Annotated in this window: 106 protein-coding genes, 1 tRNA gene, 2 pseudogenes, 2 CRISPR repeat arrays, 1 riboswitch and 1 other annotated feature (2 of these 113 running past the window's edge); of the genes and pseudogenes, 84 read left to right on the forward strand and 25 right to left on the reverse strand. The window is 51.2% G+C overall.

Annotation, left to right across the window (positions count from 1 at the left end; genetic code table 11):
• The 4 genes in view from ET464_RS01645 to ET464_RS01655 are tightly spaced (at most 35 nt apart) and all read left to right on the forward strand, a layout consistent with a single transcriptional unit that may run on beyond the window.
• Window positions 1-771: the 3' portion of an ABC transporter ATP-binding protein gene (locus tag ET464_RS01645; RefSeq protein WP_129437681.1), read on the forward strand. It extends 366 nt beyond the left edge of the window; 771 of the gene's 1,137 nt are visible here — the last part of the coding sequence; its start codon lies beyond the left edge, outside the window; the stop codon is at window positions 769-771.
• On the forward strand, window positions 768-1,148 hold the full coding sequence (locus ET464_RS20130) for a PHP domain-containing protein (protein ID WP_244226627.1): 381 nt from the start codon (window positions 768-770) through the stop codon (window positions 1,146-1,148). Before ET464_RS01645 ends, ET464_RS20130 begins: the two co-directional genes overlap by 4 nt.
• Window positions 1,031-1,528: a PHP-associated domain-containing protein gene (locus tag ET464_RS01650; RefSeq protein ID WP_244226628.1), complete on the forward strand. Its 498-nt coding sequence runs from the start codon at window positions 1,031-1,033 to the stop codon at window positions 1,526-1,528. Before ET464_RS20130 ends, ET464_RS01650 begins: the two co-directional genes overlap by 118 nt.
• Before the next feature lie 35 nt (window positions 1,529-1,563).
• The gene (locus tag ET464_RS01655) at window positions 1,564-2,400 is read left to right on the forward strand and encodes a MurR/RpiR family transcriptional regulator (protein WP_129437683.1); all 837 of its coding nucleotides are present in this window, start codon (window positions 1,564-1,566) and stop codon (window positions 2,398-2,400) included.
• A gap of 80 nt (window positions 2,401-2,480) precedes the next feature.
• Here ET464_RS01655 and ET464_RS01660 read toward each other — a convergent pair whose 3' ends face one another.
• The 3 genes from ET464_RS01660 to ET464_RS01670 all read right to left on the reverse strand — a co-directional run bounded on the left by ET464_RS01660 (window position 2,481) and on the right by ET464_RS01670 (window position 6,233).
• Window positions 2,481-4,253, reverse strand: coding sequence for an extracellular solute-binding protein (locus ET464_RS01660; protein WP_129437685.1), 1,773 nt, complete (start codon window positions 4,251-4,253; stop codon window positions 2,481-2,483).
• 135 nt (window positions 4,254-4,388) lie between these two features.
• Window positions 4,389-5,267 (reverse strand): carbohydrate ABC transporter permease, encoded by an 879-nt coding sequence (locus ET464_RS01665; RefSeq protein WP_129437687.1) that lies wholly within the window; start codon window positions 5,265-5,267, stop codon window positions 4,389-4,391.
• 18 nt (window positions 5,268-5,285) lie between these two features.
• Window positions 5,286-6,233 (reverse strand): ABC transporter permease, encoded by a 948-nt coding sequence (locus ET464_RS01670; protein ID WP_244226792.1) that lies wholly within the window; start codon window positions 6,231-6,233, stop codon window positions 5,286-5,288.
• Window positions 6,234-6,417: 184 nt separating this feature from the next.
• On the opposite strand from ET464_RS01670, the gene ET464_RS01675 reads away from it, so the two are divergent.
• The 3 genes from ET464_RS01675 to tyrS all read left to right on the forward strand — a co-directional run bounded on the left by ET464_RS01675 (window position 6,418) and on the right by tyrS (window position 11,454).
• Window positions 6,418-8,142 carry a sensor histidine kinase gene (locus tag ET464_RS01675; protein ID WP_129437691.1) on the forward strand — a complete coding sequence of 575 codons (1,725 nt, stop codon included), beginning with the start codon at window positions 6,418-6,420 and terminating at the stop codon, window positions 8,140-8,142.
• A gap of 46 nt (window positions 8,143-8,188) precedes the next feature.
• Window positions 8,189-9,814: a response regulator transcription factor gene (locus ET464_RS01680; protein WP_129437693.1), complete on the forward strand. Its 1,626-nt coding sequence runs from the start codon at window positions 8,189-8,191 to the stop codon at window positions 9,812-9,814.
• Window positions 9,815-9,912: 98 nt separating this feature from the next.
• Window positions 9,913-10,138, forward strand: a binding site (T-box leader).
• 56 nt (window positions 10,139-10,194) lie between these two features.
• Window positions 10,195-11,454 carry a tyrosine--tRNA ligase gene (gene tyrS / locus ET464_RS01685; RefSeq protein ID WP_129437695.1) on the forward strand — a complete coding sequence of 420 codons (1,260 nt, stop codon included), beginning with the start codon at window positions 10,195-10,197 and terminating at the stop codon, window positions 11,452-11,454.
• Between the two features lie 114 nt (window positions 11,455-11,568).
• Here the strand turns inward: tyrS and ET464_RS01690 are convergent, their stop codons facing one another.
• Together ET464_RS01690 and ET464_RS01695 are read right to left on the reverse strand one after the other, a co-directional pair.
• On the reverse strand, window positions 11,569-12,288 hold the full coding sequence (locus ET464_RS01690) for an SDR family NAD(P)-dependent oxidoreductase (protein ID WP_165279867.1): 720 nt from the start codon (window positions 12,286-12,288) through the stop codon (window positions 11,569-11,571).
• 122 nt (window positions 12,289-12,410) lie between these two features.
• Entirely contained in the window at window positions 12,411-12,752 is a 342-nt protein-coding gene (locus ET464_RS01695) for a winged helix-turn-helix transcriptional regulator (RefSeq protein WP_129437699.1), read from the reverse strand.
• Window positions 12,753-12,905: 153 nt separating this feature from the next.
• Here ET464_RS01695 and ET464_RS01700 point away from each other — a divergent pair, with 153 nt between their 5' ends.
• Window positions 12,906-13,844, forward strand: a complete 939-nt coding sequence (locus ET464_RS01700) for an aldo/keto reductase family protein (protein ID WP_129437701.1) — start codon at window positions 12,906-12,908, stop codon at window positions 13,842-13,844.
• 16 nt (window positions 13,845-13,860) lie between these two features.
• The gene (locus ET464_RS01705) at window positions 13,861-14,709 is read left to right on the forward strand and encodes an NAD-dependent epimerase/dehydratase family protein (protein ID WP_129437703.1); all 849 of its coding nucleotides are present in this window, start codon (window positions 13,861-13,863) and stop codon (window positions 14,707-14,709) included.
• 118 nt (window positions 14,710-14,827) lie between these two features.
• Here the strand turns inward: ET464_RS01705 and ET464_RS01710 are convergent, their stop codons facing one another.
• The 3 genes from ET464_RS01710 to ET464_RS01720 all read right to left on the reverse strand — a co-directional run bounded on the left by ET464_RS01710 (window position 14,828) and on the right by ET464_RS01720 (window position 17,283).
• The gene (locus tag ET464_RS01710; protein WP_129437705.1) at window positions 14,828-15,010 is read right to left on the reverse strand and encodes a twin-arginine translocase TatA/TatE family subunit; all 183 of its coding nucleotides are present in this window, start codon (window positions 15,008-15,010) and stop codon (window positions 14,828-14,830) included.
• A 70-nt stretch (window positions 15,011-15,080) separates the two neighbouring features.
• On the reverse strand, window positions 15,081-15,638 hold the full coding sequence (locus ET464_RS01715; RefSeq protein ID WP_129437707.1) for a RidA family protein: 558 nt from the start codon (window positions 15,636-15,638) through the stop codon (window positions 15,081-15,083).
• A 37-nt stretch (window positions 15,639-15,675) separates the two neighbouring features.
• The gene (locus tag ET464_RS01720; protein ID WP_341869727.1) at window positions 15,676-17,283 is read right to left on the reverse strand and encodes a flavin monoamine oxidase family protein; all 1,608 of its coding nucleotides are present in this window, start codon (window positions 17,281-17,283) and stop codon (window positions 15,676-15,678) included.
• 415 nt (window positions 17,284-17,698) lie between these two features.
• On the opposite strand from ET464_RS01720, the gene ET464_RS01725 reads away from it, so the two are divergent.
• From ET464_RS01725 to ET464_RS01845, 25 genes and pseudogenes are all read left to right on the forward strand, one after another.
• Entirely contained in the window at window positions 17,699-17,929 is a 231-nt protein-coding gene (locus ET464_RS01725) for a MerR family transcriptional regulator (protein WP_129437709.1), read from the forward strand.
• On the forward strand, window positions 17,926-18,675 hold the full coding sequence (gene tatC, locus ET464_RS01730) for a twin-arginine translocase subunit TatC (RefSeq protein ID WP_129437711.1): 750 nt from the start codon (window positions 17,926-17,928) through the stop codon (window positions 18,673-18,675). Before ET464_RS01725 ends, tatC begins: the two co-directional genes overlap by 4 nt.
• A gap of 166 nt (window positions 18,676-18,841) precedes the next feature.
• The gene (locus ET464_RS01735) at window positions 18,842-19,498 is read left to right on the forward strand and encodes a response regulator transcription factor (protein ID WP_129437713.1); all 657 of its coding nucleotides are present in this window, start codon (window positions 18,842-18,844) and stop codon (window positions 19,496-19,498) included.
• A gap of 31 nt (window positions 19,499-19,529) precedes the next feature.
• On the forward strand, window positions 19,530-20,642 hold the full coding sequence (locus tag ET464_RS01740) for a sensor histidine kinase (RefSeq protein WP_129437715.1): 1,113 nt from the start codon (window positions 19,530-19,532) through the stop codon (window positions 20,640-20,642).
• A 101-nt stretch (window positions 20,643-20,743) separates the two neighbouring features.
• Window positions 20,744-21,679 (forward strand): ABC transporter ATP-binding protein, encoded by a 936-nt coding sequence (locus ET464_RS01745; RefSeq protein ID WP_129437717.1) that lies wholly within the window; start codon window positions 20,744-20,746, stop codon window positions 21,677-21,679.
• Between the two features lie 28 nt (window positions 21,680-21,707).
• Entirely contained in the window at window positions 21,708-22,826 is a 1,119-nt protein-coding gene (locus ET464_RS01750; protein ID WP_129437719.1) for an ABC transporter permease, read from the forward strand.
• A gap of 1 nt (window position 22,827) precedes the next feature.
• Complete coding sequence (locus tag ET464_RS01755; RefSeq protein WP_129437721.1) at window positions 22,828-23,979, forward strand: ABC transporter permease; 1,152 nt, start codon at window positions 22,828-22,830, stop codon at window positions 23,977-23,979.
• A 224-nt stretch (window positions 23,980-24,203) separates the two neighbouring features.
• Window positions 24,204-25,652 carry an N-acetylmuramoyl-L-alanine amidase family protein gene (locus tag ET464_RS01760; protein ID WP_165279868.1) on the forward strand — a complete coding sequence of 483 codons (1,449 nt, stop codon included), beginning with the start codon at window positions 24,204-24,206 and terminating at the stop codon, window positions 25,650-25,652.
• 168 nt (window positions 25,653-25,820) lie between these two features.
• Complete coding sequence (locus ET464_RS01765; protein ID WP_129437725.1) at window positions 25,821-26,717, forward strand: ROK family protein; 897 nt, start codon at window positions 25,821-25,823, stop codon at window positions 26,715-26,717.
• Between the two features lie 506 nt (window positions 26,718-27,223).
• Complete coding sequence (gene spoVAC / locus ET464_RS01770) at window positions 27,224-27,721, forward strand: stage V sporulation protein AC (RefSeq protein WP_129437727.1); 498 nt, start codon at window positions 27,224-27,226, stop codon at window positions 27,719-27,721.
• 1 nt (window position 27,722) lies between these two features.
• On the forward strand, window positions 27,723-28,733 hold the full coding sequence (gene spoVAD / locus ET464_RS01775; RefSeq protein ID WP_129437729.1) for a stage V sporulation protein AD: 1,011 nt from the start codon (window positions 27,723-27,725) through the stop codon (window positions 28,731-28,733).
• Between the two features lie 7 nt (window positions 28,734-28,740).
• A complete protein-coding gene (gene spoVAE, locus ET464_RS01780; protein ID WP_129437731.1) occupies window positions 28,741-29,091 on the forward strand; it encodes a stage V sporulation protein AE in 351 nt (116 codons plus the stop codon).
• Between the two features lie 141 nt (window positions 29,092-29,232).
• On the forward strand, window positions 29,233-30,183 hold the full coding sequence (locus tag ET464_RS01785; RefSeq protein ID WP_129437733.1) for an AAA family ATPase: 951 nt from the start codon (window positions 29,233-29,235) through the stop codon (window positions 30,181-30,183).
• Window positions 30,184-30,186: 3 nt separating this feature from the next.
• The gene (locus tag ET464_RS01790) at window positions 30,187-31,347 is read left to right on the forward strand and encodes a DUF58 domain-containing protein (RefSeq protein WP_244226629.1); all 1,161 of its coding nucleotides are present in this window, start codon (window positions 30,187-30,189) and stop codon (window positions 31,345-31,347) included.
• A gap of 76 nt (window positions 31,348-31,423) precedes the next feature.
• Window positions 31,424-33,709: a transglutaminase TgpA family protein gene (locus ET464_RS01795; protein ID WP_129437735.1), complete on the forward strand. Its 2,286-nt coding sequence runs from the start codon at window positions 31,424-31,426 to the stop codon at window positions 33,707-33,709.
• A gap of 136 nt (window positions 33,710-33,845) precedes the next feature.
• Window positions 33,846-35,081, forward strand: a complete 1,236-nt coding sequence (locus ET464_RS01800) for an MFS transporter (RefSeq protein ID WP_129437737.1) — start codon at window positions 33,846-33,848, stop codon at window positions 35,079-35,081.
• Window positions 35,082-35,200: 119 nt separating this feature from the next.
• Window positions 35,201-35,725: a YqeG family HAD IIIA-type phosphatase gene (locus tag ET464_RS01805; RefSeq protein ID WP_129437739.1), complete on the forward strand. Its 525-nt coding sequence runs from the start codon at window positions 35,201-35,203 to the stop codon at window positions 35,723-35,725.
• Window positions 35,722-36,846, forward strand: a complete 1,125-nt coding sequence (gene yqeH / locus ET464_RS01810; protein ID WP_208543882.1) for a ribosome biogenesis GTPase YqeH — start codon at window positions 35,722-35,724, stop codon at window positions 36,844-36,846. Before ET464_RS01805 ends, yqeH begins: the two co-directional genes overlap by 4 nt.
• Window positions 36,847-36,886: 40 nt before the next feature.
• Window positions 36,887-37,783, forward strand: a complete 897-nt coding sequence (gene aroE, locus ET464_RS01815) for a shikimate dehydrogenase (RefSeq protein ID WP_129437741.1) — start codon at window positions 36,887-36,889, stop codon at window positions 37,781-37,783.
• Window positions 37,784-37,834: 51 nt separating this feature from the next.
• Window positions 37,835-38,134: a ribosome assembly RNA-binding protein YhbY gene (yhbY, locus tag ET464_RS01820; protein ID WP_129437743.1), complete on the forward strand. Its 300-nt coding sequence runs from the start codon at window positions 37,835-37,837 to the stop codon at window positions 38,132-38,134.
• A 52-nt stretch (window positions 38,135-38,186) separates the two neighbouring features.
• A complete protein-coding gene (nadD, locus tag ET464_RS01825; RefSeq protein WP_129443982.1) occupies window positions 38,187-38,759 on the forward strand; it encodes a nicotinate-nucleotide adenylyltransferase in 573 nt (190 codons plus the stop codon).
• Window positions 38,749-39,321 carry a bis(5'-nucleosyl)-tetraphosphatase (symmetrical) YqeK gene (gene yqeK, locus ET464_RS01830; RefSeq protein ID WP_129437745.1) on the forward strand — a complete coding sequence of 191 codons (573 nt, stop codon included), beginning with the start codon at window positions 38,749-38,751 and terminating at the stop codon, window positions 39,319-39,321. The genes nadD and yqeK overlap by 11 nt, the downstream gene beginning before the upstream one ends.
• A 3-nt stretch (window positions 39,322-39,324) precedes the next feature.
• Window positions 39,325-39,672: a ribosome silencing factor gene (gene rsfS, locus ET464_RS01835; protein WP_129437747.1), complete on the forward strand. Its 348-nt coding sequence runs from the start codon at window positions 39,325-39,327 to the stop codon at window positions 39,670-39,672.
• Window positions 39,669-40,556: pseudogene (locus ET464_RS20135) on the forward strand (CvfB family protein); the annotation flags it as partial. The gene rsfS and the pseudogene ET464_RS20135, both read left to right, overlap by 4 nt.
• 596 nt (window positions 40,557-41,152) lie before the next feature.
• Window positions 41,153-41,917, forward strand: a complete 765-nt coding sequence (locus tag ET464_RS01845; RefSeq protein WP_129437749.1) for a class I SAM-dependent DNA methyltransferase — start codon at window positions 41,153-41,155, stop codon at window positions 41,915-41,917.
• Window positions 41,918-42,081: 164 nt separating this feature from the next.
• Here the strand turns inward: ET464_RS01845 and ET464_RS01850 are convergent, their stop codons facing one another.
• The 3 genes from ET464_RS01850 to ET464_RS01860 all read right to left on the reverse strand — a co-directional run bounded on the left by ET464_RS01850 (window position 42,082) and on the right by ET464_RS01860 (window position 43,685).
• Window positions 42,082-42,450, reverse strand: a complete 369-nt coding sequence (locus tag ET464_RS01850) for a hypothetical protein (RefSeq protein WP_129437751.1) — start codon at window positions 42,448-42,450, stop codon at window positions 42,082-42,084.
• 233 nt (window positions 42,451-42,683) lie between these two features.
• Entirely contained in the window at window positions 42,684-43,307 is a 624-nt protein-coding gene (locus ET464_RS01855) for a thymidine kinase (protein WP_129437753.1), read from the reverse strand.
• Between the two features lie 156 nt (window positions 43,308-43,463).
• Window positions 43,464-43,685 carry a hypothetical protein gene (locus ET464_RS01860; protein WP_129437755.1) on the reverse strand — a complete coding sequence of 74 codons (222 nt, stop codon included), beginning with the start codon at window positions 43,683-43,685 and terminating at the stop codon, window positions 43,464-43,466.
• Window positions 43,686-43,960: 275 nt separating this feature from the next.
• Here ET464_RS01860 and nrdI point away from each other — a divergent pair, with 275 nt between their 5' ends.
• The 15 genes from nrdI to ET464_RS01935 all read left to right on the forward strand — a co-directional run bounded on the left by nrdI (window position 43,961) and on the right by ET464_RS01935 (window position 59,013).
• Window positions 43,961-44,320 (forward strand): class Ib ribonucleoside-diphosphate reductase assembly flavoprotein NrdI, encoded by a 360-nt coding sequence (nrdI, locus tag ET464_RS01865; protein WP_129437757.1) that lies wholly within the window; start codon window positions 43,961-43,963, stop codon window positions 44,318-44,320.
• Window positions 44,307-46,391: a class 1b ribonucleoside-diphosphate reductase subunit alpha gene (nrdE, locus tag ET464_RS01870; RefSeq protein ID WP_129437759.1), complete on the forward strand. Its 2,085-nt coding sequence runs from the start codon at window positions 44,307-44,309 to the stop codon at window positions 46,389-46,391. The genes nrdI and nrdE overlap by 14 nt, the downstream gene beginning before the upstream one ends.
• Window positions 46,392-46,499: 108 nt before the next feature.
• Window positions 46,500-47,450, forward strand: coding sequence for a class 1b ribonucleoside-diphosphate reductase subunit beta (gene nrdF, locus ET464_RS01875; protein WP_129437761.1), 951 nt, complete (start codon window positions 46,500-46,502; stop codon window positions 47,448-47,450).
• A 116-nt stretch (window positions 47,451-47,566) separates the two neighbouring features.
• Window positions 47,567-48,208 carry a hypothetical protein gene (locus tag ET464_RS01880; RefSeq protein WP_129437764.1) on the forward strand — a complete coding sequence of 214 codons (642 nt, stop codon included), beginning with the start codon at window positions 47,567-47,569 and terminating at the stop codon, window positions 48,206-48,208.
• Window positions 48,209-48,329: 121 nt separating this feature from the next.
• Window positions 48,330-48,779 carry a GyrI-like domain-containing protein gene (locus ET464_RS01885; RefSeq protein ID WP_129437766.1) on the forward strand — a complete coding sequence of 150 codons (450 nt, stop codon included), beginning with the start codon at window positions 48,330-48,332 and terminating at the stop codon, window positions 48,777-48,779.
• Window positions 48,780-48,873: 94 nt separating this feature from the next.
• Entirely contained in the window at window positions 48,874-49,650 is a 777-nt protein-coding gene (locus ET464_RS01890; RefSeq protein ID WP_208543885.1) for a PhzF family phenazine biosynthesis protein, read from the forward strand.
• A gap of 5 nt (window positions 49,651-49,655) precedes the next feature.
• On the forward strand, window positions 49,656-49,916 hold the full coding sequence (locus ET464_RS01895) for a DUF2164 domain-containing protein (RefSeq protein WP_129437770.1): 261 nt from the start codon (window positions 49,656-49,658) through the stop codon (window positions 49,914-49,916).
• A gap of 55 nt (window positions 49,917-49,971) precedes the next feature.
• Complete coding sequence (locus tag ET464_RS01900; RefSeq protein WP_129437772.1) at window positions 49,972-50,553, forward strand: histidine phosphatase family protein; 582 nt, start codon at window positions 49,972-49,974, stop codon at window positions 50,551-50,553.
• A 64-nt stretch (window positions 50,554-50,617) separates the two neighbouring features.
• Window positions 50,618-51,343: a metallophosphoesterase family protein gene (locus ET464_RS01905; RefSeq protein WP_129437774.1), complete on the forward strand. Its 726-nt coding sequence runs from the start codon at window positions 50,618-50,620 to the stop codon at window positions 51,341-51,343.
• A 234-nt stretch (window positions 51,344-51,577) separates the two neighbouring features.
• The gene (locus tag ET464_RS01910) at window positions 51,578-52,912 is read left to right on the forward strand and encodes an LLM class flavin-dependent oxidoreductase (protein WP_129437776.1); all 1,335 of its coding nucleotides are present in this window, start codon (window positions 51,578-51,580) and stop codon (window positions 52,910-52,912) included.
• A gap of 46 nt (window positions 52,913-52,958) precedes the next feature.
• Window positions 52,959-54,620, forward strand: a complete 1,662-nt coding sequence (locus ET464_RS01915; protein WP_129437778.1) for an ABC transporter substrate-binding protein — start codon at window positions 52,959-52,961, stop codon at window positions 54,618-54,620.
• A gap of 22 nt (window positions 54,621-54,642) precedes the next feature.
• On the forward strand, window positions 54,643-55,569 hold the full coding sequence (locus ET464_RS01920) for an ABC transporter permease (protein ID WP_129437780.1): 927 nt from the start codon (window positions 54,643-54,645) through the stop codon (window positions 55,567-55,569).
• A 19-nt stretch (window positions 55,570-55,588) separates the two neighbouring features.
• A complete protein-coding gene (locus ET464_RS01925) occupies window positions 55,589-56,482 on the forward strand; it encodes an ABC transporter permease (RefSeq protein ID WP_129437781.1) in 894 nt (297 codons plus the stop codon).
• A 66-nt stretch (window positions 56,483-56,548) separates the two neighbouring features.
• A complete protein-coding gene (locus ET464_RS20515) occupies window positions 56,549-58,672 on the forward strand; it encodes an ABC transporter ATP-binding protein (protein WP_208543918.1) in 2,124 nt (707 codons plus the stop codon).
• A 101-nt stretch (window positions 58,673-58,773) separates the two neighbouring features.
• Window positions 58,774-59,013 (forward strand): cold-inducible protein YdjO-related protein, encoded by a 240-nt coding sequence (locus ET464_RS01935; protein WP_208543886.1) that lies wholly within the window; start codon window positions 58,774-58,776, stop codon window positions 59,011-59,013.
• Window positions 59,014-59,106: 93 nt separating this feature from the next.
• Here the strand turns inward: ET464_RS01935 and ET464_RS01940 are convergent, their stop codons facing one another.
• On the reverse strand, window positions 59,107-59,370 hold the full coding sequence (locus ET464_RS01940; protein WP_129437785.1) for a hypothetical protein: 264 nt from the start codon (window positions 59,368-59,370) through the stop codon (window positions 59,107-59,109).
• 330 nt (window positions 59,371-59,700) lie between these two features.
• On the opposite strand from ET464_RS01940, the gene ET464_RS19960 reads away from it, so the two are divergent.
• A complete protein-coding gene (locus ET464_RS19960; RefSeq protein WP_244226630.1) occupies window positions 59,701-59,901 on the forward strand; it encodes a zinc ribbon domain-containing protein in 201 nt (66 codons plus the stop codon).
• A 73-nt stretch (window positions 59,902-59,974) separates the two neighbouring features.
• Here ET464_RS19960 and ET464_RS20150 read toward each other — a convergent pair whose 3' ends face one another.
• Entirely contained in the window at window positions 59,975-60,736 is a 762-nt protein-coding gene (locus tag ET464_RS20150; protein ID WP_244226631.1) for a GGDEF domain-containing protein, read from the reverse strand.
• A 23-nt stretch (window positions 60,737-60,759) separates the two neighbouring features.
• Complete coding sequence (locus ET464_RS20155; RefSeq protein WP_244226632.1) at window positions 60,760-61,164, reverse strand: hypothetical protein; 405 nt, start codon at window positions 61,162-61,164, stop codon at window positions 60,760-60,762.
• A 126-nt stretch (window positions 61,165-61,290) separates the two neighbouring features.
• Here ET464_RS20155 and ET464_RS01955 point away from each other — a divergent pair, with 126 nt between their 5' ends.
• A complete protein-coding gene (locus tag ET464_RS01955) occupies window positions 61,291-62,451 on the forward strand; it encodes a glycosyltransferase family 4 protein (protein WP_129437787.1) in 1,161 nt (386 codons plus the stop codon).
• Window positions 62,452-62,563: 112 nt separating this feature from the next.
• Here ET464_RS01955 and ET464_RS01960 read toward each other — a convergent pair whose 3' ends face one another.
• Both ET464_RS01960 and ET464_RS01965 read right to left on the reverse strand, forming a co-directional pair.
• Complete coding sequence (locus tag ET464_RS01960) at window positions 62,564-63,607, reverse strand: YkvI family membrane protein (RefSeq protein ID WP_129437789.1); 1,044 nt, start codon at window positions 63,605-63,607, stop codon at window positions 62,564-62,566.
• Window positions 63,608-63,695: 88 nt separating this feature from the next.
• On the reverse strand, window positions 63,696-64,376 hold the full coding sequence (locus ET464_RS01965) for a hypothetical protein (RefSeq protein ID WP_129437791.1): 681 nt from the start codon (window positions 64,374-64,376) through the stop codon (window positions 63,696-63,698).
• 196 nt (window positions 64,377-64,572) lie between these two features.
• Between ET464_RS01965 and ET464_RS01970 the strand changes: the two genes are divergently transcribed.
• The 3 genes from ET464_RS01970 to ET464_RS01980 all read left to right on the forward strand — a co-directional run bounded on the left by ET464_RS01970 (window position 64,573) and on the right by ET464_RS01980 (window position 65,854).
• Window positions 64,573-65,142 (forward strand): xanthine phosphoribosyltransferase, encoded by a 570-nt coding sequence (locus ET464_RS01970; RefSeq protein ID WP_129437793.1) that lies wholly within the window; start codon window positions 64,573-64,575, stop codon window positions 65,140-65,142.
• A gap of 81 nt (window positions 65,143-65,223) precedes the next feature.
• Window positions 65,224-65,550: a hypothetical protein gene (locus ET464_RS01975; RefSeq protein WP_208543920.1), complete on the forward strand. Its 327-nt coding sequence runs from the start codon at window positions 65,224-65,226 to the stop codon at window positions 65,548-65,550.
• A 109-nt stretch (window positions 65,551-65,659) separates the two neighbouring features.
• Window positions 65,660-65,854 (forward strand): hypothetical protein, encoded by a 195-nt coding sequence (locus tag ET464_RS01980; RefSeq protein WP_129437797.1) that lies wholly within the window; start codon window positions 65,660-65,662, stop codon window positions 65,852-65,854.
• 149 nt (window positions 65,855-66,003) lie between these two features.
• Here the strand turns inward: ET464_RS01980 and ET464_RS01985 are convergent.
• Window positions 66,004-66,088, reverse strand: a tRNA-Leu gene (locus ET464_RS01985).
• A 261-nt stretch (window positions 66,089-66,349) separates the two neighbouring features.
• Between ET464_RS01985 and ET464_RS01990 the strand changes: the two genes are divergently transcribed.
• Window positions 66,350-67,108: a divergent polysaccharide deacetylase family protein gene (locus ET464_RS01990; protein WP_129443988.1), complete on the forward strand. Its 759-nt coding sequence runs from the start codon at window positions 66,350-66,352 to the stop codon at window positions 67,106-67,108.
• Here the strand turns inward: ET464_RS01990 and ET464_RS01995 are convergent.
• Window positions 67,073-67,837, reverse strand: a complete 765-nt coding sequence (locus ET464_RS01995; protein ID WP_244226633.1) for an N-acetylmuramoyl-L-alanine amidase family protein — start codon at window positions 67,835-67,837, stop codon at window positions 67,073-67,075. The two genes, ET464_RS01990 and ET464_RS01995, sit on opposite strands and share 36 nt — an antisense overlap.
• A gap of 180 nt (window positions 67,838-68,017) precedes the next feature.
• Here ET464_RS01995 and ET464_RS02000 point away from each other — a divergent pair, with 180 nt between their 5' ends.
• Window positions 68,018-68,212, forward strand: a complete 195-nt coding sequence (locus tag ET464_RS02000) for a YqzE family protein (RefSeq protein ID WP_129437799.1) — start codon at window positions 68,018-68,020, stop codon at window positions 68,210-68,212.
• Here ET464_RS02000 and ET464_RS02005 read toward each other — a convergent pair.
• The 4 genes from ET464_RS02005 to ET464_RS02015 all read right to left on the reverse strand — a co-directional run bounded on the left by ET464_RS02005 (window position 68,203) and on the right by ET464_RS02015 (window position 72,057).
• Window positions 68,203-69,102, reverse strand: a complete 900-nt coding sequence (locus tag ET464_RS02005; RefSeq protein WP_129437801.1) for a hypothetical protein — start codon at window positions 69,100-69,102, stop codon at window positions 68,203-68,205. The genes ET464_RS02000 and ET464_RS02005 overlap by 10 nt on opposite strands.
• Window positions 69,103-69,314: 212 nt before the next feature.
• On the reverse strand, window positions 69,315-69,632 hold the full coding sequence (locus ET464_RS20665; RefSeq protein WP_341869729.1) for a YqhG family protein: 318 nt from the start codon (window positions 69,630-69,632) through the stop codon (window positions 69,315-69,317).
• Window positions 69,611-70,258: a YqhG family protein gene (locus ET464_RS02010; RefSeq protein ID WP_341869730.1), complete on the reverse strand. Its 648-nt coding sequence runs from the start codon at window positions 70,256-70,258 to the stop codon at window positions 69,611-69,613. Before ET464_RS02010 ends, ET464_RS20665 begins: the two co-directional genes overlap by 22 nt.
• Window positions 70,255-72,057, reverse strand: coding sequence for a DEAD/DEAH box helicase (locus ET464_RS02015; protein ID WP_129437803.1), 1,803 nt, complete (start codon window positions 72,055-72,057; stop codon window positions 70,255-70,257). The genes ET464_RS02010 and ET464_RS02015 overlap by 4 nt, the downstream gene beginning before the upstream one ends.
• A gap of 279 nt (window positions 72,058-72,336) precedes the next feature.
• Between ET464_RS02015 and ET464_RS02020 the strand changes: the two genes are divergently transcribed.
• Together ET464_RS02020 and ET464_RS19685 are read left to right on the forward strand one after the other, a co-directional pair.
• Window positions 72,337-75,126: an adenosylcobalamin-dependent ribonucleoside-diphosphate reductase gene (locus ET464_RS02020; protein ID WP_129437805.1), complete on the forward strand. Its 2,790-nt coding sequence runs from the start codon at window positions 72,337-72,339 to the stop codon at window positions 75,124-75,126.
• Between the two features lie 366 nt (window positions 75,127-75,492).
• Window positions 75,493-75,666: a hypothetical protein gene (locus ET464_RS19685; RefSeq protein WP_165279869.1), complete on the forward strand. Its 174-nt coding sequence runs from the start codon at window positions 75,493-75,495 to the stop codon at window positions 75,664-75,666.
• Window positions 75,667-75,696: 30 nt separating this feature from the next.
• On the opposite strand, the gene ET464_RS02025 is transcribed toward ET464_RS19685, so the two are convergent.
• A complete protein-coding gene (locus ET464_RS02025) occupies window positions 75,697-75,855 on the reverse strand; it encodes a DUF4269 domain-containing protein (protein ID WP_129443990.1) in 159 nt (52 codons plus the stop codon).
• A gap of 48 nt (window positions 75,856-75,903) precedes the next feature.
• Window positions 75,904-76,605 (reverse strand): YjjG family noncanonical pyrimidine nucleotidase, encoded by a 702-nt coding sequence (locus ET464_RS02030; protein WP_129437807.1) that lies wholly within the window; start codon window positions 76,603-76,605, stop codon window positions 75,904-75,906.
• A gap of 797 nt (window positions 76,606-77,402) precedes the next feature.
• Window positions 77,403-77,839: direct repeats of the CRISPR family, unit length 32 nt; unit sequence GTCGCACCTCGCTGAGGTGCGTGGATTGAAAT.
• 126 nt (window positions 77,840-77,965) lie between these two features.
• Between ET464_RS02030 and cas3 the strand changes: the two genes are divergently transcribed.
• The 9 genes and pseudogenes from cas3 (at window position 77,966) to ET464_RS02075 (ending at window position 90,576) form a co-directional block, all read left to right on the forward strand.
• Window positions 77,966-80,407 (forward strand): CRISPR-associated helicase Cas3', encoded by a 2,442-nt coding sequence (cas3, locus tag ET464_RS02035; RefSeq protein WP_129437809.1) that lies wholly within the window; start codon window positions 77,966-77,968, stop codon window positions 80,405-80,407.
• Window positions 80,408-80,632: 225 nt separating this feature from the next.
• A complete protein-coding gene (cas5c, locus tag ET464_RS02040; RefSeq protein ID WP_129437811.1) occupies window positions 80,633-81,352 on the forward strand; it encodes a type I-C CRISPR-associated protein Cas5c in 720 nt (239 codons plus the stop codon).
• Window positions 81,349-83,277, forward strand: coding sequence for a type I-C CRISPR-associated protein Cas8c/Csd1 (cas8c, locus tag ET464_RS02045; RefSeq protein WP_129437813.1), 1,929 nt, complete (start codon window positions 81,349-81,351; stop codon window positions 83,275-83,277). The genes cas5c and cas8c overlap by 4 nt, the downstream gene beginning before the upstream one ends.
• A gap of 51 nt (window positions 83,278-83,328) precedes the next feature.
• Window positions 83,329-84,191: pseudogene (gene cas7c / locus ET464_RS02050) on the forward strand (type I-C CRISPR-associated protein Cas7/Csd2).
• Complete coding sequence (gene cas4, locus ET464_RS02055) at window positions 84,181-84,837, forward strand: CRISPR-associated protein Cas4 (RefSeq protein ID WP_129443992.1); 657 nt, start codon at window positions 84,181-84,183, stop codon at window positions 84,835-84,837. Before cas7c ends, cas4 begins: the two are co-directional and overlap by 11 nt.
• Window positions 84,834-85,865: a type I-C CRISPR-associated endonuclease Cas1c gene (cas1c, locus tag ET464_RS02060; RefSeq protein ID WP_129437815.1), complete on the forward strand. Its 1,032-nt coding sequence runs from the start codon at window positions 84,834-84,836 to the stop codon at window positions 85,863-85,865. Before cas4 ends, cas1c begins: the two co-directional genes overlap by 4 nt.
• A 13-nt stretch (window positions 85,866-85,878) precedes the next feature.
• The gene (gene cas2, locus ET464_RS02065) at window positions 85,879-86,169 is read left to right on the forward strand and encodes a CRISPR-associated endonuclease Cas2 (protein ID WP_129437817.1); all 291 of its coding nucleotides are present in this window, start codon (window positions 85,879-85,881) and stop codon (window positions 86,167-86,169) included.
• 210 nt (window positions 86,170-86,379) lie between these two features.
• Window positions 86,380-88,100: direct repeats of the CRISPR family, unit length 32 nt; unit sequence GTCGCACCTCGCTGAGGTGCGTGGATTGAAAT.
• A 243-nt stretch (window positions 88,101-88,343) separates the two neighbouring features.
• Window positions 88,344-88,447, forward strand: a riboswitch (purine riboswitch).
• Between the two features lie 231 nt (window positions 88,448-88,678).
• Complete coding sequence (locus ET464_RS02070) at window positions 88,679-89,284, forward strand: xanthine phosphoribosyltransferase (RefSeq protein ID WP_129437819.1); 606 nt, start codon at window positions 88,679-88,681, stop codon at window positions 89,282-89,284.
• 2 nt (window positions 89,285-89,286) lie between these two features.
• On the forward strand, window positions 89,287-90,576 hold the full coding sequence (locus ET464_RS02075) for a nucleobase:cation symporter-2 family protein (protein ID WP_129437821.1): 1,290 nt from the start codon (window positions 89,287-89,289) through the stop codon (window positions 90,574-90,576).
• Between the two features lie 121 nt (window positions 90,577-90,697).
• Here ET464_RS02075 and ET464_RS02080 read toward each other — a convergent pair whose 3' ends face one another.
• A complete protein-coding gene (locus ET464_RS02080; RefSeq protein WP_129437823.1) occupies window positions 90,698-91,264 on the reverse strand; it encodes a hypothetical protein in 567 nt (188 codons plus the stop codon).
• 391 nt (window positions 91,265-91,655) lie between these two features.
• Here ET464_RS02080 and ET464_RS02085 point away from each other — a divergent pair, with 391 nt between their 5' ends.
• From ET464_RS02085 to ET464_RS02165, 17 genes are all read left to right on the forward strand, one after another.
• On the forward strand, window positions 91,656-92,624 hold the full coding sequence (locus ET464_RS02085; RefSeq protein ID WP_129437826.1) for an aldo/keto reductase: 969 nt from the start codon (window positions 91,656-91,658) through the stop codon (window positions 92,622-92,624).
• 91 nt (window positions 92,625-92,715) lie between these two features.
• Window positions 92,716-93,825 (forward strand): ABC transporter ATP-binding protein, encoded by a 1,110-nt coding sequence (locus tag ET464_RS02090; RefSeq protein ID WP_129437828.1) that lies wholly within the window; start codon window positions 92,716-92,718, stop codon window positions 93,823-93,825.
• 34 nt (window positions 93,826-93,859) lie between these two features.
• Window positions 93,860-96,832, forward strand: a complete 2,973-nt coding sequence (locus ET464_RS02095; RefSeq protein WP_129437830.1) for an extracellular solute-binding protein — start codon at window positions 93,860-93,862, stop codon at window positions 96,830-96,832.
• A complete protein-coding gene (locus tag ET464_RS02100; protein ID WP_129437832.1) occupies window positions 96,822-97,718 on the forward strand; it encodes a carbohydrate ABC transporter permease in 897 nt (298 codons plus the stop codon). The genes ET464_RS02095 and ET464_RS02100 overlap by 11 nt, the downstream gene beginning before the upstream one ends.
• A 48-nt stretch (window positions 97,719-97,766) precedes the next feature.
• Entirely contained in the window at window positions 97,767-98,570 is an 804-nt protein-coding gene (locus ET464_RS02105; protein WP_129437834.1) for a carbohydrate ABC transporter permease, read from the forward strand.
• Between the two features lie 21 nt (window positions 98,571-98,591).
• Window positions 98,592-100,742, forward strand: coding sequence for a YIP1 family protein (locus tag ET464_RS02110; RefSeq protein ID WP_129437836.1), 2,151 nt, complete (start codon window positions 98,592-98,594; stop codon window positions 100,740-100,742).
• Window positions 100,739-103,015, forward strand: a complete 2,277-nt coding sequence (locus ET464_RS02115; protein ID WP_129437838.1) for a DUF5696 domain-containing protein — start codon at window positions 100,739-100,741, stop codon at window positions 103,013-103,015. The genes ET464_RS02110 and ET464_RS02115 overlap by 4 nt, the downstream gene beginning before the upstream one ends.
• Entirely contained in the window at window positions 103,012-103,866 is an 855-nt protein-coding gene (locus tag ET464_RS02120; protein ID WP_129437840.1) for a carbohydrate ABC transporter permease, read from the forward strand. The genes ET464_RS02115 and ET464_RS02120 overlap by 4 nt, the downstream gene beginning before the upstream one ends.
• A gap of 23 nt (window positions 103,867-103,889) precedes the next feature.
• A complete protein-coding gene (locus tag ET464_RS02125; protein WP_129437842.1) occupies window positions 103,890-104,864 on the forward strand; it encodes a carbohydrate ABC transporter permease in 975 nt (324 codons plus the stop codon).
• Between the two features lie 163 nt (window positions 104,865-105,027).
• The gene (locus tag ET464_RS02130) at window positions 105,028-106,344 is read left to right on the forward strand and encodes an LLM class flavin-dependent oxidoreductase (RefSeq protein ID WP_129437844.1); all 1,317 of its coding nucleotides are present in this window, start codon (window positions 105,028-105,030) and stop codon (window positions 106,342-106,344) included.
• Between the two features lie 22 nt (window positions 106,345-106,366).
• Entirely contained in the window at window positions 106,367-107,743 is a 1,377-nt protein-coding gene (locus tag ET464_RS02135; RefSeq protein ID WP_129437846.1) for an ABC transporter substrate-binding protein, read from the forward strand.
• A 24-nt stretch (window positions 107,744-107,767) separates the two neighbouring features.
• The gene (locus ET464_RS02140; protein WP_129437848.1) at window positions 107,768-109,090 is read left to right on the forward strand and encodes an LLM class flavin-dependent oxidoreductase; all 1,323 of its coding nucleotides are present in this window, start codon (window positions 107,768-107,770) and stop codon (window positions 109,088-109,090) included.
• 42 nt (window positions 109,091-109,132) lie between these two features.
• The gene (locus ET464_RS02145; protein ID WP_129437850.1) at window positions 109,133-110,506 is read left to right on the forward strand and encodes an ABC transporter substrate-binding protein; all 1,374 of its coding nucleotides are present in this window, start codon (window positions 109,133-109,135) and stop codon (window positions 110,504-110,506) included.
• A 23-nt stretch (window positions 110,507-110,529) separates the two neighbouring features.
• A complete protein-coding gene (nfsA, locus tag ET464_RS02150; RefSeq protein ID WP_129437852.1) occupies window positions 110,530-111,282 on the forward strand; it encodes an oxygen-insensitive NADPH nitroreductase in 753 nt (250 codons plus the stop codon).
• A gap of 35 nt (window positions 111,283-111,317) precedes the next feature.
• Window positions 111,318-112,691, forward strand: coding sequence for an LLM class flavin-dependent oxidoreductase (locus ET464_RS02155; protein ID WP_129437854.1), 1,374 nt, complete (start codon window positions 111,318-111,320; stop codon window positions 112,689-112,691).
• A gap of 30 nt (window positions 112,692-112,721) precedes the next feature.
• Complete coding sequence (locus ET464_RS02160) at window positions 112,722-113,687, forward strand: aldo/keto reductase family protein (RefSeq protein WP_129437856.1); 966 nt, start codon at window positions 112,722-112,724, stop codon at window positions 113,685-113,687.
• A gap of 160 nt (window positions 113,688-113,847) precedes the next feature.
• A protein-coding gene (locus ET464_RS02165) for an ABC transporter ATP-binding protein (RefSeq protein ID WP_244226634.1) crosses the window boundary here: on the forward strand, window positions 113,848-115,343 show its 5' portion. Its footprint extends 235 nt past the window's final position; 1,496 of the gene's 1,731 nt are visible here — the first part of the coding sequence; its start codon is at window positions 113,848-113,850; its stop codon lies beyond the right edge, outside the window.

Raw genomic sequence — 115,343 nt, forward strand, 5'->3', positions numbered from 1 at the left:
GCGCTGGACAAAATGCGCATTCCGGAGCTGGCAAGCCGTTATCCCGGCGAGTTGTCCGGCGGACAGCAGCAGCGGGTGGCCATTGCGCGTGCCATTGTGACGGAGCCGGGTTTATTGCTGCTGGACGAGCCGTTGTCCAACCTGGACGCCAAGCTGCGCGTCGAGATGCGGGCAGAGCTGAAGCGGCTGCACCAGCAATTAAAAACAACGGTTGTTTATGTGACGCATGACCAGCATGAAGCGATGACGATGTCTACAAAGATTGCGGTTTTTTTCAACGGGCAGATCGTCCAGGTTGATAAACCGCGTGAATTATATAACCATCCCCGTACGCTGCAGACCGCCGAATTTATCGGAAACGCAGGGCTGCAAATGAATTTTATAGAAGGAACAGCTGCGGCCGACAGCTCCGGATTTACGGTGAGGACAGCTGTTGCCGCTTATCCGGCTGCTGGCGGCAGGCTTGAAGAAGGCCAGCAAGTTGTGATGGCCATCAAACCGGAGCATATCCGCCTCTATCGCTACGATCCGCCGGAAGGAGCGATTGCCGCAACGGTGGAAGCGGTATTCCCTTCCGGAGCGGAAACGCTGGTACAGCTGTCCGCGTCAGGCGTCTCGCTGACGGCCAGGGTAATGGGCGATGAGGATTACGAGCCGGGCAGCCGCCTGTTTGCCGAATTGCGCCACGAACAAATGAATATTTATGATCAGACGACGGGTATCCGGATAGATGAAGTTAACCTAGTGACAAGCAGAGGAGTTTTAAGATGAGAATCGATTTTCATATCCATGTCAAACTGTCCAAAAAAACAAACTTTGAGATTGAGCATTTCAACAGCATGATTCATGAAGCGCAAAATAACGGCCTCCATGCCATTACGCTTACCGAGCATTTTAACACGCACCGGTTTGAAGATGTATACGGGACGCTGGACCAGCTCTATCCATGCAACAACCATTATTACGATGCGGACGGCTTTAAAATTTTTACGGGGATGGAAGTAGACGTTGCCGAAGGGGCCACATTCTTGTGTCCGGCCCTAAGGACAAGCTGCTGGAAATCCGCGAAGCGCTTAACGGGCATACAAGCCCCGGCCGGTTTATCGGACTGGAGCAACTGTTTGACCTATGCGAGCCAAGAGGCATGATGGTCATCGGCGGGCATCCGTTCCGCGAATCGAACCATCTGTATCATGTAGACGAAAGGCTGCTGCGCCGGTTTGACGCTTTTGATTTAAACGGCAAGGATCTGCATGAGATCGGCATTCAGGAAAATATCGCCAAAGTGCTGACGCTGGGCGAGAAGCTTGAAGTTCCGGTTGTTGCAGGAAGCGACGCTCATCAAATGTTCCAGGTCGGCTGCGTATATAATGAGCTGCCGGGCGGCCATTACGAAACGATAGCCGATATTAAAGCGGCGATACGGGCAGGCGCGCATCGGCGTGTAATTTCGCCTCATTTGAATCTGCAAGTGCGTGCGGCCGGATTGGTGAAGAAGCTGCTGAAAAACAAAACAGAGGTTATTTAAGTTCATCTGCACTTGTGCGGCAGGAGGAAGTTCATATGGACCATCTATTTGCCAATCGGAGATTTACACGCGGCCATCAGCGAATAGCCGATTATATCAGTAAAAAAATTGAAGATATTCCGTTTATGGTCGAAGAGGACTTGGCGGCTGCCTGCCAGGTAAGCGTCTCAACGGTGTCGCGTTTCTGGTCGGAAATTGAATTCAAAAACTTGAAAGAATTTAAGCAGCATGTCAAAGACGAAATATTGCTGTCGCCGTCCAGAAAGCTGCAGTCCGCATTTGCCAAAGCAGATGAAGGGAGCAGGGCGGAGACGAATATTATGGCAACGGCCGGTTATTTGCGCGGCACCATCGAGCGTTTAAAGCAGGAACAGTTTGATGCTGCTGTATCGCTGCTCGGAGAAGCAAGAGTCGTTCATATATATGGTCCCGGTTCGGCGGAAAGTTTGGCTGCATTGATGGATTTTCGGCTGACCCGGTTTGGCGTTCCGGTACACCGGTTAACGAAGGGTGGGCATGAACTGTTTGACAGCCTGATTCATATTAAAAAACAGGATGTTATCGTTATATTTGGTTTTGTGTCGGAGTCGCCTGAAATGGCCGTTTTGTTTGATTTTGCGAAGGAGCGGGGCTGCAAGACGCTATTGATCACTGACTTGCTCGTAAGCGGCATGCTGGAAAAAGCGGATGTGCCGCTTTATACAGCACGCGGCGAGTTGTGGGAATTCCATTCGATGGTTGCGCCCATCGCCATGATTGAGTCATTAATTGTAGCGGTCGGCAAGCAGCGCGACACGGAAGCGATTGAGAACGGCGATCAGCTGCATGAGATAAGAAGGCGGTACCAGAAATGGCTGCCTAAAAAGATATAAGCTTTCGCTTGATGTAAACCAGGAAAAAGGGAAATCCCAAAGTCATCGCACATGACTTTGGGATTTCCCTTTTTTTTCGGTTACTTCGATGCCGAAGCGTACCAATCGTTTACTTCTTTTGTAATTTGGTCGCCGCCGGATTTCTTCCAGTTCGAGACCATCGTATCAAACGAATCAAGTGGTGCTTGACCGTAAATGATTTTGGAGTACGTTTCGTTAACGAGTTTGTTCAGCAATTCGTTTTTGGACTTCATCGTATCGGTCAGAGGTCCTTGGAAGTAGTTTTTCATCCGGATGTCTTTTTGATCCATGACGATTTTCATCGCTTCCAGGTTTTCCGGTTTGCGGATCGCTTTGGTTTGCTCTTCGTATGGCGTTGTAGGCGCTTCGCCGTTGTACAGCTTGATCATCGTATCTGCATACAGCGTTGGGATACGGGCGCCTTCAAACGTCAGCGAGTAGTAGATCGGCTCTACAAGATGCGTACGGTCTGCGTAACCAGGGAACAGGTCCGGATATTTTTGCGGATCCTTCGTGATGGTGCCGTCAGGCAATTTCGCCCAGTCGTAGCCTTCTGCGAAGCCGTTCTCGAACTCGCTGCCTTTTTGCGGGTTCGCCCAGTTTTCGTAGAAGAAGTTGTAGTAACGAAGCAATGCTTCCGGATGTTTGGCGTTTTTGTTAATCAGCATCCAGCCGTTAACGGAAGGGTTGCCGCTTTGTGCGCCAATTTTGCCGTCCGGACCGGAAGGAATCGGATACGCTTTATATTTTGCAGTTGGCACGTTGTTGATCAGGTCGCCGAACGGCCAGTCCGGCAGCCAGTTGCGGCCTACGATAGCGCCTGCTTGGCCTTTCGTGAAGAACTCAGCGCCGGTCGTATCGTCTTTCAGAGCGGAGTCTTTCGAGATGTAGCCTTTATCCATCCAGTCTTTCAGCTTCGCAAGCGCTTGCTTCGCGCCTGGATCGATCGAACCGTAAGCAAGGGTGCCGTCAGCGGCTTTATTCCATTGAGCCGGCATCGTGCCGTAAGCGCCAAACAGCCAGCTGACGTCGGACATCCAGTTCAGGAAGGTTGTTTTGAAACCGAGCGCAAGACCAAACGTATCCTTTTTGCCGTCACCGTCCGGATCCTGGTTCGTGAAGGCATCCATAATTTTCTCGAAATCGTCTACTGTTTTTGGAGCTTGCAGGCCAAGCTTATCCATCCAGTCTTGGCGCAGCCACAATACCATATCGTCGTTATACGCATAGTCCATGACAGGAAGCGCCATCTTTTGGCCGTCGCGGGTAACCGGCAGCCATGTGTCCGGGTTCAGGCCAACGGCTTGTTTGTACTCATCGTCGGCATATTTGTCGAACAAATCGTTAACCGACATAAACTGGCCGGAATCGATCAGCATGTTAACCGTTTCCATATCGCCGCGGTAAGTGACGACGTCCGGCATTTTTTCGCCGGAGGAGAGCATCAGGCGCAGCTTTGTTTTGTAAGCATCGTTGGTATCCGTTACAACCCAGTCATATTTCACATCAATGCCAAGGTTATCCTTCATGTACTTTTGCAAAACGTTGTTTTCCATCGTTTCGCCTTCTTTGAAGAAGTAGTTCGTACCGATGCCTTTTACCGTCGTCAGCGTGATCGGCTCAACATATTTTTTGCCGTCCCAGCCTGTTTCGTCAACGCCGCTTGCCGCATTCGACGGAGCGGGTGTCGCTGTTGCCGCATTACCGGAATTTGAAGGCTTCTCGCTCGAGTTAGCCGGCTTGTTGTTGTTATTGGACGAACAGGCTGCAAGCGAAAGCGCCAGCACTGCTGTCATGGAAACAAGCCCAACCTGTTTCATGGATTTACGCATTTTTTTCCCCCCGTAAAAATTAATTATGGAATGAGAGCGCTTTAATTACTCTCAAGTATTACTATAAATGTGGTTATAACGCTTATAAATACCATATTTTTGTGTGTAATGCCATTTTATTATCCTTTTATTCTATTACTCTTTCACAGCGCCAAGCACGATCCCTTTGACGAAAAAGCGCTGGAGAAACGGATAAACAAGCAGTACCGGCAGCATGCCGATAAAAATTTGCGCAGCCTTGACGGTACGCTGCGAAATGTTTTTCAGCTCATTGACATCCGGATTCAGCTTGCTGAAGTCCTGCTGTACGATAACCGTTTGCAGGAATGTCGCAAGCGGATAGTTGCGATAGTCGTTAATATACAGCAAGGCGTCAAACCAGGCATTCCAGTTGCCGACGATGGTGAACAGCGTCATGGTGGCAAGCGCAGGCATGGCAAGCGGCAAATAGACGCGGAACAGAATCGAGAAATGGCCGGCCCCGTCTATAAAAGCGGCTTCCTCCAGCTCTTTAGGCGTGGCGCGGAAAAAGTTCATCAGCAAAATCATATTAAATACGGCGACCGCGCCAGGCAGTACAAGCGACCAGATCGTATTCATCAAATGCAGATTGCGGATGACGATATAAAGCGGAATGATGCCGCCGCTGAACCACATCGTGAATACGAAATACCAGGCGTAAAAGTTCCGGCTCTTAAAGACGCGCTGATCCTTCGACAAAGCATATCCGCCTAATACGATAACCGCAAGCGTGATGGAAGCGCCAAGCGCGGTCCGGCCGATCGAAATCCAAAACGCCCGCAGGAAGTTTGGATTGTTCATCGTCTTCGTATAGGAATCCGTGTTCCAGTCAACGGGCCATAAGCCGACCAGATGGGCGTTGGCGGGAGCGCTGGCGCTGAAGCTGATCGCCAATATATGAATGATAGGAATAATGCACAGAAGCCCTGCGGCAAGCAGAATCAAATAATTGAAGGCTGTAAAGATGCGGTAGCCGGTTGTTTTATGGTACATGTTCGCAGGTACCCCTTTCTAAAAGATTTTGTAGTCCGCTACTTTATAAGCAATCCGATAACCTACAACGATAAGCACAAAGCCGATAATGGATTTGAATATGCCTACCGCCGTCGCGAGGCTGTACTGGCCGTTCAAAATACCGGTCCGGTAAACGAACGTATCGATAATATCGCCTTTATCGTAAACCAGCGGATTGTACAGGTTGAAGATTTGATCGAAACCTGCGTTCAAAATATTGCCCAGTGCGAGTGTGCCTACAACGACGACTATCGGCATCAGCGACGGGATCGTAACATGTTTGGTTTGCTTCCAGCGGGAAGCGCCGTCCACTTCGGCAGCCTCATACAAAGCAGGATTGATGCCGGCCAGAGCGGCGAGGTATACGATGGTGCCGTAGCCGAACTGCTGCCAAATGTCGGATAAAATAACCGTAAACCGGAACCAGTTGCCGTCCCCGAGGAACAGGATCGGTTCGTTAAGCCCAAACCAATTATGCAGGAGTGTGTTAATAATCCCATCGGAAGCAAGCATATCGTTCAGAATGCCGCCCAAAAATACCCATGAAATAAAGTAAGGAAGATAGACCAATGTTTGAACCGTCCGTTTAAACGGGTTAACCCGCACCTCGTTCAGCAGCAACGCGAACGCAAACGGCACGATAATGTTAAATATAATTTTCAAAGCGGCTATAAAAGCAGTGTTGAAAATGACCTGTTTAATGTCCGGGTATTGGAACATGTACTTGAAATGTTCCAGTCCGACCCATTTGGAATGAAATAGCCCGTCGTACGGTTTGTAGTCCTGGAACGCAATAACGAGCCCGCCGAGCGGCAAGTATACAAATACAAATTGTATAAGCACTGCCGGGAGCAGCATCAGATGAAGCGGCCATGTCCTCTTCATGCCTTTTGCTTTCGTCTTGTGTTCCAAGCTGGTTTGCCCTAAGGCGTCGTTGCTAGGCATTGCCTTTGTTGTTGTCGCCATCCCCATTGTCCTTTCCGCCTATTCTTTTTGTCGATTGACAGTCTTGCATCATGATGTATATTTAGTATATCAATAGGGGAATTAGGGCGTCTGCACCAATCATTTTAGAACGATACCCGATTATTTGTTTTCATCATCAAGTTGATAGGAGAACCGGACGGTTATGTCGCTGCGAATGAATACGTTTACAAAGATTGTAGGCATTATCGTTTTGCTGCTCATTCCGATCATTATGCTCTACTGGTATTCCAACAAGACGAGTATGGATGTTGTCATGAACGAGGTTGAAATATCGATGCATAAAGATTTGTCCTACTTCGCGGCCAAAACGGATGAAACCGCAGTGCAGCTGGCCAGAAGCGGACTGACGATAACGGAAGATATTAATGTGCGGAACCTGGAGTTCATTGAAATTGCCACACTCTATGAGCAGACGGAAGAGAAGCTTCGAATCAGCGACAAGCTGAGGCTGATCAACGCTTCCTCGGAATGGGACCCGGCTTTTAGCGTTTACGCGCCTGCCACCGATACGTTTGTTTCTACGAATCCGTCCCTGGAATATGATCCGGATCTGGTAGCGAAAAACTATTCGAAAGTTTGGAAGTATACCGAATATGTACCCTCCTACTACCAGAACCATCCCCGATTTGTCCGATACATAAGCGAACCGTACGATAGCGGCTCGAGCAACGCCGGCCTTGTAGTGGAAGTAAGCTTTGCCGCCGATGAGCTGGTGAAAGCGCTTGGGAGGTTCAAACAAGGCGGCAAAGGCGATGCTTTTTTTGTTTCGCCTGGCGGCCAGCGGCTGGCTGTCCATGGTTCGGATGAAAGCTTGCAGGGAGCGCTTCTTGCAAAGGTGGACTTGCATGCGTTATCGCAACAGGAATATACCCGCATCAAGCTGAACGGCGTCGAGTATACGGCGAGCAGCGTGTATATGCCGGAGCTTGGCTGGTATTTGTTTGATTATTTGCCGATTCAGGATGTCGTCAAGCCGATTACTTCGAACAGCAATTTATTTTACAGCTCGATTGTGTTTTTGTTGTTTGGCAGCATGATTGCGGCCTATGTGCTGTACACCAATGTGCAGGTGCCGATACGGGAGCTGATTCGCGGCGTTAAAAAGCTGAAAAAAGGCGAGTATTCCAAACTGAAAGTGTTCCATCCCAATAACGAATTCCACTTTCTGCTTGTCAGCTTTAACGATATGGCGGAGCAGATTGAACAGCTGATCCAAAATGTATATTTGGAACAAATCCGTTCAAGGGACGCCAACTTGAAGCAGCTGCAGTCGCAAATCAACCCGCATTTTTTGTATAACTGCTTTTCGCTGATCCGCAGCTTGACCAGGCTTGGCGAGAAGGAGTCCGTGATGGATCTCGCTCTTCATCTAAGCCGCTATTACCGCTATACAACCCGTTCGGAGCGGCAGCTTGCCTATGTGAAGGAAGAAGTGGACCTGGTCCAAAGCTATTTGGCGATACAAGCCATGAACGTACAGGATATGAGTTACACCGTTTCGATTCCGGAAGCGATGCAGGAGCTTGAAATCCCGAGGCTTATTTTGCAGCCGATCGTTGAAAATGCGGTGCTGCACGGCTTGGAGCCGCTTGGCGGGGGGGAAGTTCATATTGTCGGCACGCAAAATGACCGCTACAACATCATTACAGTCCGCGATAATGGCATTGGCGTGACGGAGGAGCAGCTGGCCCAGCTGGAGCTGCAAATGTCGATGCCGCCTACGGAGGACAAAGGGTGCGCGCTTTGGAATACGCGCAAGCGCATGCTGCTGCAGTATGGCCAGGAAGCAGGACTGAGGCTGTACCGGATGGAGGAAGGCGGACTGGCGGCCGAGCTGTATTGGCCGAATGAAAGCAGCGGGGAATGAAGGGAATGAACCATTTACATCAACGTTAGGATGAGGAGGATTGCGAATGCGCCAGCTTCTGATTGTGGACGACCAGTCGGTTTTGGTAGACGATTTGGCGGATATGCTGCCTTGGGAGGAAGCCGGTATTGATGTCGTGCATAAAGCCCATTCCGGCAAAGAAGCAATTGAGCTGATGAACGAGCATACGATTGATGTGGTCATTACGGATATTCGGATGCCCGGCATGACAGGGCTTGAGCTTATTCAGGAAATTAAACGAAACTGGAAATATACCAAATGTATATTATTATCCGGTTATTCGGATTTTGAATATACGAAGCAGGCGCTGCAGCTCAGATCCAGCGATTATTTGCTGAAGCCGGCCTCGGATGAAGAACTGCTGACCGCTGTCCGCCGGGCTATTGTTGAGCTTGAACGGGAATGGCAGGACATCAGCTCGCTGCAGCGGGCGATGTATTCGCTGCGGGAGCAGCTGCCGAAGCTGCGGGAGTATTTGCTGCTCGACTTGCTAAGCGGCAAACAGCCGCTTACTTCCCCAAGCTTGGCGAAAAAGCTGGACACGTACGCCGTTCCGTTCAAGGAAGGCGACCCGTTCCACGTCATGCTGCTGCGCCTGGACGATATGGAGAAAATATACGAAGACGGCGAAAGCGAGGCGTTAATCGATTACGCGATCGCCAATATGGCGGAGGAAGTGTTTGGCGACCGTGCGGATATATGGCATTGCAAGGACCCGCATGGTTTTGTTGTCTGTTTGCTGAAGGCGCGTGCATCGGCCGAACCTATGGACGAGCTGGATCAATGGATTGAACGGAACGCCTTTCATTTGCAGCATGCGGTCAAAACATATTTGAAAGCAGGCATCTCTATCTTAACGAGCAAGCAGGGCATTTTTCCGGCGGATGCAGGACCGCTGTACCATGCGTCGATTACGAACTTCCGCCAATTTATTGGTGCGGAGAAGGAATTGTTCGTATCGCTTGCGAAAGAGCGGACTCACGGAACGCCTCAAGTGCTCGGCGAACTGTACCGTCAGCCGTCCGTGCTGCAGCTGATGGAGCTTGGCCAGTGGGATGCGCTGAACGAGAAGCTGGAGACAATTTTTCGCGAAATTGAGGAGCAGTGGCGCGGCTCCCAGGAGCATGTGCTGGAAGTGTATTTTTCGATCGCCGCTTCCCTCGCTGCCCTTGCGCATAAAAATAAAAAATGGCTGTTCGAAATGCTGGGCGGCGATTTCCATGCCTTCGCGAATGAAAGGCCGATTACATCGGCCGAGCAGCTGCGGGAATGGACCGCCCGGACGATTGCCAGCTACCGGAACTCCATTCATATCGAAGATCAGGACTCCCGCTCGGGCATTATCCGGAAAGTGCAGGAATATATCCATAACCATTTGGAACAGGCATCGCTTCATTCGATCTCGTCTCATGTCTACTTGAACCCGTCCTACTTGTCGAAAATTTACAAGACGGAGACGGGCGAAGGGATAAGCGAATATTTGCTTCGGGCCAGGATGGAGAAATCGGCGGAGCTGCTTGCGCGGACCGATGAAAAAATATACGAAATCTCGGTTATGCTCGGCTACCAGAAGCCAAGTTATTTCATTCAGCTGTTCAAAAAGCATTTTGGCATAACGCCTCAGGAATACCGCAACAAAATCTCGTCCTGAAGCGGCTAGGCATGTTCATTGCCGTGCTGCTGTACAGCGGGCGCTTCGCTTATTGACAATGGATGGGCCAGTCGCTATACTGTCTGTAACCTTATAGACGATATACGTTGAAAGAGCCCAGTAGCAGCTTTGTCCCTGTTCCAGAAAGCCGGGGGTTGATGAAACCCGGCACACACAAAGGACTGCGAATTACACTCCGGAGTATCTTGGGTAATGCCAAGCGGTCACGGCGGTCGATATTCCGCCGAAAGTGGCGTTAAACGGCGATAGGCAGGCCGGTTAGCGCAAGCTGGGTGGTAACACGGTTATTCAATCGTCCCTATGTCGACAATGACAAGGGGCGATTTTTTTATTTTAGCGATAAGAAGGGGTTGTATCACGTGAACATTATTGACGAATTGGAATGGCGCGACGCCATCAATCAGCAGACGGATGCGGAGGGTTTGCGCGAGCTGACGAATTCAAAGGCGGTTTCGTTGTACTGCGGCGTTGACCCAACCGGGGACAGCATGCATATCGGCCATTTGATTCCGTTTATTATGCTGAAACGGTTCCAGCTGGCCGGCCATCGCCCTGTTATTCTGATCGGCGGTGCAACCGGCACGATCGGCGATCCGAGCGGACGCCAGACGGAACGTTCGCTGCAAACGCTGGAGCAAATTCAGCAGAACGTGGAGGCGCTGACGGCGCAAATGAAAAAGCTGTTTGTGACCGAAGGCGACAACCAGATTCGCCTGGTGAACAACTACGATTGGACGCATAAAATTAATGTCATCGAGTTTTTGCGCGATTACGGCAAAAACTTCAGCATCAATACGATGCTGGCCAAAGATGTAGTATCCAGCCGGCTGGACAGCGGCATTTCGTTTACGGAGTTTTCGTACCAAATTTTGCAGTCGCTTGATTTCCTTCATCTGTACCGGCATGAAGACGTACAGCTGCAAATCGGCGGCTCCGACCAATGGGGCAATATTACAAGCGGTCTTGACCTGATCCGCAAAAAAGAGGGAGCCGACGCCAAAGCGTTTGGCTTGACCATTCCGCTTATGCTGAAAGCCGACGGTACGAAATTCGGCAAAAGCGCCGGCGGCGCCGTATGGCTCGATCCGGCCAAAACAACGCCGTACGAGTTTTACCAGTTCTGGGCGAACACCGACGACCGCGATGTGGTGAAATATTTGAAATATTTCACATTCCTGACGAAGGAAGAAATCGAAGCGCTGGCGGAGAAGGTGCAGACCGAGCCGCATAAACGCGAAGCGCAAAAGGCGCTCGCCGAAGAAATGACCCGGTTCGTGCATGGCGAAGAGATGCTGGAGCAGGCGAAGCGGATTACAGCGGCTTTGTTCAGCGGGGATATCCGTTCGCTTACGGCGGATGAAATCGAGCAGGGCTTCAAGGAAATGCCGACTTACGAATCGTCCAGCGAAACGAAAAACATCGTGGATTGGCTTGTGGAGCTGGGCATTGAGCCGTCCAAGCGGCAGGCACGTGAAGATATTACGAACGGCGCGATTTCGCTGAACGGCGAACGCGTCAGCGACGTAGCGTTTGAGGTGGCAGCGGAGCTCGCGATCGGCGGCCGGTTTATCATTGTGCGCAAAGGGAAAAAGAGCTACAGCCTCGTCAAATTGGCTTAGGGGTTTGGTTTAACGCCAAAGCTTTCCAATCCAGCAACAAAAGGCGCCATAGGGTTCTGCCCCTTTGGCGCCTTTTGTTTTGTCTATTGGATTAAAGCTCTGCAAGCAGCTGGATTACCAGGCGAGCCGGCGGCCCGAATAGTCGATAAAAGCGGGGCGGTCCCCGGCGTAAACATGATGGGTAGCAATAAGGGCGGTTATATACGCTGCCGCTTGTTCAGGCGTCAGCGTGCCGCTGGTGTCCAGCTTGCCTTGCATGTAGGTTTGCACATGCCCCGGATGAACGACCATAACTTGGCCGCCGCGGCTTCTCAGCTCGTTATGGACGATAGCGGAATGCATATTGACCGCCGCTTTGGACATGCAGTAGGCAAACCAGCTTTCGCGCCAGCAATTCTCAATGCTGCCGGCTTCGGATGAAATATTGACGACAAGCTTTTGCTCGCTTTTCAATAACATCGGCATAACGGCGTTGGTGACCCGGAGTGACCCTAATGAATTGACGTTGAATACTTGCTTCATTTCTTCATAATTGAGCTCGTCTGTTATTTTGGCGTGAATATCGCCTAATATTGCCGCATTGTTGATAAGCAAATCCAGCTTGTCTGATTGCGCTTTCAAAAAACGAGCAGCTTCGGCAGCGCTTTCATCCGAAGATACGTCCAGCTCTACCAGCTGCAGACTGCCCGGATATTGCTTGCCCAACTTCTCCAAACCTTGATCGGAGGCGTTAAACCGTCCGGCAAACACATCGTAATTTTGCTCCAGCAGCGCTTCCGCCAGAGCAAGTCCCAATCCGCGATCCGCTCCCGTAATCAATGCTGATTTTCGCAACACGGCATTTCTCCTTTTGTTGGATTCATATTTCCAATTTTATTGTAACTGAATCCAATCGGAAGGGACATAGCCCGGCGGAATGCTTTTATAGTAAAATGTCTGTTTTTTTATACGCCGGTTTACGTCCAGCGGGCCGCCCACAGCTTCATTTCATGGCAAATGACGTGTAAATCCTGACCTTTCGGCGTCAATGTGTATTCAACGGTTACCGGTACGGTCGGGAACACTTTCCGTTCCAGCACGCCTTGCTCTTCCAAATGGCGCAGCGTACTCGTTAACGCGCGCGGGCTGACATTCGGAATCCGGCGCTGCAGCTCGCCAAAACGCAAGGTGCCGTTAAACAGCTCGCGGATGACGAGGAATGCCCATTTGCCGCCAAGCACGTCCAGCGTTTTTTCGATATTGCATTCAATATGTACGGGCGATTTGGGAATGTAGCTGCTTGCTTTGGATGATTTCAATCGGCTCTCCTCCTTCTATATATCTTACTATATTATAGTATAGTAGCTTTCGCCATTATACTAAAGTGAAAAACTTTTCACTTCTTTAAAACTTATACGAATTTCTATACTATGAAAAAGGAACAAGAATAATGAACCAGGGAGGAATTTACGATGAAATACCGGAGACTTGGAGCAAGCGGAATTAAGGTTAGTGAAATCAGCTTGGGCAGCTGGCTTACATATGGCGGATATGTTGAACGTGAAAATGCTGTAAACGCAATCAAAACAGCTTACGACTTGGGCATTAACTTTTTTGATACGGCTAACGTTTATGAAAAAGGGGCTGCAGAGGAGCTGGTCGGCAAAACGCTGAAAGCGTATCCTCGCGAATCGTACGTGCTCGCTACCAAGGCTTTCTGGCCAATGGGCGACGGCCCGAACGACCGCGGCTTGTCCCGCAAACATATTATAGAGCAGGCGAACGCCAGCTTGAAACGGCTTGGCCATGACTATGTGGACATTTTCTACTGCCACCGTTATGACAAAGAAACCCGCCTCGAAGAAACGCTGCGCGCGATTGACGATCTTGTGCGCCAAGGCAAAGTGCTGTACGTCGGCGTAAGCGAATGGCAGGCATCGCAAATTGCCGAAGGGCTTGGCGTAGCCGACCGTTATTTGCTTGACCGCATCGTGGTGAATCAGCCGATCTACAATATGTTCGAGCGTTATATTGAAAAAGAAGTGATGCCGCTCAGCGAACGCAACGGGATTGGACAGGTTGTATTCTCGCCGCTGGCGCAAGGTCTCTTGACCGGCAAATATTCGTCGGTGAACGATATTCCGCAGGACAGCCGCGCAGCGAAGCTGGACTGGATGCGCAAAGGCATTACGGAAGAAAAAATCGCCAAAGTACAGCAGCTTGAGAAAGTTGCGGCTGAGCTGGAAATTTCGGTCGGCAATCTCGCGCTTGCCTGGATTTTGCGCAATGACAACGTCGCAAGCGCGCTTGTAGGCGCAAGCCGTCCGGAGCAAGTGACGGAGAATGCGAAAGCGTCCGGTATCGAGCTGAGCGAAGATGTATTGAACCGCATCGAAGAAATTTTGAAATAAAAAGGGGTTAATCGTAATGGCTAAAGTTGTAATTACCGGCGGCAGTGGCATGTTGGGCCGCTGGGTTGTACGCCATTTTGCCGAACATGGCTATGACGTGCTGAACGTGGATGTGCGCCGTCCGGACGAGCCGGTTGGCCGCAGTATTATTGCCAATCTGGAAGATCTCGGGGAAACGTACGGCGTGCTGGCCGGTGCGGATGCCGTTGTCCATTTGGCTGCGATTCCCGCTGCGCATCTTCGTACGCCTGAAGTGACGTTCCGCAATAACGTCATGTCGACGTACAATATTTTAGAAGCGGCAGCAGGTCTCGGTATTCGAAAAGCGGTTATCGCATCCAGCGAATCATCGTACGGCATCTGCTTTGCCGAGCATCCGTTTGGCCCGCAATATGTGCCGATGGACGAGGCGCATCCGCAGCTCCCGCAGGACAGCTACGGCCTGAGCAAAATCGTCAACGAGCAGACGGCAGAAATGTTCAACCGCCGCACCGGCATGCAGGTGGTGTCGTTCCGCCTCGGCAATGTTATCCCGCCGGAATGGTATGAACGGTTCCCGTCGTTTATCCATAATCCGGCCGAGCGGGAACGTATTTTGTGGAGCTACATTGATACCCGCGATGCTGCGGAAGCTTGCCGCCTTGCGATTGAGACGGACGGCCTTGGCGCAGTAGCGCTTAACCTTGCCGCGGACATTACGAGCATGGACATCGAAAGCCGCAAGCTGATGGCGGAGCGTTATCCGGAAGTAACGGATTTCCGCGCGCCGCTTGAAGGCTTTGAGTCGCTGCTTAGCAATGAGAAAGCGAAAAGGCTGCTTGGCTGGCAGCCGAAATACAATTGGCGCGAGCAAGTAAAGCTGTAAGGCTTACGCTGCGGTCTGTGCGCTGAATCAGGCTATCGAAATTAAAGGCTCCCCTTATCTCCAGCAGTGCCGGAGGTAAGGGGAGCCTTTTTGTGTCGGGAACCTGAGAGAGGAGGCGTTACGATTGTTTATCGGTAACCTCTTCTTTGGCATCCGAGACAAGTTCTTTCGCCGAAGTTTTAAACTCGTGAAGGGTACGGCCAACCGCACGGCCCAGCTCCGGCAGCTTGGATGGGCCGAAAATAATTAACACGACAACAAGAATCATCATTAGACCGGGAAACCCTATGTTTTGCAGCATAACAGTCATCTCCATTCATATCGGATATGGTTCTTTTGAGCCCCCGTACCGGTAGTCTTCGGCAGGCGGATTAATCCTGATTATGGTTGCTTGGATAAGTGGCTACCGCTTCGATCTCGATCAGCCAGTCGGAATTGACGAGTCCGGCAACGCCAACGGTCGAGCGGGCTGTCTTCACCGGATTATCCTTCGTATTAAAGTATTTGGCATATGCGTTAAACCAGCCGTCAAAGTCGAATTTCCCGCCTTTCGCTGCATCCGGAGCAATGTAGACGCGCAAGTAGGTGACATCCTTCATCGACAGCCCTTGCTCCTTCAGCTGTGCTTCAATGTTTTTCAGAATGCTGAGCCCTTGCGTTTCGGTGTTGCCATAACGCTCATAAACGGTTTTGCCGTCTTTATTAATGAGGGAAGGCGTTGTGCCGCTCGTCTCATACGTAGCCGCACCGGCCGGCATGGCGACGGCGTTCGATATGGATGAAGACGGGCTTCCATAAAATTCCGGCTCATATATCGGCGTAAGCGGATATTTGTTAGGCGTAACGGCTGCATAGACGCTTGCCGTGGCGGCAACGCAGGAAATGACGATGGCACCGGCAACGATTTTCCATTTTTTTGTAGTAGGCATAGCAATTTCCTCCCCAATGTCTTGTTTGGCTCTTTATCTATTCCTTCATGACACGCGCATGAATATCGGTGACGACCGCCCGTGCGGACTCGATGCCGCCTGCCATCCATGCCGTAATATAGCTGATATGCTCACCTGCGAGGTAGACCCGGCGGTCCGGTTTGCACAATACCGGATAATTCGTTTTCCGGTCATCCGCCGAATACGACACCCAGCTGCCAAGGTTGTATTTTGTTGTTTTCCAGTTGACGGAAAATGACGATTCGAACTCCTTGTAATATTGCGGATGAATTTTGGCGCCTTGCGCAAGGGCATGCGCTTCGCGCTCTTTAAAGGATAAAGCGCCGATTTTGTCGGCATTGGAGCCTTGGGCGTAGTACCCGAGCAGCACGCCTTTTTTCGCAAAATAGTTGGTTGGCGGATAATAAATGGACGAAATGTCCATATTCGTCAGCGTATTGCCGCCGTAGATTTGTTCGTCTTCCTCCCAGAAGCGGCGTTTGAATTGCAGCCCGATTTTGCCGGCATTGGCATACTTCGTATTGTTAATCGCTTTGGTCATTTCCGGAGAAAGGTCATTTTTGATCGTCTTCAGAACGGACAGCGGGATCGTGCATATGCAATAATCGCCTTCAATCTGCTTCACATCGCCGCTCAGCATATCCGTGTATGTAACCCGGACTTTATCGCCGACATGCTTGAACTCACTTACTTCAGCGTGGAATTTGATCCGGTTGCCAAGGCGTTTCTCGAATGCCTTCGGAATGGCGTCAATGCCGCCGACCGGGTGGAACATCATCATTTGCTGATCGTACGTGTATTCACTTGCAAAAAAGCTTCCGAAGCCGGAATTGATAATGGCTTTCATATCAAACGGGTCACGGATTACGCCGGCATCCAGACGCGAGCCCGGTTCGTCCTTGTAGCCGCCCCGTTCGGAGCCTTTATAAAATAAATCGGCATCCAGATTGCCTTCCGAACGAAGGTAGGCGACAACTTTCTCTTTTTCCTCCGGCGTAACCGGCAAATCGAGTCCCGGCTGATTGATGGCTTTCGCAAGCAGCTCGTTGACGTAACCTCTTACATCGGCTTTAGCCGCCCGTTTGCGTACGGGTATGCCGGACAACGGGCCGACATTTTCATTGTAATAATAGGCGCTTTCGTTGACGTTGTTGAACGGCTCCAATGCAATGCCGAATTCGCGGCAATAATCCATTGTGACGTGGAATTGCGGAATACGCATCGGACCGGCATTTAAATACAAGCCTTCATCAAAACGCGCCACCTGCTTTTGTCCGCCGATCTCGGTCACGGTGGTGCCTCGTCGTACCGACCAGTTGCGTCCGCCGGAGCGGGCGCGAGCCTCCAGAATGGTACAGTCGTATCCGGCTTTGCCAAGCTCGTAGGCGGCGGTGAGGCCGGCGACGCCTGCGCCGAGGATGACGATCTTTTTGCCCGAGCGGCCTGTTCCTTTCAAATCCCAGCTGGAAGGAGGCGTATACTCCGCAGCTTTGAGCGTCTCCGGCGTGAACAGTCCCATTGTCCCCATTACGCTGAAGACAGCAGCGGCCCCGCCGATTTTTCCGACTGTCGTTAGAAATTGCCTGCGCGAATATTCCCCCGGTGTTTCTTTCGTCTCCATCATGCTTCAGCTCCTTTGTATTGGCCGATTAGCCTTCTCGGAAAGAAACTTAACATGATTTTTTTGTTGGACGCCAATGTTTTGTTAGAAAAACTAACATAAATAAAATTTATAAGGGTGATAAGTATAATGAATCAAAATTGAAAACTAGGAATAATTAACCATGATCCAAAAAGCTGAAATAGCGGCGATTTTATAGGGAAAATCCTGATTTTTTCCATTGTTTTTCACGGGTGGGCACCTTCGGCCGAACGAGGCGGATTACTAGATGGATAAGCAGGAGAGGGTGAACAGTCCCATAGACAAAAGTTTAAACATTTTGCTATTATCTCGAGCAAGAAGGTTTGGTGTTAGTTTTTCTAACATTTGTGTAAAAGATTGAATTAAAATTGAAAAGCACTGGGGGAGGCGTTGGACGATGAAGGACAAAGTAATGAGCATCGGAATCGTTTGCGACTTGACTGGTTTGACGGAAAGGCAAATTCGTTATTATGAAGAAAAGCAGCTCGTTTTTCCGGTAAGAACCAAAGGCGGTGCAAGGAAGTTTTCGTTTGAAGATGTGGAACGGCTGAAGGAAATTAATGAGAAACTGCGGGATGGCTTTCACACGTTTGATTTAAAAAAATCCGGAAGGTTGTGCTGCAAATGAGAGGCGTAGAGGAGACCATGACGCTTCTGGCGCATATAAGCGAGCTGCGGACCCGTATTTGGAGAATACTGATCGTGGTGCTGCTTTCGCTTGGAGTCGGATTATATTTGGCGCCGAAAGTGCTTGCTTATTTAAAAAGCGTGCCGCCCGGCTCGGAAATGACGTGGAACGTCTTTTCGCCTTGGGACGGCATTCGGATGTATATGAGCATTGCGCTTGTTATCGCCTTGACAGTGTCGCTGCCGTATATTTTGTATCAGCTATGGGGATTTGTGAAAAAAGGGCTTCATCCCGTTGAGCGTTCGGCGGCGCTCCGGTATGTGCCGTACAGTGCGGTTTGCTTCCTGGCCGGGCTGGCATTTGGTTATTTTGTCGTGTTCCCGATGAGCTTCGCATTTACGTCGCGGATGACCAAAAGCTTGGAGCTGGTGGAGACATACGGCGTTGCGCAATATTTCGGATTCATGTTCAACATCGTTATTCCGCTTGCAATCGCCTTTGAGCTGCCGGTCATCGTCATGTTTTTGACCAAAATCGGCGTCTTGACGCCAAAGCTGCTGTTCAAGATGCGGCGGTACGCCTATTTGATCCTCGTGATCGTAGCAAGCCTGATTTCGCCGCCGGAGCTTATTTCTCACTTGATGGTGTTTGTTCCGCTTGTCGTGTTGTATGAGATTAGTGTTTTATTATCCCGGATTGTTTATGGCAGAAGAACCGCAGCGCTTGCAGAAGCGGCGGGGGCTTAAAGCATCGTCTGATGCTGCTGCCGGTTTGCGGTATCCAGAGGCGGAGAATTTCATTCTCCGCCTCTGTTTTATGGTTATGGATAACAAATGTTTGCAGACGCCATTTCCAGCGCATTCCCAATGAGGTACACTGGATACGGAATACTAGAAAGGGGAGACGCAGCCCGTGAAGATCAAAGTCCTTATCGCTGACGATAATTCGTTTATCCGCGAGGGCATGCGGATAATTTTAAATACGTTTGACGAGTTCGAAGTGCTGGGCGCTGTGGAAAACGGCAAGGAAGCGGTGGACTATTGCCAAGCAAACGAAGTGGATGTGGCGATTCTTGATGTCAGGATGCCTGTTATGAACGGAGTGGAAGCAACCCGGCTTATTGTGGAGCAGACGGCAACCAAACCGCTTATTTTAACGACGTTTGATGATGATGAGTTTATTGTGGAAGCGGTCCGGTTCGGCGCCAAAGGATATTTGCTGAAAAACAACGATCCGGAACGAATCCGGGATGCCATTCGCAGCGTCTATTACGGCAATAATGTGCTCCAGGATGTCATTGCAGAAAAGCTGAGAAGCTCGCTTGGCTCCCAGCCGGCTGTATCTTCAGACGCCGAGCCGCAGTGCGCCATCGACTTGTCGCCTTTTACGGAGCGGGAAGCTGAAATTATGTCGCTTATTGCGAAAGGCCGCTCCAATAAAGAAATATCAAAGGAACTGTTTATTTCCGAAGGGACAACGGCCAATTATATTACTTCTATATTAAATAAAACAGCGCTGGAGCATCGCACGCAAATCGCCATCTATTATTTGACGGGCAAAATAAGCTAAGTGGCCATCATCAAAGGAGCGCCGTAACGAGATGGAATTATGGACTGTCGGCAATAAATTGATAGTATGGTTTTATGTTGTGGCGATCGCTTATTTTGCAGGCGACAAAGCTCCGCAATCGCATGTCCTTTATTTTTTGCTTTATGTGGGGCTGAATTTAATTGTACATATCGCCAAGGCGGAGCAAGCGAAAAAGGCGCTGGCCGCCGCAGTGCTTTTGTTATTGATATTGGCGGGGAAGTTTGAAACCCCGTATTTTTGGCTGCTGATCCCGCTCAGCCTGCTGGAGCTGGCCGGCTTCTATGTACGCAGGCAGTGGCAGGCGCTGATTCTCGTGCTGGCGCCTCTGTTTTTTTTGCCTGACGAGCTGTATGTGTCGTATGGGTTTATCGCGCTGCTTGTTTTCTTTAATAACGCCGTTGTCCGTTTATATGTGAAAGGGCTGCATGTACGGGAGGGCAAGCTGGATGATCTGCGCATCCGGATGCAGCAGCTGTCCCGGCGGCTGAACGATAATGCTGAGTTTGCGGAAGCAAGCGAATATTTGGTGAAGCTGGAAGAGCGCAACCGGCTTGCCCAGGCGATTCACGACGGGCTTGGACATGCCATGACGGGAGCCTTGATCCAAATGGAAGCGGCCAAAATCATGTTGAGCCGGGATCAAGCAGCTGCGGAAGGGCTGCTGAACAACGCGATTGCGATTTCCAAGGACGGCATTGAGCAAATCCGCCAAACGTTAAAGGAAACGAAACCCCAGCTGGAGCAGCTTGGCTTTGGGCGGCTGCGGACGGCGGTGGAGCGGTTTGGGGCAAAGACGGGTTTGCAGACGACCGTTATACAGCAAGGTGATATCGCGGTCATTACGCCGCTGCAATGGAAGGTCATCTATGAGAATGTGATGGAGGCGTTAACCAATTCGGCCAAGTATGCCGGCGCAACCGCCGTTCATATCGAGGTCAGCGTCCTGAACCAGTATATTAAAGCGGTTGTGTCCGATGACGGAGAAGGAGCGGCCAAAATCGTGAAAGGGCTTGGGCTGATCGGCATGGAGGAGCGGGCGGCAGCCGTAAACGGAACGGTAGTGGCTGACGGCAATCATGGCTTTACCGTGACGACTCTCATCCCTCGCGCCGTAAATATATGAGATTTCCCATAGTAAAGGGATGAACTTATGCACTGACGTAAGGGCATCCCTTTTTTCTATAATAAACTCAATCAAACAAACGAAGGAAGCGAGTGAATCTTATGAACGTATTGGAACTGCGCGGCTTAACGAAAAAATTTGGCGATTTTATTGCGGTTGACCATTTGTCTTTGCGCGTAGGGGAAGGGGAAATTTTCGGCTTGCTGGGCGCTAACGGTGCAGGCAAAAGCACGACCATCCATATGGTATGCTCGCTTCTCCAGCCGTCCAGCGGCGAAATTCAAATATTGGGCCGCGATATTAAGTCGCAAAGCCGGTTCGCCAAGCAAAGCCTTGGCATTGTGCCGCAGGATTTGGCGATATACGAAGATATGACCGCTTATGAGAACGTCAGTTTTTTTGCCGGACTGTACGGCCTTCGCGGCGCCAAGCTGCGAGAGAGAACGGAAGAAGCGCTTGATTTTGTCGGGCTGTCCGACAAGGCCAAAAACTACCCGAAAAACTTCTCCGGCGGGATGAAGCGGAGGCTGAACATCGCCTGTGCCATCGCGCATAAACCAAAACTGATCATTATGGATGAGCCAACCGTCGGCATTGATCCGCAGTCCCGCAATTATATTTTGTCATCGGTGAGGAAGCTGAACGAATCGGGCTGCACTATTATTTACACGAGCCACTACATGGAGGAAGTCGAAGAAATCTGCTCGCGCATCGCCATTATGGATCACGGCAAAGTTATTGCGGAAGGTACGAAAGAGCAGCTGAAAGCGATTATTACTGAAATGAAAGAAATTGTAATAGAGCTGAAAAATGCGCGCGGCAATGAAGCGGAGCGGCTTCATGGTCTGCCGGGTGTAACAAAGGCGCTTCAGGAAGAAAATGTAATCCACGCTTACAGCGATTTATCCGTCGACAATTTGAACCTGATTCTAAAAGCGCTGATGGGCGAAGGGGCGGAAATTCGAACGGTTGAGGAACGCGAACCGAATTTGGAAGCCGTATTTTTAACGTTAACCGGACGTAATCTTCGGGATTAATTTATCGCGGGAAAGGGGGAATTGGCGCATGATTTGGTTATTTGCTCTGAAGGAAATGAAGCATTATTTGCGCAACACCGGAACATTCATATTTATGCTTGCGTTTCCGCTTATATTTATGCTCGTGCTTGGCTTTGCTTTATCCGATGCGTTCGACAGCAATGTGAAGATGGACGGCATTAAAGTGCTGGTGAATGATGAGAGCAGCGGCGGGCTGGCATCCGCGTTTACATCTTTCGAGCATGAACTGGCGTCAACCGGCATCACATTCGAACCGCTGAAGGACGGAGACAACGGGCGCAAAGAAGTGGAAGATAACCATTATGCCGTTTATGTGGAGCTGTCCGACTCGGGCATTATGCAGTACAGCAGCAGCCGCCAGATGATGGAGGCCAATATTGTTCAGGGGATGCTGAACGCTTTTTCAGACAAATATAATGCGGCTGCCGCTGTAGCGAAGGAAGGCGGAGACCAGGAAGTACAGCTCTATTTGCAGAACACCGGCACCGGGTCGGATTATATTCAGGAGCAGTCGGTAGCGCCGGGCAGAAGTCCGGGAGCGATGGACTATTACGCCGTATCCATGGCGGTAATGATCGGGTTGTGGGGAGCGATCTCCGCCGTTAATCTTGTTCGCGCCGAGGTGACTCGAGGAACATCAACAAGGCTGATGGCTGCCCCGGTCCGGCGCAGCGAGATGGTGATCGGCAAAGTCATCGGCAGTATATTCGTCAACTTGCTTTGTTTATTGATTATTATCTTTTTCAGCAAATGGGTGTTTAACGCGTACTGGGGCGAACATTTGGTGTGGGTAATTGCCGTATTGCTCGCCGAAGCGGTTATGGCCACGCTGTTTGGTTTCGCCGCAAGCGAACTGGTAAAGGGGGCCGGAGCACGCGGGCTTGTAATGATCATTATCCAGCTGGCCACTTTGTTCGGAGGCGCTTATTTTCCGGTTCAAAATATCGGCATGCTTGGCACGGCAGCGTCGCTGTCGCCGATCCGCTGGGGCAGCAGCGCGCTGATGAATATCATTTACGACGGCAACACATCGGCGGCCTGGCCGGCAATTGGCTTATACGGCGGATTTTCGGTTTTATTTCTGGCGATGACGGTAATAACGATGCGCCGTAAGGAGGGGATATAAGATGTGGAATGAATTATCGTTTCTGGTAGGTTCGACCTTGCGGATGACGTTCCGCAAAAAGATAAATTTGCTCCTGTTTTTCGGGCTTCCGCTTGCCGGCGTGCTGCTTTCTTTACTGCTGTATGGTTCGGGAACGCCGGCCGAAATGCGGATCGGGGTCGTGAACGGGGACGGCAGCGAGAAGATTGCTTCGGATACGGTAGCGTTTTTAAAATCGCTGCAAAATGTAAAGCTGGTTGACGTTACAGAACCGGAGCTGAAGCAGCAGCTGTTTGACGGCAAGCTGGACAGCGGCCTGATTTTACAGCCGGGTTTCTCGGCAAGCGTGCTGTCCGGCAGCCCGGACCATATTGCGGTTGAATCGGTCAAAGGGGCATCGGCAACATCTTATATGAAGTCGATGCTCGCCAGCTATATCAATAATGTATCCGGCATGGTCCAGCTGTCGGGCGGCGATTCGGGCAAATTCGAACGGCTGTACGACAGCTACAGGCAAAACTCCTTTGCCGTTACCGCACAATCGGTTAATGATGCGTCCAGTAAAAAAGAAATGTCGTATCAATCTGTCGGGTTTCTCATTTTGTTTATGATGATGTCGGCAGTAGGGCTATCGGAGCTTATATTAAAAAATCGCGAAAACCGGACGTATTTCCGCGTGTTGTCTTCGCCGGTATCGGCCAAAGTTTATGTGCTTTCCAATATTATCGTTAATGTAATCGTAATGCTTGCGCAAATTGTTGTTGTGCTCGTTTGCATGCGCTACGTGTTTAATCTTGACCCCGGCGTGCCTATGGGGATACTGGCTCTGCTGCTCGGTATATTTGCGCTGGTATCGGTCAGCATCTCGCTTGTCATTGTATCGTTCTCTAAAAACTCCGCTGCAGCAGGAGCTATTCAAAACCTGGTCATTACGCCGACCTGCCTCATTTCCGGCTGTTTCTTCTCCGTTTCAATTATGCCGGATTATGTGCAGCGCATTGCCGACTTCCTGCCGCAGCGGTGGGTGCTGCAGTCGATTGAGCAGCTCCAGTCCGGCGCCAGCCTCTCCGGCATTGGAATGAATTTTGTTATATTGCTAGCTTTTGCAGCCGTATTTTTCCTGCTGGCCGTATACAAATTCGGACGCAATAATGACACGCGAAACTTTGTATAATACAGGCTCGCTGCTTCAATCGTAATTGACGGAATCGGGGCGAAAGATGCCGTTTGGCGGCAACTTTCGCCTTTTTTTGCGATCGGGGCGGCTGCCAAATAAACCGGTGTATGAATTTTACATTTGGCGCAACTTTTTCTGCTAAAATGCGTCTACTTATTCGTCTACAAAAGTCGAATGGACTCATTCGGTTGCGGATAAATTCATCATCATTGGGGTGGAAGATGAAAAAAATTGCGCTAATGCTGTTGTTTATGTCGATGTTTTTTCCTCTTTTTTCCGGAATGGGACAAGCAGCCGAGTCTGCTGCTGTTGTGCCAAAGCTGTTTTTAAACGGCCAGCCGCTGCAAGCGAGCGTACCGCCCCAGATTGTGCAAGGCAAATATACGGTTGTGCCGGTCCGTATCGTATCTGAAAACTTAGGCTACCAGGTTGGCTGGCAGCAGGATACCAAAACCGTCACCATACATAACGGCCAAAATGAAATTGTATTGCAAATTAACGATGACAGCGCGCTGGTTAACCATGTGCCGGTGCAGCTCGACGTTCCGGCCATGATCGACCAGGGAACAACGCTGATTCCTTTACGGTTCGTCGGAGAGCAGATGGGCCTTGCCGTCAACTGGGATCAAGCTACGAAATCCGTTTATCTTACGCGTGAAGAAGAGACGGACCCGGTTGACGAGGAAGAAGGAGACGATCCGTCTGCCGATCCGGGCGCGTTAATCTCTTCCGTATCTTACGATAGCATGGAAGGTCTTGTTGTCCAATACGAAGGTGAGCTGCATCCGAACGTCCCTTTTAAACTGGACAACCCCAAACGTATCGTTATTGATCTGCCTAATACGGGATATGGCCCATCTGCCTTGTTTGCCGGCGCCGAGGTTAAGCTCCCGGTAACAGATAACCCGTATTTGCTTGGCGTCCGCTACTCGCTGTTTGCCAAAGATCCGGATACGGCCAGGCTGGTGCTGGATTTGGCGGAGGATGCTGATGTGGTTCTGGATGACAGCGATCCCGGTAAGCTGCGTATTCAGCTTGGAGAACCTTCCGGCAATAACGGCAGCACCGGGCAGCAGACAGATCCTTCCGTTCCGGGTGTACCGGCAGGGGACGGCCAGACGTCTGGCGGCAAAGTGTATACGGTCGTCATTGATGCGGGCCACGGCGGAACGGACCCCGGCGCCAGAAGTGTAGACGGCAGATGGGAAAAAGATTTGAATCTGCAAATCTCGCTGAAGCTTAAAGCGCTGCTGGATCAAGAGAAGCAGATTAAAGTTGTGCTGAGCAGGCCGGAAGATAAGTACGTTGGGCTTGCCGACCGCGTTACTATAGCCGAACAAAACAAAGCGGATATTTTTATATCGATCCACGCGAACAGTGATCCGAAAGGGACGGCAACCGGTACGGAAACCTATTACACAAGGGAATCAAGCAAATCTCTTGCGGATGTTATCCATTCCCATCTTGTGAAAGGGACAGGCCTTAAAGACCGCGGCGTGAAACAGGAGAGCCTGCATGTCACCAGAGAAACTACAATGCCGGCGATCTTGCTGGAAACGGGATTTCTGACGAATCAGACGGATGTCAATACCGTGTTTGACGACAAGGTTCAGAACCGGATCGCCGCAGAGATTGTGGCCGGTATCAAGCAATATTTAAAACTTTCATAGTACAGCCGCAGGGCTGCCCTCAAAGCCAATGGATAAGGCTTTGCCAGGGCAGCCTTTTTGGGCAGGACGAACGGTCTGTTTCATGAAAAAAAGCCCAATGCGCAGGTTGATTATGGTACACTCAAAAAAGATTGAAATCGATTACTTGACAGGAGAGGTGCTTGATTTATGTATATTGGCGCAATTGAAGCAGGCGGTACTAAAATAGTTTGTGGAATTGGCAATGAGCAAGGTGAAATTATCGACCGGGTTAGTTTCCCGACTCTTCAGCCTAGCGAGACGCTGCCCCGCATCGTTGAATACTTTCGCGGCAAGGAATTGAAATCGATTGGGGTAGGAACATTTGGCCCTATTAATATTGATAAAAGCAGTCCTGAATACGGTTACGTCACAACGACGCCTAAGCCGGGCTGGTCGAACTATCCTTTTCTGGGCGAGCTGAAAAAAGCGTTTGACCTGCCGTTCGGCTGGGATACGGACGTCAATGCCGCAGCTCTTGGCGAAGCCAAATGGGGAGCAGCCAAAGGGCTGGACAGCTGCCTTTATTATACGGTTGGAACAGGGATCGGCGTTGGCGTTTATGCCGAGCAGCGCCTCATCCACGGCTTTATGCATCCGGAAGGCGGCCATGTGCTTGTGCGTCGCCATGCCGAAGACCATTATGAAGGATTTTGCCCTTATCATAACGATTGCCTCGAAGGGCTTGCTGCTGGTCCGGCGCTTGAGAAGCGCTGGGGAGTAAAAGGAGCCGAGCTGGGAGCTGATCATCCGGCATGGGCAATGGAAGCTTATTATATCGGACAAGCGCTGTCGCAGGCGATTTTGCTGCTTGCGCCGAAAAAAATCATTTTGGGCGGCGGCGTGATGCATCAGGAGCAGTTGTTCCCGCTTATCCGCCAAGAAGTACAGCGCACCTTAAACGGGTATGTCAATGTGCCGCAGCTTGCCGGCGGAATCGATTCCTATATCGTGCCCCCGGGCCTTGGCGATAATGCAGGCCTGTCCGGCGCCGTGGCGCTTGGCATTAATGCACTTCAGGAATTTGCAGGGCAGAGAAATTCGTAGTGAACTCCATGATGGAAAGATGATGGGATTGCTGCACCTTGCTGTATCTTATACAGCAAGGTGCAGCTTTAGCGCTTTTTCCAGGGACAATCTCCGCTTTTGCGGATAGGCGCATATACTGCATGAAGAAGCCATGTACAGGAGGTATATCGAATGTGCTATCAAGGCGCGCCAACGGCGTCAAGCGGTATGACGATTTTTATATTGGTGCTGTACATTTTGCTTGTTGTCATTTTGCTTACCTTGGGCTGAGTTTTGCGCAGCTGCTGCGAAATCCGAATAAGCAAATCCCGAAAAAAGCTTGATTGCTGCACCGGCAGCCAAGCTTTTTTTGTGTTTGTGATGGCTGCGGGGCCAGTGGAACGAATGCATGTCCGTGTATGTCCGGAACGCAAGCTGTTCCGCCTGCAGCAGCAAGGAGCGTGTTCATGGCATAATCGAACCGGATATGACGAATAATGAACAAAGGCATTTGATCATTCCCAGTGAATAAAGGAGGGGTTCGGATGGCGGCAACGAGCAGCGCCGGCGGCAGCAAGTATAAAAAGATGACGATGTCATCTAAAGAATATCAGGCGTTCGCCAAAAAACGCGAGCCTGCCAGGTCGGTATTCGGCAATTGCATTCGCGCTTTCATTGTCGGCGGAGCCATCTGCGTATTAGGCCAAGCGATTTCCCAGCTGTTTGTGCACTTGATGGGCATGACGAAAGAAGAGGCAAGCAACCCTACGGTCGCTGTACTCATCTTTATTTCCGTTATTTTAACCAGCTTGGGCGTTTACGATAAATTTGCCCAATGGGCGGGCGCCGGTACGGCCGTGCCGGTAACGGGCTTTGCCAACTCCATGTGCTCCGCCGCATTGGAGCACCGCAGCGAAGGACTTGTGCTTGGCGTAGGCGGCAATATGTTCAAGCTGGCCGGTTCCGTTATCGTTTACGGCACCGTAGCGGCGTTTTTTGTTGGCATTGCGCATCTCATTTTCGGCACGGGAGGGACGCATTGACATGCTGAAGGGCAAGCAGACTTGGTGGTTCAACAATAAACCGGTCATTATCGGCGCTGCAACGGTCGTAGGGCCGGACGAAGGCGACGGACCGCTTGCAGACGACTTTGACCTGGTTCATCCGCAGCTGGATATGCAGCAAAAAAGCTGGGAGAAGGCGGAACGGCTGCTGATGGAGCAGGCTGCGGAGTTTGCTATTCAAAATGCGGGCATTCAAAAAAGCCAGCTCGAATTTTATTTCGGCGGCGATTTGTTGAACCAAATCATAAGCAGCAGCTTTGCCGCCCGTTCGCTGGGCGTTCCGTACCTCGGCATGTTTGGCGCTTGCTCGACATCAATGGAGACGCTGGCGGCAGCCTCCATGCTGGTTGATTCCGGGTCGGCCAATTATGTGATGGCCGGTGTGTGCAGCCACAACTGCACGGCGGAGAAGCAGTTTCGATATCCGACGGAATACGGCTCGCAGAAGCCGCCTACTGCGCAATATACCGTAACGGGAGCGGGAGCGGCAATCGTTGCGGCGTCCGGGAACGGCCCCGTTGTGGAATGCGCTACCATCGGCAAAGTAATCGACCTTGGCATTAAAGATCCGTTTAATATGGGAGCAGCGATGGCACCGGCCGCGGTAGACACGATTACTGCCCATTTTAATGATACGGGCCGTTCGCCCAAAGATTATGACTTAATTGTAACGGGCGACTTGGCCAGCGTCGGCCATCCGATTGCAAAGGAGCTGCTGCAGCGGGATGGCGTCAAGATGGAAGATACCATCTTTAAAGATTGCGGCTTGATGGTCTATGACATCAATAAACAGAAGGTACAAGCCGGCGGCAGCGGCTGCGCCTGCTCGGCGGTTGTCACGTACGGGCACTTGCTGAAGAAGCTTCGCAGCGGCGAGTTGAACCGGATTCTTGTTGCGGCAACCGGAGCGCTGCTGTCGCCGCTTTCTTTCCAGCAGGGCGAAAGCATTCCATGTATCGCGCATGCGGTTGCGATAAGCGGAAAGGGGTAATGAAACGATGCAATTTTTATGGGCTTTTGTTATTGGCGGTGCGATATGCGTAGTCGGCCAGCTTATGTTTGACGTGCTCAAGCTGACGCCGGCGCATACGATGGCTACTCTTGTTGTAATCGGAGCGATTGTGGACGGCTTGGGCTGGTACGAGCCGCTTGTCGCTTTTGCAGGAGCAGGGGCAACCGTGCCGATTACAAGTTTCGGCAATTCGCTTGTGCACGGCGCGCTGACCGAACTGCACGACAGCGGCTGGATCGGCGTCATTTCAGGCATATTTAAGGTCACAAGCGCCGGCGTCTCGGCAGCGATCATTTTCTCGTTTTTAGCTGCGCTGGTCGTTCGGCCAAAAGGTTAATTGCATACCGGCAAAAGGTGGAGAGTCCTGTGGGATTCTCCAATTTTTTTTGGCGGCCAAACATTTGTTAATCCTACACAGCTACTGTAAAATAGTAGTAATCGCCTATCTTTATTACTTTATTTTCAGGAGGTTACTACAATGGATACCCGTCTGATGCAATTATGTTCTTCTATCCTGCAAAATCTGGAATCTTGCATATTAGGCAAGCAAGAAGAGATCGAACGCCTCCTGATCTCCATTCTGGCCGGAGGCCATGTCCTGCTTGAAGACGTCCCGGGCACGGGCAAAACGCAGCTTGTTAAAGCGCTGTCTCGAACGATCGGCGGACAGTTCAGGCGTATTCAATGCAACCCGGACTTATTACCTACCGATATTACCGGCGTGTCGATTTATCATCCGAAACAAGAAACGTTTATTTTCCGTCCGGGTCCGGTAATGGCCAATATATTGTTAGCTGACGAAATTAACCGCGCCACGACCAAAACGCAATCCGCCTTGCTGGAAGCGATGGAGGAAGGCAAAGTAACGGTCGACGGGGAAACGTACGATCTTCCTGATCCTTTTATTTTGCTTGCTACTCAAAACCCGATTGAATTCGAAGGCACGTATTTGCTTCCTGAAGCCCAGCTCGACCGGTTTATGATGAAGCTGTCGCTTGGCTACCCGAGCGAACTGGATGAATTCCGCATGATTATGAACGGCGGGCAAGGCCAGCCGTCGGATTTCGTGAAGACGATCGCCTCTATTGAGGATATCCGGGCGATCCGGGAAGAAGTATTAAACGTTCATATCGACGATGCGGTGGCTAATTATTTGGTGCAGATCGTACGCGGAACGCGTGAACATGGAAGCGTACTCATCGGAGCCAGCCCGCGGGCGGCTATTGCGTTGTCTAAAGCGGCCAAAGCTTCCGCTTATTTGCATTACCGTTCCTTCGTGACGCCGGATGATGTAAAGAAGCTTGCCCCATACGTGCTGAGCCACCGGCTGTTGCTGCACACGGAAGCGCGCATGAACAGCGTAAAGGCATCCGATATTGTGTCCTCCGTTCTGGAGCGGACAAAGGTGCCGGTTCGGCTGGAGCGATAAGCGATGAGGAAAGTAAATCCGGTTCATATGCGCTGGCGTCTTGTTGCGGCTATTTATGCAGTCAGCTTGTTGTACGTATTGTTCCAGGGCGGCAGAACTTCGCTGATGCTGTTTATGATTTTAAACCTGCTGCTCTTCTATTTGCTGCTTGGCAGATGGAGCGGCATTGCAGGCGTACAAGGCAGCCGCTCTGTCAAAAGCGAAGAATCCGCCGCTGGCGAACGTTCGTTATTTGCAGGCCACAGATTGCATGTCAAGCTGCAGATTAAAGTTCCCGGCATTTATCCTATCCCGTATGTAATTGTCCGTGACCGGCTCGTCCGCCATAACGGGCAGCATTTAGAATTTGACGGTTCCTTTATATTGGACTGGCGGCGGACCGGCGAGCTTGCATATGAGACGCCTCCGCTTCCAAGGGGCGAATACCGGTTTGAACAAACGGTTTGCTCGACGTATGATATTTTTGGTTTGTTTAAGCATGAAGGCATTTTCGAATCCGCAGGCAACGTTACGATTTTACCGCAAGTGGTGCCGCTCCGACGATGGCAAGGCATACAGCGCGGCGCGCGCGGGCCGTTCTCGCATGCGATCGCCCCGCGTTCCTCCAAGGAGACGACACAAATTAACGGTGTGCGCGAATACTTATATGGCGACCGGTTATCCCGCGTCCACTGGAATGCAACGGCCAAGACCGGCGACTGGAAATCCAAAGAATTCGAGCGGGAGTCGCTACCCCGTACGATGATCATATTGGACCGGTACGCAGGGGCGTATCCGGCCAGCAAGCCGGAGCTGTTCGAACTCGCGGTGTCCATTGCCGCATCGCTTGCGGACAGCGGGCTGAAAGGGGACACCGTTATGGGGCTGCTGTCCGCGGGCGACAAGCCCGTCATCGTGCAGCCTAAGCCGGGAGTGGACCAGCGCAGCATGGTCATGAAGCATTTGACTAACGTTGACGCTGATGCCAGCCGCAGGCTGTACGCTGCGCTCCAGGCGTCCGAATCGCTGCTCGATGCCGGCACCTTCACGGTATTGATAACAGCTGACGAGATGAAAAATGTACTGCCTTGCATGGAATGGCTGAACCGCCAAGGCATGTCGCCATGTTTGCTGCATATTGCAGCGGATGGGGGACGGCTGAAAGAACGCAGTACGAAAAAATGAGAGGCAGAGGCTGGCCGGTGTTTTCAATCAGCCAGCTGCAGGATTTGCCGAAGCTGCTCGAAGGAGGCGGAGCGGCATGAGTACGGTGATGGCGTCATCAGCGCAGCAGGCAGCGGGAACGGCATTAGCCAAAGGCAAACGGATTGTATGGTACGACAAGCTCTCCAAACTACTTGTAGCCATTATATTATGGCAGTCGTTATCCGTATTTGATGGCTACTGGTGGAAAGAAACGATGCTGATCGCCAGCCTTTCCATACTAAGCAGCGCTGTTATTGAGATCGCGGTCCCTGGCGGACGGCGAGTATGGAAATTAATTTTGCAGGTTCTCATCTCTCTTCTTATTATCGTTCTGATTGCAGATGCTTATCACGATATTACCTGGCTTTCGGCCGATGAGCTTGGCGGGCGGGGAGAATGGCTGCATATCCATTTGTCCCAGCTGAGCAGCTTTATCTGGATTTGCGCTTCCTTAATTATCATTTATACGCTGTTTGTTTATTGGGTGTCGTATCCTTCCAGCAAATTCGGCATTATAGCGGCATCACTGACGACGTTAACCGTTACCGACTCGTTTACCCCGGTATGGCTTTGGGATAACGTGGCGTGGGTTGTGCTGGTCGGCTTAATTTGGCTCGTCGCCAGCCATTTGGCCCGTTTTCAGCGGCATCATCCGTCAAGCTGGAAAGAGCTGCTGGAATATCCGTTCCAGCTGTTTGCCCCGATGTCGGTTATTTTGGCGGTGCTGATGATCGGCGGATTGCTGATGCCAACGATATCGCCTATTCTTCAAGATCCGTATACGATTTGGAGGGAATCCAAAGGGGAGACGGTGCAAACGTTTATCGGGAATAAAGCGATCAGCAGCGTCCAGCCCGTTACGACGGCCGATACAAGCTCCGGGTATTCGCGGAGCGACAGCAAGCTTGGCGGAGGTTTTAATTTTGACTACTCGCCGGTCATGGAAGTGACATCCTCTCAGCGCAGTTACTGGCGGGGAGAAACCAAAGATGTTTACACCGGAACCGGCTGGGATGAATCTGATGACAAAAAAGGGATTGCGGTTACTCCGCATCAACCGTTTTCGTCCAATGAGAACAGAAGCCTTGCTGCCACTGCGCCCGTTGAACAGACAGTCAGAATGATAAGGGCGGACCAGTATCCGGTGCTGTTTGGCGCTGCCACAATAGCTAAAGTGAATTGGGTCAATAACAGCGAATCCATCTCCAAACTTCCGATGGACTGGTATCCGGACCAATCCGAGCTTCGCCTCGACAAAAACTCGGAATATCCGTTAACGTACTCCATTGAATCGGATGTGATTGTGTTGGACGAAGACGCCATCCGGCAAACACATGCCGGATGGGGCAGCCAGTCCGATAATGCCCGGAATGCGGTATATTTGCAACTGCCGGGCAAGCTTCCGTCCCGCGTAGCCGAGCTGGCGAAGCAGATTACGGATCCTGCCGCCAACGATTACGACAAAGCCAGGCTGCTGGAGCATTATTTGCAAACGGCTTATCCGTACACCAACCATCCGGATTTAAGCAAGGTGGCATCAGGCTCCAGCCATGACTTTGTTGACCAGTTCCTGTTTGAGCTGAAGGAAGGTTATTGCGACTATTTCTCTACGGCCATGGCGGTTATGGCGAGGTCGGTTGGTCTGCCGTCTCGCTGGGTGAAAGGATTTGCGCCCGGCGCTTTGCCGGCTAGTCCCGGTTACAGCGGGGTGCCTGGCGAAGAACCGGTGCCGATGCTTAATCCGGACGGTACCGGCACGTATACGGTTCGGAACTCGGACGCCCATTCTTGGGTGGAAATTTATTTTGACGGCTTCGGCTGGATTCCGTTTGAGCCGACATCCGGTTTCTCGTTCCCTTATTCGGTTGCCGAGAGCAAAGATACGCCAGATGTGCCAGTCCAGCCGGACCTTTCCGACGACCAGACTGAGCAGCCCGGCGAGAAGGAGCAGTCAGTCTCATTCCCGTTCCGCTTGATCGGCGGCATAGCCGGCTTATTGCTGCTTGCTGCTGCTGGAGTAGTAGGATGGGTTCGCCGCCAAGCTATTGCGGATGCATGGGAAAGGTACCGATTCCGTACGTTTAGCGCCAATGACCGGATTGTATGGGAGACAGGCCGATTGCTGCGCAAATGCGAGCGCAAAGGGCTTATTCGGGCGGAGCATGAAACGCTTCGTGAAGCTATCGGCCGCTGGAGCGGGTCAAGAATCCGGCTTAACGGCGAGCTGAACGAGGTGCTGGACCGGTTTGAACTGGCCAAATACAGTCCGTTTGCCGCGACGGCGGAAGAAGCTGAATTGTTTACGGTGAAGATTAAAACGATAATTGCGGAAGTCAAATAACGGAATCTGCAACAAGCCCGGCCTATCCGCCGGGCTTGTTTTTGCTTTGCATTACCTCCTTTAGATTTCATAAAAACGGCAGGTTTCGCCCATATTACCAAATAAAGACGATTTCTGCGGATAAAGGGGATTCCTTATGAGTGAAACTTCGTGGTTTCAGGATAAAAAGCAGCGCAGGCTGCTTGTAAATGCCGGCTTCAGCTGGATGTTTGACGCAATGGATGTCGGCATGCTTTCTTTTATTGTCGCAGCGCTTGGCGCTGCCTGGAGTTTGTCCGCCAGCCAGATCGGTTCCATATCGGCCATCAACTCCATCGGCATGGCTGTTGGTGCGGCTGCGGCCGGATCGCTGGCGGATCGGATGGGCAGGCGTTCCGTTTTATTATGGACGCTTGTTATTTTTTCAATCGCGAGCGGCTTATCCGCATGGGCAACCGGATTTGTGATGCTTTGCGTGCTGCGCTTTATTGCCGGCTTTGGGCTTGGCGGAGAGCTGCCCGTCGCATCCACGCTCGTTTCGGAATCCGTTCCGGTGAAGGAAAGAGGGCGGATTATTGTGCTGCTGGAAAGCTTCTGGGCGCTTGGCTGGCTTGTCTCCGCTGTTATTTCCTATTTTATTATTCCGGATTACGGCTGGCGGGTGGCATTTATCATCGGGGCGCTGCCGGTTTTTTACGCGGTCTATTTGAGGCGCTCGATTGAGGATTCGCCCCGTTATAAGGCACAAGCCGGTCGGCGGCTGACGTTTGGTGAACGGATATCAACCGTCTGGGCGAAACAATACCGGCGCGAAACGATCGTGTTATGGATTCTATGGTTTACCGTCGTGTTTTCCTATTACGGCATGTTTCTTTGGCTGCCCAGCGTCATGGTAATCAAAGGCTTCAGCCTTGTTAAAAGCTTTCAATACGTGCTCATCATTACGCTTGCCCAGCTTCCCGGCTATTTCACAGCCGCTTATTTGATTGAGAAGCTGGGCCGCAAGTTTGTGCTTGTGCTGTATCTGCTGCTTACGGCGGCCAGCGCCTTATGGTTTGGAAACGCCAGCACCGAAGGGATGCTGCTCACGGCCGGCGCCTGCTTGTCGTTTTTTAATTTGGGGGCGTGGGGCGGCATGTACGCCTATACGCCGGAGCTGTACCCAACGCAGGTGCGGGCGACCGGCGTCGGGTTTGCCACCGCCTTTGGCCGGGTTGGCGGAGTGATTGGCCCGTACCTGGTCGGCTATTTGATTGACCGGCATACTGCTGTCTCTTCCGTATTTACCGTGTTTTTTGCAGCCATTGTGATCGGCGCGCTGGCGGTGCTCTTTTTTGGCCGCGAAACCAAAGGAATTGATCCGGATACGATCAAGAAGCCGGGGCTTGCCTAAAAGCCGTGTTCCGGCTTATTCTGGTATAAATTCCGGACAGCTAATGGTTTTTGCAACAAATTCCGTTTATATGGTAAGCTATCGTAAGGTAGCAGGTAAAAGTAGAGGGGTCAGTGGGAATGTTCGAGAGATTTATACCTAATATGCGAGTGAATTCGATATACGAAATTCCGTTGCAAGAGCTGAAGGAGCAAGGCATCCGGGGCATTATAACGGATTTGGATAATACGCTTGTCGGAGCGAAGCAAGCGCTCGCTACACCGGAGCTGACTTTGTGGCTCGATGAGGTCAGGGAGCTTGGCTTCAGCGTTGTAATCGTATCGAACAATAATGAAACGAGAGTGTCCAAATTTGCGGTTCCGCTGCAAATTCCGTATATACATGCGGCTAGAAAGCCGAGAACGGTTGCATTCAAACGCGCATTGGACGAGCTGGGCTTAAAGCCGGAGCAGACGGTCGTCATCGGGGATCAGATGATGACGGACGTATTCGGCGGCAAGCGGACCGGCTTGTTCACCATACTCGTCCTCCCTATATCGCCTGCTGATGAAGGAATAGGAACCCGCGTTAACCGCAAGCTGGAGCGTATCGTGCTCGCCCGCCTGCGGAAAAAAGGGTTATGGGTTGAGGGGGAAATGAAGTGACGGAACGACTGAAATTGCAAGAGGAGTCATGCGCCGGCTGCGGCGTGCGCTTGCAAACCGAACATCCGGACAAGCTGGGTTATGTGCCCCAGTCTGCACTGGAACGCGAACCGGTTATTTGCCAACGGTGCTTCCGGATTCGCAATTATAATGAAGCGGCATCTATAGCCGTTGACCAGGACGAGTTTTTGCGGCTGCTGGGCGGCATCGCGGCTACCAACAGTCTGGTCGTCCATATTGTCGACCTGTTTGACTTTGAAGGCAGCCTCATTTCCGGGCTGCAGCGTTTTGTAGGCAGCAATCCGGTGCTGCTGGTCGTCAATAAAGTGGATTTGCTGCCTAAAGCGATGAATTTGAACCGGATCCGCAACTGGGTGCAGCAGCAGGCCAAAGCGGAAGGGCTGCGAACCGTTGACGTTGTGCTGTGCAGCGCCAAGAAAAACATCGGCTTCGACCATGTGATCGAAGCATTGGACCGATACCGCGGCGATCGCGATGTCTATGTGGTTGGCGCGACCAACGTCGGCAAGTCTACGCTCATTAACAGGCTGATCCGCGATTACAGCGATATGGAAGAGGAGCTCACCACTTCCCGTTATCCGGGCACAACGCTCGATGCGATCCATATTCCGCTTGATGACGGCAAGTCGATTATTGATACGCCGGGGATCGTCTACAGCTCCCGGATGACCGAAATTGTGCCGCGCGGCTTTCTGCAGTCGCTGCTGCCGGATAAGCCGATCAAGCCGCATGTGTATCAGCTGAACGACGGCCAGACGCTGTTTATCGGCAGCTTGGCCCGGTTTGATTTTGTGGAAGGCGAACGCCAGTCGTTTACGTTTTACGTATCGAACGCGCTTAATTTGCACCGCACGAAGCTGGAGCGGGCTGAAGTACTTTATGCGGAGCATCGCGGCGGGCTGCTTGGCGGACCATCGGTCGAGCAGCTGGCGGAAATGCCGGACTGGACGCGTCATTCGCTGCGCGTAAGGCGCGGGGAGCAAAAGGATGTCTTTATTTCCGGTCTCGGCTGGATTCAAGTGAACAGCACAGCCGGCGCATTGCTGGATGTATACGCGCCAAAAGGCGTTAAAGTGCTGCTCCGCAATTCCATTATATAAAAGGAAGCCGGATTCCGCGGACGAAGGGGAGAAGAGGACGATGGCAACAGAAAGCGCAGCTGGAGCTGCACTGGCGGCCGAAGCAGGCGAGGGAATTGACAGCCATACCGTGCTGTATGGCGTCATCGGCGATCCGATCCGCCATTCGAAATCGCCGATTATGCTGAACCGGGCGTTTCGGGAAACCGGAATAAATGGCGTTTATACCGCGTTTCATATTACGGAAGACAAGCTGGCTGATTTTATCGCCGGGGTGAAAGCGATGGGGATACGCGGGGTCAACGTGACGATTCCTCATAAGCTGAATATTATGAAGCATCTGGACGAGATTGACCCGGGCGCGCTGGCGATCGGGGCAGTTAATACGATCGTTAACGATAACGGCCGGCTGACCGGCTACAACACGGATGGCGTCGGTTATGTCCGCTCCTTGAAGGAAGAAGCGATGCCGGACATCTCCGGCAAACGGGTCTTGGTCATCGGCGCAGGCGGAGCCGCGCGCGGAATTGTCTACGCGCTCGCCGGCGAGCGGCCGGAGCGCATTACAATTGCGAACCGCACGATTGACAAAGCGGAAGAGCTGGCTCGTTCCTTCAGCAGCCGCGCCGAGCTGCAGGCGATAGCAAATGACCGCCTGCAGGAAGCATGCGGCGAAGCGGACCTCGTTATTAATACCACATCGGTAGGCATGTATCCGAACGTTCAGGATACGCCGGTCGGCAAAGGCTGGATACGTGAAGGAGCCGTTGTCAGCGATTTGATTTATAATCCGTTAGTTACCCGTTTTTTGAAGGAAGCGGAGGAAAGCGGATGCCGGATTCACGGCGGTCTCGGCATGTTTGTGCATCAGGGAGCCATCGCTTTTGAATATTGGACAGGCAGGCCTGCTCCCGTTCATGCGATGCGCGAGACGGTAATGGCTTCGCTCAAGAGTTAGTATAATTCGGGGCATAAGTATATTAGGGAAAGAAAGAAGGAAATGAATAGCATGTTAACTGGCAAACAAAAAAGGTATTTGCGCTCGCTGGCGCATCACCTGACGCCTATTTTTCAAGTAGGCAAAGGCGGCACTAACGGGCATCTCATCAAGCATATTGAGGATGCCATTGAAGTGCGCGAGCTTATTAAAGTATCGGTACTGAACAACTGTCTGGATGATCCGAAGGAAATTGGCCAGGAACTGGCACAAGAATCCCGTTCCGAGCTCGTTCAAGTGATCGGCAAAACGATTGTGTTATATAAAGAATCCAAAGACAACAAAAAAATCGAGCTGCCTGCAAAGGCGTAACGAAGGAAGATAAACGACAGGAGGCGCTGCGCAAGTGGCTGCCATTGGCATCATGGGCGGAACCTTTGATCCTATTCATATCGGGCATTTGATTGCAGCAGAGACGGCCCGCGATACATGCGGTCTGGACGAAATATGGTTTATTCCGTCCTATTTGCCTCCGCTAAAGGACAATGAACCAGGCGTGGAAAGTCTGATCCGGTATGAAATGGTCCAGGAAGCCGTCAAAACCAATCCTTTGTATCAGGCTCTGGATATCGAGCTCGTGCGCGGCGGCACGAGCTATTCTTACGATACGGCGCGGCAGTTGACCGAGCAGTATCCGGAGCATGACTTCTATTATATTATCGGTTCCGACCGGATTAATGATTTGCCGAAGTGGCACCGGATCGAGGAACTGTCCGCTTTGGTCGGCTTTATCGGGCTGGAGCGGCCGGATACGCCGATCCGGCTTGAAGGGCTGCCCGGTTATTTGAACCACAGGCTAAGGCTGGCGAATATGCCGCCGATCGGCATTTCATCTACAGACATCCGCGAGCGCTTGAAGGCGGGGCAGTCGATCCGGTATCTCGTCCCGGATAACGTGCATGAGCTGATAAGGAGGAATGGCTGGTATGAATCGTGAGCAAATGATCGAATCGGTCCGTTCGCAAATGCCGGAAAAAAGATGGCGCCATACAGAGGGCGTAATGGCGACAGCTGTAACGCTTGCTGAACGTTATGGCGAAGATCCGGCGAAGGCGGAGCTGGCCGCTATTTTGCATGATGTGGCCAAATATTGGCCAACAAGCCGTATGGAGCAGATTATAGTGGAGCAGCACATGCCGAAGGAGCTGCTTTTGTACGACAAGGAGCTTTGGCATGCGCCGGTTGGCGCTTGGGCTGCGGAGCACGACTACGGCGTAACCGATGCCGAAGTGCTGGATGCGATCCGGTATCATACGTCGGGCCGGAGGCAGATGACGAAGCTGGACAAAATTGTCTGCCTGGCGGACTATATGGAGCCCGGCCGCGAGTTTCCGGGGGTGGACCGTATTCGTGAGCTAAGCGAACAAAGTCTGGATAAGGCGCTGCTTGCCGGGTTTGATTCAACGATCGGGTTTTTGCTAGAAAAAGGAAGAAGGATATTTCCGCTGACGGTAGAAGCGCGCAACGGATTAATTGAAGAGATCAATGAAGGAGGCTGAGCGATGACGGTAAATTCGGAAAAATTGCTTGAATTGACGGTTGCTGCGGCAGAAGATAAAAAGGCACATGAGCTTGTAGCTTTAAATTTGAAAGAAATTTCACTGGTGGCGGATTATTTCGTCATTTGCCACGGTAATTCCGATACGCAGGTGCAGGCGATTGCGACGGCAATCCGCAAGCAAGCCGATGAGCTTGGCGTGCGCATCCGCGGCATAGAAGGAATGGATACGGCCCGCTGGGTTCTGATTGACCTGGGCGATGTCATTGTACATGTATTCCACCGGGATGAAAGAGAATATTATGGCATCGAGCGCTTGTGGTCGGATGCGAAAGTTGTGGAATTCGCATGAGTTTGACCGCAGGAATGGTGCACAAGCTGCAGGTGGCCCGCGAGGTGCCGCCTAACGGCTATTTTTTGACGGACGGGGAGTCCGACGTGCTGCTGCACTACAGCGAAATCGTTGGCGAACGGCCTAAGCCGGGCGATATGGTGGAAGTGTTTATTTTTCACGATACGGAGGACCGTATCGCTTCCACGATGAAACGCCCGTATTTGATGCTGGGCGAGCTTGCCCGGCTGAAAGTAGCGGATATTCATCCGCGCCTTGGCTGCTTTCTGGAGATGGGGCTGGGGCGTCAGCTGCTGCTGCCTGTATCGGAGCTGCCGGAGCGGATTGAATACCGCCCGCTTGTCGGCGACGAAGTGTTTGTTATTTTGGCCCATGACAAAGCAGGCCGCATGATTGCCAAGCTGGCGCGCGAGGACGATCTTGCGGGCCTTGTATTTCGTGCGCCTTCCACCTGGAACAACCAGTGGGTCGAAGGCTGGGTGACGAAGTCGCTGCAGATGGGCTCGTTTGTGCTGGTGGACGGCGGCGTGATCGGGTTTGGCGCGTACGGCTTTATTCCGAGTGCAGAACGCTCGCATCCGCTGCGCCTCGGCGAACGGGTGAAAGCGAGAGTGACGTTTATCCGCGAGGAAGACGGAAGGATCAACCTGTCGATGTCGAAGCGGAAGGAAGTTGGCCGCGTAGAAGATTCGGACGCGATATTTGCTTTCCTGAAGGCGCGCCCGAACGGCAGCATGCCTTATTCGGATGAGACGCCGGCTGAGGTCGTCAAGCAAAAGTTCGGCATCAGCAAATCGGCCTTTAAACGTGCGCTAGGCAAGCTGATGAAGGACGGCCTTGTAGAGCAAAAAGGCAGCTGGACAACGTTGACGGAACAAGGCGAAGCGAAGGAAGTGTCTGCAGAGGCAAGCGAGCTGGCGGCCGATCCGGCGGGCTTTGGCGCAGGTGCAGGCGGTACAGCCGCTGCCGAGGGAGCGTGGCTGCAGCGCCATGACGGCGCCGGCCGCCGCCGCGACAACCAGCCCGGCGGCCGGTACGGCAGCCGCGGCGCAGGAGCAGGAGCGAGCCGCCGCGAAGGCGAAAGCGGCGGCAGCCGGTATGGCAGCCGCGGCGCAGGAGCGGGAGCTGGCCGCCGCGAAGGCGAAAGCGGCGGCAGCCGGTATGGCAGCCGCGGCGCAGGAGCGGGAGCTGGCCGCCGCGAAGGCGAAAGCGGCGGCAGCCGGTATGGCAGCCGCGGCGCAGGAGCGGGAGCTGGCCGCCGCGAAGGCGAAAGCGGCGGCAGCCGGTATGGCAGCCGCGGCGCAGGAGCGGGAGCTGGCCGCCGCGAAGGCGAAAGCGGCGGCAGCCGGTATGGCAGCCGCGGCGCAGGAGCGGGAGCTGGCCGCCGCGAAGGCGAAGGCGGCAGCCGGTATGGCAGCCGCGGCGCAGGAGCAGGAGCTGGCCGCCGCGAAGGCGAAGGGCCGGAGCGGGGCGACCGCCGATGAGCTCCTACGGGCAGTTTGCACTTGTATACGACCGGCTGATGGCAGATATGCCTTACCCGGAATGGCTTCGTTTTGCCGAGTTGTGCTGGGAACGCTACGGCAAACCGGAGACGGTTGTTGACTTAGGCTGCGGCACAGGCAGCTTGTCCATTCCGCTCGCGCTGAAGGGCTACCACGTGTATGGCATCGACTTGTCGTCCGATATGCTGACGGTTGCCCGCAGCAAGTGGGAGGAATCACCGCAAAATGCCATGCGGCCAGGAACTGGTTCCGTTCAGTGGCTGCATCAGGACATGTGCGAATGGGAGCTGCTGGAGCCGGCAGATTCGGTTATTTCGTTTTGCGACTGCGTCAATTATTTGATCGAAGAAGAAGAGGTGGAGGCGGCATTTCGCGCCACCTTTAACGGGCTGCGCCCCGGCGGGTTGTTTTTGTTTGACGTACATCCGCCAAGCACGCTGGTTCGTTATGCAGAAGAGCAGCCCTTTTATTTGGACGAGCAGGACGTTGCTTACATATGGACAAGCGATTTGGACGAGGAGCGCTGCGAGATCGAGCATAACCTGACGATTTTTTCGCGCGAAAAAGACGGCCGTTTCATCCGGTTTGAGGAAACGCATGTACAACGCGCCTATGACGCGGATTGGATTGAGCAGGCACTCCGGAGGGCAGGCTTTACACAAGTGGACCGGTATGCCGATTTTCAGCTTCGCCAGCCGGCGGAACAATCCGAACGGCTGTTTTTTGCCGCAGTAAAATAAGCGCTGGTGCTGTAAAGCCGGTTTGACCAGCGCCAACAAAAGCCCTTGCGTATGAGCGCAAGGGCTTTTGTTTTAAAGTAGAAAACTCAAATGGCGCAGCAAATGGAATCCAATTTGAGAACCTGGATAAATTTGACGATCAAATTCGAACAGCGATGAGCCTGTCACTTTCCTGATTGCAGATATTGTTCGTTTGTGTGTACTTCTTGAAGCATTAAGCCTCGAATGGCAATCGAATTTTTATCGTCAATTCCTTTTAGCTTATAAACTCTCCTTCCCCAAATGCCATCCCCCTTCACTTTGCCAATCGCTTTGGCTGCTTTTAAATCCCCGCCCATATAATCGCTTGTAAGTTTACTGTTAAATTTGTATATAACACCGTTGCTGGAAATAACATCTCCATTTGATTCGATTATGTATGTTTCAAGATTCATAAATTTTATATCTATTACAGCTGCAACCGTTGCAATAATGCAGATCGCGGTTAGCAGGATTATACCGGCTCTCTTTACTTTCTTTCGATTTCCATTCATAAACTCCCTCCCAATTAGAACTAGGTTAATAATTTCAGATATTATTTCTATTATACACTGCCCGGCATAGACATTCCAAAATAATCCATAAACAAACATTCCCGCTCCAATGTTGAAAACTTCTCCATATAAAAAAATGACACTCGGTCGCCGCTCGAGTGTCATTACCAATTCGATTTGCAGAACCTTATAACGGTTCCTGTACAGTTAACCGGCGCTCACAGGAGAGCCTGTCACTCTGCCGCCTTCCCTGCGGCCGCCTGCGTCTCCGCTGCCTTGTGCGGGGGCACAAAGCAGCGCCGGCAGCGCGGCTCGTAGCTCTCCGTATCGCCGATTAGAAAAACCGGTCCAAGCTCAGCGGGCTTGCCGTTCACGATCCGCTGCGTGAAGGATGCGTGGGAATCGCCGCAAACCGCACAATAGGCAGTCAGCCGGACGATCTCGTCCGCTATCGCCATCAGGCTGCCCATGCTGCCAAACGGCTGGCCGCGGTAGTCCATATTCAGGCCGTCGCAAATGATTTGCTTCCCGCGGTAAGCCAGCTCTTGTACGAGCTGGACGATCTGCCCGGAAAAAAACTGCGCTTCGTCAAAAGCGACCACATCCACTTGCTCCGAATCCGCTGTGATGCGCTCCATCCAAGCGGTTGTCAGCTCCCTTGGAATACTGGCAGCCGGCAGGCTGTAGCCGATCCGGCTTACAATTTGCTCCGTCCCAAACCGGTTATCCTCTGCCGGCTTGTAGGCTTGAACCGTTTTGCGCCCGAATTGCTGCAGCTTCTGGCACCGTTTGATTAACTCGCCTGATTTTTCCGAGAACATTGGCCCGGTGATTACTGTAATGATGCCTCTTTCCATCGCCGAACCTGGCTCCTTTACAAGGTATTGTCTTCCGCTTATTTCAAATATGTCGTATAATAGTTTTGTTTGTCGTTTTGTGGCGAAGCAGTCTTGACGGAATGGATGCGGCTGCTGCCTTGTTCATTCGTGCGCCAAACCGCTCCAAAACAGCTGCTATTCCCGCAGCGCATCGTACAATTTGCTGCTCATAAGGCTTTCGCGGCCTTGCGCCCGTGCCGCCGCAGTCCGGCGGGAACGGAGCTCTTGCGTCAATTCCAGGTTCTCCTTAACCAGCCCTTCTATGTACTCAAGCAATTCCGGAACGGTGTAGCCGGCATCTATATATAGTTTCTCAAGCGCTTTTTTTGCGCTCTCCAGCGTCATTTGATTTTCCATTTTGACCTCCATAAAATCTATAAAATGCTACTATCTCATCATATCTCTATCTGTTAAAATAGTCGAGTGCGCCAAATCCCGCGCCACGCCTGGGATCCTAATTTTTCGTTGACGACTCCTATATATTGATGTAAAATCAATCACATCAACTACATATTGATGAATTGCGGCAAAATGGCCTACATACTGAACATTTAAACTGCTAGCGCATCTGGTTAATTTAGATGAACCGGAGCGCTTTTTGATTGCTGTAATTCAATAGGAGTGATAGAGAGATGCTGATTGTTTACGATTCCAAAACTGGAAATGTCAAGCGATTTATTAACAAACTGAATATGCGGGCAATTCCAATTGAGGAGCACCAGAAGGTGGACGAGCCTTACGTGCTTGTCACGTATACAACCGGCTTCGGACAAGTTCCGGAGAAGGTCAAATCGTTTCTCTCACGCAATAACAAGTTATTGAAAGGGGTATCGGCCAGCGGGAACCGCAACTGGGGCACCGGCTTTGCCAAAAGCGCAGACACGATATCCGAAATGTATGGGGTTCCGGTAATTAATAAATTCGAGCTTTCAGGAACGGCTCAAGATATGGAACAATTTGTCGAAAGGGTGCGGATCATTGAAGCATATTGAATTAAACAACGAATTGATGCAGCGTGGAGCCGATGGCTTCTATCAGCTTGACAAAGATAAAGAAGCGGTTGCGGCCTTTATGGAAGAAGTGGAAGAAAAAACGCTGAAGTTCGGATCCTTGCGCGAAAAGCTTGATTATTTGATCGACAACGATTATTACGATAATGTGTTTGAGAGCTATACGTACGAGCAGGTGGAATCGGTATTCAACCTGACAGCAAGCAGCGGTTTCCGTTTTGAGTCGTACATGGCGATTTCCAAATTTTACAAAGACTATGCAATGAAAACGAATGATAAAAGCAAATATTTGGAGCAATACCCGGATCGCGTCGCGATTGTAGCGCTGCATCTCGGCGAAGGCGATATCGCCAAAGCGACCCGCATCGCGGAAGCGATGATCGAGCAGCGCCTGCAGCCGGCGACGCCAACGTTCCTGAACGCGGGCAAAAGCCGCCGCGGCGAGCTTGTATCGTGCTTCCTGCTGGAGATGGATGACTCGCTCAACTCGATCAATTATGTGATCGGCACTTGCATGCAGCTGTCCAAAATCGGCGGCGGCGTAGCCGTCAACTTGTCGAAGCTGCGCGGACGCGGCGAGCCGATCAAAGGCGTAGCCGGTGCAGCCAAAGGCATTATGCCGGTGCTGAAGCTGATGGAGGATGCGTTCTCCTATGCCGACCAGATGGGTCAGCGCAAAGGCTCGGGCGCAGGGTACTACAATATTTTTGGCTGGGACGTTATCGAGTTTCTGGACTCCAAAAAAATTAACGCCGACGAAAAGCTGCGCATCAAAACGCTGTCGATCGGCCTGATCATACCAAACAAATTTTACGAGCTTGCCGCTCAGAACAAACCGCTTGTTGTATTCGGCCCTTATTCCGTATATAAAGCCTACGGCAAACATCTGGACGATCTCGACATGGACGAAATGTACGACGAGCTGCTGGCGAACGACCAAGTGACGAAAAAAACCGTTATGAGCGCACGCGACATGATGACGAAGATCGCTTCGATTCAGCTGGAATCGGGTTACCCGTACATCGTAAACAAGTCCAACGCGAACCGCGTCCATGCGTTAAAAGATATCGGCCAAATTAAAATGTCCAACTTGTGCACGGAAATATTCCAGCTGCAAGAGACATCTACGATTAACGATTACGGGATTGACGATGTCATCCGCAGAGATATCAGCTGCAACCTCGCTTCCTTGAATATTGTGAACGTGATGGAAACGGGCAAAATCAGAGATTCGATCCGCGTCGGCATCGAAGCGCTCACGACGGTAAGCGACCTGTCGCAAATCGACAACGCGCCGGGCGTACGCCGCGCTAACAGCGAGCTGCATGCGGTTGGCCTTGGCGCCATGAACCTGAACGGCTTCCTGGCGAAAAACAAAATCGCTTATGAAAGCGCCGAAGCACGCGAATTCGCAAGCACGTTCTTCATGATGATGAATTTCTATTCGATCGAGCAAAGCATGGAAATTGCCCGCGACCGCGGCGAGACGTTTAAAGATTTTGACAAATCCGAATATGCCAAAGGCACATTCTTCACGCGTTATGTGGACAAAGATTTCCGTCCGCAATCGGACCGCGTCAAAGCGCTGTTCGAAGGCATCCACGTTCCTTCGCCGGAAGATTGGGCGCAGCTGGCCGAGCAAGTGAAGAAGCATGGCTTGTACCATGCGTACCGCCTTGCAATCGCGCCAACGCAAAGCATTTCGTACATTCAGAATTCGACGTCCAGCGTGATGCCGATCGTAGAACATATCGAAACGCGGACATATGCGAACTCGACGACATATTACCCGATGCCGTTCCTGAGCGCGGAAACGCAATGGTACTACAAATCGGCGTACAACATCGACCAGTTCCGCCTGATTGACATGATTGCGGAAATTCAACAGCACGTTGACCAAGGCATTTCGACGGTGCTTCACGTCAACAGCACAGTATCGACGCGCGAACTTGCCCGCTTCTACATTTACGCGGCGCAAAAAGGGCTGAAGTCGCTTTATTACACGCGTACGAAAAAACTGTCGATCGAAGAATGCACAAGCTGTGCGGTTTAATTCGATTTCGGTTAAACGCGGTTTATTCCAAAAATAGAGGATGATAAGACAATGAGAGGCGGGCGCTTGCTCGCCCGTTGTCTTCTTATATAAAGGAGCCATTGCCTGATGAAAGCAGTGAACTGGAACCGGCCAGACGACGATTTTACATTAACGTTCTGGCAGCAAAATATTATGCAGTTTTGGACGGACGATGAGATTCCGCTCTCCGACGACAAGATGGACTGGATGGCGATGACGGATGACGAGCGCACCGTCTACAAGCATGTACTGGGCGGCTTGACGCTGCTGGACACGCTGCAAGGCGGCGTCGGCATGCCGAAGGTGCTGGAGCATGTGGAAGGCTTGCAGCGCAAAGCGGTGCTTGGCTTTATGTCGATGATGGAGCAGATCCACGCCAAGTCGTACAGCAGCATTTTTACGACGCTGGCTTCTACAGAAGAAATCGACGAGATTTTCAACTGGGTGGAGCGCAACGAACAGCTGCAGTTTAAAGCGAAGCTGATTGAATCGTGGTACACCAGCATCAGTTCGAAGCAAGACTTGTTCAAAGCAATGGCGGCTTCGGTCTTCCTCGAAAGCTACTTGTTCTACAGCGGCTTTTTCTACCCGCTTTATTTGGCCGGACAAGGCAAGATGACGAGCAGCGGCGAAATTATCGACCTCATTCTTCGCGACGAAAGCATCCACGGCTTGTACGTCGGTACGCTGGCGCAGGAGCTGTACCAGGAATTTGCGCCGGACGTGCAGGAGAAGCTGAAAGGTGAGCTGCTGGAGCTGCTGCAAACGTTGTACGCGAACGAAGAGGTGTACACCGATCAGCTGTATTCGGCTATCGGCCTCCAGGACGAAGTGAAAACGTATGTGCGTTACAACGCTAACAAAGCATTGATGAACCTTGGCTTTGATCCGTTTTTCCCGGACGAGCCGGTTAATCCGATTGTATTTAACGGGATCAGCACGCATACGAAGCAGCATGACTTTTTCTCGAAAAAAGGCAACGGCTACGTTCGGGCGATCAACATTGAGCCGTTATCCGACGATGATTTTGTGTTTTAAGCTACAATAAGAGGCTGGGAACCTCAGGACTGCAAGCACAGTTGCAGTCCTGAGGTTTTTTATTGCGGAGAAACATAAATCCGGCGGCTGCCGTCCATAATGGAGGAGGTGATGGGATGCAGAGCAAGCGGAATAGACTGCGCCAACGTGCGAGACTCCAGGCCAAAGGGATTCAGCTGGCCATGCTGCTGCTTATTATGGCGCTGCTGCTGGCAAGCTGCCGGACTGTAGAGGAGATGGCAGGCACCCCCATGAAGGAGACAGAGGAGCATGCGGCTAAGGAGACAGAGGAACAGTCTGCCAAGCGGCCGGAAGGTCAAGCGAATTCACCTATGCCGGCCGAGATGCCGGATGATTTTGCTTTTGCCGTTCAGTACGGAGTGACAAGCAAAAACCGGATCGATACGTTTGAGCATCGCGTCACGAAAGATCTGGTGTCGGACGGCACGGCTGACGCCGAACTTCAGTTAAGCCGGGAAGAGCTGGAGTCCATTTATGCGAAGATGCGGGAAATGAACGTTACCGGGCTGGCGAATTTAAACGTAGAGCATCCAAGCTGCCAGCAAATTCCGTACACGGACGACAGCTGGACCATTCGGCTAGGCGGCAAGCAATATTATTTGGCTTGGACAGGGAAGTATTGCGAGCTGACGCAGGACGCCAAGTCGCTGCAGGAGCTGCGGGACTACATAGCTGCTATGGTGCAGAAAAAAGAAGCGTACAAGCAATTGCCGACAGCCAGAGGCGGTTACGATTAAAAAACGGTTAATGGCGGCCGGTATTACGACTATTCACAGCCATTCATTCATGGTACACTACTGTGGACAATAGGTTTCTATCCAGGCGGTTTAGCCCCGACCTATCGAAGGAGGAATACGCATGGACAATTGTTCAATTATTACAAGACCTTCACTTAATTTGGTAGGCATCAGCTATTGCGGTCCCTATTCCACGCTGCCGGATGAGGCGATTCGCCTGCAAACCGAAATGCTGGCAAAAAAATATTTGCTGGGTGACCATATTCGATCGACTGTCTTGTACAGCCCGTATTTTGGCAATGAAGTATTCGCCGCCTACTGGGCCTGCTACGAAGTACAGCATATGAGTGAAGTACCGGAAGGAATGGTACAGTTCACGATCCCGGAGCATCGATACGCAACGGTTGATTGCTCGAATAAACGGATTGGCGAAGGTTATGAGCAGCTGTTTGCATGGATGCAGGAAAATGAGCTGGAGAAAAACGAACATGCCGTAGCGCTCGAAATTTTTTATGTGGATGAACCTCATTTGGAAGAAATTCCGGTTGAGCTGCTCATTCCGATCAAATAAATGAGATATGACAAAAAGGACTTTGAAAGTCCTCTTTTTTTTCGCTGAATAGACGAACAGGTGGAAGGATCTGAAAGAGATAAAGCCAATCTATATGGTTGACAGTTTCACGTCAGAGCCGTTCCGCGGCAATCCCGCGGCCGTATGTTTGCTGGATAAAGCAGAGGACGGGCAATGGATGCAGCAGGTTGCGGCGGAAATGAACGTGTCGGAAACGGCGTTTGTATATCCGGAAGCGGGATTATGGCGGCTGAGATGGTTTACGCCAGTTGTCGAGGAGCGGCTTTGCGGCCATGCGACATTGGCAGCCGCTCATATTTTATGGCAGTCGGGACGGCTGCAGCCGGGCGAGACGGCCCGTTTTATGACGCTGAGCGGGCAGCTGACCGCTCAGCAGAATGGAGCCGGCGGCATTACGCTCGATTTTCCGTCAGAGCCGGTACAGCCCGTGGAGACTGAACAGGCGCTAATCGAAGCATTAGGTCTTATTCCGCGATATACCGGGCGGAACCGGCTTGATTTGCTTGTGGAAGTCGACAGCGAGCAGACTGTGCGCCAGCTGCGCCCGGACATGGCGCTGCTGGCCAAGTTGGACTGCCGCGGCGTTATTGTAACAAGCCGGGCAGCCGGCAGCGGCTATGATTTTGTTTCTCGTTTTTTTGCGCCAATGGACGGTATTTCGGAAGATCCGGTTACCGGCTCGGCCCATTGCGCGTTAGCTCCATATTGGGGCAAACGGCTTCGGCGCGATTCGCTGGTCGGGTATCAAGCTTCGGCGAGGGGCGGGTACGTGGCGGTGCAGCTTGCAGGGGACCGCGTCCGGCTGACCGGGGAAGCGGTAACCGTTATGAAAGGATCATTGGAGGTATAATCAAGATGAATGCGTTTAAACTGCCCCGCGAGCAAAAGGAGCAGCTGATCAGCAGCTTGCAGCGTTTTTTTGAAATGGAGCGTTCCGAAAGCATCGGCTCCGTAGCTGCCGAACAGCTGCTGGATCATATGCTGCAGGAGCTTGGCCCTTTTATTTATAATCAAGCTATAACGGATGCCAGACAAACGGTGATGGAACGTATGCAGGCGATGGAAGATGAACTGTATGCGCTGGAGAAAAGCTCTTCCGGGAGCAAACGTAAATAATAATCGAGATGAAAATGAAAAGGTGGCTGCATTAGCGAAGGGAGCTGGGAAGACAGTGACTCATATCACGCTTGTCCGCCATGGCATAACCGCTTGGAATAAAGAAGGCCGGGCGCAAGGGCATACGAACAATCCGCTGGATGAAGAAGGTTTCCGGCAGGCGGAAGCAGTTGCTGCAAGGCTTGGCGCCGAGCATTGGGATGCCGTCTACTCCAGCGATCTGCTGCGCGCCCGGCAGACTGCGGAAACGATTGCGGCGCGAGCGGGGAATCCGCCCTTATATTTGGATCAGCGGCTGCGCGAAATGGGCGGCGGGCTCATTGAGGGCACGACGATGGCGGAGCGGATCGAACGATTTGGCCACGACTGGCGGGAGAAGAAGCTGGGGATCGAGACCAAAACGTCAGGAATGGATCGCGGCGGAGAAGTGCTGGAAGAGATTGCGGCCAAACATCCGGACGGCCGCATCCTTGTTGTCAGCCATGGCGCCATTATCCGTCACGCGCTGATGAAGCTGCTCCCGGATTTGAATGTGGATGAGCTGCTTGGCAATACTGCCGTTACACGCATACGTAAAACAGCGGAAGGCTGGCAGTGCGATTTGTACAACTGCACGGATCATTTGAACGAACGATAAAATAACTGCGTCGAAGACAGTACATAAGCTTGGCAACAAGCAGAAGCGGAAGGAGGCGCTTTTTGTGCAAAAAATAGCGATTATTTCGGATATTCACGGGAATGTGCCTGCGCTGGAAGCCGTTCTTCGCGATGTCGACCTGCGCCGGGTTGACCGGCTGATTTGTCTTGGAGATTTGATTGGCAAAGGTCCGGGTTCAGATGTGTGCGTGGATCTTGTCCGGAGCCATTGCGATACGGTTGTTATGGGCAACTGGGACGATTTCATAGCGACGCCAAGCGATATTGACGTTGCAGTCTGGCACCGTTCTTTGCTTGGCGAAGAGCGTCTCGCTTATTTGGCTTCCCTCCCTTTCTCGGCCGAATTTGTATTAAGCGGCAAATATGTAAGGCTGTTTCACGCTTCTCCGCGCAGCCTGTATGAGCGGATCCAGCCATGGGATGAGGCGGCTAAACGGCTGTCGCTGTTTGAAGCATCCGAGCGGTGCCAGGAGTGGTGTGCGGCTGATGTCGCCGGTTACGGAGACATTCATAATGCCTATATGCAATACATGGAAGGCAAGCTGCTGTTTAATGCCGGAAGTGTCGGCAATCCGCTGGATGTTCCTAAAGCTTCTTATGTCATCCTGGAAGGCCAATACGGAAGCGGGCAGGATGCGCCTATTGATCTCCAGTTTGTACGTGTTGCTTATAATATTGAAGAGGCGGTGTCGCAGGCGGAAGCATCCGGAATGCCTCATTTGGAGCCGTATGTAAGAGAGCTTCGCACAGCCCGTTATGCCCGAAGCTGAACGGATGGCTGCAGCGCAGCCCTTAACCTGCTCTTCATCAAATCGAAATGAATGAAACACAAAAGCCGGCCCAACAGGGCCGGCTTTGTGTTTGGATATAGAACAATCCTATTTGTTTATAGAAATGCTTTATGTTCGATTGTGCGAATGGTATGCGGGTGGTAAAGTGGGTTTAAGTTAATTCTGACAAAACCTATAGGAATAAATTAAAAAGGGAAAAAGGGTGTGGATACGATGAGTACAAAGAGACAAATCAAGCTGGGAGCTATTATTCATGGAGTCGGAAGCAGCACATCGCTGTGGCGCCATCCGGACATTCAGGCGGATGCCAGCATTAATATTGATTTCTATAAAAAACAAGCGCTGAAAGCGGAAGAAGGCAAGTTTGATCTTCTGTTTATCGCGGACGGCTTATATATCAATGAAAAATCGATTCCGCATTTTTTGAACCGGTTTGAGCCCATTACGATCCTCTCGGCTCTCGCTTCGATTACGACAAATATCGGCCTTGTCGGGACATTGTCCACTTCCTACAGCGAACCGTTTACGGTGGCCCGCCAGTTCGCTTCGATTGACCATATTAGCGGCGGCCGCGCCGGCTGGAACGTCGTAACGTCTCCGCTGGAAGGCTCGGCTCTTAATTTCAGCAAAAAAGAACATCCGACACATGATCAGCGCTACCGGATTGCAGAAGAGTATTTGGAAGTAGCCAAAGGGCTGTGGGATTCGTGGGAAGATGACGCATTTGTACGGAATAAGGAAACCGGCGTTTTCTTCGATCCAAGCAAAATGCACCGCTTAAACCATGAAGGCGAGTTTTTCTCGGTGCAAGGTCCGCTTAATATTGCGCGCTCAAAGCAAGGACACCCGGTCGTATTCCAAGCCGGTTCTTCGGACAGCGGCCGCAGGCTGGCTGCCAAAACGGCGGATGCGGTGTTCACCGGCCATGAAACGATTGAAGAAGCTAAAGCTTTTTACAGCGATGTTAAGAAACGGGCAGCTGAATTTGGCCGCTCCGCAGACGAAATTCTGATCTTCCCTGGAATTGGTCCGATTATCGGGCAAACCGCCGAAGAAGCGGAACGCAAATACCAGGAAGTTGCCGATCTGGTCAGCATCGAGGATGCCCTGCAATATTTGGGCCGTTACTTCGATCATTTGGATTTCTCCCAGTTCCCGCTGGATGAACCGTTCCCGGATTTGGGCGAAGCAGGTAAAAACAGCTTCCGCAGCACGACGGACCGGATTAAGCAAAAAGCGAAGGAAAAGGGGCTTACGCTGCGGCAGGTGGCACGTGAAGCCGCAACGCCGCGCAGCCGGTTTATCGGCACGCCTGAGCAAATTGCCGATCAAGTTCAACAATGGTTTGAAGAAGGGGCGGCGGACGGTTTTATTATAGGCGGCGGCGTTCCGAATGCGCTGGAAGATTTTGTGGAGCAAGTAGTTCCAATTTTGCAAGCACGCGGGTTGTACCGCACCGAATATGAATCAGATACGCTTCGCGGCAATTTGGGGCTGGCTGTTCCGGTGAACCGCTATACGAAGCAGCATGAGAACAGCCTGATTTAATGACTTGAATGGATAAGAACTTTGGAGATGGGGCGTGTATACAGATATGAAACCATTATCAGCGATATTCAAACATACGGCATGGATTACAGCACTAGTATTGGTATTAACGGCATGCTCCGGCAACAGCGGTTCCGGCGGGACTAACACCGGCAGCAAGCCGGATAGCGGACAAAGCCCGGCTGCTACGCAAGCAGCTGCGCAGGGCGGAGATTTAAGCTTTGCGCTCGCGACTTCCCCTGATACGCTTGATCCGGCGCGCAGCGGCCTTGCCGTTGCAATCCGGGTATACCGCGCATTGTTCGATAATCTGGTCGTCCAGCTGCCGGATAGCTCAATTAAACCATGGCTGGCAACGGAATGGACCATTTCGGATGACGGCTTGGATTATACGTTTAAGCTGCGTCAGGATGTCAAATTCCATGACGGGACGCCGTTTAATGCGGATGCAGTCAAATTCAGCTTCGAGCGTATTTTGGATCCTGCTACGAAGTCGGGCAACGCGCTGGCGCTGCTGACGCCGCTGGAATCGGTAGACGTCATTGACGATTATACGGTGAAGCTGCATTTGAGCAAACCTTCCCGCGCCTTTTTAACCAATTTGAGCTCGGCGTCGCTCAGCATCGTCTCGCCGGCTGCAGTCGCCAAATACGGCGATCAATTTGGCCAAAATCCGGTAGGGACCGGACCGTTTATTTTCGTCAAATGGGATCAGAACCAGCAAATCGTGCTGAAGCGTAACCCGGACTACAAGTGGGCGCCTGAAACGATCGAAAATAAAGGCGCTCCTTATCTGGATACCCTTACATTTAAAATTGTAACCGAAGAAGCTACGCGGATCGGCAGCGTACAAAGCGGCCAAGTGCTGGCGGCTGAAACCGTCCCGCCGCAAAATGTGCTGGCCCTCAAAAACGACAGCAAAACCCAGCTGATTCAAGTGAATACAAGCGGATTGCCTTATACGCTGTTTATTAATGAGAAAAAAGAGCCTTGGAACGATCTGAAGGCACGGCAGGCGCTTCAATACGGCATTGATGTCGCTACGATCGTCAAAACGCTGTATCTCGGCACTTATGATCAGGCCTGGTCGGCGCTGGCGCCTGGAATGACCGGCTATGACGCATCGCTTGAAAACGCGCTGAAGCCGGACCCTGCCAAAGCCGGCCAATTGCTTGACGAGCTGGGCTGGGTCAAAGGCGCGGACGGCATACGCGAAAAAGACGGCAAACAGCTGACGTTAAATTATGTTGACGGCAGCCCGAACCGGGAAAAACGGAACGATATCGCCGTCATGATCCAGCAGCAGCTGAAAGCGATCGGCATTAAAGTCAATGTGAACATTACAAAAGATACGACAACGGTTGTATATACAAACGGCGATTACGACATTTACGGCAACAGCCAGGTCAATGTGGATCCGAACGCGCTGTACCAGTTTTACCATACGCCGGCTCAAGGCGCGCGGCCTACCATTGCGAACTATTCTAATCCGGAAACGGATGCGCTGCTGGAACAAGCCGCGGTGGAGAAGGACGATGCCAAACGGGCGGATCTCTATAAGCAAATCCAGCAAAAAATTTCGGCTGATGCGGTCATCATTCCGATCTATGTATTCCCTTATACAGTGGCAGCTGCCAAATCGGTTCAAGGCCTGAAGTTTGATTTGACCGGATACCCTTGGTTTAACGATACATCCATTCAAAAGTAATGCGGAAGGAGGGCTGGCGGCCATGATAAAAGCGATTGCTGTAAAGCTGTTTACCTCGTTGCTTGTTGTTGCAGGCTCCTTGCTTCTTGTATTTACAATCCTGTACTTGCTTCCGGGCGATCCGGTAGATTCCATTCTGGATCCGACGCAAGCGACGCCTGAAATGATTGCCAATTTGCGGGCGCAGCTTGGAACCGATCAGCCCTATTACGTGCAGTTGTTCCATTATTTCGGGCATATGGCGAGAGGCGACTTTGGCGAGTCGCTTCTCACCTCCGAACCGGTATTGCCCAAAATACTCGACAACTTCCCTGCAACGTTGTCGCTGACACTTACCAGTGCGGCAGTATCGGTTGTTGTAGGCGTGCTGCTTGGCGTGCTGTCGGCTATCCATCGCAATAAGCCAATTGATATTATCGCGAGAATCGTCGGTTTGTTTGGCATTTCGATGCCGACTTTCTGGTCAGGCATTCTGCTGCTGCTCGTTTTTTCCATCCATTGGGGCTGGTTTCCTGCAATGGGCTCGGACGGCTGGCGGACGCTCGTGCTGCCTTCCATTACATTGGGCCTTATCGGAGCAGGTTTTATTGTAAGGATGGTTCGCAACAGCATGCTGGAAGTAATTAACGAAAGCTTTATCGTAACGCTGCGCTCCAAAGGATTGACAGAGCGTGCTGTTATGTACCGCCACGCGCTCCGCAACGCTCTGATCCCGGCGGTAACGCTGATGGGAACGCTTGTAGGCGAGATGCTGGCCGGCACTGTCGTCATCGAAACGGTGTTTGCACGGCAGGGCATTGGCCGGATTATATCGGACGCGCTGATGGCGAAAGATTTTCCCGTTGTACAGGGCGTTATCTTCTTTACGGCTATCATCTATGTTGCCGTCAACCTGATCGTTGACTTATCGTATTCCTTTATTGACCCGCGGGTCAGAAGATCGGCCTGATTGAAAGGAGGAGACGCATATGAAGCCTTCAGCTGCCGCAAGCCCTTCTTGGCGCTTTGGTAATAAAGCTGATACGTCTTCCCGCCCGTTAGCGGCGTTGACTGCTTCCCGGCTGTTCGTTTACGGAGCCGGGCTTGTTTTGCTATTTATCGTGTTGTGTGCGATTGTCCCGGGGTGGATTGCCCCATATTCGCCAACGGAGATGAAGACGGATCAAATTTTACAGGGGCCAAGTCTGGCTCATCCGTTTGGCATTGATTACTTTGGCCGGGACGTCTTCAGCCTGGTTGTATACGGCAGCCGTGATTCGTTGTTTATCGGCGTAATGTCGGTACTCGTCGGCGGCATCGTTGGCGGAGCCATCGGCGCAGTATCCGGCTATATCGGCGGCATTATTGACACGGTATTTATGCGGATTATTGACATTTTGATGACGATACCCGGCATATTGCTTGCGCTCGCGATTGCTGCTGCCCTTGGGCCGAGCTTGTTTAATATTGTACTGGCGGTAGCGGTCTCGTCGATTCCTGGTTATGCGAGGGTCATGCGGGGCCAGATGCTCAGCATTAAAAACCGTCCTTATATTACCGCTTCCCGTTCCATTGGCGTATCGCAGTTCGGCATTTTTTGGAAGCATGTGCTGCCTAACTCATTGTCTCCAATGCTCGTTATGGCGACGCTTGGCATCGGAAGCGCGATATTGGCCGGGTCGGGACTAAGTTTTCTGGGCCTTGGCGTGTTGCGGGAAATCCCGGACTGGGGCACGCTGCTCGCACAAGGGAGAAGTTATTTGACGGTAGCCTGGTGGATATGTACCTTTCCCGGGCTGGCAATTACGCTGTTTGTGCTTGCCGTCAATTTGCTGGGCGACAAGCTGAGGGACCATTGGGACCCGAAAAAAAGCCGCATTTAACGAAAGCCGGAACCGGATGTGAACCCGGGGCCGGTCTGCGCGAGCGGACAGATGGGGGGCGGAATGATGAAGCAATTGCTGGAAATTGAGCGCCTTTCGGTGCAATTTCATACTAAAAACGGGCCGCTGCAGGCGCTGCGCGAAGTATCGCTGTCCATCCGGCAAGGAGAAACAGTGTGCCTGGTAGGAGAGTCGGGCAGCGGCAAAACGATAACTTCTAAAGCGGTAATGCGTCTTATTGATTACGAAAATGGGCGCATTACAGACGGCCGCATTGTGCTGGACGGCATTGATATCGGCTCGTTGCCGCAAAAGGAGCTTCGCGCGCTTCGGGGCAAAAAAATGGCGATGGTGTTCCAGGAGCCGATGGCGGCTTTTGATCCGGTTTATACGATTGGCCATCAAATGACGGAAACAATTATGGTGCATGACCGGAAAAACAAGGCGGAAGCGTGGGAGCATTCCGTCCGGCTGCTGGAGAGGGTAGGGATTCCGGAGCCGGAAATTCGCATGAAGCAATATCCCGGCGAGCTTTCCGGGGGCATGCTGCAGCGCGCTATGATCGCTATGGCGTTATGCTGCGGACCGGAACTGCTTATTGCGGATGAACCGACGACGGCGCTGGATGTTACGATTCAGGCGCAAATTTTGCATTTGCTGCAAAGTTTGAAGCAGGAGCTGGGCATGTCGATTTTGCTTATTACGCATGATCTTGGCATCGCCGCTGAAATTGCGGACCGGGTTGTCGTCATGTATGCCGGGAGTGTCGTGGAGCAAGGGGCGACCGGCGAGCTGTTTGAGCAGCCCCGCCACCCTTATACACGCGGCCTTCTTCATTCTGTGGCAACGCTGGATACGCAGCGCGGCTCCAGGCTTCATTCCATCCCCGGCTCCATCCCCAGCTTGTCGGCTTTGCCGGAAGGCTGCTTGTTTCACCCCCGCTGCCCTTATGCGACGGACAAATGCGGTTCGGAAGCGCCGCCTCTTGTTTCAGACAACGGCAGAGAAGCCGCATGCTGGCATTCAAATGAACTGATTGCAAGCGAAGGATGGCAGAGGAAGCCGGAAACGCCGGACAGCCGTAAAGAAGCAGCGCGTGTACATGAACAGCCGCTTGTTCAAGTAAGCGGGCTGGCGGCGCAAGGCAGTACGCCGTATTTGGCGGCTGCTGCAGAGACGGATTACTGGCCGGTATCCGGAGGTGAGCAGGGAGAGGAACAGACGGATACGGAGCTGTTTCATATTAAGGGGCTGCGCAAATATTACCCGATTAAAGGGTCGATTCCCGGCCGGAACAAAGGGCATATTCATGCAGTCGATGATGTCAGTTTTACGATACGCAAAGGTGAAACATTTGGCCTGGTAGGCGAATCCGGGAGCGGCAAATCGACGCTTGGCCGCGTGCTGCTGCAGCTGGAGAAGGCGACCGCAGGCGAAGTGAGATTTCAAGATAAGCCGTTGACGGAGCTTGGCCGCAAAGGTTTGCATGGCATGCGGCGGGATATGCAAATGATATTTCAGGACCCGTACGGTTCCCTGGATCCACGCTGGACGGTTGGAGATATTGTCGGGGAGCCGCTCGCTGTGCACGAGTCCATAAGCAAACGGGAAATAAAGCAGCGTGTCGAACAGCTGTTGCAGGCTGTTGGGCTGGACCCTGCCGTGGCCGCTCGCCATCCGCATGAGTTTTCCGGCGGGCAGCGCCAGCGTATTGGCATTGCTAGGGCAATTGCATTAAATCCAAAGTTTATTTTGGCGGATGAGGCGGTGTCGGCTTTAGATGTGTCGGTCCAAGCTCAAATCGTTAATTTGCTGCAGGATTTGCAGCAGCAGATGGGCTTGACCTACTTGTTTATCGCTCACGGGCTGCAAGTTGTGCGTCATATCTCGGATCGTATTGGCGTTATGTATCTTGGCAAACTGGTTGAAATCGCGCCTAGCGAGGAATTGTTTCTTCACCCGGCTCACCCGTATACCCGGGCGCTTATTGCCTCGATACCGGATCCGGATCCGAAACGCAAACGCCAGCATACAGCGATTCAAGGCGAGATCCCTTCGCCGGCTAACCCGCCATCCGGCTGCAGATTTCATACGCGGTGCCCGTTGGCAACGAACAAGTGCCGGGAGACAGAGCCGCCGCTGGCTGCGGTAGGCGCCGGCCATTTGGCCGCTTGCCATTATCCGATTTAACCGGGTTGTTTCCTTACTTATCCATAAATTCCTTGGATATTGGTTGACATTGACTTGCCCGTGCTCAAAATGATATATTTTTTCGGTATTAGTTTTGAGCGATGAAAGGGTTGTTAATAACAGTGGCAACAAAGGAAGACGCACCGGTAAAATTGATTCCTACGAAAATTTGGAGATGTAAAAACCAAGACTGTAAAGCATGGATTAGAGATGAATTCATTAGCACAGATCCATTGTGCCCGATGTGCAAAGGGCCGATGGGAAGGAGTATGCGGCATTTGCCTGCGGTTCAAAATAAGGTGAAAGCACAGCCCCGCAAGCCTAAATCCGAGTATGAATAAACATGCAAGGAGCTGTTCCTGGTCATAACGAGCCGGGAAGGCTCTTTTTTTTGCAGATTGATTAGGTTTGACATGGGGGCTTGGAGCAAAGACTTAAGGGTATTGCGGGGAGATAAGCTTACGCCTGGATGCCGCTGCGCGGGATTTGTTCCTTTCGCGGATATGGTGGATAGCGAGCCGTATAGCCATCGGACCTGCAATACTGCCGAGGAAAGCGACGGGAAAAGGCAGCAGCGCCTTCCGGATCGCCCAAAAGCAGGCAGAGCCGGCAGCATAATCGATAAGGGTCCCTTCGATCACTCGCGGGAGATGGATGGCGACGAATACCGGCTTTGCGGTCCTTGTTTCTTGTACCATTACGGGCCTCCTTTATTATTGTCCTCTCATACCTATGCGCCGCAAGGCTTGTTCCAAAACCAGTTTCCTTTCTATTCTTTCGTTCAGTTGCAGCGATGCTGCGAATATAATGAAACCAAATATGTCATGCCAGCCGGCATGCGGAAGGGAGCATCTTAAGATGCGTTGTCCTTGGTGTCATGAAGAAGTGGAGCTTCGGAACGACAGGACTTGCCCCGCTTGTAAAAATGACGTACCGGCAAATATGGATTCGGTTCATGCGCACGCTGAAGAGGTCACCCCAGCTGAAAATTTGGAACAGCTTATTGAACAGAAATTCCGCTGCTCCAAATGCAGGGGGCTACTTGTTCGGTTAATGAAGTGGCGATGACAGGCGCCGGCATCAGCAAATGGCTGGATATTCAGCATCGCCATTATTTGTTTGTATCCTGCTTAAGCTGCGGCTATGTAGAAGTGTACAACCCGGATATTCTGGCAGGGGACGGAAGAGGAAGGGCCAGCACGATACTCGATATTTTGTTTGGCGGCTAACACAACGCATACAGGATGGCAAAACGAAAAAACAAGGCGTTCCGCTGAGCGAGGGACGCCTTGTTTTCTTTGCTTATCCGGAAACCGACGCGGAAGATGAACGCGTTCTGACACCTGGCATTTTGCTGTATAACGTTACTTTATTTTTGCCGGTTGTTTTCGAATGATACATCGCCTGATCGGCGAGCTTGACCATCTCCTGCACGGTTTTTGCATCCTTCGACGTACCGACGCCCACGCTTACTGTAACGATGGTTTCCATCTCGACCCGCTTGCGGATCGCTTCCGCTACTGCCTCCGGCTTCACACGATCATGTGTAATGCAGGCAAGCAGCTCTTCGCCGCCGTACCGGCCGGCTGTGCCGATTCCGCTTGATTCTTCTTTAATAATTTCCGATACCTGCTTCAGTACACCATCCGCTTTATGGTGGCCTTGTGTGTCGTTTAATTTTTTGAAATTGTCAATATCGCAAAAAATAACGGCAACGCCCTTGGATCGCTTCAGCAGTTGATCTGCTTTGGACTGAAAATGCCTGCGGTTGTACAAGCCGGTTAACCCGTCCGTGATCGACGACTGATACGTCGTGCGCAGCCGCTCGATCACCCATTCGAATAGAAGCAGGAACAGCAGCGAGAAATAAACGACAGGCAGCACGCCGTCCAGTATGATCAAGCCGTCCGCTTCGCCGTGAAATACATAATCGTTTGCAAGCTTCGCAAGCTCATAAATGAAATACACAATTAAAGAAGCCGAAAATTTAAGGTTTAGCTCTACGCCTCTAGTATCCAGCAAGATCATAAACGTTACGATCAGCCCATAGAAATTAAGCGCCAAAAAATGAAGATCGCTTGCTTCGCTTAACGGGCGGCCGCCCGGAGGGCGAAAAACAGCTGTGCGGCTGCAATCAGGAACGCAGCGGCGGTCATCACAATAAAAGGCGTTGCCTTCAAGCGGGCGGACCGCTGGGCGTAAAGCCTCAACAATACATAGTTGATATTGATGAAAGCGGCGGTCTGCAGCAGCGAAGCCGACAGCTGCAGCCATGGATGCGCATCATGGCCGCTGTAAGGAGCAGCCGTAACCAGAATGCGCTGGATCATGAATACCGGTATGGATAAAATAAGCAGCCTGTAATTTTTTTTGTTGCGATAGCTGGCGTAAAGCCGGATGGACATAAAAAGCATAAGCACTAAAATCGTGATAGCAGAAGCGGAGCAAAAAATTTGCCCATTTGGACCTGCCAGCCATGTTATAATTGTCATGAGCAACCACCATTACTTCATTTGATAATGTTGCAATAATAGAAACATATGTTCTACTATATCATAGTTATATTTGAACAGCCACTATAGGCTGCGATTATTCGCCTGATCAAGGAGGTAGGAACGTTGAATATTTTACAAGCTTTGTTTTTTCCCCCGGAGCAGCCGGGCGGCGTGTCCTCCATGGTCCCTTACATTCAAGAACGCTTTAACAAGCTGGGCTGGGAGATGGAACTGTTCTCCTTGCCGAAACGAGTGCGCGGCAAAGGACAAGAAGAAGTCAAATTTGAAACGTTCGACCATACTCCCTTTATCGGCAGCAGTCCGATAATTGATAAGTATTTGCAGACGTATCGGGATTACGTATGGTGGACCAAGCTGCGCCTCAAAAAATCGTACGATATCATTCATGCCCATCATCCGATCGCGGCGCTCGTTATGAAGCAGCTTTATCCGGATACGCCGGTGATGATGACCATCCATTCCAGCTTTGAAAGAGAGCTGATTCTGAACGGCCGGATTAAAGAACACGGCGTGGAGCATCAATTTTTAACCGCGATATATGGCGAGCTGGAAGCGAAAATGGATAAAATTTTAACCGTCTCCGAATCGTTCCGGAGTTACGTCGCGCCTTATATTAACGAGCCGGATAAAATCAAAGTGATCCCTAACGGATTTGATGAGAAGCGGTTTAAGCCAAGTCCGCATGAGAATGCTGTTACGCAGTTTATTACGGTGTGCCGGCTCGTTCCCGCAAAAGGGATTGATGTTTTGCTGAAAGCTTGCGCGGAGCTGAAGCGCAAAGGTCATCCGTTTGTCCTCCATATTATCGGCGACGGGCCGATCCGTCCGGAACTTGAAAAAATGGCGGTTGAACTCGATCTGTACGACGATATTATTTTTTACGGCTATATGCTTCATCCGGAGGAATTTATGCCGTTTTTCGACGTGTTTGTGCTGCCTTCTCGTGCGGAAGCATTTGGTTCGGTGTTTGCGGAAGCGGCGCTTTGTTTTCTCGCGCTGATCGGCACCAACGTCGGCGGTATTGCGGAGCAAATCGAAGACAGCGTAAACGGCTTGCTTGTGCCGCCGGAAGATCCGGAAGCGCTGGCCGATGCTATGGAGAAAATGGTAGTGGATCCTTCATTCCGCTACGAACTGGCGCGCTCCGGATGGGACCGGGCCAAAAAAGCCTACTCGCTTACAAGAGTCATTTCACAGCTGAAGAAGGTTTACTTGTCATTGAACCAAGCGGAGATTTCTGCTGCGGAAGATCCGGAAACCTGATTAACATGAAGCATAAAGCATAAAAACGTCTGCTAGCCTCCGCTGTTGACTCGGAGCGCTTGCAGACGTTTTTTTTTAGTTGTGTGCGGCAGCTGCATTTATCTCTTATAGGTTAAACGCGTCTTGCCATTCGTTTGCGGATCATTAGGTACAGCCAGCCCATGCTGATAAAGCCGAATACAGGGTAAAGCGTCGAGAGAAGCGGGCCGAAGCCAATTTGGCTGGCCAAATAACAGATCATCAGAATGCTGAATGTAATCAGGCTGCGCGAGCCTCCCGTCCGCTGCTGCAGCTGAAGGGCAAGGCCGTATATATCTGCAATTAGCGTTGTGAAAATTTCGGCGAAAATAAGAAACGTATATACAAGCTGCACACCGTAGCCAAGCTGTTTGGCAATGCCGCCCATGGGGATTTCGTATTGCGTGACGCCGGGCATATGCGCCGATAAAGCAATGTGGCCTGCCAGCAGCAGAAACCCGATGCCCGCTCCTCCGACCCAGGAGCCGATTATGATCGCCTTGCGGTCGTTTACTTCTGCGCCAAGCGGGACGAGCACCGCCTGCGACATGGACAAGTTAAACGCGGTGTATAAGAAAGGAGCGGCAAGCGCGGACCAGAACGGCTGGTCGGTCGGCAGCGTCAGGAACCGGTCCGATTCCGGCATATGAAACGTATTTGTCATGACAAGAAAGGTGAACAGCAGCATAAGCGGGACAATAACCGCATTAACGGCCAATATGGCCTTCATCCCTTTACGCAGCAGGAAGAAGCAGCCGACCATCGTAATAAGCAGCCCGGATTGGTAAGATATATTCCAGTTTTCATAAAAAATTGTACCGGCTCCGGCCAGCATAACAGCAGTTACGCCAAGCAAAATAAAGAGCATAAAGTGACTGATCCATCGTCCGTAACGTTCGCCAAACAGCACTTTGTTCAAATCCTCATATGATTTGGCTTTAATTTCACTGGAGAGCAGCATCATCTTCATGCCCAGCCAAACAAACATCACGGTGGCGACTGCAATCATCGCCGTCCCCCAGTAGCCAAACCGGGTAAAAAACTGAATAATTTCCTGGCCCGTAGCAAAACCGGCGCCAACCACCGTACCAATATAGGTGGCTGCAATTTGAAGCACCTTACCTGTTCGTCCCAGCATAGCGAGCCCGTCCTTCCTTCAAGCTTTCATTTAAGCATATGAAAGCAGTTGGACGGGCATGACAGGTTGTTGAAGCAGGAACATGCCATTAATCGGAAAGCAGTTTCAACGAGACGACGGCGCCGGCTTCCGGATCCAGATCAAGCAGCAGACTTGCGCCTTTAGCTTCGTAGGTTAAACGGTAAGCAGTCTGGGAAGAAGGCTTGCCCAGCGTTTGAATGGCGGCTTCCGGCGTTGAACCGATTTGAAGTTCGCCGATGCCGCTCGGAATGAGGCTGCTATGAATTTCAATAAATTGAACGTGCTGCTCGCTGCTGACGCCAACAGAATATCCCTCATATTCGTAAACGGTAACCGTTTTGTCGCCGTCCGGGAGGTCGTAGCTGTCCGAAGGGTTCCCGAAACGCTCCTTCAAGCTGCCGAAGAATTCCCCGATGGCTATATTCATAAGGGCGGGCTTGTCCTTATTCCAAGCAGAGGCGTCGCTTGCACCGGGATGAAGCTGTTCAGCGGCAGCGCCGCTGACGGGTTCCTGCTCGCCGCTTTTGGGCGTCTGGCCCGGACCTGTTGCATGGACGCCCTTCTCCTCGTTGTGAACATTGGCCAAATACGATTTTTGCGGGCTGTCGGTCACCGGGTATACCTCATGATCGCCTATCATAACGGAGCTTTCAGGAAGATAGCGCGGACTGCTCTGACAGCCGGCTGCCGCCAGCAGCAGGACCGCAGAAGAACCTATGAGCAGATGCTGCAAGGCGATACGTTTCATCTCTTCCTGCCTCCTTAATCATCAGTTAATGCCGTTTCTCATTAAACGTCCAAAGATGGAAAAAGTTTCTTTTTTTGAAGCGATTTGAAAAGGTTAAGCTGCTGTAAAGCGGGTTCTATGATTCCGGTTGCTTATATCGCACGAATTGTGGTACGTTATCGAAAAGGAATTTGTAGTCGAAGGGAATTGGATAACGATGGACATTTTAAAACAAAAAATTATCGAACATGGCGATGTATTGTCAAACGACGTATTGCGTCTGGATGCTTTAATCAACCATCAGGTTGATCCAAAGCTGGTGATGGAGATGGGCAAGGAGTTTGCGCGCATATTTGCCGGAGAACAGATTACAAAAGTTATTACGATTGAATCGTCCGGTATCCCTGCTGCTTTCGCAACGGCTTTGCAGCTGGAGGTGCCGATGGTGTTCGCCCGCCGCAAAAAAACGCTCATTGCCGATCCGGATGCTTATTGCGAGCGTGTGCCTTCCTTCACGAAAGGCATCGTAACCGATATTATGGTGTCCAAAGAGTATCTGTCCCCGAATGACCGGCTGTTATTTATTGATGACATTATTGCCAATGGAGATGCTGCGCGGGGGCTGGTGAAAATTATCGAGCGTTCGGGCGCGCATCTGGTCGGGCTTGGCGTTGTGGTAGAGAAAACATTCCAATCCGGAGGGAAATCGCTGCGTGAGCAAGGCGTTCGGCTGGAGCCGCTCGTTCGGATTTCTTCCTTGAGCAACGGCGAAATTACATTTGAGTAACAAGTACCAATTAGAAATTCCTTTTCCCGTATGCCGTTTTCGCTTATAATGTAGAAGTGACGAGGGGAGGCAGAAAAAATGATGGAGAACATGTCAAACGATTTTATGAATACGAAACTGTCCGACGCCAAAGTTCACTTTGAACGCGCGCTCGACTGTAAGCATACGGAATTTGACGATCTGTATCCGTACATGATTGAACATCCGCAATTTTTCTGGTATAAACGTTATGTGGCCTGGTCGGAGCTTCTTACGATTGTGAAGCTATGCAATGAATTGGATATGGAATGGCGTTCCGAATTTACCGAACGTCAGGCGGAATACATTGACAAACGCGTTATGTCATCGCGCGTGCTGGATGAATGGTACGAAACCGAAACCAACGATTCCAAAGAACATGTTGGTTAACTCGCATTCTATATAAGACCCCGTTTAGCCGCCCTGGCTAAAGCAGGGGTTTTTCTTTTACATAACCCGCTTCAATATGCATTGGGGCTAAGCCTAAGGAGGAATCGCAATGATTACAGAGGAAGAGCTGGACGGCTATCGTCAAAGCGGCGAAACGGTCCGTGTTATCCGTGATGAGATGGAAGTCAATGATGTATACGGCATTATCGTGGCTTGGGATGAGGAGTCCGTTGTCATCCGGAAGCCAAGCCGGCGTGTCGTCAAGCTGAGCAGGGGCTACCGCTACGTTCCGGCCGGTCAATAAACCAAGCAGCCAATAGCGGAAGCTCCGGGTTTTGTTCCGACAAACGACCTGTGCGCTTCCGCTTGCCGCTTCTCTATCGCAAAGCCCAAAAAGAGCCGCCCTCTAAGCAGCTGAAAACCTGCGTTGAGGACGGCTCTTTTGGTTTAGGATGCGGTCGAGAGGACTCGAACCTCCACGGGGGGTTAGCCCACACGGACCTGAACCGTGCGCGTCTGCCAATTCCGCCACGACCGCATAAACAATAAACTGACATTTATTAATATAGCACCGGGGTGGACAAGCAGTCAAGCTTTCATTTTGCGACTTGCTGCGAGCGCTCAAGAAAATAATGGCATAATTTTAGGCGGATGCACAAACACTGTAAAGGCGGCTTTGCCGCGATACGGAAAGAGGAAGGTGCCATATATGAAGCAGGGTACATTACGCCATAAAGGGCAGAAGCGAGAAGGGTTCAAGCAAGCGGCTCGCCTGATCGCGGCTGCGGCGGCTGTGTTGATGCTGGGCTGCGGCGGACAAGCCTATGCAGCACAACCAAACGAACCGCAGGCCAAACGGCAGGTGGCGATCGTAATCGATGACTTCGGCAACCGGATGGACGGAACGGAAGAAATGCTGAAGCTCCCGGTCAAAATTACGGCGGCCATTATGCCTTTTATGCCCACGACGAAAGAGGATGCGGAGCTGGCCTACCGGCTTGGCCACGATGTCATTGTTCATATGCCGATGGAGCCTAACAAAGGGCTTAAATCCTGGCTTGGCCCCGGTGCGATTACAGCCGATCTGAGCGATGCCGAAATTCGCAGCCGGGTGGAAAATGCGATCGATAACGTGCCGCATGCGATTGGGATGAACAACCACATGGGCTCCAAAATCACCGCCGATGAGCGGATTATGCGCATCATACTGACCGTATGCAAGGAAAGAGGGCTGTATTTTTTGGACAGCCGCACCACTTGGAAAACGGTCATTCCGAAAGTAGCCGGGGAGATAGGCGTACCGCTCGTATCCAATGAGCTGTTTCTGGATGATATTTATTCGGAGCAGCATATTTTTAAACAAGTCGGCCTGCTGAAGAAACATCTGGAATCCCATTCCAGCTGCATTATAATCGGGCATGTCGGCGTTCCCGGCAAAAAAACAGCCGGGGTACTGAAACAGTCGATCCCCGGCATGATGAATTATGTTAACTTTGTCAAAGCATCCAGCATGCTGCCGGCTTCACCGGGTCAGCCATTTGTATTGCCGGATGCCTGAAGCAATGGCAGCGGCAATACGATTCTGCTGAAGCGGATCGGTCAGCATATGGCGATCCGCTTCATTGCTGAGAAAACCCATTTCCACAATAACGGCTGGCTGCTGAACGCGCCGCAGCAGGTAGAAAGGTTTGCCCTCCCGCGGCAGTGTGCGGGATTGCTGCTGGCGGTTCAGCGCATCCTGAATGCAAAATGCGAGCAGGGCGCTTTCGCCGCTGCTTTGGTGCAAGACCAGCGGCCCGCGTTCCGAGCGGTCTTTAGTCCAGTTCACATGAAGGCTGACGAGCAGCTCGGTCGGAATTTCCTCCGTCAGCTGACGCCGCTGGGACAGATCTTTACGGTGACGCGATGAAGAGGCATGCCAGCGGTTATCGTCGCTTAACGCATAATCGCCCGTCCGGTTCAGGACGGTAATGATACCTTGGCTGCGTAATAACAGATACAGTTTTTTGGCAATGACGAGGTTTATGTCTTTTTCTAAAATCGTGCCTGTTAATGTTCCGCTGTCAATTCCTCCATGGCCGGCGTCAATAAGCACAACCGCAGAAGGCAAATGAAGCTGCAGTCTTTCTCTGCTGTCAGCTCCATTATTGTGTCCGCTTCCCTGCACCTCGCTGCTGCCCGCTGTTCCGCTTTCCGGAGTAGCGGCTGCAGCCTTGCTTGGCGCGGTGCCAAAGGTAAACAGCAGGCATAACGCCATCAAGGCGTTTGCCATTGGTTGATATCGCATTTTGGTTCCTCCGCCATGATGAAGTCAATGGTTGTAGCGTGGCTTTTCGGAGGCAAACTCATACATGTTTACGGCAAGCGGCTTCGGGGAATGCTCTAAATAAACAAAAAGCTGCCGTCAGAGATTCCGCGCCTCGAGCGCGGGCGCCTCTGCCGGCAGAGAAAAAAGGCGGTGAAAATAATGGCAGGCGAAAACGAATATATCAAATATTTGACCCAACGGTTCGTCACCTATATGGACACGCCGCGCGTGGAGCGCAAGCAAACGAAAGTGCAGGAGAAAGCCGAACGCGAGCATTGGGTGACAAGATGGTTTGGCGTCGGGGCATACGGCGTCGTGTTATGGTGGAGAAGGCAAGTTCACCGTCAAAGGTAGAAGCCGCCTAGTTCATGGAGCAGCTGAAGCGGAATATAACGCTTGCTGCCGTCTGCTTCCGCTGCTTCAAGAGCGGCATACACCGTTTGATTGGCCCACTGCTGATATCCTGTAACCGCCCACACATAGCGGTATGCCTGATCGAAGCTTTCGGATGTATAAATAAGCTGTTTATGCTCCTTTAACAACATCTTCAGCTTGTCTTCCCCGGTATCGGGCAATGGTTGGCCGAGCAGCCAGGGCAGTGTGTAATAAGGGTTAAAAGAAGAATTCGCCGCTGAATCGGTTATATCGGCCAGCCCGATAGCCGGGAGTTGAAATAACAATTCGCTCCAGCGCTGCTGTTCTTCGCTTTGTGCTGCCGCCCAGGTTTGGCTGTCTACCGGCAGCCCTTCTCCGCTAAAAGCATCCGCATATTTCCCGTCCAGCTTCCAAGCCGCCATTAAAGGATGAACATAGATTTGATCCTGAACAGCCGCAGATGAAGGAATAAGTTCAAGGCGCTTTAGCGCCAGCTCAAGCATTGAAGCATCAAATGGGGGACGGCCAAGCCCATATTCGCCTAATTGGTATTGCTGTACATTATTGTTGGCAACCGCATTGACGACCAGGTAACCGACGCTGCCGTTGTCCTTCCGGACAATAACCAGCCAGCCATGCGTGCCTGGCCCGAGCGGATTAATGGAATAAGACGCGTTCTTCCAGCTTGCAAATTCAGGCTGCTTGGCGATGGCGGCGATCCATTCTTTGGCCGATTGCTCCACCTCGGTAGGGATGCTGCCTGTATTGTCCGGCGCGGCGTAAGTTGTCCAATTGAAGGGAGCGCTTACCGTTCCGAGCAGCAGCAACAACAACATTACCGTAAACCGGTATCGCTTCGAAAGGCTCATTCGACTTAACCTCCTGTCTCTATAAATCGCTGTAATGGGCATATCCGGTCTAAAAAACGGGAAGCAGCGCTTGTCCGCTTCTCCGCTGTTGTCTCATTGTAGCAATTCGTCAGAAAGAATACTGTTGCAACCTGTCAGGCACGAAGCGAAGCTTCGGGTTCTATTTTTGCCGTATCGGTGCGAATCGCGTCTCATTCCGTCTGATCGCCTCTTTATTCGATGCCTTCCAAATGAAAGATGCCGCAATTAATGGCGGATGCCGTCACGCGCGGCTCGTATTGCCAGCGGATTTCCGCCACGCGCTGATCATATTGCTCTTGAATGGCGTCTTTTCGCTCGCCTTCGGCATGCTTCAGCAGCGGTTCGTAATAAGAGTCAACCTGCGACAGCTCTTCGGCGAGCCTTGCCGATGCGCTTTCCGCCCAGCTGTAATCGTAATCCCTCAGCTTGCGCTCCAATGTCTGTTCAATTATGCTTAACGCTTTGCCGAAGGATAAGCCGTTTTTCGTCACATAAATATTGGCGGGCAAGCGGGGGTAAGCTTCAGTTCCAGCAGCCGGTCATGAAACCGCTCCATCAGCCGGCCTGTCGCCAGTGATACGCCAAACGAGTGAATCTCCTCGCGTTTGCGGTCGCAAGCGAATTCGACGCGTATATTAACGCCAAGCCATGCCGTATAAGGCGTTGATTGCAGCGGGAACTGCTGCCGTCTATCCGGTTCCTGAAACAAATAGACGTAGCTGCCTTGGGATCTGGCCGCGCCAAACAGCTGCTCCAACTTGCGCGAGCCGAAATAAACGTCCTCACGCGGAACCCGCGAATGCTGGAGAGCCGACGGGTTCAAGAAACCAAACGATCGGGATAATGCCGATTCGGCAGCGGCGTCAGCAGTGCCGGATTCCGCTTGCTTTTGCTGCCCTTGCTGCTCCTGAACCGCATCATATTTAGCTTTATCCGTCACGAACAAAAAAGTCATCGTTTCCGGTTCGGCGCCGGTCCGGTCGACAAAACCCCAATAATACGGCCGGTTGGTCAGCTCGCGGTCCGCTTGCGGCGACAGCTTCGCCACCAAGTGATGCGGGGATTTCTCAAGCACTTGGCAGCCAGTTGCATCTAAATAACGCTGCACGAATTTGTGTACCTGCTTCTCGTTCACGGCTGCACCTCCACCGTTTGTCCCAAACCGTCGAAAGCGCGGAACGTGGATGGATTAAGCACGCCGCTGTGGCTTTCTTCTTCCCGGAGCCGGGAGGAGATTGATGAGCCAAGCTGACTGATTTTCTCGCGCAATTCATTGTTGTCGCCGGCTTCCAGCATCGCTCTGGCAAGCCGCTGCTCAATGGATTCGTCTCCGTGCTCCAGCTTCTCCAGAATATGATCCAGCTCGCCGATCACCAGCTCAAACAGATTAATTTTCTCATGCAGCAAATGGACGATATGCTCCTCGATCGTGCCGAGCGTGCACAGGTTGTAAATTTTGACGTCTTCCGTCTGGCCCAGCCGGTGTACGCGTCCGATCCGCTGCTCTACCCGCATCGGATTCCATGGCAGATCGAAGTTGATCATATGGTGGCAAAATTGCAGGTTAATGCCTTCGCCGCCGGCTTCCGTTGCGATCAGCACCTGGGCGCGGCCGCGGAACAGATCCATCATCCAGTCCTTTTTGCCTCGGTTCATGCCCCCCCGGTAAGGCACGGCGATCATGCCTTTCTCCCGGAAAAAGTTAAGCAAATATTCCTGTGTCGCCCGGTATTCCGTAAATATGATCACCTTCTCGTCCATCTGCTGAATAAGCTCCATCGTTTTTTCCGCTTTCGTATTCGCTTGTATTTGGCGGATAAACTCGACCAGCTCCCATATACGCGGACGGAGCGGAGAGTCTTCGGCGGTCTTTTTGAACAGATTGACCAGCGTCAGGAATACGGCATCCCTGCTGCTGCACACCTCCCGCTGCAGCGTTACCAGCGACAGCATGCTCGTCAGATCGCCGCCGCTTTCGTCGAACCGCTCCCGGACAAACCCGGTCACCGCGTTATATAACGCCTGCTCCTCAGGCGACAGGGTAAGCGGGATGTTTTTGACAAAGCGCCTTGTAAAATGAATATCCCCATCACCCCGTCGGTTGCGGATCATAATGCCGGACAAAGCTTCCTGCAGCTGGTCTTCGTTTTTGGGCAGCCGTTTGTCAACGACGAAATTGGCGGCAAAATCGCTTTGTCCGCCCAGTTGTCCCGGCTTCAGCAGCGTAATAAGGTTGTACAGCTCGTCCAGATCGTTTTGCATCGGCGTCGCGGTCAGCAGCAAACAATATTTTTTGCGCAGCTGACAGGCAAACTGGTAGTTGGTCGTTTTTTTGTTTTTCAGCTTATGCGCTTCATCAATAATAATGAGATCATAATCGGTGCCTAACACGATATCGCGATGAGGATCCCGTTTGGCCGTGTCGATGGACGCAACAACGATGTCATTTTGCCAGGTATATTCTTTTTTCTGGGCGATGGCGGGTATGCCGAACTTCTGGTTCAGCTCGCGCACCCATTGCAGCACAAGCGATGCCGGAACCAAAATGAGCGCGCGGCGAACGAGGCCGCGGACCATATATTCTTTCAGCACGAGTCCGGCTTCAATCGTTTTGCCCAGGCCGACCTCGTCCGCGAGTATCGCCCTGCCGCCCATTTCGTGAACCACTTTGCGAGCGGTATTGATTTGATGCGGCATCGGTTCGATGGCAGGAAGCAGGCGAAGGGATTGCAGCTGGTCAAAGCTTTCAATCAGCTTGGCTTGTTCCGCTTCTACCGACAGCTGGTACAAGCTCCAATCGTCCCACGGGCCATTTTTGGCAACACGGTTTTGCAGCTCTTCGAACCAGCCACGGTCGCATTGCAAATCCACGAGCGGATGGAGCTTTTTCTGGACAAAAGATGTGCCTTGCGGAGGCGTTGCTGAGTTAGTCATGGATGAGCGCTCCTTTCAATGCTGTAAAATGACTCGAATTTCAATTGGTCTAGTATGTGCGTCTTTTCCCAGTTTTACTAAGAAAGAGATGAAATAAACCTGCTGTGGCATCCCGGCTGTCCGCGAACCCGAACAGCTCGTTCCGCCTGGCGCAGATTTAAATGGATAAAAGCGGAAAAAGAAGGATGAAAATCAATATGCAGTATAATATAATAAGATGAAGACACAATATATTGATTAAAATGGATGGCCAAGTCGAAGTTCGGGAGGTAGCATGGGATGGAGAAACGGACGAGTGCAGGCAGAACGAAACTGGCAGGTTTAAGTGAAAAAATATTTTTGGACCGGTATGCCTTAAAGCAGCAAGGTGCGAAACAGGTGGCTCCGGGCGACGTCGTGCTTGTAACGACCAAAGAGGATTCGAAATTCCCGGCCAAAGAGGTTGGCGAAATTGCGGCAATAAACGGGCGGACGGCAGAGGTGCGGCTGCGAAGCGGCGAAACGGTCCAGGCGGAAGTGGAGCGGCTTAGCGTAACGGCCGAGCAGTCGCCCGAGCAGATGTGGGACCGGCTGGCGGCGACGATGGCGGAAGTGGAGCCGGACGCGGAGAAGAAGGCGCTATGGCGGGAGAAGTTCCGTTATGCGCTGGAAGACTGGAAGCTGGTACCAGGCGGACGTATTGCAGCAGGTGCAGGCGCTGGCGAGGAACTGACACTGTTCAACTGTTACGTTATTCCTTCGCCGCTAGACAGCCGCGGCGGCATTATGCAGACGTTAAGCGAAATGACGGAAATTATGTCGCGCGGCGGCGGCGTGGGCATTAACTTGTCCAGCTTGCGCCCGCGCCGGGCGAACGTCGTAGGCGTCAACGGCAAATCCAGCGGAGCGGTGTCATGGGGCGGCTTGTTCAGTTATGCGACCGGTCTGATCGAGCAGGGGGGCAGCCGCCGCGGCGCTTTAATGCTTATGCTGAACGATTGGCATCCGGATGTGCTGGAGTTTATTACAGTGAAGCAAACGATGGGTCAGGTGACCAATGCGAATCTGTCGATTTGTGTCAGCAACGGTTTTATGCAAGCGGTGAAGGGTGATCTGGATTGGGAGCTGGTGTTCCCGGATACAACCGATCCGGAGTATGACGAGCTGTGGCGAGGCGATTTGCAAGACTGGCGGAGCAGAGGGAAGCCGGTTATCCCGTACAAAAAGCTGAAGGCACGAGACATTTGGCATCAGATTATCGAATCGGCATGGAAATCGGCCGAGCCGGGCGTCGTATTTATGGAGCGCTACAATGAGCTGTCGAACAGCTGGTATTTTAACCCGATTATCAGCACGAACCCGTGCGGCGAGCAAGGACTGCCGGCGTGGGGGGTGTGCAATTTGTCCGCAATCAATTTATCGCGGTTTTACGATGAGGCTGCACATGATGTGGACTGGAGCGAGCTGGCGACGATTACGCGTTATGCCGTGCGTTTCCTCGACAATGTGATTGACGCGACGCCGTACCATTTTGAGCAAAATGAACAAAACCAGAAGCGCGAGCGGCGGATCGGGCTTGGTTCGATGGGCCTTGCGGAGCTGATGATCAAGCTGGGCATCCGGTACGGCAGCCCGGAATCGCTTGATTTTCTGGACCGGCTGTACCGCTTTATTGCGCGTGAGGCCTATCTGGCTTCGGCGGATATTGCGGCGGAGAAAGGTTCTTTTCTCGCGTTCGACGAAGCAAAGTTTGTGCAAAGCGGCTTTATGAAGCAGATGATCGGACAGTTCCCGGAAGTAGGGGAAGCGATCGGCCGCAGCGGTATGCGGAACGTGACGGTGCTGACACAAGCGCCGACCGGAAGCACGGGTACGATGGTCGGCACATCGACAGGCATCGAGCCGTATTTTGCGTTTGAATATTACCGCCAGAGCCGGCTTGGCTTCGACAAGCAGCTGGTGCCGATTGCGCAGCAATGGCAGGATGCCCATCCTGGCGAAGAGCTGCCGGATTATTTTGTGTCGGCAATGGAGCTGTCGGCGAAGGACCATATCCGCGTGCAGGCGGCAATCCAGCGCTGGGTGGACAGTTCGATCTCGAAGACGGCTAACGCGCCGCATGATTTCACTGTAGAGGAAACGAAGGAGCTGTATGAGCTTGCTTTTGATCTGGGCTGCAAAGGCGTCACGATCTACCGCGACGGCAGCCGGGATGTGCAGGTGCTTTCGACCGCGAAGGAGGAAGCGCAATCGGCCGATGCCGTCACGAGCGGAGGCGGCGAAGCCGGAGCTGCGGTTGCGATATCCAGAGCCGGTGCGAGCAGCAGGCGTGACGAAGCTGGGGCTGCAGGGGCGCGCAGCGCGGGCGCGGGCGTAGATGGCACAGTACCGGGAAGCGGCGGAACGGGAGCTAGCGCGGTCATCGAAACCGCAGCTGCAAATACTGCAGCAGGAGCGGGCAGCGGTGCAGCCTTGGCTTATGCGGGCATTGGCGCTAGCGGCCAGGTGCTGGACAAGGAATATAGACGCCGGCCGCAGGTGCTGCGGGGAGCGACCTATAAGCTGAACACCCCGTTCGGAATGGCATACATTACGATCAACGATATTGACGGGACGCCGGGAGAAATATTCCTTAACGTAGGCAAAGCCGGATCGGACGTATTCGCTATGGCGGAAGCACTGGGCCGGGTATGCTCGCTGTTTCTGCGATACGGCAATCACGGCAGCAAAGTTAAGCTGCTGGTGAAACATTTGAAGGGCATAGGCGGAACCGGCGCAATTGGTTTCGGTGCAAATCGCGTCGAATCGATTGCCGATGCAGTAGCCAAAGCACTGGAGATGCATATGGAAGCCGGGCCTTCTCCGGAAGCAGCCGCCTTCGACGCATCCGCGGCAAAAGTTGTAGCGGCTACCGCCGAAGCGGCAGCTGCCGTGCATTTGAAGGAAGGCGATGAGCTAAGTTATCAGCATCATCACGGCAGCGGGAGCTTAACATCGCTGGATCTGTGCCCTTCCTGCGGCGCTGCGGCGCTGATCAATACGGAAGGCTGCAAGCAATGCAGCAATTGCGGTTACAGCAAGTGCAGTTAAGGAGCGCGCGAGCGCTCCTTTTTATTTTAGGCTATGTTATAAATGCTAAAGTTGAGAATTTTGTCCAAAAGAATACCGACTTTGTGAAAAACGGCCAGTTAATTGGCACTATCATCTCCGATAGCTCAGCAATTTTAACGTATTAAACTGATCAAGTGTACTGATGCACCCACCAGCCACGAAGGAACAGTTCATTACGAGAGGCTCTCTCGCGGGCATGTTATGACACTTACAATTGTCAAGGAGAAGGATTTCGACTATGTGGACTCTTGAAACCGAGCGCTCTCGATGGCTTTGGCCCATGGGCGACATTCAGAGAATGGGTTAACCGATTTCAAGCCCGGGCTTGCTGGTTAGGATGCTTGGGTGCGGGCTTTTGAAACACGGTCGGCTGATCCGCTTGGAAACAGCACAAGAGTTTGGGGCTGCAGCGACGGCTATTCGCTTACTGAAACGAGCCAAGGCGTCGGAGGAGCAGAGGCTTCGGAGCTTGGCTTGAATGTAATGAAGTTAATGCGCTGGCGTGTAGCGGAGACTTGAGGTTGTGGTGAGGATGAAGGAGTGTATTCTTTATAAATTAAATTTCTTCTTGAGCTCAGCATTACAAAGTTCTCCAACAACCAGTAGTTCAGTATAAGGATTCCCATCAATATGAAAGTGTTTACCGAAGGCAGGCTCGGTTTTTAAACCGAGCCTTTTTAATTGACGGATGCTATCCCGTGCGTCCATCCCTGCCAATCCAATTGATATTCACTAAATAGAGCTCCCCATAATTGCCTAATCTCCTAAAAAGGCGGTGATAGTTCTCAAACTGTCAATAACATACTTTGGGCGAACATTATTATCAACAGGGCTGCCGTTTCGATTGTAATAACAAAAATCTATCCCGGCATTTATTGCTCCGTTGTAATCATCGTGCAAGGAATCGCCTATAAACAATGCCTCTGTACGTTTTATGTCTAGCCGCGTAAGCGTCTCATCAAATATCTTCTTATCAGGCTTCCAGTAACCTACCTCATCAGAAATAATCAATGCATCAAAAAAATGATTAATGCCTCCCGCCGCAAGTCTATTTCGTTGAGCTTCACCAATTCCATTAGAAATAATTGCCAACTTATACTTGCCATGTAAATGGAATAAAACTTCCTTTGCATAGTCTTCAAAATCACAAGCGCGACAAAAAGTATTCCAGTATAATTTGGCAAGTATGCCTGATTCGGAAGGATCTAATCCAAGATCTTTGAGCGTGTCTTGAAAGGAGTGCTCTAAAATTTGATAAATATTGTAGCCGGATGTCTGGCGGTTGCTCCAATAATGGAGGTTTACTCTGCTGAAAAGGTTCCAAAACATATTCCAAGAGAAAGTCTCTTTATGAATTAGTCCATGCTTTTCCACGGTTTTTTGCATTGATTTTATTTCACTTACAGAGTAGTTCAACAGAGTATTGTCTAAATCAAAGAGAATAGCTTTATAGTTCACAGATTACCTCCATTAAGTCGTAGATTCTGCTAATTGCTTAAGCATTGAAAGCACAGATTGGCTGTCGCCCTCGTCTTCCGGGTTATCATGACTGCTAATGTCAGAGCCCGGCCGATTGTCGTGCTGTTTAATCGTAAGCAAGGTACCTTCTTTTTTTGCTTAAGATATAACTCATCTTGAAGTCATTCTCGGGCTTGTTCTTTATGCCGGGACGCGGGGCGAAGAGAGAGCAACTGAGAGACCAACAGGGTGAAAACTCTAACACCGTATCCCACACTCGTTCTGCAGGCGCTTGAATAAATATGCGAGACGTACTGGTGGACAACTGTTCTCTCTCCTCAAAAAGATTCATTTACCAAATATTTGTAGTATTCGGCGCTTTCACAGTAAAATCCTTCCATAATTTATATCAGTTAAAGCTATAATATTTGAGGCTGCATGCAGCGACTGCCGATTGATGTTATGCTAGCGTGTTCTCTGTGCATCCGGCTTTTTCTCTTCTTGAAATCAGTTGCTGCACAAAAGAGATTTAACCTTACTAATTTGACGGCATTTTCATGATACAGCAAAACTCGCAGTTTTTATTTTTGGATAAACCTTGGTGAACTTGAGCAAAGTGCGAGTCGGGGTGCGAGTAAGAAGTGCACATGTTTTTCTTGGGACATTCGCACCATTTTTGTGGTATGATTTTCCTTGAAACGAATCGCGGAAATACACTATTTTTCGTTTTGTGAAAATTTCTGTCAAAGTTCTGATCTTTTTTATCAATTTCGAACGGTTTTTAGCATGAAATCGGTGTCGCACCTCGCTGAGGTGCGTGGATTGAAATTTCGTAGGGGCGCTCATCTACGCATACAACGCTTGAGTCGCACCTCGCTGAGGTGCGTGGATTGAAATAAGGCTTGAACGCGAGGCGTGCCCACGTAGTTCAGTCGCACCTCGCTGAGGTGCGTGGATTGAAATCCTTTAAAACGCCCCAGCTCTCCGACGTCTTAACGTCGCACCTCGCTGAGGTGCGTGGATTGAAATCCGGTTTTTATTTTACAAGCATATAGCGCCTATATATCGTCGCACCTCGCTGAGGTGCGTGGATTGAAATTGCAGGAGCATTATACCCCTGCGCGAATATGGCGGCGTCGCACCTCGCTGAGGTGCGTGGATTGAAATCTCCAGCTGCTCCCGGGCAGCGCGCTCGTTGTGGAGTCGCACCTCGCTGAGGTGCGTGGATTGAAATGCGACTGTCGTAGGCGCATAAACGAATGGCAGGGCAGTCTCACCTCATGAGGTGCGTGAATTGAAATCTGCCAAAAAATATAGTGTAATTCTAATAGACTTCCTATATCAAAGGAGACAGGTGAGGATGAAGGACTATATTGCGCATATTCGTTCAAGTGACGGCGAGATTCAAACAGTTGAAGAGCATCTACTGGGAGTGAAACAATTAGCCGAATCGTATGGGGAGAAGCTGGGTGTTAAGCATATAGCCGGACTGGCTGGTATGTTGCACGACATGGGGAAATATACGAATACTTTCAGGACATATATTCTGGAAGCGGTGAAGAATCCGAATAATCCTCCCAAACGGGGGAGTGTTGATCATTCGACTGCCGGCGGAAAATTACTCTATGAGAAGTTTCATCAGGGGAAGTTTACGCAGTTCCATGGGGTTCTTGCCGAGATCGTAGGCAATGCCATCATATCCCATCACTCTTATTTGCATGATTTCCTCAGTACTGATCTGGAAACCCCCTATTTGAACCGTATGCGTAAAACGGAACCGGAGCTGCCGCAATATGAGATGTCGAAACAATTGTTTTTCGAACATGTTATGCCGGAATCAGAATTTTTGTCCTATGCGGGTGCAGCTGCTAACGAGCTGGAAGCTTACTTGAGAAAACCTTCAAAGGAAAGCACTGGTACGAGATTAATGTTTCTAAGTAAATATATTTTCAGCACATTAATTGATGCTGACCGGACGAACACCAGGATCTTCGAGGAAAAAGCGGCTGCCGAGCCGGAACTGGACAGTGCTCGCCTGTTCACCGTATATTACGATCGGCTAATGAGAAGGATTGAGAGCTATTCGGAGCGGGCTGATGCAATTTCACCTATAAACCTACTGCGGAGAGAAATGTCAGAACAATGTGACAAATTCGCCGAACGGCCATCCGGCATTTATTCCTTGTCGATTCCAACGGGAGGCGGAAAGACGCTGGCTAGTTTGAGATACGCGCTAAAACATGCGCTTTCTCCATCACACCCGAAGAAACGAATCATCTATGTGGTCCCTTTTACGACTATTATTGAGCAAAATGCGGAAGAGATTCGCCAAATCCTGCAGGACGATGTTCATATTCTTGAACATCATTCGAATGTAATTGACGATGACCATGATGATGATGAGCTTGAGGATGGCATCATCAACACTCGTCAAAAGCTGAAGCTCGCTAAGGACAATTGGGACTCACCAATTATTTTCACAACGCTCGTGCAATTCTTGAACGTGTTTTATGCCAAAGGGAGCCGTAATATTCGTAAACTACATAATCTGTGTGAATCTGTCATCATATTTGATGAAGTGCAAAAAGTACCGGTCTCTTGTGTATCGCTTTTTAACCATGCGCTTAACTTTCTAAAGACGCACGGTCAGTCAAGTATCGTATTGTGCACGGCAACGCAGCCGGAGCTGGGTATTGTTGAACACAACCTGCATGTGGAGCCGGATATGGAAATGGTATCTGACTTGGACGAGGTTGCTAGAGCATTCAAGCGTGTAGAGATCGTAGACCGAGCCACGGACGAGAAGTGGGACACGGCGATGCTGGCAGATTTTGTTGAAGAGAAAATACATGATGTTCGGAGTTTGCTAGTTATTTTAAATACCAGATCGGTTGTTAAACGGTTGTATCGATATCTGAAGGGCAAAGGCGGCAGTATTCCGATTTATCATCTAAGTACATCCATGTGTGCTGCCCATCGCACCTCTATTCTTGATGCTGTTCGAGGGCATCTGGATAAGGAGGAGCCGGTGCTCTGTATTAGCACACAATTAATTGAAGCAGGTGTAGATATCAGCTTTGATGGTGTCATACGTTCATTGGCTGGCTTGGATTCTATTGCACAAGCTGCCGGACGCTGCAATCGTCATGGCAAGAATGGGGTTCAACAGGTGTTTGTTATTGATCATATTGAAGAGAAGCTGGACAAACTTAAAGAGATTGAAGTGGGGAAAGCGGAGTCTCGGAATATATTAAGCTATATGAAGCGCGATCCGGAATCGTTTGGCGGTAATTTGTTGTCGGCTTCAGCAATTAAACGATATTTTCAAGCCTTTTATGCTGACTTTGAGACGAGCTTGAATTATGCAGTTTCGGGGTTAGACATAAGCATGACGGAACTTCTAACTGTTGAGAAGCAGAACAGCGAATTAGTAAGATCCTATACCGCAAATAAGCAAGCCAAACTGCCGCTTTTTATTGCGCAAAGCTATAGGACGGCCGCTGAACATTTTAACGTCATTGAGGATAATGCTGTGTCTGTTATTGTGCCATACGGTTACGGTAAGGAGTTGATTGCAACGCTGAACGGAGGAGAAACAATAGCTGAGTTGTCCCGGGAGTTAAAACGGGCACAGCACTATTCCATTGGGTTGCTTCCTTATGAACGGGATATTTTATCCCGAAATGGCGGCCTTGTCCCGCTGCTCGATGGAAAAGTATTTGCCCTGCGAGAGAGCGCTTATAGTGATGAATTTGGTTTAAATTTAGACAATGACAGCGAGTTTGAGCTGGGTTTTATTTGAACTGACTTCAAGAAATGGAATGAAACCTATCTATATTAGACCAGATAGGTTTCTCTCTTCAAACAATATATTTTTCAATCCGCGCTTTGCAGCGACGTCCTATTCTAACATATGCTGCTGAGGAAAATAAATATTTCATATATTGTTTCAAGAGATATTTACAAATGGAATTTAATACAATAAAATGGAAGTAGAGTGTTGAGTGAAATGAAAGGAGGTGATGCGATGCGAAATTCGATCGAATTTGAGGTATCGGGACCTTATGCTCTATTTACTGATCCTCTGACTAAACTCGGCGGGGAAAAGTTGTCCTACCCTATTCCAACCTATCAGGCGTTGAAGGGGATTATTGAATCCATATATTGGAAGCCGACACTTCTGTATTACATTGATGAAGTTCGGATTATGAATCCGATTCGCATGGAATCCAAGGGGGTTCGTCCTTTAGATTATAGTGGCGGCAACACTTTAGCGAATTATACATACTTGCGTGACGTGTGCTACCGGGTTAAGGCTCATTTTGAGTTTAATCTTAACCGCCCGGATATGGCATTTGATCGTAATGAAAATAAACATCATAACATCCTTAAGCGCTCCTTGAAAGCAGGCGGTCGCAGAGATATTTTTCTTGGAACGCGTGAATGCCAGGCTTATGTCGAGCCATGTGAATTCGAGGCTGGCAAGGGATTCTATGACCATTACGGCGATATTCATTTCGGTACGATGGTTCATGGCTTGAATTACCCGGATGAGACGGGACGAAATCAGCTGGAGGTTCGCCTATGGCAGCCGGTTATGAAGGACGGCGTCATATGTTTTATTCGGCCGGAGGAGTGCACTCAAGTGAGGGTTATTTCCGAGATGCTTCCGAAGCGTTTCGACGAAACGAATGTAGAGTCGGCAATCGAGCTGGACGCACAGTTGGATAGAGAGGTGAATCTATGAGCTGGCTATTGAGTTTATACGAGACCTACGAAGCCAATATCGAGCAGGCTGGGAAAATGGAAAAGAAGATTAACAAGAAAAATCAAACGGAACAGGAATATACGCTGCTGCCTGTATCGCATACGACTCAAAATGCCCATATCGAAGTGATTGTAACGGAAGATGGAGAATTTCTAACCGCATCCGTCATTGATAAAAGCGATGTGAGTACGCTGATTCCTTGTACCGAGGACTCGGCCAACCGGGCTGGCTCCAAGGTCGCTCCATACCCGCTGCATGATAAGCTCAGCTATGTTGCCGGGGATTTTACCGCTTATGGCGGTGAAATCAAGAAAGAAGATCCTTATGCGGCATACATCAAGCAGCTTGGCGAATGGGCTGAATCACCGCATGCGGTTGCAAAGGTGAAAAGCATCCATCGGTATCTTAGCAAACAAACGCTTATACAGGATTTGATCAGTGAGCGAGTGCTGTTTGTGGATTCGTCCAACAAGCTGATTGACCGGTGGGACGACGCGGCCAAAGCACTCTACGGCGAGAAGCCGGCGATTTATTCTTTGCTCCCGGGCGATATTGCGGCTGCCTTTATCCGTTTTGATGTGTACTCACCGGACAAGCCGCCGGTAAAAGTATGGAGAGATCCGGAGATGTATCAATCATTTATCCAGTTCTACAGCGGTCAGCTGGGTAAAGAAGATTTATGTTATGTGACCGGACAAAATCTGCCTCAGACGGAGAAGCATGCAAATAAAATTCGTAACGCAGCAGATAAGGCAAAATTAATTTCGGCAAACGACACAAGCGGATTTACTTTCCGGGGGAGATTTAATGCCAGTCAGGAAGCAGCAAGCATCAGCTACGAAGTATCCCAGAAGGCACATAATGCACTGAAATGGCTTATTATCCGGCAGGGGAAGATCATTGATGACCGGGTATTTCTTATCTGGGGTAATGACGATCTGAACCTTCCTGGTATTGAAGAAGACAGCTTCACACTTGTGCTTTCTCCATCCGCAAGCGAAGAGATGCCGTCTCAAGTATCGTTTACAAACAAAGAATTTGCCCGCGAAGTGATTAAAGCAATTGACGGTTATCGCAACCGGCTTGCCAGTTATAACGAGGCGAAAGTCAATATTATGATTCTGGATTCGGCGACAACGGGTCGGATGGCTGTGTTATATTATCGCAATTTGAATAAGGAATTTTATTTGGATAGACTGAAGAACTGGCATACTACCTGCGTCTGGGAACACCGATACCGCAAGAGCAGCGATGGAGAGTTCATAGCCTTCTACGGAGCTCCGGCTACTAAAGACATCGCGTTTGCTGCATACGGTCCCCGGGCGAGCGATAAGGTTGTTAAAGGATTGATGGAACGGATGCTGCCTTGCATTGTGGACGAGCGTCCTATTCCTTCAGATATTACAAACAGTGTATTTCGTCGTGCTTCCAATCCAGTTAGCATGGACAAGTGGGAATGGGAGAAGACGCTTAGCATTGCTTGCGCTCTAATTAAGAAAAACCTGAAGGAGGAGTACGACGTGGCGCTTGATCAAACAAACGAACATCGGGATTATTTATTTGGGCGATTGTTAGCAGTAGCAGATGTGCTGGAGCGGCGTGCGCTAGGTCCAGAGGAGAATCGAGCTACAAATGCAATTCGTTATATGAACGCATTCGCCAGTCACCCGGCGAGAACGTGGGCAACCATACAGTCCAGATTACAGCCTTATCAGGAAAAAATGGGAGCAAAGGCTTCGTATTTGTCACGGGTCATTGATGAAATTGGCGATAAAATTCTAGTGAATGACTTCAACGACAAGCCTCTCTCCGGTGTATATTTGCTTGGTTTTTATAGTCAGCGGAACGAGCTTTATAAGAAGAAAAATGTCGAGGATGACTCTGAAGAATCGCCTATTCAATAAAAAGCTAGCTGCAGAACGAATCTAACAAAGCAAATTAAGGAGGAGAGATTTATGGCTGTATTAGGAAATAAGATTGATTTCGCAGTTGTGTTGTCAGTAACGAAGGCGAACCCGAATGGTGATCCGTTGAACGGTAATCGTCCTCGGCAAAATTTTGACGGACACGGTGAAATTTCGGATGTGGCTCTCAAACGTAAAATCCGCAATCGCCTGCAAGATATGGGAGAAGCAATCTTTGTGCAATCCAATGATCGTAAGACAGATGATTATGGCAGCTTGCGCGAGCGTGCGGAGGCGAATGCCGAGCTCGAGCGAATCTTTAAGGCGAAAAACGGTTCAAGCGATGAATTTGCGGCCGTTGCTTGTCGGGAGTGGATCGATGTCAGAAGCTTTGGACAAGTATTTGCCTTCAAATCCGATAAGGCCGGATCAGGCGTATCCGTAGGCGTTCGGGGCCTGTGTCGATTCACACGGCAACGAGCCTGGAGCCGATTGATATTACCAGCATGCAAATTACCAAAAGCGTCAATTCAGAACCTGGAGCAAGCCGGGGATCGGATACGATGGGACTCAAGCATCGTGTTGATTCTGGTGTCTATGTGTTCTATGGCAGCATAAACACGCAACTGGCAGAAAAAACCGGATTTACCTATGAAGATGCTGCAAAATTCAAAGAAGCGCTGGTGTCGTTGTTTGAAAACGATGTTTCCTCCGCCAGACCGGAAGGCAGCATGGAGGTTCATAAGGTTTACTGGTGGGAGCATTCCTCCAAACTAGGTCAATATTCATCAGCGAAGGTACATCGTTCGTTAAAGATCCGTAAGCTTGTAGAGGAGCCACGTAGTTTCGAGGACTACGAATGTGAAGTACAGCCGTTGGAAGGCTTACAGGTTCAAGAACTTGATGGAAGATAACGAAGATGAATATTTAATGCTGTCTGGTATACAGCACTTTCAATTTTGCAAGCGCCAATGGGCATTTATACATCTGGAACAGCAATGGGTTGAAAATGTAAAGACGATCGAAGGTTCTCACTTGCATCGGAAAGCCGACCAGCCTTTTACACGTGAGAAACGCGGGGATAAACTGATCGTGAGAGCGATGCCGGTGAAGTCTGTGAGCCTTCGAATTTCTGGCGTATGTGATGTTGTCGAGTTTATTCGGGACGAGCGAGGCGTGAATATTAGCGGCGGAGAAGAAAAATACGCTGTTTATCCGGTAGAGTATAAGCGCGGGAAGCCGAAGCGGGGAAACGAGGATATTCTGCAATTAGCTGCTCAAGCCATCTGTTTGGAAGAGATGTTAGTGTGCGAAGTGGACACCGGTTATCTGTATTACAACGAAATCAAACATCGTGTTGAAGTGCCGCTCACCGAAGAAATCAAGCGGAAGGTGAGGGCAATCGTTGCCGAGATGCAGGACTTGTACAAACGTCAGCATACGCCAAAGGTAAAGACAGGAGCTTTCTGCAAGAGCTGTTCTCTTCAGTCCATATGCTTGCCTGAACTGATGAGCAAGCGTTCGGTTCGCAGCTATATTGAAGGGAAGTTGAAGGAATGAAGAAGCTGCTGAATACACTGTATATCACCCAGCCGGATGCTTATTTATCATTGGACGGAGACAATATCGTCGTACTGAAGGAACAGGAACGAATCGGTAGAGTTCCGCTGCATAATCTCGAGTCTATCGTTTCCTTTGGCTATCATGGCGCAAGCCCTGCTTTAATGGGCTACTGCGCGGAACGCCATATTGCACTTCTTTTCTATACGGCAAGCGGCCGTTTTCTGGCAAAAGTGATCGGGGAAAGCAACGGGAATGTACTTCTAAGGAAGAAGCAATATGCGATATCTGAGGATGAACATCGGTCTGTCGGGATCGCTCGAAATTTTATTATTGGCAAGCTGTATAATCATAAATGGATTCTTGAACGTATGACACGGGATCATCCGATGAGGATTAATGTCGCGCAATTCAAAGAAGTCTCGCAACATCTGTCGGAGCTGCTTCTGGAGATTAGAGCATGTAATAATTTGGCGCGTTTGCGGGGACTCGAAGGTCAGGCAGCCTACAGTTATAACAAGCTGTTTGACGCAATGATTTTGCAGCAACGTGAGGATTTCTATTTTCATTCGCGTTCCCGAAGGCCTCCGCTCGACAACGTGAATGCTATGTTATCGTTTGCCTATTCCTTGCTTGCGAATGATATGGCAGCTGCCTTAGAAGGTGTTGGACTTGATGCTTATGTCGGGTTCTTGCACCGTGATCGGCCGGGACGGGTATCATTGGCGTTAGATGTCATGGAGGAGTTACGCGGCGTCTACGCGGACAAATTCGTCCTTTCTCTTATCAACAAGAAGGTTGTAAGTAAAAACGATTTTGTCAGGAAAGAAAACGGGGCTATTTTGTTGACAGAAGATGCGAGGCGAACTTTTTTGTCAGCGTGGCAAAGCAAAGAGCAGGAGATCATCACGCATCCTTTTCTTAATGAGAAGATACCTTGGGGACTTGTTCCGCACGCGCAGGCGCTGCTCCTTGCACGATTTCTGCGAAGTGATATGGATGAGTATCCGCCATTCCTGTGGAAATAGGAGAGTGACATGGATGCTGGTGTTAGTCACCTATGATGTAAGTACACTAAGCAGCGCAGGTCAACGCAGACTAAGACTGGCATCGAAACTGTGCCAAAGTTACGGTCAACGTGTTCAGAACTCTGTATTCGAATGCGTAGTGGATGCAGCCCAGCTTACTTTATTAAAAATTAAGCTAGGTGAAATTATTAACCCGGACGAAGACAGTTTACGTATCTATCAGCTTGGCAACCATTACAAGAACAAGGTTGAACATATTGGTGTAAAGCCATCATTAGACTTGGAAGGGCCGCTAATTATGTGATGGAAAGCGAGTCGTTGGGGGTGCGAATTAGTGGTGCGAATGAGAAGCGAACATCGTTTTCCTAGGGGATTCGCACCACATTTTTTTTGAGAATCCTCCTATCAAGCTTCTACAATGTGATAGAATGATCGTTAATATCATTATTTGAAAATTTATTTCATAATTTTGACTTTAAAAAATATATTTATTCTCTTTTTGCGTAAAATCGCAGTCGCACCTCGCTGAGGTGCGTGGATTGAAATCGGATCGTGACCGCCTTGTCGTGATCGACGAGGACGGTCGCACCTCGCTGAGGTGCGTGGATTGAAATTTCTGGTTTTGATACCATGTATGATACCGAAACCCGTCGCACCTCGCTGAGGTGCGTGGATTGAAATGTCCGGAGCAGCATCCAATAGCGCCGGCATAAACGTCGCACCTCGCTGAGGTGCGTGGATTGAAATACCTTTATTTCCAATCTGTTCGGCGGTTTGTTTAAGTCGCACCTCGCTGAGGTGCGTGGATTGAAATTATTTTGTCGTTAAGCTGATCGACAATTTCTTTCAGTCGCACCTCGCTGAGGTGCGTGGATTGAAATCCGGGTACATCATCTACATTATAAAATTTTATACCAGTCGCACCTCGCTGAGGTGCGTGGATTGAAATATTCAAATCCACCGCGCCACCGATCCCGGCGACAACGTCGCACCTCGCTGAGGTGCGTGGATTGAAATATATCGAAGTGCCTGAACTCAACATTAACCATGAGTCGCACCTCGCTGAGGTGCGTGGATTGAAATTCTTCCCTCTTCTCTGATGCCGGCTACTTGGCCAGTGAGTCGCACCTCGCTGAGGTGCGTGGATTGAAATTATGTCCATAAGCGCCGGATCCCGAAAGCCGTATGGTCGCACCTCGCTGAGGTGCGTGGATTGAAATAACCTGGACGATCCAGACGAAACGGACGATTTGGCGTCGCACCTCGCTGAGGTGCGTGGATTGAAATTTACTGGCTTGAATTTGTTGGCCAAGCCTTTAGGGTCGCACCTCGCTGAGGTGCGTGGATTGAAATTGCAAAAAGAACTGTATGCTCCCTCAAATCTGAGTCGCACCTCGCTGAGGTGCGTGGATTGAAATTAATCGAATACCGCTTCAAAAAAACGCCACGCTGTCGCACCTCGCTGAGGTGCGTGGATTGAAATTTTATGAGTGAATTGGAACAAATTGCTGACGAAAGAGGTCGCACCTCGCTGAGGTGCGTGGATTGAAATAGCATCTTGGATGAAAGAGTGAACGAAAGAAAAATGTCGCACCTCGCTGAGGTGCGTGGATTGAAATAAGTCAATGCTGCTGTACGTTTCAAGGTCGATTGTCGCACCTCGCTGAGGTGCGTGGATTGAAATCTTGTACCGTGATACGGGCATAGATCGGTACAGAGTCGCACCTCGCTGAGGTGCGTGGATTGAAATTTCTGATACGGCCTGCGCCACGTTTTCCATGTATTCCGTCGCACCTCGCTGAGGTGCGTGGATTGAAATCAGAAGCCGCCACAAGATGGCGGCGAGGGGATTAATATCGTCGCACCTCGCTGAGGTGCGTGGATTGAAATTCGTCATTCAGTCTTCTGGATTTGTTACCGTGATATCAGAGTCGCACCTCGCTGAGGTGCGTGGATTGAAATTTGTGGGAAAAATGCATCTCCAATCCAACTGAACCGTCGCACCTCGCTGAGGTGCGTGGATTGAAATCCTTCTTACCGGACGCGCGGAGAAACAGGCATATGCCGTCGCACCTCGCTGAGGTGCGTGGATTGAAATCCGGCGCTTGATTTTTGTAGCTGGAAAAGCAAAGGCGGTCGCACCTCGCTGAGGTGCGTGGATTGAAATTGCACCTGAATCAGCCGTCCTGCCCAGCGCCATGTAGTCGCACCTCGCTGAGGTGCGTGGATTGAAATCGTACGTGATGCCAGTACGCAGTCAGGTAAGCCAAGGTCGCACCTCACTGAGGTGCAGTAGATGAAATAAAGATGATTTTGCATAAGCGCCCGAGCGCTTTTTTTGTTTAGCTCAAATAAGAAATTTGTCGAAAAATATTATTTCCCACTTGCCGCGGTTCCGGCCTATAGTGTACTATAAGCTTTATATTTGAAGAGGGCGGCTTTGGCCGCTTGCGTTAACATCCCGCTTGTGCATGAAGCAAAGGCGGGCATATAACTGCTCATATAATTATGGGAATAAGGCCCATTAGTTTCTACCGGATGACCATTGCAATTATCCGACTATGAGCGAGACCGCAATCCGCAGAAAGAACGTCTGCTTCCGGCTTTGGCAGGGCCGTCAGACCTTTGATGCGGCGCGGTGCTCCGGTCATGGTTTTAAAATCCGTAGGGACAAACTTCGCTTAAGCGCAGGCTTAAGAGGTTTGTCCTTTTTTAATTCCGTATCGGCGAATGACAAAGCTGCCATTGCCTGGTTGTCAGGGAAGCAAGCAGCAGACGCTGCATGAAATCAATTAAGGAGCTGTGAACGAGAAGTGAAAGTACTGGAAGATCGCATACGCCAAGAGGGACTCATTTTATCCGAGACGGTGCTGAAGGTGGACTCTTTCTTAAACCATCAGGTCGACACCGAGCTAGCGCTCGAGATTGGCCGGGAGTTCGGCCGCTTGTTCGCGGGCCAAGGCATTACGAAGGTGCTGACGATCGAAGCCAGCGGCATTCAGTTTGCCATGGCGGCGGGAATCGCACTGAAGGTGCCGTTCGTGTACGCCAAAAAGAAGAAAGCGGTCACGCAAGCCGAGCAGATGTATACGGCTCCGGTCACTTCTTTTACACGCGGTGAGACGTATCAAGTCAGCATCTCCCGCCATTATTTGGGGCCGGATGATAAGGTGCTGATCGTCGATGATTTTCTGGCTACGGGAGCCGCGCTTGTCGGCTTGGTCACCATCGTTCGTGAAGCTGGCGCTCAGCTTGCCGGCGTCGGTTGTGTCATTGAAAAAGGATTCCAGGAAGGCCGAGGGCTGCTGGAAGAGATGGGCGTCCGCGTCCATTCGCTGGCCCGGATTTCCTCGATGGCGCCGGGCGAAGTCCAATTTGTGGATCATAACGATCCGATTCGTATAAAGGAGAAGGTATAAGCATGCTTAGCAAGAAAAAGGTTTTTGCTCTCGGATTGCAACACGTGCTCGCCATGTATGCCGGCGCGGTCGTCGTGCCGCTGATCGTGGGAGGGCAACTTGGTTTTAACGCTGCACAGATGGCGTATCTGATCGCCGCTGACTTGTTTACATGCGGCCTCGCAACGCTGCTGCAAGCTATGGGGACTAAATATTTCGGCAGCCGCCTGCCGGTAGTTCTAGGCTGTACGTTTACGGCAGTTGGACCGATTATTGCCGTGGCATCCGGTTCTAATCTGGCGACGGTGTACGGGGCGATTATTATAGCCGGTTTATTTGTTGTGCTGGCTGCGCCGTTGTACGGGAAGCTGCTGAAGTTTTTCCCGACGGTCGTAACCGGATCGGTCGTTACGGTCATCGGCTTGTCTCTTATTCCCGCAGCCTTGAATAATGTGGCGGGCGGCGACGGCAGTGCCGATTTTGGCGCTCCGCGCAATTTGCTGCTCGCATTGTTTACGCTGATCGTCATTTTGCTTGTGAACCGGTTTGGGAAGGGATTCCTGCGGTCGATTTCCGTACTGGTCGGCCTTGTCGCCGGTACGCTGGCAGGCTGGGCAATGGGGATGGTTAACTTCGCTTCGGTTGGGGATGCATCTTGGTTCAGCATCGTGAAACCTTTCTATTTCGGTACGCCGCAGTTCAGCATAACCGCGATCGTTACGATGATTATCGTCAATATTGTCAGCATGGTGGAATCGACAGGCGTTTATTTGGCAGTTGGCAAAGCGACGAACCAGAAGGTCGAGCAGCGGCAGATTGTTAACGGCTTGCGTTCGGAAGGCGCCGCGATTATGTTAGGCGGCATATTTAACGCCTTCCCGTATACGGCTTTTTCGCAAAATGTCGGCCTTATTACATTGACCAAGGTGAAAACGCGCAATGTTATTTTTGCGGCAGGCGGCATCATGGTCGTGCTGGGCTTGCTGCCGAAGCTGGCCGCCATTACGACTATCATTCCGAATGCTGTGCTGGGTGGGGCTATGATTGTCATGTTCGGTTCGGTGGCTGCTTCCGGCATCTCCATTTTGTCCGAGGTCAACCTGCGCGAAGAGCGAAACTTGCTGATCGTCGCTTGCAGCATCGCCGTTGGTCTTGGTTCGGCAGCTGTTCCCGCAGTGTTTGAGAAGCTGCCTGATTTTGCAAAGATGTTGACCCAAAGCGGCATCGTAACCGGCTCGTTGACTGCCATCGTGCTTAACTTGCTGATGAGCCGCAAACCGGATGAAACTTCACAGGCTTCTACAGAAGCATAAAAAAGAAATCGCCCTGGCGCATGGATGCGCGGGGCGATTTCTTTTTTGCGCCGACAGCGGGGGATGGCAATAAAGCCTGTTGGATTATACATCGTTATGCCTTCCGTACAGGCCGATTCAATTATTTTAAATCAATGGATACGTCTCCCTGTATGGTGTGAAATCGTACACTTGTATCGTTAGGCCATACAGGGTTATGAAGCCCAAGCGCTTCTTCGGACGATGGGAGATCATCTTGATAGGGGAGGAAAAAGCTGAATGCTTTAATTTCCTTGATGAATGCCCCCCATAAATACGGTTCCTTCAAATAAATGGTGTAAAGATAATTCGTTTCTCCTAAAGTTGTCGTCCTATGTTCGACGTATATCGTAGTATGGCCGGGCGAAGTGACCGTGCTTATTGCAGCATCCGCTGCTAAGTGAATGAATAGGGCTCCAGCCAGACAAATAGATAGAAACAGGGATAGCCCCATTGCCATTGTACTCAAAAAATAAAGTCTCGATTTAATCCATAAGACGCATAACACCACCAACAAGAGGATATTGAAGCTTAAGGGATAAATAAGCCCGCTTGATTTTAAAAAGTTTATTTTGTACCCATTTATATTCAATGCCCAAAGCGCTAAGTCAGCCAGCGCTACTGCTAACCCTATATAAAACGTTGCTCGCTTTATTTTGTTATTCAACATAGATCCTCCTGCGAAGTTTGGATTGTCTGCGTGCCGGAACCGATGATAGGGAATGGACGGGCTCTTTATAAATAATGATGGGATCTTCTTCCTCTTTGTGAATGTTACGTTTATGACGAGGCGATGAATGGGAAAGTTGCAAGCAAAATCGTGTATTGATGACGGATATCCTTTAATCCGAACTTCAAGGATTAGGCATTGCGAACAAATATATTCCAAATTTATATTGACGATGCATATACACCATGCTAATATCGTTATAGCTTATCGGATTGATCGGAAATAAAATAATCTACCGGATAACCGGAGACAAACTTGCTGCATCTTATTGCGGCAATTGTCTCCGGTTATTTTTTTCATATTATCTGCAAGTCATGAGGAGGAAACAGGAATGGAATATCGTAAATTGGGCCGAACAGGCTTGAAAGTATCCGCGGTGAGTCTCGGCACGATGGCTTTTGGCCGCTGGATCGACGAGGAGGCGTCAGCCTCCATACTGGATGCGGCGCTGGATCACGGCATCAATCTGGTTGACACGGCCAACGTATATGGAGAAGGGGCTTCAGAAGAGATTTTAGGAAATTTGCTTAAAGCACGCCGGCGCGACATCGTGCTCGCAACGAAAGTGCATGGCAAGGTCGGCCCGGGGCCAAATGACGGAGGGCAAAGCCGTTATCATATTTTTAAAGCGGTAGAAGACAGCCTGCGGAGACTGCAAACGGATTACATAGATCTATATCAAGTGCACCGGTTCGATCCGGCCACACCGCTCGAAGAAACATTACGTGCGCTCGACGATCTGGTACGTCAAGGCAAGGTCCGTTATATCGGCGCTTCCAATTTTGCCGCTTGGCAACTGGCGAAAGCCCATGGTATCAGCAATCAGCACGGCTTGGAGCGTTTTGAGAGCCTGCAGCCGGAATACAGCCTTATCTCCCGGGAAATCGAACAAGAAATCATCCCGTTCGTTCAATCGGAACAGGTTGGCGTTATCGTCTACAGCCCGCTCGGCAGAGGGGTGCTGTCAGGCAAATATAAGGAAGGCGAAGCTCCTCCTGCAGGGTCCAGGCTGGCGGCGGGAGAGCAAAGGCTGGAGCAGCTGTTGAAAAAGAACGCGCTGGCAGTCGCCGACGCTATTAAGCCGCTTGCCCAGCAGCATGGCCTGACGCCGGCGCAATATGCGCTGTCATGGGTGCTCAGCCGGTCGGGCATTACATCAGCTATTCTTGGCGCTTCCAAGCTCGAACATATCACCGACGCAGCCAAAGCTTGGGATACAAGGCTGAGCGAAGCGGATTTAAAACAAGCGGACGAAGCGACGGAGCAAGTCCGAACGAAAGAAAAAGCACTGATCAAATAATAAAAAATTATGATTTCTACCCTGCCAAGGAGGATATCGAAGTTTACTTGCGATATCCTTCTTTTTTTATTACTCGAACCGGGGGTGCAGCATGGCCAGCGTCAGCATCAAACATTTGTATAAAAAATACGGCAAAGAAAAACATGCGGTTGTGCAAGATTTCGATCTTGAAATCAAGGATAAAGAGTTTATCGTATTCGTCGGGCCATCCGGCTGCGGCAAATCGACAACGCTGCGCATGATTGCGGGGCTGGAAGACATTACGGAGGGCGAGATTTATATCGGTGACCAGCTGGTGAACAAGCTGCCGCCGAAAGACCGCGACATCTCGATGGTTTTTCAAAACTATGCGCTGTATCCGAACTTATCCGTCTATGAGAACATCGCCTTCGGCCTGCGCATGCGCAAGCTGCCGAAGCACGAAATTGACCTCGCGGTGAAGCAGGCTAGCCGGGTGCTGGAAATCGAGCCGTATTTAAGCCGTAAGCCAAAGGATCTGTCCGGCGGACAACGGCAGCGCGTTGCGCTCGGAAGGGCGATCGTCCGCAATCCGAAGCTGTTTCTTATGGATGAACCGCTGTCGAATCTGGATGCCAAGCTTCGTTCAACGATGCGGATGGAGATTACGAAGCTTCATAAAAAACTGGGTACGACGTTCATCTTCGTCACCCACGATCAGATAGAGGCCATGACGATGGCGGATCGGATCGTCGTTATGAAAAACGGCGTTATTCAGCAATGCGATACGCCGGAGAAAGTGTATTCCAAACCGGCCAATACGTTTGTAGCCGGCTTTATCGGATCGCCGCAAATCAATTTCATCGAGGGAAAGATCGAAGAGAATGCATTTGGGCGGCTGGAGTTCAAAACGAATCGTCTTCAGCTCAAGATTCACGAAGCGACGGAGGCTGTTTTGCGGCTTAATAACCAAGTAAACAAATATGTAATATTGGGAATTAGGCCGGAACATATCAAACTGGAAGGGCTGTATTCCGAGACGGTAATAACCGGCATCTATACGGATAATGAGCTGATGGGAGCCGACCGGTTTATTTATTTGAACATCGGGCAAGAGAAGCCGTTGATCGTCCGGGTCGAGCCGGAAAATCAATTCGAGGAGAATGAGAAACTGAAAGTAGAGCTGGACTTGTCTAAAGCTCACTTTTTCCATAAGGAAACGGGCGTCCGGTTAACCGACTGACCGGTTGTGCGCAGCAAGGGAGGGGCGTCGGTTCATGAGGAGCAAGAAACGGCAAGCAATATGGTTTACCCTGGGCATTGCAGCAGTCGCGCTGCTGACGTCCTGCGGACAGGATTCCGTGAAACAGGCGAGCGCAATATCCGCAGATGATGAAGGGCTGTTCAACAAGCTGGACCATTCATTCGAGTTCGAAACGGACCCTTATTACAGCGCCGTGCTTGCAGACTGGAAGCAGCAAGGCATACCGGCAGCCGGAACAACGGTTAAGGTACAGGGAGCAAAACCTTCGAAGGTTTCAGATGCTTCGGCGATTAAAACCGGTACATATGAAAACAGGGACAACGTTCTCCTCTGGCAGACGCCGGATGAAGGATGGGTTGAATACGAAGTCGACGTCGCGGAAGACGCCTTATACGAGATTCACGCTGTGTATGATCCGCTCAAGGAAACGGACAGCAAGCGCCCGGTTCAATGGGATGTTTCGATCGACGGGAAGCGGCCGTTCCAGGAAGCTTCTACGGCATCGTTGTACCGTGCTTGGGAGGACGTCAGTCCGATTGTAAAAAACTCCGACGGCGATCAAATTAGACCGCGCTCGATTGACGTGTCGACTTGGAGCGAGAAACCGCTGGTGGATTCGGGCGGCGCATATGACAGCCCGTTATTATGGCATTTGTCTCCGGGCAAGCATACGATTCGCCTCGAAGGATTTGATCCCGTCGCGATTGACAGCTTGCTGCTGACTGCGCCGCAGACCGTACCTTCTTATGAGGATGTCAAAGCGACGTACGCCAATACGCCTTCAATCGGCGGAGATCCGATTACGATTCAAGCCGAGCAATTTACGTCCAAGAATGATACGGCCATCAAGCTGTTCTCCGATAAGGATGACCGCACGGTGCCGCGTTATACGGGGCGTATCGTCTATAACACGATTGGCGGCCAGCGCTGGCTGGAGCAAAATCAAGAGATTACATGGACATTCGACGTACCGGAAGACGGCTTGTACAAGTTTGGATTCCGTGCTTTGCAAAACACAATCGCGCAAAAAACATCGTTCCGTACTATTAAAATTGACGGCAAGGTTCCGTTCGAGCCGTTTCAGGCTTACGGATTTCCATATTCCGCTTCCTGGCAGGGCATTGAACTGAAGGATGAAGCGGGCGATCCTTACCTTGTAAAGCTGGATAAGGGCCGGCACACGCTTTCGCTTGCAGTGACGCAATCGCCGGTCAAGCCTATTATTATCGATCTGGAAAAGCTGCTGGCGCATTTGGATTCCATTGACTGGGATTTACGGATGGTTACGGGCAATAAAGCAAACAGCGTACGTACGCTGGACCGCAACCGCACTTGGAATATGGAGCAGGACTTTCCGGGCATTACGGATAAAATAGCGCTTGCGGCTGAAGCGATGGAGTCACTCGCTGACCGCGTCGAAGAGGCGAATGGCAATAAGGATTCAATTAGCCAAGGGCTGCATTCTTCAGGCAAGGATTTGCGTTCGCTGCTAAGCAAACCTGAAGAAATTCCATATAATGTCGACCAGATATCGTCTATGAGGGAGAAGCTGGCGAACTTTATGGATTCCTTGTCCAAGCAAGCGCTGCAATTGGACGAAGTTTATGTCGTTCCGGAGAAAGCGCCGCTTCCTCCTATGGTGGCCGGCGTATTCGACCGGGTGTGGGGGACTGTGCAAAACTTCGGCTATTCATTCGACACGAGAGACAGTCTGAAGGACATGGACGACCGGAAGCTTAACATTTGGGTGCAGCGCGGACGCGACTACGTCGATCAGCTGCAGCAGCTGGCAGACGAATCCTTTACGCCGGAGACCGGAATTGAAGTAAAAGTCAATTTGCTTCCGACCCCCGAGCTTCTGCTGATGTCGAATGCAGCCGGCGTGCAGCCCGACGTCGCGCTAGGCTTGACGCAGGATTTGCCGGTCGATTACGCGATCCGCGGAACGCTGGTCGACTTATCCAAGCTGGACGGCTTCGATAAACTGTATCCGAATTACAGCCCGGGTTCGTGGCTGCCGCTTTATTACAACGGCGGTTATTATGGCGTACCGGAGACACAGTCGTTCCAGGTGCTCTATTACCGGAAAGATATTTTACAACGGCTGAATTTGAAAGTGCCGCAGACCTGGGATGATGTATACGATCTGCTGCCGACATTGCAGCAGAACGATATGAATTTTTATGTCAATCCGAAAGAATATGCAACGTACTTCTATCAGCACGGCGTCGAATTTTACGAGCCGGGCGGGAAAAAGACGGGGCTGGATTCTCCTAATGCTTATGAGGCGTTTAAGCAGTGGACCAATCTGTTCAACACCTATGCGCTTGAGCGGGAGGTGCCGAGCTTTTACCAGCATTTCCGTGACGGTTCCATGCCGATCGGCATTTCCGATTACAACATGTATGTCCAGTTATCGGCGGCGGCGCCGGAGCTGAACGGCCGGTGGGGAATCGCCTTGCTGCCCGGAGTCAAACAGCCGGACGGCACAATCGCCCGTTGGGCGGGCGGCGGCCAGCGCACCGGCGTTATTTTCAACAAATCGGAGAAACAGGATGAAGCGTGGAAGTTTTTGCAGTGGTGGCTGTCTACCGACGTTCAGACGCAATACGGATCGGATTTGGAAGCCATGAACGGTGTCGCATTCCGCTGGAATACTTCTAATATTAAAGCATTCACCAATCTTCCATGGAAACGGGAGGATGCGGCTGTCATTCTCGAGCAGTGGAAATGGTATAAAGATATTCCGAACGTACCGGGAGGCTACTACTTGGAGCGTGAATTAAACAATGCATGGCAGCGGTCCGTTGTGCAGACGGATAACTACATGTCCTCGTTAGAGGAAGCCGCCCGGGACATCGATCGGGAGCTGCTTCGCAAGCAGCAGGAGTTTGGTTTTGCCGATAAGAACGGCAATTCGCTCAAGCAGCTCGATATTCCGGTCGTCAATCAGCCTTGGGAGGGAGACAGCCGGAATGTTAAGTAAAATATGGTCATACCGGACGTCGTATTTGTTTATCGCGCCGTTTCTCATCTGTTTTACATTGTTCATCGTCGTGCCGATCATCGCGTCCGTCTGCTTGAGCTTTACGTATTACAACGGCATTGAACGGCCCCGGTTTATCGGCTGGAGCAATTATCAATATTTAATTGCACAAGACATGATATTTCTGAAATACGCATTGCCTAACACGTTCAAATTTGCCGTTATCGTCGGACCCGGGGGATATGCCGCCGCCTTCCTGCTTGCATGGCTTATCTCCCGTCTTCGGGGCAGCTACCGCAAATGGGTGGCGCTGGCCATGTATACGCCTTCGCTTACGATCGGTACAGCGATGACGATAATATGGCTGCCGCTGTTATCGGGCGACCGGATCGGCTACTTGAACAGCTTCCTGCTGAAAATCGGATTCATCGACGTGCCGAAGCTGTGGGTGACACAGCCGCAGCTGCTCATGAATTCAATGATCGCCGTTACACTCTGGTCGAGCATGGGAGTCGGGTTTCTCGCCATGCTTGCCGGAATTCTGAACGTGGATAAAACGCTCTACGAAGCAGGACGGATCGACGGCATCCGCAACCATCTGCAGGAACTGTGGTTTATTACGATCCCGTCCATGAAGCCGCAGATGCTGTTCGGCGCCGTCATGGCGATCGTAACGACGTTCAAGACCGGCGCAATTGGCGTTGAGCTGTCCGGGCAAAATCCTACACCGCAATATGCCGGCCATCTCATCGTCAATCATATTAATGACTACGGTTTTATTCGTTTCGAGATGGGCTACGCATCGACGATTTCTGTTTTTCTGCTTATCTTTATGTATTTTGCAAACAAGCTTAGCTGGAAATTGTTTGGCTCGAAGGAGGAATAACATCTGAAAACATCGGGTCTAGCCGCCAGAATCAGCTTTAATCTGTTTATGCTCGCGATCTCGGTGCTGATGATATTGCCGATCGTCTATATATTCAACAATGCGTTCAAGCCTTATCACGAGCTGTTTGTATATCCGCCGACCTTCTTCGTGAGGGAGCCAAGCCTGCAAAACTTTGTTGAGCTGATGCTCGTAACTTCGAATTCCATTGTTCCGATCTCGCGATATTTGTTCAACAGCGTGTTTGTTGCGCTGCTGAGCGTCATCAGCGTTACGGTTGTCAGCGTGTTGTGCGCCTATCCGCTGTCGAAGCATAATTTTCCGGGGAAGAAATTTATCTTCTCCACCATTATATTGATGCTGATGTTTACGCCGGAGGTTATCCAAATTCCGCGTTATCTCGTTGTCAGCAGTCTCGGCATTCTGAACACGTATTGGGGTCATCTGCTTCCGGCGCTTGCGCTGCCCGTTGGGGTCTTCCTGCTTAAGCAGTTCATCGACCAGATTCCCGACTCGCTGATGGAAGCGTCCCGGATTGACGGGGCGAATGAAATCGTTGTTCTGGCGCGCATCGTTGTGCCAATGAGCATGCCGGCTATCGCCACAGTTGCCATACTCGCGTTTCAGAATGCTTGGGGCAACATCGACACGTCGTCGCTGTTTATGCAGGATGACGAAATGAAGACATTCCCGTTTTTCCTGTCAACGCTGACGAGCAATCTGGCGAACAACGTGGCGAGACAGGGAGCGGCCGCGGTGGCAGCGCTCATCCTGCTCGTGCCGAACTTAATCTTTTTTGTCATCTTGCAGAGCAAGGTCATCTCTACGATGGCTCATTCCGGCATTAAATAACAGAACAAGGAGGGAGGCCGTTTGAAAAGCAGGACACTGCGGATAGTATCCCTATGGCTTGCCGTCGCTGCTGCGATTTCCGCCGTGCTTCCGCTTCATCGGGCAGCTGCTTCAGAGCTGCCTTACGAAACGTATTATAAGGACGGCTTCGGACAGCTTGTACATACGCAGGCTGCCTACATTCCGGCCGGCATCATCGGCTACAATACAGCCATTGCCGGACAGGGCTCCGGTTCGGCGGACAGCACTGGAAAGCTGCAGCTCAATCAGCCAAAAGATTTGTTTATCGATCAGAAGGATCATGTATTTATTGCCGATACCGGGAATAACCGGATTGTGGAACTGGACGCCCAAGGAGCTTTTATCCGCCAAATTACAGTGGATGAAAGTCCGCTTAATAAACCAAGCGGCGTATTCGTCCATCCGAACGGCGATATTTATATCGCGGATACCGGGAATAACCGGATCGTCAGGCTTAATGCAGGCGGCAAGCTGCTGAAAGAATATGGCCGGCCGGACACGGACTATATCCCGGCATCGTTTAAATACGATCCTGTCAATCTGGTTGTCGACAAGCGGGGATTTCTATATGTTACTTCGCTGGGCGCTTTTCAAGGGCTGATAGAGCTTGATCCTGACGGGCAATTCGTTTCTTTCTTCGGCCCGAACAGAGTGTCGTTCTCCGTGTTTGATGCGTTCAAGCGTCTTGTTTATACACGGGAAATGTATCAGCGCGAGCTGAAGAAGCTTCCCGGCGCTATTGCAAATGCAGCGATTGATAATCAAGGTTTTATTTATACGGTGACAAAAGAAGTGGCAAGCGATCAGATCAAAAAGCTGAACATCGCAGGGCTTGACCAGCTGCCCGGGAAAGGCGACTTCAGCTCGGTTGAACCTGTCAGATCGTACGGCGAAGTGCTGAAACACCGGGCGGGGGATATGAATCCCCAGCTTAACGACATTACGGTCGATGAATCCGGCAATATGACGGTTGTGGATACGGTGTGGAACATGATTAGCCAATATGACCAGAACGGCAATTTATTGTTTTTCTGGGGAGGAGACGCCATCACGGCGACTTCGAAGACGGGGGTTGTCAAGACGCCGGCTGCGATCGCGAATGATTCCAAAGGCAATCTGTACGTGCTTGACAATACAAACAATCTGATCCAAGTGCTCCGTCCATCCGAGTTCGGCAAGCTGGTTCATCAGGCCAATGCATTAACGCAGGAAGGCAAATACGAAGAGAGCGAACCGATCTGGGAAGAAGTACATCGTCTCAATACGCAATATACACCTGCTTTAATCGGTTTAGCGAAAGCGGCATACAAGCGGCAGGATTATGAACGGGCGGCGCAGCTTTACAGCCAGGCCGGCGTTGTTGGCGGCTATTCCGACTCGTTCTGGCAGAACCGGCTTATCTGGTTCCAGAACAACTTTGGCCTTGCCATGAATTTCGTGCTTGCTGCGGGCATTTTGTTCCTTGCTTGGGGGAAATGGTCGAGGAAGCTGCTGCCGGCAGGCGGGCTGGGCGGCAAACTGCGCATGGATATCCCGTTCGCCAAGAAACTTGGCCACGTCTTTACGATTGCACGCCATCCGGTAGACGGTTTTTACGGAATCCGCCATGAGCAGAAAGCGAATCTGCTAAGCAGTCTGATCATCCTTATTGCGGCTGCTGCGGCATTTGGTTATATGCAAGCCGGCACGAACTTTGTGTTTAATCCGAAGGTGCATGTCGGAATCGACTTGCTGCCGCAAATGGTCCAGTTTTTTGGATTGTGGTTCGGATGGGTTGTATCCAATTATTTGGTCAGCTCGCTGCTTCGGGGAGAAGGCCGTTTCCGCGATGTTTTTTACGGCAGTTGCTATGCTCTATTTCCGATTATTCTGATAGGCATACCTGTTACATATTTGTCCAATGCGCTGACGCTCGATGAATCCGCCATCTATCATTTTTTAAAGCTGGCTGCGGTTATCTGGGTTGTATTGCTGGCTGTTTGGATGGTACAGGGCGTTCATAACTACACGTTTATCGAATCGGTATTTATCATTTTGCTGTCGATCTTTACGCTTCTGATTATCGTCATTCTGATCTTCCTATTCGTCAGCCTCAGCTATGAGCTGGTTAACTTTATTAAATCGATTTATCAAGAGGTGATCATCCGGTGAAGAGCCGCAAACTTCCGATTACTGCCATCGCCAAGGCCGCAACGACGGCCGTTCTGCTGCTCTTGATCGGCTGGATCGCGCTGCAAATATGGAGCCCGTGGGGCGGACAAAAAACGAATATTGCTCAGGCAACCGCCCAGTTCGATAACAAAGGCGAGTTGTACAAGGCGGTTGTCCCGCAGGATTCGGGCTTCGAAACCGCTGCGGAAAACGATAAGCTGAAGCTGCTTGTCGACCGTTCGACGTCGCATTTTCAAGTTGTGGATAAAGCGACCGGCACCATCTGGCGTTCATACCCCGATCCGCAGGAATGGCCGAAAGAAACAGCGACGGGCACATGGAAAAATCATTTGCTGTCGCCGATTCTGATCGAATATGTCAATGCCAAAAACTATAAGTCCTCTTCCTTTACGGCTGGGCTTGTGGACACCGGCGGATATTTGGAGCAGTTCCGGCTGATGGAGGGGGGATTTGCAGTTACGTTCGCTTTTCCAAAGGCGCAAATCAAAATTCCGGTGGAAGTATCGTTGCACCCGGATTATGTGGAGACGCGAATTATCGACTCGGGGATTGTTGAAGGCGATTTAAGCCTGCTGAATGTGAAGCTGTATCCGCTGTTCGGCGCGGAGCCTTATGTCGGGCAGGACGGCTACATTATGATCCCCGACGGTTCAGGATCGCTGATCCGGTTCGGCGACAAGCGGATTATGCCGCAGCTGACGTACAACGAAAGCGTGTACGGGTCGGATTTGTCGTTTTACAACGAGGAGACGGGCAGACAGCGGATTACGATGCCGGTGTACGGCTTAAAATCAGGCAGCCAGTCGTTCTTGTCGATCATAACCGAAGGCGATGCCTACGCAAACGTATATGCAGCGCCAGGAGGTGCGGTCGGAAGATCCAATTGGGTAACGACGGAATGGCAATACCGGAAAAAATTTTACCAGACGGTCAGCAAAAATACGGGAGAAGGTTTCTACACGTACAGCAGTGAAAGATTCACGTCACAAGGCAGGGCAACCCGTTATTATCCGCTCACGGGCGACAAAAGCGATTACGCGGGCATGGCCGCGGTCTACCGCAACTATTTGATGACGGAGCAAGGGGTGAAGCCGGTGCAGTCGGCAAAGCCGGACATTCCGCTGTATTTGGATATCGTCGGGGCAGATATTAAAAAAGGGCTGTTTTCCGATTCGTACTTGAAGGCAACGACTACAGACGAAGCTGCATCGCTGCTGAAAGATGTGTACGGCCTGGGCATTCATAATGTACAGGTGCATTACGAAGGCTGGCAGCAGAACGGGTACAGCTCGCAAGGCGGCTATTTTCCGGTTGATAAACGAATTGGCGGAAACAGCGGCATGAAACGGTTTATTGATTTTGCCCATTCGCTTGGCATCCCGGTTTATCTGACTGCGAATTATACGCTGAATACGAATGGGGACGACGGATTCTGGTGGAGAAGAGACGGGCTGCGCAATATGGCGGGTACGGTGCTGAAGGAAGAGACGAAGGAGCAGCAGGACGATCAGGACGATGCAACGTACGTCAGTCCCGGGTTTTACGCGAAAGTCGTACGTTCCGATCTGAACCAATATAAAAAACTGGGTGCGGACGGCATCTACTTCGAAAATGGCATCGGATCGCAGCTTAATACCGACTTCAATAACCAGTATAAGGCCAGCCGAAGCGATTCTGCCGGCATTCAGGCCGATTTGCTGAAGCAAACCAAAGAAACGCTTGGTTCTGCTGCAGCGAGCAATGTCAATTTTTATGCTTTGGGAGAGGTGGATCAAGTCCACCAGCTCGCCAGCGATTATTCGTATGATGTGTTCGTCACTGAACCGATTCCATTCTCGGCGATTGTGCTGCACGGCTTGCGGCCATATACGCTGGAGTGGTCCAATGTGCGGGATGAATGGCAAAGCGGGTTTCTCCGGAGCATCGAATACGGCGCTTCCCCCGCCTATATTCTGAGCGGAGATCAATCGGAAGATATGCGCGAGTCGTATTCGTTATGGTATTACAGCCTGGATTACAAAGATTGGATCAGCCGGATATCGGATGAATATGAACAAATGAATGCGGTGCTTGCCGAAGTGAAGGACCGTGCCATTACCGAACACCGGACTATAGCGCCGGGCGTGAAGGAAACGGTATACGAAGGCGGTTACCGCGTGCTGGTGAACTACAACGAACAACCCTATGAGAGCGGCGGACTTTCCGTTCCGGCGCTCGGCTACACGGTGAAGAAAGGCGGAGAGGCGCAATGAAAAGGCTGGAGGCCAAAACGCTCCGCAAGCTGGAAGGATCAATGTTCATTGCGCCGTGGGTGTTCGGCTTTCTGACATTCGTGGCATTCCCGCTTGGCTACTCGCTCTTCATGAGCTTTCATCAAGTTAAAATCGAAGTGAACCGAACCGAGTACACGTATATCGGTTTCAAACATTACAGGGAAATTCTGGTTGCTAACGGCAGCCTGCTGTATGAGGAATTGATTCCGTTCTTGAAGCAGTCGCTTATGATGATCCCGATCATACTCGTCTTTTCCTTGTTTGTGGCTATACTGCTGAACTTGAAATTTCCGGGCCGGACGTTGTTTAGAGTCATATTTTTCCTGCCGGTCATCTTCTCATCGGGGCAAATCGTGCAGGAGTTTATTACACAAGGCGAAGGTTCGCTTAGCATGATGCAGTCGCTGCGGATCGATTATTATTTGAAGGAATATATGCCTGCGGCCTGGGCGTCGCCGATCGAAAGCGTGTTGAGCTCCTTTGTGCTCGTGTTGTGGTATTCCGGCGTGCAAATTTTGATTTTTCTCGCCGGCAGGCAGACGCTTTCGGCATCGGTTTATGAGGCTTCTCGGATCGACGGCTCCAATCCGTGGAACACGTTTTGGCAAATTACGCTGCCGGGTCTCGTGCCTTATATATTTCTGAACCTGATGTATACGGTTGTCGATCTGTTTACGTTCCCTTCCAATCCTATCATCAGCAAGGTCAATACGACGAATTACGGCAGTTCGAGCGCACTCGCGTGGATCTATTTCGTCATCATTATGGCGTTTGTTTTGCTGACGCTCCTGCTTTATCGAAAAGTAGATAAGGCATTATCGGGCAGATAACTAACAATTCGAGGTGATAGGAAGTGAAGATCGAGAGAGGCCGGCCGGGGTTCCTGACCGATTGGCGGCCGAATGCCAAGCTGAGAAGCCGCCTGGAGCTGCTTCGCTACCGCGTGCTGGGAACGGAGATCGACAAGGGCATTTTGTTCAAGCTGGTTGTCTATTTTGTGCTCATTAATGTTGCATTCATCTATCTGAAGCCGATTTTGTATATGGTTACGACGATGGTGAAAGACGCCAAGAACATACTCGATCCGTCGGTAATCTGGGTGCCGAAGTCCATATATTTGGGGCATCTGCAAGAAGCAAGCCATATGCTCAATTACGGAAAAAGCTTTCTTATCAGCGTGTCGCTTGCCACATCCGTCTCCGTGCTGCAAATGTTCTCGTGCGCTATTGCGGGATATGCATTCGCCAGGCTGGATTTTCCGCTGAAAAAGCTGTGGGGCGCGCTGCTGCTGTTCACATTTATTATGCCGCCGCAGGTTACGATTCTGCCGACGATTATGCTGTTCAAGCAGTTCGGCTGGATGAATACCTTCCTGCCGATGGTAGTGCCGGCGTTATTCGGACACGGGCTAAAAGGTGCGATGTTCGTCATTATTTACCGGTCATTTTATTCCACGCTGCCGAAGGAGCTTGATGAAGCGGCCCGAATCGACGGTGCCGGGATGCTGCGGATGTTTTTCCGCGTCATGTTTCCGATCTCGCGGTCTGCGACGGTTGTAGTGCTGCTGTTCGCTTTCGTTTGGAACTGGAACGACTTCTACTTCCCGTCGCTGTTTATGTTCACAGCTGAGAATGTGCCGCTCTCCATTACGCTTGCGCGTATGGCCGGGGAGATGGAGCAAGCTGCCGGTGCGGGTGAAATAACCGTGTATGCGGAATCGATCAAGATGGCGGCTTCGTTCCTGATCATCATGCCGCTGCTGGTTGTTTATCTCTTTATGCAGCGCTGGTTCATCGAAGGCGTGGAACGTTCCGGGCTTGTGGAATAATCTGCAGCGGAACAGGGTGTCGTTTTGCTTCAATTCCAACTAATTTCATAGGTATAACACGTATATTGTTAATCTACCGGATAACCGGAGGTTGCTGACAAGCGGCTTCCGGTTATTTGTGTTTCAGATTATAAAAATAATCCAGATAGAGGTGTGATCGACAATGAGCGAAAACGGACGAAAAGTTCATTTGAACGTATTTCTGAGACCGACCGGACACCACGCCGGCGCTTGGCGCCACCCGGATTCAAAACCTGAATTGGAGCTGGACATTGACTATGTGGCTCAGCTGGCGCAGCTCGCAGAGCGTGGCAAGCTCGACTCGGTGTTCCTTGCAGACGGTTATGCAGGAGGCGGCAGCAAGCTGGAGCCGTTTACGATGTTATCCGCACTCGCTTCCGTCACAAGCCATATCGGTCTGATTGCAACGGTTGGAACGGTTTATAACGAGCCTTTTCACGTCGCGAGGCAGTTTGCGTCGCTGGATCACATTAGCGGCGGGCGCGCAGGCTGGAACATTGTAACCGGAGCGGGCTCGGCAGCACACAACTTCGGCAGAGACGAACATCCCGAACATTCCGAACGATACGACACGGGCGAAGAGTTCGTTGAGGTCGTTAAGCAGTTGTGGGACAGCTGGGAAGACGATGCGCTTATCTACGATAAAGTGAATGGACGGCTGACGGCTCCAGGCAAGGTCCATGAGATTAACTTCAAAGGCCACACCTATTCGGTGAAAGGGCCGCTTAATATTCCGCGTCCGCCGCAAGGCTATCCGGTGCTCGTTCAAGCCGGCTCCTCCGAACGGGGCAAGGAACTGGCAGCCAAAACTGCGGAAGTGATCTTCACAGCCCAGCAAACGTTTGACGCCGGCCGCGAGTTTTATGCGGACGTCAAATCAAGGCTTGCCAAATACGGGCGGACGGCCGATGAGTTAGTTATCCTGCCGGGACTTGCGCCAATCGTTGCCGATACGGAAGCCGAAGCGAAGGAGATCGAAGCAGAGCTTCATGCTTATGTCGATACGAGCCGCGCGCTGCGTAACCTGTCCGAGCGCTTCACGGTCAACCTGGCCGACTACGATCTTGATGATCTGGTTCCTCTCGATAAAGCGAAGCCGTCCGAGGAATTTAACGGCATTCGCAGCCGGCAGGAAGTTGTGCTCGATGCGGCAAGACGGGAAGGCTTTACGATCCGCCAGCTGCTGTATCGCAGCAACGGCGGGCACGGGCATGTTACTTTCACCGGATCGGTGCTGCAAACAGCCGATTTTATTGAGAAGTGGTTCAACAACCATGCGGCGGACGGTTTCAACATCCTCCCGCAACTCGTTCCGACAGGGCTTGAAACATTCATTGACAAGGTGATTCCGGAACTTCAGAACCGCGGCTTGTTCCGGACGGAATACGAAGGCACAACGCTGCGTGAAAACTTAGGGTTGAAAAGGCCGGCGAATGTAAGACATTTGCAGCGGCAATAAAACAGTGAGGTGGAGTGCCTATATGATAAAAAAACTTGCTGGAACGATGAGCATGATCGTTATGACGGCCGCTCTTTTGGCTGCTTGCGCCGGCGGCGCCGCAAACGGCGGTACGCAGCAGCAGTCTGCGGACGCCGGTGCGGCCGGAACGGATGACGGGGCAAGCGGAGCGATTAAGAAACTTGGCGATGAACCGTTGACGCTGACGTTTTATTCCAGCGGTCCGACATTTACGGATGTCGAATTCAAAACGATGATTGCCGATCCGATTCATAAGAAATATCCGAATGTTACGATCCAGCGTATTTCGCCGGCTGCAACCACAACGCCGGAGGAAGTGCTGTCCACGCAAACGCCGGACATTTTGTTCACGAGCGTATCGCAGCGGCTTATCCGTACGGGAGCCTTCGAAGATTTACGCGGCTTGATCAAGAAGTTTAACTTTGACGAAAGCCGGCTGAAGCCTATCGCCTATAACTACATCAAAGATGCGACCAAAGGCCATGGCGATCAGATCTATGCGCTTCCGTTCAATGTGAATCAGCACATTTTGTACTATAACAAGGACATTTTCGATAAATTTGGCGTTCCGTACCCAACCGACAAACAAATGACCTGGGATGAAGCGGTTGAGCTTGGCAAACAGCTGACGCGTACGGACAACGGCGTCAATTATGTCGGTCTTGTAGTAGATAACTTGCAAGGCCTCGCCAAGTCGCTTGGTCTGGCCTATGTAGACCGCGAGACCGGGCAGGCGGCGATTGATACGCCGGAGTGGCACCGCGTGTTCGAATTGCAAAAGAAAATATTCGATACTCCGGGTTATGTCGCTCCTGACGGCACTTGGAACTGGACGCGCGACAACTTTATGAAAGACCAGAACATTGCGATGCGCGCTTCATGGCTTGCAAATATGGTTGGTCCGCTTGAGGAGCTGCGGCAGCAAGGCGTCGAGTTCAACTGGGACATTGCGCCTGTTCCGAACTTTGACGATAAGCTGGGCACGACCAGGGAGGCGCAAATCCACTCGATCTCGATCAACAGCCAAAGCAAACATAAGGATGAAGCATTCCAGGTGCTGGAATATTTGCTGTCGGATGAAGGCCAGCGGACAATCGCCAGAAACGGGCGTGTACCAGCCATTATTAATCCGGATCTTGAAAAGGAGTTTGGGGCGGATATCCCGGTACTGCAAGGCAAAAACGTACAAAACGTATTTATCGGCAACCCGATGCAGGAGCATTACCAGCATCCGTACGAAGCCGATATTTCGGTTCGGCTGACCGAAGCGGCCGAGGGCATGGCGATTCATGGACTTGATGTAAACTCTGCAATCCGCCAGGCGACGGAAGCGATCAATAAGGATGTTGAAACGTTAAAAACGACGATCGGCCAATAATGGCTAATAAAAGGAGGAAATGCGATGAGTGAAGCAAAACGTCAACTGCATTTAAACGCGTTTTTGTTCGGCACGGGGCATCATGAAGCCTCCTGGCGCCTTCCCGATGCCCAGCCGGAGAAAAACCTGGATTTTAACCATCTGCTTCGTATTGTACAAACGGCCGAGCGAGGGCTGCTCGATTCCGTTTTTCTGGCAGACGGATATGTCGGACGTTCTAACAAACTAGAGCCGTTCACAGAGCTTTCCGCGCTGGCAAGCCGCACGAAGCATATCGGTTTGATCGCCACCGTAGGCACGACCTACAACGAACCGTTTCACGTCGCACGCAAATTTGCATCGCTGGATCATATCAGCAAAGGCCGCGCAGGATGGAATATCGTGACAGGCGCCGGTTCCGCCGCTCATAACTTCGGATTAGAGGAGCACCCCGAGCATTCCTTGCGGTATGAAGATGCCGACGAGTTCGTCGAAGTGACGAAGCAGCTGTGGGACAGCTGGGAGGATGATGCTGTCCTGAATGATAAGGCATCCGGCAAGCTGTACGATCAGGACAAAATTCACAAAATTGATTACGAAGGCCAGTACTACAAAGTGCAAGGGCCGCTTAACATCGCCCGGCCGCCGCAAGGTTATCCGGTTCTCGTACAGGCGGGTTCCTCCGAAAGCGGCAAGGAGTTTGCAGCGAAAGTGGCGGAAGTCATATTCACCGCTCACCAAAGCATCGAAAGCGCCCAGCTGTTCTACCATGATGTTAAATCCCGCCTTGCCAAATACGGGAGAACGCATGATGAGCTGAAAATATTGCCGGGAATTAGCCCGATATTGGCTGAGACGGAAGCGGAAGCCAAGGAAATCGAAGATCAGCTGTTTGAATTCATTGATAAAGACGAAGCGGTCCGGCGGCTGTCGGAACGCCTCGGCGTGGATTTGTCCGCCCGTTCCCTTGACGCGCCGCTGACGCTGGAAGGATTACGGTCCACGGATGAAGTGAACGGCAACAAAAGCCGCCATCAGCTCATTCTTGATCTTATCCGCGACGAGCAGCTTTCTTTGAAGCAGCTTATCAATCGCTTGGGCGGCGCGCGCGGGCATTTTACATTCACGGGAACGCCGATTCAACTGGCGGATAAGATTGAAGAATGGTTTACGCATGGCGCTGCAGACGGATTTAACGTCATGCCCCAAGTATATCCAAGCGGCCTTGACATCTTCGTCAATCGTGTTGTGCCGGAGCTGCAGAACCGGGGACTGTTCCGAACCGCTTATGAAGGAAATACGCTCCGCGACAGGCTTGGCTTGAAGCGTCCGGAGAACGCCCGCCGCTGGGCGAAAGCCTTGCAATAATAGGGTCAACCAATACGAACATCTAAGGGAGAGAGTACGGTAATGAAGAAAGTCATTTATGGAATCGTGACGATTTTGCTGCTATCGGTTCTAACCGCATGCGGCAGCAATGAAGAGGACAATAACGGCGTTAGCGCCGCAACGAAGCCGGGGAATGCCTCGGCAGGGGAAGGACAGCCGGCATCCGGCGAGCATGTGCTGGGCAGCAAACCGCTGAAGCTGACGTTTTACAGCACGAGCGGGACGCTTCCGGATACTGAGTTCAAGACGCTGATTGCGGATCCGATTCATGCCAAATATCCGAACGTGACCATAGAGCGAATTACGCCGGCTGCGACAACGACAGCGGAAGAAGTGCTTACAACGCATGAACCCGACATCATCTATTCGACTTCAACAACGCACCAGCAAATTATCCGCACAGGCGCATATGAAGACCTGCGGGATTTGATCGACAAATACCAGTTCGATACAAGCCGCATTAAGCCTATTCTGTGGAATTATATCAAAGACCTTGGCAAAAACGGGGAAATCTATGCGATTCCGTTTAACTCGAACCAGCATGTGCTTTATTACAACAAAGACATCTTTGATAAATTCGGCGTCGAATATCCGCCTAATGAGCAGCTGACATGGGATCAAGTGCTGGAAATCGCGAAAAAACTGACCCGAACGGACAACGGCGTCCATTACGTCGGTTTGTCGGTCGACAATTTAACGGGCTTGGCCAAAGGCCTCGGGCTGCCTTATTTGGACCGCGAAACGGGCAACGCCGCAATTGATACGCCGGAATGGCACCGGATATTCGATTTGGAAAAACAAATATTCGATATTCCGGGTTATGTTTCGCCAGATGGCGTATGGGATTACGGGCGTGATCAATTCATGAAGGATCAGACTGTAGCGATGCGTGTCACTTGGCTTGCGAACATGGTTGGCCCGCTGGAGGAATTGCGCCAGCAAGGCGTCGAGTTTAACTGGGATATTGCTCCGGCTCCGAACTTTGAAGATCAGCTGGGCAAAACAAGAGAAGCGCAAATCCAATCGTTGTCGATCAATTCCCAAAGCAAACATAAAGAAGAAGCTTTCCAAGTTATTGCAGAAATTTTGTCGGACGACGGACAACGGATTTTGTCGCGTAACGGCAGGGTGCCGGCCATTACCAATCCGGATCTTGAGAAGGAATACGGGCTGGATATTCCGGTGCTGCAAGGCAAAACCGTTCAGAACGTATTTGTCGGCGAGCCGCTGCAGGAGCATTATTTCCATCCGTACGAAAACGATATTTCGGTTCGTCTGACTGAAGCGGCTGAAGATTTGGCGATCCATGGCCTGGATGTGAATTCAGCGATACGCAAAGCAACGGATGCGATCAACAAAGATGTCGAATCACTTCGCCAGACAATCGGACAATAATTGAACGCGACCAGGAGGAGAACATGAACGATACCATTCGCTTGCTGCGGGCACACCGCTCCATACGCAAGTATAAGAATGATCCCGTCACAGACGGGCATTTGCAGCAAATTGCACTAGCCGCACAGGCGGCGCCAACGTCTTCTAATATTCAAGCGTACAGCGTTGTTGCCGTAAGGGACACGAACCGCAAGCAAGTGCTTGCAGGCCTGGCCGGAAACCAGAAGCAGATCGAAGAAAGCCCGCTGTTCCTTGTGTGGCTTGCCGATCTGAATAAAATTCAGACGGCCGTAAGGCTGCATGAGGATTCCAAGCTGCATCAGAACACGGAATTGTTCCTGCTCGCAACGATCGACGCGACGCTTGCGGCGCAAAATGCCGTTATTGCGGCGGAGTCGCTTGGTTACGGAACGGTCTACATCGGCGGCATCCGCAACAATCCGGGGGCTGTAAGCGAGCTTCTAGAGCTGCCTCCGCTTGTATATCCTGTATTCGGATTATGCGTAGGGGTGCCGGACCAAGAGCCGGATATCCGGCCGCGGCTGCCGATTGGCGCATTTTTGCATGAGGAGATGTACCAGAATGGCCGGGTTGCCGGCGCGATCGAGGAGTATGACGCTACAACCCGTACGTATTATGCCACCCGTAAAGGCGGGGGCAAAGGCGGCGAGACGGAAACAAGCTGGTCGCGCGAGATGGTGCGGCGTTTCGACGGCGGCCGGCTGCGCGGACATATGCGAAGTTTTCTGCAAGACCGCGGTTTCGATTTGAACTAGCGCAACCGTGCGATTCTATTAAAGAGGTGCATAAGATGAGCGGATTTAATCAACGTAAGCAGGCCCATTTTAACGTCTTTATGCGGGGAGCGGGGCATCATTCGGCTGCCTGGAAGCATCCCGATTCCAATCCGCAGGACGATCTTAGTCTCGAATATTATGCAGAGATTGCAAGAATCGCGGAGAGAGGGCTGTTCGACTCGCTGTTTATGGCGGATAACTATTCGGGACTCGGCCGAAGGCTGGAGCCGTTCACGCTGCTTTCTGCGCTGGCAGCCCTCACGAAGCATGTCGGGTTCATTGCGACGGTAAGCACTACGTACAATGACCCGTACCACGTGGCGAGAAAATTCGCTTCGCTGGATCACATCAGCAAAGGCAGAGCGGCTTGGAATATTGTAACCGGTCATTCCCGGGAGGATGCCGACAATCTTTCCAGGCCGGAGCATCCCGATGTATCTACCCGGTACGAGATCGGGGAGGAGTTCGTTGAAATTACGAAGCAGCTGTGGGACAGCTGGGAAGAGGACGCCCTCATCTACGATCGGGATAACGACGTGGCGATTGACCGGAGCAAAGTGCATGAGATTAACTTCAAAGGAAAACATTACCAAGTCAAAGGGCCTTTAAACATCCCAAGGCCGCCGCAAGGTTATCCGGTGCTTGTACAGGCCGGCTCATCGGAAGGCGGCAAGGAGCTTGCAGCGAAGACGGCTGAAGTAATTTTCACAGCTCAGCAAACACTCGGCGCCGCTCAGCAGTTTTACGGAGATGTGAAGGCTCGCCTCGCCAAATACGGCCGCAAGCCGGAACAGCTGCTTATCATGCCGGGACTTTGCCCGATCGTGGCCGATACCGAAGCGGAAGCCCGGGATATCGAAGACGAATTTAACGCTTTGCTTAACCCGAAACAAGCGCTTCGCAGGCTTTCCAATTACTTCACCGTCGATCTGACCGAATATTCGCTGGATGATCTGGTTCCGGTCGACAAAGCCAAACCTTATGGCTCCATCACATCCGGCATCACGAGCAGGCAAGAGGTAGTCGTTGACGCTGCGGTCCGGGATAAGATGACGCTCCGGCAATTTATCGCCCGAAGCGCAGCCGGCCACGGCCATGTGTCGTTTACGGGTTCGGTGCTGCAGACGGCTGATTTTATTGAGAAATGGCTGCTTGAGAATGGCGCAGACGGGTTTAATATTTTGCCTCATCTTTATTTCAGCGGTTTCGAAACGTTTGTCGATAAGGTGGTGCCGGAACTGCAAAACCGGGGGCTGTTCCGCACGGCGTATGAAGGAAAAACGCTTCGCGACAACTTGGGACTGGAGCGTCCGGTTAACCGGAACCGGGAAGTATGGGCAGCAGCCAAAGAAGCGCAGAAACAGCTGGCTAATAGCAGCCAAGCTTAAATCGTACGAACCATAAAGGGAGGAATGAAGATGTCAGTTCAATATCGTTCATTAGGTGCAAGCGGGTTAAAGGTAAGCGAGATCAGCCTGGGCAGTTGGCTCACATACGGCGGTTACGTAGAAAGGGAAAATGCGGTGCTTTCGATCCGCAAAGCATATGAGCTTGGCATTAATTTTTTTGATACGGCGAACGTTTATGCAAAAGGCGAAGCGGAGCGTGTCGTTGGCGAGACATTGCAAGATTATGAACGTTCGTCTTATGTGCTTGCCACCAAAGTATACGGCAAAATCGGGGACGGTCCAAACGACCGCGGACTTTCCCGCAAGCATGTTATCGAATCGGTGAATGCAAGCTTGAAACGGCTTGGACATGATTACATTGATATTTTGTACAGTCACCGTTTCGACGTGAACACGCCGTTAGAAGAAACGCTCCGCGCCTTCGACGATCTGGTTCGCCAGGGCAAAGTGCTGTATATCGGGGTCAGCGAGTGGACGGCTGCGCAAATTACGGAAGCCTTTGCGATAGCGGATAAATATTTGCTCGATAAAATCGTCGTTAACCAGCCGATCTACAACTTGTTCGAGCGTTATATCGAAAAAGAAATTATTCCGCTTGGCGAGAAAAAAGGATTCGGGCAAGTCGTGTTTTCGCCTTTGGCGCAAGGCATATTGACGGGCAAATATACAGCGGGGTCTATCCCAGCCGATTCGCGCGCCGAGAAACAGGACAATTTCAAAAACAAGCTGACGGAAGAGAAGCTTGCAAAGGTAGCGTTGCTGCAAGATATTGCCCGCGAACAGGGGATTACGGTCAGCCAGCTGTCGCTTGCCTGGATTCTCCGGCAGCCAAACGTTGCAAGCGCTCTTGTTGGAGCAAGCCGTCCCGAGCAAGTAGAAGAGAATGCCCAAGCGTCCGGCATCCTGCTGGATGAAGAAACGATTGCCCGCATCTCAAACGTATTGAATAACGAACCGGCAAACGTACGGGGCTAAACGGTAACCGGGCCAGACTGCCAAATTCCAGTAAATGTTTATTTACTGGAATTTGTTATGGCCTTTTTTCCCCTAGATGCCGATACGTTTACTTTAAAACAAGCGGGAAGTGATTATTTTATTGAAACCGGCAAATCCGAAACTGATTAGAAGCTTTTTTTTGAAGACGTGGCCGATTTATGCTTTATCGCTTTTCTTTCATTTTGTATCGAACTGGATTAACGTCAATGTCCCGAAAGTGTTGGGGAAATTCACCGATCAGCTGCAGCAGGGCAGCCTGACGCATGACAGCGTCATTTCGTACAGTCTGCTGCTGCTTGCAATCGGCATCGGCCAGGTGTTATTTAACGGCGGCGCTACCTATTTGGTCATGTATATCGGCAGAAAATTCGAATATCACTTGCGGCAGCGGTTGTTCAGCCATTTTACGCAAATGAGCGAGCGTTTTTATTCCAACAACGGGGTAGGCCGGCTGCTCAGCTATTTTATGAATGATGTGACGGCAGTCCGCGAGTCGATCTCGATGGGATTTAACGCTACAGCCAATGCGGCCATGCTGCTTACGGCTGCCGTAACCATGATGATCACAAGCGGCATTCCGCTGTATCTCATTGCCGCCTCCGTATTTCCTCTGCTGCTGATTCCATTTATCGTCGTATACCTCGGTCCGGTCATTCGAAGAAGATCGCTCGCCGTGCAGGAATCGCTTGGCCGGATGACGGAGCTGGCGGAGGAGCAGTTCGGCGGCGTACGCGTGACGAAGAAGTTCGCTGCCGAAGATATTATGGAGCGGCGTTTTAATGCATCGGTTGACGAAATTAGCCGTAACCAGCTCCGGCTTGTACGGGTATCTTCGCTTTTTCAGGCGCTCATTCCGTATCTTGGGACGATTGCGCTTATTACGGCGCTTGCGTTTGGCGGCTACTTGCTGATTCACGGTCCTATTACGCTTGGCAATTTCGTCGCCCTTACATTATACGTTCGGATGCTGATGAATCCGCTCCAGCAGATTGGCAACGTCATAAATTCGATTCAGCGTTCCCGCGCATCATTGGAGCGGCTGAACGGCTTGCTCGGGCAGCAATCCGAAATCGTGGAGGCGGATGATGCCCAAACGGTGAACTTGGCGGCAGCGGAGCTTCGCATCCGCGACTTGACGTTTGCTTACAATCCCGGGTCACAGCCTGTGCTTCAGCATATCCGGCTGACATTAAAACCGGGGCAGACGCTTGGCATCGTCGGGCGCACCGGCAGCGGCAAAACTACGCTGATGAAGCTGCTGCTTCGCATGTACGATCCGCCGGCCGGTTGCATCAAGTTTGGCAATACCGACATCCGGGACTTGACCCTTGAAAGCTTGCGCAGCCAGATTGCTTATGTGCCGCAGGACGGCTTCCTGTTCAGTACGACCATCCGCGAGAACATTGCGTTTCATAACCGGGAAGCTAAGCTATGCAAAGTGAAGACAGCGGCCAAGCAAGCGCAAATTTACGACAATATCGCGGAGCTTCCCGGCAGTTTCAACACGAGGCTCGGGGAGCGCGGCCTGACGCTTTCCGGCGGACAGCGCCAGCGAACCAGCCTGGCAAGAGGGCTCATAAAGAATGCGCCGCTGTTAATACTTGACGACAGCGTCAGCGCCGTCGATACCGTAAC

Source organism: Paenibacillus protaetiae (assembly GCF_004135365.1).
GTDB lineage: Bacteria > Bacillota > Bacilli > Paenibacillales > Paenibacillaceae > Paenibacillus_AP > Paenibacillus_AP protaetiae.

What these genes read in the sequence shown, in the direction of transcription:
- ET464_RS20130 (WP_244226627.1), top strand. Translation starts at nt 768, where the DNA reads ATGAGAATCGATTTTCATATCCATGTCAAACTGTCCAAAAAAACAAAC.
- ET464_RS01655 (WP_129437683.1), top strand. Translation starts at nt 1,564, where the DNA reads ATGGACCATCTATTTGCCAATCGGAGATTTACACGCGGCCATCAGCGA.
- ET464_RS01660 (WP_129437685.1), bottom strand. Translation starts at nt 4,253, where the DNA reads ATGCGTAAATCCATGAAACAGGTTGGGCTTGTTTCCATGACAGCAGTG.
- ET464_RS01665 (WP_129437687.1), bottom strand. Translation starts at nt 5,267, where the DNA reads ATGTACCATAAAACAACCGGCTACCGCATCTTTACAGCCTTCAATTAT.
- ET464_RS01670 (WP_244226792.1), bottom strand. Translation starts at nt 6,233, where the DNA reads ATGCCTAGCAACGACGCCTTAGGGCAAACCAGCTTGGAACACAAGACG.
- ET464_RS01675 (WP_129437691.1), top strand. Translation starts at nt 6,418, where the DNA reads ATGTCGCTGCGAATGAATACGTTTACAAAGATTGTAGGCATTATCGTT.
- ET464_RS01680 (WP_129437693.1), top strand. Translation starts at nt 8,189, where the DNA reads ATGCGCCAGCTTCTGATTGTGGACGACCAGTCGGTTTTGGTAGACGAT.
- ET464_RS01700 (WP_129437701.1), top strand. Translation starts at nt 12,906, where the DNA reads ATGAAATACCGGAGACTTGGAGCAAGCGGAATTAAGGTTAGTGAAATC.
- ET464_RS01705 (WP_129437703.1), top strand. Translation starts at nt 13,861, where the DNA reads ATGGCTAAAGTTGTAATTACCGGCGGCAGTGGCATGTTGGGCCGCTGG.
- ET464_RS01710 (WP_129437705.1), bottom strand. Translation starts at nt 15,010, where the DNA reads ATGCTGCAAAACATAGGGTTTCCCGGTCTAATGATGATTCTTGTTGTC.
- ET464_RS01715 (WP_129437707.1), bottom strand. Translation starts at nt 15,638, where the DNA reads ATGCCTACTACAAAAAAATGGAAAATCGTTGCCGGTGCCATCGTCATT.
- ET464_RS01720 (WP_341869727.1), bottom strand. Translation starts at nt 17,283, where the DNA reads ATGATGGAGACGAAAGAAACACCGGGGGAATATTCGCGCAGGCAATTT.
- ET464_RS01725 (WP_129437709.1), top strand. Translation starts at nt 17,699, where the DNA reads ATGAAGGACAAAGTAATGAGCATCGGAATCGTTTGCGACTTGACTGGT.
- tatC (WP_129437711.1), top strand. Translation starts at nt 17,926, where the DNA reads ATGAGAGGCGTAGAGGAGACCATGACGCTTCTGGCGCATATAAGCGAG.
- ET464_RS01740 (WP_129437715.1), top strand. Translation starts at nt 19,530, where the DNA reads ATGGAATTATGGACTGTCGGCAATAAATTGATAGTATGGTTTTATGTT.
- ET464_RS01745 (WP_129437717.1), top strand. Translation starts at nt 20,744, where the DNA reads ATGAACGTATTGGAACTGCGCGGCTTAACGAAAAAATTTGGCGATTTT.
- ET464_RS01750 (WP_129437719.1), top strand. Translation starts at nt 21,708, where the DNA reads ATGATTTGGTTATTTGCTCTGAAGGAAATGAAGCATTATTTGCGCAAC.
- ET464_RS01755 (WP_129437721.1), top strand. Translation starts at nt 22,828, where the DNA reads ATGTGGAATGAATTATCGTTTCTGGTAGGTTCGACCTTGCGGATGACG.
- ET464_RS01760 (WP_165279868.1), top strand. Translation starts at nt 24,204, where the DNA reads ATGAAAAAAATTGCGCTAATGCTGTTGTTTATGTCGATGTTTTTTCCT.
- ET464_RS01765 (WP_129437725.1), top strand. Translation starts at nt 25,821, where the DNA reads ATGTATATTGGCGCAATTGAAGCAGGCGGTACTAAAATAGTTTGTGGA.
- spoVAC (WP_129437727.1), top strand. Translation starts at nt 27,224, where the DNA reads ATGGCGGCAACGAGCAGCGCCGGCGGCAGCAAGTATAAAAAGATGACG.
- spoVAD (WP_129437729.1), top strand. Translation starts at nt 27,723, where the DNA reads ATGCTGAAGGGCAAGCAGACTTGGTGGTTCAACAATAAACCGGTCATT.
- spoVAE (WP_129437731.1), top strand. Translation starts at nt 28,741, where the DNA reads ATGCAATTTTTATGGGCTTTTGTTATTGGCGGTGCGATATGCGTAGTC.
- ET464_RS01785 (WP_129437733.1), top strand. Translation starts at nt 29,233, where the DNA reads ATGGATACCCGTCTGATGCAATTATGTTCTTCTATCCTGCAAAATCTG.
- ET464_RS01790 (WP_244226629.1), top strand. Translation starts at nt 30,187, where the DNA reads ATGAGGAAAGTAAATCCGGTTCATATGCGCTGGCGTCTTGTTGCGGCT.
- ET464_RS01795 (WP_129437735.1), top strand. Translation starts at nt 31,424, where the DNA reads ATGAGTACGGTGATGGCGTCATCAGCGCAGCAGGCAGCGGGAACGGCA.
- ET464_RS01800 (WP_129437737.1), top strand. Translation starts at nt 33,846, where the DNA reads ATGAGTGAAACTTCGTGGTTTCAGGATAAAAAGCAGCGCAGGCTGCTT.
- ET464_RS01805 (WP_129437739.1), top strand. Translation starts at nt 35,201, where the DNA reads ATGTTCGAGAGATTTATACCTAATATGCGAGTGAATTCGATATACGAA.
- aroE (WP_129437741.1), top strand. Translation starts at nt 36,887, where the DNA reads ATGGCAACAGAAAGCGCAGCTGGAGCTGCACTGGCGGCCGAAGCAGGC.
- yhbY (WP_129437743.1), top strand. Translation starts at nt 37,835, where the DNA reads ATGTTAACTGGCAAACAAAAAAGGTATTTGCGCTCGCTGGCGCATCAC.
- nadD (WP_129443982.1), top strand. Translation starts at nt 38,187, where the DNA reads ATGGGCGGAACCTTTGATCCTATTCATATCGGGCATTTGATTGCAGCA.
- yqeK (WP_129437745.1), top strand. Translation starts at nt 38,749, where the DNA reads ATGAATCGTGAGCAAATGATCGAATCGGTCCGTTCGCAAATGCCGGAA.
- rsfS (WP_129437747.1), top strand. Translation starts at nt 39,325, where the DNA reads ATGACGGTAAATTCGGAAAAATTGCTTGAATTGACGGTTGCTGCGGCA.
- ET464_RS01845 (WP_129437749.1), top strand. Translation starts at nt 41,153, where the DNA reads ATGAGCTCCTACGGGCAGTTTGCACTTGTATACGACCGGCTGATGGCA.
- ET464_RS01850 (WP_129437751.1), bottom strand. Translation starts at nt 42,450, where the DNA reads ATGAATGGAAATCGAAAGAAAGTAAAGAGAGCCGGTATAATCCTGCTA.
- ET464_RS01855 (WP_129437753.1), bottom strand. Translation starts at nt 43,307, where the DNA reads ATGGAAAGAGGCATCATTACAGTAATCACCGGGCCAATGTTCTCGGAA.
- ET464_RS01860 (WP_129437755.1), bottom strand. Translation starts at nt 43,685, where the DNA reads ATGGAAAATCAAATGACGCTGGAGAGCGCAAAAAAAGCGCTTGAGAAA.
- nrdI (WP_129437757.1), top strand. Translation starts at nt 43,961, where the DNA reads ATGCTGATTGTTTACGATTCCAAAACTGGAAATGTCAAGCGATTTATT.
- nrdF (WP_129437761.1), top strand. Translation starts at nt 46,500, where the DNA reads ATGAAAGCAGTGAACTGGAACCGGCCAGACGACGATTTTACATTAACG.
- ET464_RS01880 (WP_129437764.1), top strand. Translation starts at nt 47,567, where the DNA reads ATGCAGAGCAAGCGGAATAGACTGCGCCAACGTGCGAGACTCCAGGCC.
- ET464_RS01885 (WP_129437766.1), top strand. Translation starts at nt 48,330, where the DNA reads ATGGACAATTGTTCAATTATTACAAGACCTTCACTTAATTTGGTAGGC.
- ET464_RS01890 (WP_208543885.1), top strand. Translation starts at nt 48,874, where the DNA reads ATGGTTGACAGTTTCACGTCAGAGCCGTTCCGCGGCAATCCCGCGGCC.
- ET464_RS01895 (WP_129437770.1), top strand. Translation starts at nt 49,656, where the DNA reads ATGAATGCGTTTAAACTGCCCCGCGAGCAAAAGGAGCAGCTGATCAGC.
- ET464_RS01910 (WP_129437776.1), top strand. Translation starts at nt 51,578, where the DNA reads ATGAGTACAAAGAGACAAATCAAGCTGGGAGCTATTATTCATGGAGTC.
- ET464_RS01915 (WP_129437778.1), top strand. Translation starts at nt 52,959, where the DNA reads ATGAAACCATTATCAGCGATATTCAAACATACGGCATGGATTACAGCA.
- ET464_RS01920 (WP_129437780.1), top strand. Translation starts at nt 54,643, where the DNA reads ATGATAAAAGCGATTGCTGTAAAGCTGTTTACCTCGTTGCTTGTTGTT.
- ET464_RS01925 (WP_129437781.1), top strand. Translation starts at nt 55,589, where the DNA reads ATGAAGCCTTCAGCTGCCGCAAGCCCTTCTTGGCGCTTTGGTAATAAA.
- ET464_RS20515 (WP_208543918.1), top strand. Translation starts at nt 56,549, where the DNA reads ATGAAGCAATTGCTGGAAATTGAGCGCCTTTCGGTGCAATTTCATACT.
- ET464_RS01935 (WP_208543886.1), top strand. Translation starts at nt 58,774, where the DNA reads ATGAAAGGGTTGTTAATAACAGTGGCAACAAAGGAAGACGCACCGGTA.
- ET464_RS01940 (WP_129437785.1), bottom strand. Translation starts at nt 59,370, where the DNA reads ATGGTACAAGAAACAAGGACCGCAAAGCCGGTATTCGTCGCCATCCAT.
- ET464_RS19960 (WP_244226630.1), top strand. Translation starts at nt 59,701, where the DNA reads ATGCAGGGGGCTACTTGTTCGGTTAATGAAGTGGCGATGACAGGCGCC.
- ET464_RS20155 (WP_244226632.1), bottom strand. Translation starts at nt 61,164, where the DNA reads ATGACAATTATAACATGGCTGGCAGGTCCAAATGGGCAAATTTTTTGC.
- ET464_RS01960 (WP_129437789.1), bottom strand. Translation starts at nt 63,607, where the DNA reads ATGCTGGGACGAACAGGTAAGGTGCTTCAAATTGCAGCCACCTATATT.
- ET464_RS01965 (WP_129437791.1), bottom strand. Translation starts at nt 64,376, where the DNA reads ATGAAACGTATCGCCTTGCAGCATCTGCTCATAGGTTCTTCTGCGGTC.
- ET464_RS01970 (WP_129437793.1), top strand. Translation starts at nt 64,573, where the DNA reads ATGGACATTTTAAAACAAAAAATTATCGAACATGGCGATGTATTGTCA.
- ET464_RS01975 (WP_208543920.1), top strand. Translation starts at nt 65,224, where the DNA reads ATGGAGAACATGTCAAACGATTTTATGAATACGAAACTGTCCGACGCC.
- ET464_RS01980 (WP_129437797.1), top strand. Translation starts at nt 65,660, where the DNA reads ATGATTACAGAGGAAGAGCTGGACGGCTATCGTCAAAGCGGCGAAACG.
- ET464_RS01990 (WP_129443988.1), top strand. Translation starts at nt 66,350, where the DNA reads ATGCTGGGCTGCGGCGGACAAGCCTATGCAGCACAACCAAACGAACCG.
- ET464_RS01995 (WP_244226633.1), bottom strand. Translation starts at nt 67,837, where the DNA reads ATGCGATATCAACCAATGGCAAACGCCTTGATGGCGTTATGCCTGCTG.
- ET464_RS02000 (WP_129437799.1), top strand. Translation starts at nt 68,018, where the DNA reads ATGGCAGGCGAAAACGAATATATCAAATATTTGACCCAACGGTTCGTC.
- ET464_RS02005 (WP_129437801.1), bottom strand. Translation starts at nt 69,102, where the DNA reads ATGAGCCTTTCGAAGCGATACCGGTTTACGGTAATGTTGTTGTTGCTG.
- ET464_RS02015 (WP_129437803.1), bottom strand. Translation starts at nt 72,057, where the DNA reads ATGACTAACTCAGCAACGCCTCCGCAAGGCACATCTTTTGTCCAGAAA.
- ET464_RS02020 (WP_129437805.1), top strand. Translation starts at nt 72,337, where the DNA reads ATGGAGAAACGGACGAGTGCAGGCAGAACGAAACTGGCAGGTTTAAGT.
- ET464_RS02025 (WP_129443990.1), bottom strand. Translation starts at nt 75,855, where the DNA reads ATGGACGCACGGGATAGCATCCGTCAATTAAAAAGGCTCGGTTTAAAA.
- cas3 (WP_129437809.1), top strand. Translation starts at nt 77,966, where the DNA reads ATGAAGGACTATATTGCGCATATTCGTTCAAGTGACGGCGAGATTCAA.
- cas5c (WP_129437811.1), top strand. Translation starts at nt 80,633, where the DNA reads ATGCGAAATTCGATCGAATTTGAGGTATCGGGACCTTATGCTCTATTT.
- cas8c (WP_129437813.1), top strand. Translation starts at nt 81,349, where the DNA reads ATGAGCTGGCTATTGAGTTTATACGAGACCTACGAAGCCAATATCGAG.
- cas4 (WP_129443992.1), top strand. Translation starts at nt 84,181, where the DNA reads ATGGAAGATAACGAAGATGAATATTTAATGCTGTCTGGTATACAGCAC.
- cas1c (WP_129437815.1), top strand. Translation starts at nt 84,834, where the DNA reads ATGAAGAAGCTGCTGAATACACTGTATATCACCCAGCCGGATGCTTAT.
- cas2 (WP_129437817.1), top strand. Translation starts at nt 85,879, where the DNA reads ATGCTGGTGTTAGTCACCTATGATGTAAGTACACTAAGCAGCGCAGGT.
- ET464_RS02075 (WP_129437821.1), top strand. Translation starts at nt 89,287, where the DNA reads ATGCTTAGCAAGAAAAAGGTTTTTGCTCTCGGATTGCAACACGTGCTC.
- ET464_RS02080 (WP_129437823.1), bottom strand. Translation starts at nt 91,264, where the DNA reads ATGTTGAATAACAAAATAAAGCGAGCAACGTTTTATATAGGGTTAGCA.
- ET464_RS02085 (WP_129437826.1), top strand. Translation starts at nt 91,656, where the DNA reads ATGGAATATCGTAAATTGGGCCGAACAGGCTTGAAAGTATCCGCGGTG.
- ET464_RS02090 (WP_129437828.1), top strand. Translation starts at nt 92,716, where the DNA reads ATGGCCAGCGTCAGCATCAAACATTTGTATAAAAAATACGGCAAAGAA.
- ET464_RS02095 (WP_129437830.1), top strand. Translation starts at nt 93,860, where the DNA reads ATGAGGAGCAAGAAACGGCAAGCAATATGGTTTACCCTGGGCATTGCA.
- ET464_RS02100 (WP_129437832.1), top strand. Translation starts at nt 96,822, where the DNA reads ATGTTAAGTAAAATATGGTCATACCGGACGTCGTATTTGTTTATCGCG.
- ET464_RS02105 (WP_129437834.1), top strand. Translation starts at nt 97,767, where the DNA reads ATGCTCGCGATCTCGGTGCTGATGATATTGCCGATCGTCTATATATTC.
- ET464_RS02120 (WP_129437840.1), top strand. Translation starts at nt 103,012, where the DNA reads ATGAAAAGGCTGGAGGCCAAAACGCTCCGCAAGCTGGAAGGATCAATG.
- ET464_RS02130 (WP_129437844.1), top strand. Translation starts at nt 105,028, where the DNA reads ATGAGCGAAAACGGACGAAAAGTTCATTTGAACGTATTTCTGAGACCG.
- ET464_RS02135 (WP_129437846.1), top strand. Translation starts at nt 106,367, where the DNA reads ATGATAAAAAAACTTGCTGGAACGATGAGCATGATCGTTATGACGGCC.
- ET464_RS02140 (WP_129437848.1), top strand. Translation starts at nt 107,768, where the DNA reads ATGAGTGAAGCAAAACGTCAACTGCATTTAAACGCGTTTTTGTTCGGC.
- ET464_RS02145 (WP_129437850.1), top strand. Translation starts at nt 109,133, where the DNA reads ATGAAGAAAGTCATTTATGGAATCGTGACGATTTTGCTGCTATCGGTT.
- nfsA (WP_129437852.1), top strand. Translation starts at nt 110,530, where the DNA reads ATGAACGATACCATTCGCTTGCTGCGGGCACACCGCTCCATACGCAAG.
- ET464_RS02155 (WP_129437854.1), top strand. Translation starts at nt 111,318, where the DNA reads ATGAGCGGATTTAATCAACGTAAGCAGGCCCATTTTAACGTCTTTATG.
- ET464_RS02160 (WP_129437856.1), top strand. Translation starts at nt 112,722, where the DNA reads ATGTCAGTTCAATATCGTTCATTAGGTGCAAGCGGGTTAAAGGTAAGC.